The sequence below is a fragment of the Variovorax sp. ZS18.2.2 genome (assembly GCF_024701975.1).
Lineage (GTDB): Bacteria > Pseudomonadota > Gammaproteobacteria > Burkholderiales > Burkholderiaceae_C > Variovorax.
This window is the reverse complement of the sequence record NZ_JANLNM010000006.1, coordinates 109,511-218,971: the sequence shown is the minus strand read 5'-3', so window position 1 is coordinate 218,971 and position 109,461 is coordinate 109,511. Positions and strand designations below refer to the sequence as shown.

The following is a 109,461-nucleotide window of genomic DNA, read 5'->3' as shown; positions in this document are numbered from 1 at the left end:
GCGCTGGCCCACCAGGCGGTCGCTGCCCATCAGGTCCAGGCGGATGGTGCCGCTGTATTCCTTCTCCATGTACCGGAACTCGCTGCCCAGGTTCAGGCCGCGCTTGCTCATGATCGTCGGCGTGATCGTGGCGTCGCGGTTGGGCGCGATGTTCCAGTAGTACGGCTGCGAGATCTCGATGCCGTTGGTGTTGTCCACGCCGATGGTGGGCGGCAGGAGGCCGCTCTTGCGCGCGTTCGACAGCGGAAAGCTCACGCTCGGGATCGGCGGCGTGCTGATGCCCATGAAGCTCAGGCGCGCGTTGGTGGCGACGCCCTCGTTCTCTTCGGTGTCGGTGGTGATCGTGGCCGCGGTCAGGAGCCACGCCGGCATCCAGCCCGGGAAGTCTTCGCGGCGGCAGGTGGTGTAGGTGGCGCGCCGCGCGACCGAGATGTTGGAGTCGACGAAATCGATGCGCTCCGCATCGCCGTGGCCGCCGTTCGCGAGGAACCGGTAGCGCACGTTGTTGAAGAAGCCCTCGAAGGTCTCGAGCTTGAGCTCCAGCTCGGGCCCTTCGTACACGTTGCCGGCCTGGTTGACCCGCACATTGCCCTTGGCCTTGGCGCGGTCGTCGGGCTGGTAGTACTCGAGCCGGTCGGCGGTGATGGCGACCGGGCCGCGCCGCAGCGTGGCGTTGCCTTCGACCACGGTTTCGAGATCGGGGCGACCGGACATGCGGTCGCCGGTGACCAGGCTGGGCAGCTGGCCGCGCTCGGTGGGCGGGATGATTTCGGTGAGCAGCGGGGTGCGCTTGAGCGTCAGCGGGCCGTCCAGGCCAGCGGCGGACTGCGCGAAGGCGCCATGCGCCTGGAGCAACGCCAGCGACAGCAGGGCCAGCTTCAGCGGCGGGCCGGCGCGTCGCAGGGCAACACGTCGACTCATCAAGCCTCCCGCCAGGCCGTTCCGAGGAAAGCCCGCGGCTCCCCCGAGGAGAGCAGCGAGCGCACAAGGTGCCAAGCGTGAGGGCTTTGGGTCGTAGGCATCGGTTCGGAACGAAAGATCGTCGGGGAGACGGCGCGGCAGGCCGGCGGGTTGCAGGGGCCGGCAGCAACCTTTGCTCGATCGGTGGCCGACCGGAGGGGATTGCCGCGCCAGGCGGATTTGTAGAATCGATTATCCATGACAGCACCCCCGCCCCCGGCCGCATTGGCCCCAAGCCCCGCCGAGACCATTCTCTGGACAGATCCGCAGCGGGCCGAAGCGTTCCGGGGCTGGCTGACCGGCATCGCCGCCGCACAGCATCTTCTGCCCGACACCGTGCGCCTCGCCTCGGCCGATGCGAGCTTCCGCCGCTACTTCCGCGTCGATACGAGCATCCCCGGCACGCCGACGCGCATCGTGATGGACGCCCCGCCGGACAGGGAGAACAGCGATCCCTTCGTGCAGGTGGCCGGGCTCATGGCCGAGGCCGGCGTGACCGCGCCGCAGGTGCTCGAATGGGACCGCCTGAACGGCTTCCTGCTGCTGGACGACCTGGGCCGCCAGACCATGCTCGACGTGATCGACCCGGCCCAGCCCGATGCCAGCCGCCCGCTCTACGACCAGGCCATCGACGCGCTGATCCGCTGGCAGCTGGCCTCCCAACCCGGCGTGCTGCCGCCCTACGACCGGGCGCTGCTCGAGCGTGAACTGGCGCTCTTTCCCGAGTGGTACATCGGGCGCCACCGCGGCGTGGCCATCGAGGGCAAGCTGAAGGAGCGGCTCGAACGCAGCTTCAAGCTGATCGTGGAAAGCAACCTAGCCTCGCCGAGCGTCTACGTGCATCGCGACTTCATGCCGCGCAACCTCATGATCGGCAATGGGTCCGCGCTTGGCGTGCTCGACTTCCAGGACGCCGTCTACGGTCCCATCACCTACGACGTCGCCAGCCTGATGCGCGACGCCTTCCTGAGCTGGGACGAGGAGTTCGTGCTCGACATCACCGTGCGCTACTGGCAGGCGGCGCGCAAGGCCGGACTGCCGGTCGACGAGGATTTCGGCGCCTTCTATCGCGCCGTCGAATGGATGGGCCTGCAGCGCCACCTGAAGGTCGCCGGCATCTTCGCGCGCCTCACGCTGCGCGACGGCAAGCCCCGCTACCTGGCCGACACGCCGCGCTTCATCGCCTACATCCGCACCACCGCCAGTCGCTACATGGAGCTGACGCCGCTCGTGCGGGTGATCGACGAGGTCGAGGGCACCTCCGCGCTCACGGGCTTCGCCTACGGCCGGGTCTGAGGCCAAATTTATAAAAAAACGCCCGTGATGCCCGCACCACGGCTGCATTTCTCGCTCCTTATTTCATAGCATGCCCCGTTTTCACTGTTCCGTGCCGTTGAGCGCCGGCACCGCTTTCGCGCTGCCGCCCGGGGCTGCGCGCCATGTGCAGGTGCTGCGCATGCAGCCCGGCGACGCGCTGACCCTGTTCGACGGCGCGGGCGGCGAGTACGAGGCCACGATCGAGCGCATGGGCCGCAGTGACGTCTCGGTGACGGTCGGCGCCCACTACCCGGTCGAGCGCGAGGCGACGCGCGCGGTGCACCTGGCCGTCGGCATGCCGGCCAACGAGCGCATGGACTGGCTGGTCGAGAAGGCCACGGAGCTGGGCGTCGCGAGCATCCAGCCGCTGGCCACGGCCCACGGTGTGCTGCGTCTTTCGGGCGAGCGCGCCGAAAAGAAGCGGGCGCACTGGGAGGCCATCGCCATCGCGGCTTGCGAGCAGTGCGGCCGCAATCGCGTGCCGGTGATTCACCCGGTGCGGTCGTTCTCGGGCAACTCGGGATGGATCGACGCGCAGCAGGATGAGGGCACCGCGGCGCGCTTCGTGCTGAGCCTGGCCGAGGGCACGCAAAGTATGGCCGCCGCCGCTGCGGCACACGCCCCTGACAACCGCGACGTGCGCGTGCTGAGCGGCCCCGAAGGCGGCCTCAGTGCTGCCGAGGAGCAGGAGGCGATCGCACGCGGCTTTGCGCCGGTCACGCTCGGCCTGCGCGTGCTGCGCGCCGAAACCGCGGCGCTGGCAGCGCTGGTGTCTCTCGGCGGCTCCTGAAAAGGGGGGTGTTTTCCGCGACGCGCGCGCGGACGGGCTGCGGAAGAATGGGCGCTTCACCCATTCATCACGACCAAGAAGGACCTTCCGCCCATGTCCCGTTCGCTCCGTCTCGCTCCTCTCGCCTCTCTTGCTCTTGCCGCGCTGTGCGCCGCACACGGTGCCCATGCCCAGAGCAACGCCGTCGCCCCCACGCCGGCGCAGGTCAGCCCTGAAGTCGACAGGACCTACACCCAGCTGATGGCCTCGCCCGCGATCCAGAAGCTGCTGGACGCGGTCAAGGCCGATCACGAGCGCGCGGTCGAAGACCTGAAGATGCTGACCGAGATCGAAGCGCCCCCGTTCAAGGAACAGAAGCGCGCCGAAGCCTTCCTCGCACGCATGAAGGCGCTGGGCCTCGCCGACGCAAAGATCGACGCCGAAGGCAACGTCGTCGGCCTGCGCAAAGGCACGGGCAATGGCCCGAAACTGTTGATCTCCGCGCACCTCGACACCGTATTCCCCGCCGGCACCGACGTGAAAGTGAAGGAGCGCGACGGCCGGCTCCATGCGCCGGGCATCGCAGACGACACGCGCGGCCTCACGGTGCTGCTGTCGTGGCTCAAGGTGCTCAATGACAACAAGGTGCAGACGGCGGGCGACCTGCTGATCGTCGGCAACGTCGGCGAAGAAGAGCTTGGAAACCTGCGCGGCATCAAGGCGATCTTCCGCGACCACCTGGACATCGACGGCATGGTCGGACTGGAGCCTTCGCCGGACGGCCATGTGCTGGTGCTCGGCACCGCGAGCCACCGCTACGAGGTCACCTTCAAGGGCCCGGGCGGCCACAGCTTCGGCGCCTTCGGCCAGGTGCCGAGCGCGATCCACGGCATGGGTCGCGCGATCGCGAAGATCGCCGATGTGCGCACGCCGAGCTTTCCCAAGACCACCTTCACCGTCGGCACCGTGGGCGGCGGCACGTCGGTGAACACCATCGCGCCCGATGCGCGCATGGCCATCGACATCCGCTCGGACGACATGGCCTCGCTGCTGGAGACCGAGAAGAAGATCCTCGCGGCCATCGACGAAGCGGTGGTCGAGGAAAACAAGCGCTGGAACGTGACGACGCTGAGCGCGAGCCACAAGCTGATCGGCGACCGGCCCGGTGGCCGCACGCCGACCGACTCGGTGATCGTCGAGGCGGCCACGCGCTCGAACACCGCCTTCGGCCAGAAGACGCTGCTGCGCGGCGGCAGCACAGATGCCAACGTGCCGATCTCGCTGGGCATCCCGGCCATCATCATCGGGGGCGGCGGCAAGTCCTCCGGTTCCCATGCGCTGAGTGAGTCGATCGACGTGACAGATGCATGGAAAGGCGCGCAGAATTCGCTCGTGACCGTGCTCGGGCTCGTGGGCGTGCAGGGGGTCACCCCCGCACTGCTGCCCAAACGCCCGGCACGCATCAAGTAATTTGTCACGTTGCAAGTTCGAAAAGTGGGGCTCCACTTACGGCTTGCGGTCCGTCGCACGGAAAATGCGAAGGTTCTGTCACACACCAAGGAAATGACCATGGGATTGCTCGATTCAGTACTCGGTCAAGTGCTCGGAGGCGCTGGCCAACAGCAGCAACCGCAAGGCGGAGGCATCGGGGGATTGGGAGATCTCGGCGGCCTGGCCGGCGCACTGGGTGGCCTGCTCGCCAACAACGGCGGTCAAGGCGGCCTGGGTGGTCTGGTCTCGAAGTTCGAGCAGGCCGGCATGGGCGATGTCATCGGCTCGTGGATCGGCAAGGGAGACAACCAGCCGGTCTCGGGCGACCAGCTGCAAAACGCGCTGGGCAGCGACACCATCGCCAGCATTGCGGCCAAGCTCGGCATCAATGCGCAAACGCTGCTGCCGATGCTCGCCACCATGCTGCCGGCGCTCATCGACCAGCTCACGCCCCATGGCAAGGTGCCGGACCAAGGTCTGGGCAACCACGACGATCTGCTGGGTTCGCTCAGCGGCTTGCTGCAAGGCAAGCAGTCCTGAACGAGGCCTGCCTCATCAAGATTTCCGGCGCCCGCGAGGGCGCTTTTTTTTGGCTGGCGCCGAGGCAACGAATCCCGTAGAACCCTCGCCATGAATCGCAACCTCTGGCTGCTCGCCATCTGTCAGGGCCTTTTCCTGACCAACAACGTCACCTTCATCGCCATCAACGGACTGGTGGGCCTGGCCATCGCGCCACGCGGCTGGATGGCGACGCTGCCGGTGATGGGCTATGTGGTCGGCGGGGCGCTCACCACCGGGCTGGTGGCGCGCACGCAGCAGCGCTTCGGCCGCCGCGGATCGTTCCAGATCGGACTGGCCGTGGCGCTGTGTTCGGCGCTGCTTTGCGCGTACGCGGCGATGACGAAGAACTTCTGGCTGCTGTGCTTCGCCACCGTGGTGGCCGGCTACTACAACGCCAACGCCAATCTCTACCGTTTTGCAGCGGCCGAACTCGCGACGCCGGAATGGCGCGAGAAGGCGGTGTCGCTGGTGATGGCCGGCGGCCTGATCGGCGCGGTGGCCGGCCCCAACCTGGCGTCCGCCACGCGCGAGCTCTTCGCCGTGCCGTTCGCAGGCGCCTACATCGCACTCGCGGCGGTGGCGCTGCTCTCGATGGCAGTGATGCGCTTCATCGACTTCCCCGCCCCGCTGACCCGCCAGCAGGCCCTGGGCGGGCGGCCGCTCTCCGAAATCGTGCGACAGCCGGTGTTCATCGTTGCCGCGGCGGCGGGCGCCCTGGGCTTCGGCGTGATGAACCTGCTGATGGCGGCCACGCCGATCGCGATGCAGATCTGCAGCCTGCCGTTTTCCGACGCCGCACTGGTGCTCGAATGGCACGTGATCGGCATGTTCGCGCCCGGCTTCTTCACCGGCCACCTGATCCGCCGCTTCGGTGCGCTGCCCGTGATGGGCGTGGGGCTCGCGCTCAACCTCGGCTGCATCGCCGTCGCACTGTCGGGGGTCGAGTTGCAGCACTTCCTCGTGGCGCTGTGCCTGCTGGGCGTGGGCTGGAATTTCCTGTTCACCGGCAGCACGACGCTCTCGCTCACCGCCTACACGGCCGAGGAGCGCGACCGGGCCCAGGGCGCGCTCAACTTCTGCGTGTTCGCGACGCTGGCGCTGACCTCGTTCGCCTCGGGTGTGCTGGTCACGACCCAGGGCTGGCAGCTGTTGAACTACGGCTCGCTGGTCCCGGTGGTGCTCACGGGCGCGGCGCTGCTGTGGCTGGCGCAGACGCGGCGGCGCTCGGCCGCAGCCTGACGCTCTGTTCGATCAGTTCGACGGAAAACGCCTGTCGAGCCAGCGCTGCAGCGCAGCGAAGACGGGCTCGGCGTCCAGTTCATTGAAGATCTCGTGGTACAGGGTCTCGAAGCATTGCGCTTCGACCATGCCGCTGGGTGTGGCAGCCGCTGCAAACGCTCGGCTTGCGGCAGGCTTCACGAGCCGGTCGTCGCCCGCATAAATCAGCAGCGTGGGCACCGGCCAGCGCGCCGCCGCCTGCTGCACCGTAGTCGCCCCTTCGTATGCGAGGAAGCGCGCGAGCCGGCTGCCGATGCGGTCGTGCGTGAGCGGATCGTCGCGGTACGCCTGCACGACGGCGCGGTCGTGCGAAAGAAAGTTGTCGTCCAGCCCGTTGCCCACGCGCAGGTTCGGCGCGATGCGCGGCAGCACCGCCAACAGGGCTTTCTGGAACCCGCTCAGGCCCGGATCGAGCCCCGGCGACGAGAGCACCAAGCCATCGACAGGCCGCACGCCACGCGCCACCAGGCTCGCCGCGACCAGCCCGCCGAGGCTGTGACCCAGCAGCACGACCGGCACGCCGGGGTTTTCGCGACGCGCGTCGTCGATCACCAGCGCGAGGTCGTCGACCAGCCGCAGTTCGCTCGGCAGGCCGCCCCGCGCGCCGGTCGATTCGCCATGGCCGAAATGATCGTGCGCCCAGACCGCGAAGCCCCATTCGTGCAGGCGCTTCGCGAGCCCGTGATAGCGCCCCGCATGCTCGCCGAGGCCGTGCACCACGACCACCACGGCGCGCGGCGTCCCGGCAACGGGCAGCCGGCGCAGGGCCAGCGTCTCGCCGTCCGGCGTGGGCAGCGGCACGCGCTGTGGCAGCGGCAGCGCGTCGCTCATGGGTGCACCCTTGGTGCTGCGCGCCTTCCCGCCAAGCGGGAGCGAGCTTGCCTGGGGCGGCCCGGCGCGTCGCTCAAGCGGCCACCGGCTCCGCAGCGGCGGCGCGGTGCGCCACCGGCAGGGCCGCGATCACCTCGGCCACGGCAGCCGTCAGCTTCTTGGCGTACGGCACGTGCAGGAACTCGTTGGGGCCGTGCGCATTGCTCCTCGGGCCGAGCACGCCGCAGACCATCATCTGCGCCTTGGGGAAACCGGCGCTGAGCATGTTCATCAGCGGGATCGTGCCACCCTGGCCGATGTAGCCGCAGGACGCGCCGAAGTGCGCCCGCGAAGCCTTGTTGAGCGCGTCCTCGAACCACGGCGTGATCGTCGGCGCGTTCCAGCCGGTCGCGCCGCCGTTGCTCTCGAAGGTGACGCGGGCCTGGTAGGGCGCGTTGTCTTCCAGCAGCTTCTTGAGGTTCTGCACCGACTCGGCCGCATCGACCAGCGGCGGCAGGCGCAGCGAGAGCTTGAAGGCGGTGTAGGGACGCAGCACGTTGCCCGCATCCTTTAGCGCCGGAAAGCCTTCGGCGCCGGTGACCGACAGCGTGGGCTTCCAGGTGCGGTTGAGCAGCGCCTCCACCGGATCGGTGGTGGTCGGCAGCGCGAACATGGTCGAGCCGCCGCAGTCGTAGTGCGCCCACGGAAAGCGCTTGTAGACCTCTTCGCCGAGGATCGCGGCGGTGGCCTTGGCCTGCGCAAGGCGGTCGGCGGGCACTTCGCAGTGGAAGCTCGCGGGCAGCAGGCGGCCGGTGGCGCTGTCCTCGAGGCGGTCGAGCACCTGCCGCATGATGCGGAAGCTCGAAGGCACGAGGCCGGAAGCGTCGCCCGAATGGATGCCTTCGGTCAGCACCTCGACCTTGAGCGTGCCACTGGCCATGCCGCGCAGCGACGTGGTGAGCCACAGCTGGTCGTAGTTGCCGGCGCCGGAATCGAGGCAGATCACCAGCTCGACATTGCCCAGCCGTGGACGCAGCGCGTCGACGTACGGCAGCAGGTCGTAGGAGCCGCTTTCCTCGCAGGTCTCGATCAGGCCGACGATGCGCGGATGCGCCACGCCCTGGGCCTTGAGCGCCTGCAGTGCGGCGACGCTCGCGTACACCGCATAGCCGTCGTCGGCGCCGCCGCGGCCGTAGAGCAGGCCGTTCTCGTACTTGGGCGTCCACGGGCCGAGGTCGTTACGCCAGCCGGTGAACTCGGGCTGCTTGTCCAGGTGGCCGTACATCAGCACGGTCTCGCCCATGTCGGTGCCGGTGGCCGGCACTTCGAAGAACAGCACCGGGGTGCGGCCTTCGAGGCGAACGATTTCCAGCTTCAGGCCTTCGACCTTCTGGGCCTCGACCCAGGCGGCCGCGTTGCGCAGCACGGTCTCCAGATAGCCATGGGCCGACCAGTCCTTGTCGAAGCCGGGCGACTTGGCAGGGATGGCGATGTAGTCGGTGAGTTGCCCGACGATGTCGCCGTCCCACTGGGCGGTGACATCGGAGAGGGCGCGCGTCGCGTCGAGCGTGCCGGCAGGCATTTCGCGGTGCAGGGGGGCGTTCATCGGTGGGTTCTCCGCGGGGGACGAAAAAGCGCATTTTGCGCCTCGCGGCGACCGCGCGTAGAGTGCGGGCGATCTCAACCCGGAGCGCAATGTGAGCAAGGCAACGACGACTCGGATCAAGGTGGGCATCGGAGGCTGGACCTTCGAACCCTGGCGCGACAACTTCTATCCCAAGGGGCTCGCGCAGGCCAAGGAGTTGAACTACGCGAGCCGCCATGTGAGCGCCATCGAGATCAACGGCACCTACTACAGCACCTTCAAGCCCGAGACCTTCCGCAAATGGCGCGACGACGCGCCGGAAGACTTCGTGTTCTCGATGAAGGCCTCGCGCTTCACCACCAACCGCAAGGTGCTGGCGACCGCGGGCGAGTCGATCCAGCGCTTCATCGACAGCGGCGTGAGCGAGCTGGGCGACAAGCTCGGGCCGATCGTGTGGCAGTTCATGCCGACCAAGCAGTTCGATGCGGAAGACTTCGAGGCGTTTCTGGCGCTGCTCCCGAAGAAGGAAGGCAGCCGCGTGCTGCGCCACGTGATGGACGTGCGGCACGAGAGCTTCATCACGCCTGCGTACAAGGCGCTCGCGAAGAAGCACAAGGTCTCGACCGTGTTCACCGACGCGGACAAGTTTCCGTCGTTCGAGGAGCCCGAGGGTGACGTCGCCTATGCGCGGCTCATGATGGCCGACGCGAAGCTCAAGACGGGTTACGGACCGAAGGCGCTCGATACCTGGGCCGAGCGCGCAGAGGGCTGGACCGAATCGCCAAAAAAGAACGCGACACGCGACGTGTTCGTCTACTTCATCAATGGCGCCAAAGAAAGAGCACCGGCCGCGGCCGGTGCTTTACTGGAGCGCCTGGGGTGGAAGCCCCCCGTGGAGGCTTAGGCTGCGGCCTGGAGCGACGGCTTGGCGCCGAAGCTGATCTCGCCGGAAAGCTGGCCGCCTTCCTCGATCACGATCTTGCCGTAGCGGATCTTGCCGGTGACCTTGCCGGTCGAGTGGATCACGAGCTTCTCGCGCACCGTGAGGTTGCCGTCGAAGATGCCGCGGATTTCCGCGATGTCGATTTCGGCCGAGCCCTTGAACTCGCCCTGTTCGGCGATCTGCATCAGGCGCGAGTCCATGGTCGCTTCGACCAGGCCTTCGACCACGAGCGTGTCGCAGTCGGTGATCTCGACGCCCTTGAGCTTGATGTTCGGGCCGACGGTGAGTTTGCTGCCGCCTTCCTTGACGGCGGGTGCTGCTGCCGCGGCGGGGGCGAGGCCACCTTGCTGCGCGGTCAACGAGGAGGGATTGACGGGCGTGCCCGACAGATTGGTGCCGGAACCGACCAGCGGTGCGGGGCGGGATGTCAACGAGTCGGTCTCACGATCGCGCTTGCCGAAGAAGGGGGACTGTGTAGCCAATGGGGAGCTCCTCATGAAAGGGGACTATCGTAAGAACGCGCTTATGGCGTGCCGCACTTCATTGCGCAAGAGGCGTAACCGAATAAGACCGCACGCCTCGACAATGGGACCCCAGTAGACCTTAAACGACGGAAGATGACGACCCCCTTGCAAAGCACCGCCGCATCCGCCGCCCACATGGTCGCTGACTCGCCCACCGGCGATGCCCGCTTCGGCAAGCCCGAAGCAGGCTGGCGGCGCACGTTGTTCTCGGTGATCTTCGAGTCCGAATCGCGGCTGGGCCGCCTGTTCGACCTGATCCTCATCGCGGTGATCGTGACCAGCGTGGTGGTCGTGATCCTGGACAGCGTGCAGTCGATCCACCAGCACTGGGGTCATGTGTTCGGCGTGCTCGAATGGGTCTTCACCGGGCTCTTCACGCTCGAGTACATCGGGCGGCTCGCTTGCGTGAAGCGGCCGCTGCGCTATGCCCTCAGCTTCTACGGTGTGATCGATCTGCTGGCGCTGTTGCCGACCTTCATGGTGGCGCTGGCGCCCGAGTTCGCGTACCTGATCGACGTGCGCGTCCTGCGGCTCCTGCGCGTGTTCCGCATCTTCAAGCTGTCGCGATATTCAGAGGAGTACCGCTCGCTGGTCTCGGCTGTCGCTGCCAGCCGTCGCAAGATCACCGTGTTCGTCGGCTTCGTGATGCTGGTGGTGCTGGTGATGGGCACGCTGATGTATGTGGTCGAAGGGCCGACGCACGGCTTCACGAGCATTCCGGTGGCGATCTACTGGGCCATCTCGACGATGGCCACGGTGGGCTTCGGCGACCTCGTGCCCAAGACCGACCTGGGCCGTGCGATCGCCTCGGTGATGATGCTGCTGGGCTGGGGCGTGCTGGCCGTGCCCACCGGCATCGTGACCGCCGAGATGGCGCGCCGCGGACCCGACGACGAAGTAGTGCCCGTGGCCGGGCGCGGCATTCTCGCGATGACGCCGCCGTCTGCCACGCCGCCGCGGCGGCTTACGCCGGCTGCCAGACGACGCGCCCTTGCGCAGCATCGTCGAGGCGGGCGATGAAGGCATTCGCTTCGGGCTCGGGGAGCGTGAGGTCGAAGAGCACATCGTCGCCATGCTGCACGTCGTCAAGCACCGCACCGACGGCCGCCATCTCGCGCCGCACCAATCCTTCCAGCGCATAGGGCACGGCGCAGCGCAGGCTGCGCTGCCGCACCAGCGGCACGAGCGTGGCGCCGAGCAGGGCCTGCGCGATGGCGTCGGTGTAGGCGCGCACGAGGCCGCCGGCACCGAGCTTCACGCCGCCGAAGTAGCGCACCACGGTGGCGAGCGAGCCCTCGATCTGTTGGTGGCGCAGCACCTCCAGTATGGGTCGCCCGGCCGTGCCGCCGGGCTCGCCGTCGTCGTTGGCGGCCGATTGGCCACCGGCCATCAGCGCCCAGCACACATGCGCGGCCGCGGGGTGCTCGGCCCGTAGCGACGCGACGACCGTCAGCGCTGCCGCACGGTCTGCCACCGGTTGCACGCAGCCGATGAACCGACTCTTCTTGATGACCAGTTCGCTGTGAACCGGCTGCGCCAGCATGAAGCTCATCCGGTGCGCTCCGGCGCGGTGCTCAGCCGCCCCGCTCGAACTTGAAGACCGCCGTGCTCGCGCGCGCGTTGGGCAGCCAGCGCACGTCGCGCCCATCTTGCAGGCCGAACGCGTCGAGCACGCGCAGATTGTTCTTGCCGGCCAGCACCTCGAAGTCCTTGAAGGTGCCCACGCGGATGTTGGGCGTGTCGTACCACTGGTAGGGCAGGCGGCGCGTCACCGGCATGCGGCCGCGCGCCACGCTCAGGCGGTTGGGCCAGTGGGCGAAATTGGGGAACGCGACGATGCCGGTGCGGCCGACGCGCGCGGTCTCGCGCAGCATCACTTCGGCATTGCGCAGGTGCTGCAGGGTGTCGATCTGCAGAACCACGTCGAACGAAGCGTCGTCGAACACCGCGAGACCTTCGTCGAGGTTCAGCTGGATCACGTCGACGCCGCGGCGGATGCACTGCAGCACGTTGCCGTCGGCGATCTCCACGCCGTAGCCGGTGCAGCCGCGCTCGCGCTGGAGCAGGTCGAGCAGGGCGCCATCGCCGCAGCCGAGGTCGAGCACGCGCGAACCTTCGGGCACGAGGGCCGCGATGAGTCGTTGGTTGTCGAGGTCGCTCATTGGAATTCCTTCGCGACGCGTTCGAAGTAGGAGCGCACCACGCCGATGTAGCGCACGTCGTCGAGCAAAAAGGCGTCGTGGCCGTGCGGCGCGTCAATCTCGGCGTAGCTCACGTTGCGGCGGTTGTCGAGCAGCGCCTTCACGAGTTCGCGGCTGCGCGCGGGGGAGAAGCGCCAATCGGTCTTGAAGCTCACGAGCAGGAACTTGGCAGTCGCTTTCGCGAACGCGGTGCTGAGCTGGCCGCCGTGACTGCGCGCGGGGTCGAAGTAATCGAGCGCGCGGGTGATCAGGAGGTAGGTGTTGGCGTCGAAGTACTCGCTGAACTTGTCGCCCTGGTAGCGCAGGTAGCTCTCGATCTGGAACTCGACGTCCTGCGTGGAGTAGCGGTAGTCGAGCCCCGCCGCCTCGCCTTCGACAGCGCTGCGCAGGATGCGCCCGAACTTCTCGTTCATCACGTCGTCGCTCAGGTACGTGATGTGGCCGATCATCCGCGCGATGCGCAGGCCCCGCTTGGGGATCACGCCGTGTTCGTAGAAGTGGCCACCGTGGAAGTCGGGGTCGGTCACGATGGCACGGCGCGCCACTTCGTTGAAGGCGATGTTCTCGGCCGTAAGGTTGGGCGCGCTGGCCACCACCACGGCGTGGCGCACGCGGTCGGGGTACTGCAGCGTCCACGAGAGCGCCTGCATGCCGCCGAGGCTGCCCCCCATCACTGCAGCGAGCGTCTGGATGCCCAGCGCATCGAGCAGCACGGCCTGCGCATCGACCCAGTCTTCGACGGTGACCACCGGGAAATCGGCGCCGTAGACGCGGCCGGTGGCGGGGTTGACGTGCATCGGGCCGGTCGAGCCGAAGCAGGAGCCGAGGTTGTTGACGCCGATCACGAAGAAGCGGTCGGTGTCGACCGGCTTGCCGGGTCCGACCATGTTGTCCCACCAGCCCTCGGAACGGGCCTGGCCTTCGTAGACGCCCGCGACGTGGTGCGAGGCGTTCAGCGCATGGCAGACCAGCACCGCGTTGCTGCGGTCGGCATTGAGGGTGCCGTAGGTTTCGTAGGCGAGCGTGTAGTCGCTGATCGATGCGCCGCTGCGCAGGGCCAGCGGGCCTGCGAACTGCATCGACTGCGGACTGACGACCAAAGGAGGTGACGACATGAATGAAAAAACCCGGCCTCGCCAAAAACGAGCCGGGTCCGGCTGCCGTCTTTAGCTGAATTTATAAAGCGCCCGCAAGCTGTAGCAAATCGGCGCGAGAGGCAGTATATCGCCCCGTCGTATTACCAGCCGACGATCATCACGATGCCCAGCACCAGGAAGATCGCGGCCGAGATGCCGTGCACGAGCTTGATCGGCACGCGCCGCACGATCTTCTCGCCCAGCCACACCACCGGGGCGTTGGCCAGCATCATCCCGAGCGTCGTGCCGACGACGACCCAGGCGTAGTCCTGCGTGAAGCGGGCCGCGAGCATCACGGTGGCGATCTGGGTCTTGTCGCCCATCTCGGCCAGGAAGAAGGCGATCAGCGTGGTGCCGAAGACGCCGAAATGCGAAGCGCCGGGCGCATCGTCATCGTCGAGCTTGTCGGGAATCAGCATCCAGACGGCCATTGCGATGAAGGAGCCGCCGAGGATCCAGCGGAGCACCTCGGGCCCGAGCCAGCGCGTGATGTAGTTGCCGACGGCACCCGCCAGGGCGTGGTTGACGATGGTGGCGGCGAAGATGCCGAGGACGATCGGCCAGGGTTTCCTGAAACGTGCGGCGAGAAGAAGGGCCAGGAGTTGGGTCTTGTCGCCCATTTCCGCGAGCGCGACGACGCCCGTTGCTACGAGAAAAGCTTCCATGATGAACGTGGGGTTCCTTGGGCCGAAGGACGCAATTGACCGTGCAACACCTTCGGCCATATTCCCGAAGTTGCACGGTCAAAGGTCTCGCCAGGTGTGTTCACTGCACGCGCCATGTCCCGTGTGGGGCAGGACAAGTCTGTTGACGCGGGCCCTTCTCGAAAATCGGAAGGCGGCTACTCCCCAATGACGGGGCGGATTCTACCTGTAACGCCAATCGCCTCATTCCGCCCCGGTAAGCGGGCGCTAGCTTCCCAAGGTTTTGACAAGTGCTACTCCAAGTAGCAAATTCGTGCTTGCTTTTTTGATATTTCACCCATAATGCACGAGCCTCCCTCTTCATTTTTGGTCGGGAGGTAGTTCGGTGATCGGTCAGTTTCGCGCGACTCGACGGCTCTCGTTTGAGTGATGCTTTCGGGACTCCATCGCTTTTCTTGATGTGTTTATAGGAGTCCCTTGATGGGCAACAAACTGTACGTCGGCAACCTGCCTTACTCGGTGCGCGACGGTGATCTCGAACAGGCATTCGGGCAGTTCGGCGCAGTGACCAGCGCCAAGGTCATGATGGAACGCGACACCGGTCGCTCGAAGGGCTTCGGCTTTGTCGAGATGGGCAGTGACGCCGAAGCGCAAGCTGCCATCAGCGGCATGAACGGCCAGCCCTTGGGCGGCCGCAGCGTCGTCGTCAACGAAGCTCGTCCCATGGAAGCACGTCCCCCGCGCAGCGGCGGTGGTGGCGGCTACGGCGGCGGCGGTGGTGGTTATGGCGGCGGTGGTGGCGGAGGCTACGGCGGCGGCGGCGGTGGTGGTGGCGGCTACGGTGGTGGCGGCGGCGATCGCAGCGGTGGTGGCGGTGGCCGCTCCGGCGGTGGTGGCGGCTACGGCGGCGGCGGTGGCCGCAGTGGTGGCGGCGGCGGTGGTGGCGATGGCGGTTTCCGCAGCCCCTACGGCGCGGGCCCCCGTGGCGGTGGCGGCGGTGGTCGCTCCGGCGGTGGTGGTGGCGGCTACGGCGGCGGTGGCGGTGGCAACAGCGGCTACTGAATCCTGCGTACACAAAGACAAAAGGCTCCTTCGGGAGCCTTTTTCATTGGCGAATCGCAGCTCGGTTTCAGCTTTCGCCGCTGCGCTTCTTGCGTTCGCGACCCTGCACGGCGCGGTCGAGCAGCGTGTTCGGCAGCATGCGCATGATCTTGGCGATCACGCCCATCTGCCAGGGAATCACGCGATAGCTGGTGCCGGCCTCGATGGCACGCAGCGCCTGATCGGCGAAGTCCTCGGCCTTCATGAGAAAGGGCATGCCGTAGCGGTTGCCCTGCGTCAGCGGCGTGTCGATGTAGCCCGGGCAGAGCGTGACGACCTCGACGCCGCTCTTGTGCAGTTCGCCGCGCAGGCTTTCGCAGTACGCGACCACGCCAGCCTTGCTCGCGCAATAGGCCCCGTGCCCCGGCAGCCCGCGGATGGCCGCGACGCTCGCGATGCCGACCAGCCGCCCACTGCCGCGCTGGCGCATCGCCGTCACGAACGGATGGAAGGTGGCCATCAGGCCGACGTTGTTGGTCGCGAAGGTCTGCGCCATCACGTCGATGTCCTCGCGCTCCGCCGTGTCGATGCCGATGCTGATCCCGGCGTTGGCGATCACCACGTCGGGCAGGCCCTGGCGCTCGATGCAGGCGGTTCCGGCAGCCACGATGCTGTCTGTCTGCGCCACGTCGGCGCTATAGATCTGGTAGCGGCTCGCGTCCAGCTGGCGTCCCGTTGCCCAGGCTTCGATCTCTGCGGTGCGCCGGGCAACCAACGCGAGGCGATAGCCCGCGTCATAGAAACTCGCCGCCAGCGCCTGGCCGATGCCGCTCGATGCGCCAGTGATGAAGACCAGCGGGGACGACGGAGTGTTCATGCGTGAGGTTTTTCTTTTCTTCTTCAGCGCGGCTTGCCGCCCGGGGTGGCGGCCGACGGCACCAGCAGCCCGCGCACCCGGCCGGTCAGGTTGGCCACGCCGCTCAGGTTGTCGTAGTCGAGGTTGTCGGCGGTGAACTGGTCGGTGCCGCGGATCAGCGTGACCGGCTTGTTCGACGTCACCCGCTCGGTGTCGAGAAAGGCGTGCAGGAATTCGCCGCGGAACTCCAGGCGCGGTGTCGGTTTGCCGTTCGCGCCCACCGAAGGATCGCGAATGACAACCGCGTTGCCGAAAAGCTGGATCTCGCTGCCGTCCGAGTTCGAGAGCCCTCGATTGGCCGTGGAGCGGGTCGTGTAGCCCTGCGGCGAGACGGAGCGCATGTTCACATCGTCGACTTCGATGGTGTCGGTGTCCGGGTAGTGCCGGCCTTCCTTGCCGTGCAATTCGCTGCGCAGGTCACCGTTGGGCAGGAAGTTCTTGATCACGAAGTCGCGCATGAAGTAGTCGGGCTCATGCGTGGGCGCCACCTTGGCGCTGGGCTCCAGCAGCTTGGGCGCGTTGCGCACCAGCCAGTAGGTGCCGAGCGCCACGCCCGCCGTCAGGATGATCGGCAGGTAGATCGTCGCGCGGTCGAGCACGTCGCGCACCCGGCCCCATGCGCTTTTCAGGTTGTTCATGGGTTCGGGCCTCGCGCGGCATCGAGCAGGTGACGGTACTGGCCGCAGGCCGTGAGCAGCAGGTCGCAGAATTCGCGCGCCGCGCCTTCGCCGCCGCGCGCCTGGGTGACATAGCGCGCAACCCCACGCACTTCGACATGCGCATTGGCCGGCGCCGCAGCGAAGCCGACGCGCGTGAGCACCGGCAGGTCGGGCCAGTCGTCGCCGATGGCCGCGGCCTGCGCCCAGGTGAAGCCGAGTTGCTCGAGCATGGCTTCGGCCGCGGGCAATTTGTCTTCGGTGCCGTAGCGCACGTGTTCGATGCCCAACGCCTCGAGCCGCACGCGCAGCGGCTTGGAATCGCGCCCCGTGATCACGGCCGGCACGATGCCCGCCAGGCGCAGCAGCTTGAGGCCGTAGCCGTCGAGGATGCTGAACCGCTTGAGCGTTTCGCCGTGTTCGGTGAAGTAGACGCCGCCGTCGGTCAGCACGCCGTCGATGTCGAAGAAGACGATGCGGACATCCTGCGCGGCGAGCAATGTTTCGGCCTGGAACGCGAGCGGCATCAGATGACTTTCGCGCGCATCAGGTCGTTGATGCTCAGCGCGCCGATCAGGAGGCCCGCCGTGTCGACCACCAGCACGCTGGTGATGCGGTGGTTTTCCATCAGCTCGGCCGCTTCGACGGCCAGCGCATCGGCGCGCAGCGTGCGGGGGCCGCGGTGCATGACGTCGGCGGCCGTGAGGGCGCGCAGGTCGGCGCCGGTCTCTACCTTCCGGCGCAGGTCACCGTCGGTGAAGATGCCGATCGCGCGGCCCTCGGCATCGACCACGGCGGTGGCGCCGAGGCCCTTGGAACTCATCTCGCGCATCAACTCGCTCAGCGATGCGCCGGGCGCGACGCGCGGCACCTCGGCGCCCGAGCGCATCACGTCGCTCACATGCGTGAGCAGCTTGCGCCCGAGCGCGCCGCCGGGGTGCGAGCGCGCGAAGTCTTCGGAGCCGAAGCCGCGCGCATCGAGCAGCGCCACGGCCAGCGCATCGCCCATCGCCATCTGGGCGGTGGTGCTTGCGGTGGGGGCGAGGTTAAGGGGGCAGGCTTCCTTGGAGACGCCCGCGTCGAGCACGATGTCGGCATGGCGCCCGAGCGTCGAATCGGCGCGGCCGGTGATCGCGATCAGCGGCACGCCCTGGCGCTTGACCACGGGCAGGATCACGGTCAGCTCCTCGACCTCGCCGCTGTTGGAGATGGCCAGCACCAGATCGACCGCCTTGATCATCCCGAGGTCGCCGTGGCTGGCTTCGGCCGGGTGCACGAACATCGCAGGCGTGCCGGTGGAGGCGAGGGTGGCGGCGATCTTGCGACCGACGTGGCCGCTCTTGCCCATGCCCATCACGACCACGCGGCCGCGCACTTCGAGGATCTTGCGCACGGCATCGACGAAGCTGGGGCCGACGCGGGTCTTCAGACCGAGGACGGCTTCGGCTTCGATGTCGAAGGTGAGGCGTGCCCGAGCAAGGATGGCTTCGGGGTCGACCACAGGGGCCGGGGCGGGGCGGGAACTCATCGGCCGATTTTACGGGCGGGCCAAAGTCGATTGGCGGGTTGTCCCGGGGAAGCCCGGGGCACGGACATTGCTCTAGCATCGGCGCCCATGTCTTCCTTCGATCTCACGCTGTTGTACCTGCTGGCCGCAGTGATCGGCGTGGTGGTCTGCCGGTCGCTCAAGCTGCCGCCAATGCTGGGCTATCTCACGGCGGGCGTGCTGATCGGGCCGCATGCGTTGGCATTGGCGCAGAACTCCGAAGGCATCCGGCACCTGGGCGAATTCGGCGTGGTGTTCCTGATGTTCGTGATCGGGCTCGAGTTCAGCCTGCCCAAGCTGCGGGCGATGCGCAAGCACGTGTTCGGGCTCGGCCTGCTGCAGGTGCTGCTGACGATGGCCATCGCCACGGCCGGTGCGCTCATCATCGCCACGCAGTTGCCGCCGGCCTGGCGCCTGGGCTGGCAGACGGCGCTGGCGCTGTCGGGTGCACTCACCATGAGCAGCACCGCTATCGTGGTCAAGCTGATGTCCGAGCGGCTCGAGCTCGAGAGCGAGCACGGCAAGCGCGTGATGGGCGTGCTGCTGTTCCAGGACTTGGCGGTGGTGCCGCTGCTCGTGCTGATTCCTGCACTCGGCGCACCGCCCGAAGCGCTGGCCAAGGCGCTGGGCCTCGCGCTGGTGAAGGCAACCATCCTGATCGGCCTCCTGCTCTACGGCGGACCGCGCGTGATGCGCTGGTGGCTCACCCTCGTGGCCCGGCGGCGCAGCGAAGAACTCTTCATCCTGAACGTGTTGCTGATCACGCTGGGGCTCGCGTGGCTCACCGAACTGGCCGGCCTGAGCCTCGCGCTGGGCGCCTTCATCGCCGGCATGCTGGTGTCGGAGACCGAATACAAGCACCAGGTCGAGACCGACATCCGCCCCTTCCACGACGTGCTGCTGGGGCTGTTCTTCATCACGGTCGGCATGTCGCTCGACTGGCACATCGTGGTCGAGCGCTGGCTGCTGGTGGCCGTGCTGCTGCTGGTGCCGCTGCTCTTCAAGCTGACGCTGGTGACGGTGCTCGCGCGGGTGCTGGGCGCGACCTCGGGCGTGTCGCTGCGCACCGGTCTCTACCTCGCGCAGGCTGGCGAGTTCGGCTTCGTGCTGCTGACGCTCGCGCAGGACCGCAGCCTGCTGCCGCCCTGGCTCGCGAACCCGGTGCTGGCCTCGATGGTGCTGTCGATGCTCGCGACGCCGTTCATCATCATGTACAGCAACGCCATCGTGCGAAAGCTGGTGGCCAGCGACTGGCTGCAGCAATCGCTTCAGATGACGAGCATCGCGCGCAAGACCATCAACACCGCCAAGCACGTGATCATCTGCGGCTACGGGCGCTGCGGGCAAAACCTGGCGCGCATCCTGGAGCGCGAGGGCATTCCGTACATGGCGCTCGACCTCGATCCCGACCGCGTGCGCCAGGCCGCCGCCGCCGGCGACTCGGTGGTGTTCGGCGACGCGGCGCGGCTGCAGGCGCTGATGGCCGCGGGCCTCGCGCGCGCCAGCGCGGTGGTCGTGACCTACCTCGACGTGCCCGGCGCAATGAAGGTGCTGGCCAACACACGCGCCCACGCGGCCCACGTGCCGGTGATCGTGCGCACCCAGGACGACCACGACCTCGAGAAGCTGCAGGCCGCCGGCGCGACCGAGGTGGTGCCCGAGGCCATCGAAGGTTCGCTGATGCTCGCAAGCCATGCGCTCGCATTGGTCGGCGTGCCGATGCGGCGCGTGATCCGCGTGGTGCAGGACCAGCGCGACGCGCGCTACAACCTGCTGCGCGGCTACTTCCACGGCGCCGACGACGACAACGCCGACGAGATCGACCACGAGCGGCTCAACAGCTTCACCCTGAATCCCGGCGCCCGCGCCATCGGCCACACACTGGAGCAGTTGGCGCTGGACACGCTGGGCGTGCGCGTCGCCACGCTGCGCCGCCAGGACGGCCAGGCCCGCGTGCCCACCGGCGAGACCGTGCTGACGGACGGCGACACGCTGGTGCTCTCAGGCAAGCCCACAGCTTTGGCCATCGCCATCGAGCGCCTTCAAAAAGGCTGACGCCCCCCTTCAGGAACACCGCGGAACCGGCTTCGCCAGGCCGCAGGTATTGCCCCCGGTAGGGGTAGGCGAAGCGGACACGAAGTGCCGCGCAGCCTGGGGCGAGCTAATTGATCAGCGTGGGATTGCGCTTTTCTTCATCGATGCGCTGCTGGCGCCGCACCGCTTCGCACTGCGCATGGGCCTTGAACTCGGGCTTGAGGCACTGCGCCGCCATGCATTGGGCCTTGGCGACAAAGTTGCGGTCGCCGCACAGGGCCTGCGGTTCGGCGGGAGCGGCCGGGGCCGCTGGCTGTGGTGCCGCTGCGGCGGCGGGTGCCGGGGCTTCGGGCGCAGCGGGCTGCACCGTGGCCGTCGCCTGCTTGCGCAGCGGCTTGGCCGCAGGCTTGGGCGCTGCCACCGGTGCAGCGGGAGCAGCGTCTGCCGCTGGCGCCTCGACGGCCGGCGTCTCCAGTGGTGCAACGGATTCGGCGGGCGGCGGCTCGACGACTGGCGGTGCGGCAGCAGGCGCCGGGGCGGGCGCCGGCGCAGCAACGGGCGGCGGGATTTCGACCGGCTCGGCCGTCTTGCGGCTGCCATAGCCATACCAGCCCGCGACGACCATCACCACCGCGACCACCAGCAGGCCAAGCCACAGCGCGAGACCACGTCGGCGCAACGGCGGTTCGGGAGGCTCGGGTGTCCGCGGCACCTTGACCCGCGAGCGCTTCCGCTCGGACCGTTCGCCGGAGGAGGATGCCGACGCGGCCGGCTGGCCGGGCGCCAGGATCACGGTGCGCTCGTCACCTGGCGCAGCAGCGGGCGCCCTGCCGAAAAAGCTGCGCGAGGACGGCGCAGGCTCGGGCAGATCGAACAGCGGCGCCGGGATCGTCGGCGCGCGCAGCTGGGCGGGCGCGGTGGTGGCCCATTCGCGGTCGGCCTGGCCGTCCGGGCTGGGGGGAGGAGGAATCCGGCTGGCCGTTGCGGACAGCGTCGTGCCACAGCTCTTGCAGAAATTCGCGCTCTCACGGTTTTCCGTGCTGCAGACCGGACAGATCGAGGCCATGGCTTACTTACTGACTACTCTCGGGATCGAAAACAAGAACTTGCTGCGGATGCGGCCTGATCTGGGCTTGGCTGGACGCCGAAGGCGCCTCAGGTCACCGCCACGCGCTTGGACCGGTGCGCCATGCGCTTGGCGATCACGGCGCCGAGCGCCATCGCGATCTCCAGCGCCATGTTCGGCTGGCGGTTCGACATTTCCGCGAAGCGGATCGCCGTGAGGCGCCAGACGCGTCCTGCGCCGGTGACAACCACGTTGGCCGAATGCGGCTGGCGCGAGAAGAAAGCGCCTTCACCCACCACCGAGCCGGGCGTGAGCACCGCAAGGCGCATCTGTTCCTTGCTGCTGACGCGGTGCACGCTGATGGCGCCGCTCTCCACGAAGAACACCGAGCGGTCGGGCGTGTTCTGCTCGATCAGCACGTCGCCGACGGCGGTATCGATGGGCTGCAGGTAACCAGCCACCGTGTCCCATTGCTGGATGGTGAACGTCAACGCAAACGCGTCGGTGCTCGTGTTTTCCGCGATGGCGCGGCTCAGGTTCTGGATGGACATTTTTTCTTCGACCCCCGCATGTGGGTTGAAGTATCGCGAAGGCCGCGAGTTTGGGCTACAAGTGTTTACGTTTCGCCGGGCGACGCGTCGCCATGTGTCGCTATTTCCCGATACAGAAGCGCGAAAAGATGACACCCAGCAGATCGTCGGCGCCGAACTCCCCGGTGATCTCGTTGAGCGCGTTCTGCGCCAGGCGCAGCTCCTCGGCCAACAGATCGAGCAGCTGGGCCTGAGCCGCGAGGTGGCTGGCAGCCAGCGCGAGGTGCGTCTCGACCCGGCCGAGCGCCTGCACATGGCGCGCTCGCGCGAGATAGACGCCCTCGGGCACGGATTGCCAGCCGGCCATCGCCAGCAACTGGTCGCGCAAAGCCTCGATGCCGAGCCCGGTCTTCGCGGACAGGGCGATGCCTTGGGACGGGGAGGCGCCCGGCGCGGCATCCTGCTTGTTCCAGACATCGAGCACCGGCACGCTTGCGGGCAGCTTGCCCTGGAGCCCACGCAGGATCTCGGCGTCGGCGGCGGCGTAGTCCGGCTGGTCGGCGCGCGTCAGGTCGTGCAGGAACAGCACGGCATCGGCACTTTCGATCTGGCCCCAGGCGCGCGCCACGCCGATCTGCTCGACCTCGTCGCTGCTTTCGCGCAGGCCCGCGGTGTCGGCCACGTGCAGCGGCACGCCGTGGATCTGGATGGTTTGCGAGACCACGTCGCGCGTGGTGCCCGCCACCGCGCTCACGATGGCCAGCTCGGCGCCGGCCAGGGCATTGAGCAGCGAGCTCTTGCCCGCATTCGGCTGGCCCGCGATGACGACCTTGATGCCTTCGCGCAGCAGAGCGCCCTGTTTCGCGCGCTGCTGAACGGCGGCGAGCTGCGACTGCAGCCTGGTGAGTTGCCCGGTGGCATCGGCTTTCTGCAGGAAGTCGATTTCCTCCTCCGGAAAGTCGAGCGTCGCCTCGACCAGCATGCGCAGGTGGATCAGCGCATCACGCAGCGTGTGGATCTCGCGCGAGAACGCGCCTGACAGCGAGCGCCCGGCGCTGCGCGCGGCGGCCTCGGTGCTGGCGTCGATCAGGTCGGCGATGGCCTCGGCCTGCGCGAGATCGATCTTGCCGTTGAGGAAGGCGCGCTGGCTGAATTCGCCCGGCTCCGCCACGCGCAGGCCGGGGAGCCGCGGGCGCCCGGTGACAGGATCGGCCTCCGCCGCCGCTTCGAGGCAACGCGCCAGCAGCAACTGCAGCACGACCGTGCCGCCATGCGCCTGCAGCTCGAGCACGTCTTCACCGGTGAAGGAGTTCGGAGAAGGAAAGTGGATCGCCAACCCGTGATCGACCGGCTCGCCGTCGGCATCCCGAAACGGCAGGTACGTCGCCTCGCGCGGCTTGAGCGCCCGCCCGCAGATCGCGTCGATCAGTGGCGCTAGCCGCGCGCCAGACACCCGCACGATGCCCACCGCCCCGCGCCCCGAGGCGGTGGCGATGGCGACGATGGGATCGGTGGTGCGGGCGAAGGTCATGGCAAGAGCGCGATTCTTTCAGCAAAAAGGAAAAGGGCCGCGGATGCGGCCCTTTGCGGTAACGGTGGTCGTGCGGCTTACTTGCCCAGCACGCCCAGCCGTTTGTTGATGAACCACTGCTGCGCGATCGACAGCACGTTGTTCGTGATCCAGTACAGCACCAGGCCGGCCGGGAAGAAGATGAACATCACGCTGAACGCGAGCGGCATGATCCACATCAGCTTGGCCTGCATCGGATCGGGCGGCGTCGGGTTGAGCCAGGTCTGGAAGAGCGAAGTGGCCGTCATCACGACCGGCAGGATGTACCAGGGGTCCGGCGCCGAGAGGTCGGTGATCCAGCCGATCCACGGGGCGTGGCGCATTTCGACCGACGACAGCAGCACCCAGTAGAGCGCGATGAACACCGGGATCTGGATCACGATCGGGAAGCAGCCGCCCATCGGATTGACCTTCTCGGTCTTGTAGATCCGCATCATCTCTTGCTGCATCTCTTGCGGCTTGTCTTTGAGCCGCTCGCGCATTTCCATGATCTTGGGGTTGATGGCCTTCATCTTGGCCATGCTGGCGTAGGCCTTGGCGTTGAGCCAGTAGAAGGCCGCCTTCAGCAGCACCACCAGCGCCACGATCGACCAGCCCCAGTTGCCCAGGATGCCGTGCAGCTGGGTGAGCAGCCAGTACAGCGGCTTGGAGATGATCGCGAAGATGCCGTAGTCCTTCACCAGGTCCAGGCCGGGGGCGATGGTTTCGAGCTTCTTTTCTTCTTCGGGGCCGGCGAACAGCACGCTGTTCACGGTCTGCGTGGCGCCCGGGGCGATCTTCGGCAGCGTGGCCACCATGGCGACGGTGAAGAGGTTGTCGCCCAGGTCCTTCACGCGGAATTCGCGGCGCAGCTGCTCGCTGGCGGGGTCGCCCTTGAGCAACCAGGCCGACGCGAAGTAGTGCTGCACCATCGCGATCCAGCCGTCGTTGGCGGGCGGCGGCGGTTCGATCTTGCCCTTGGCGATGTCCTTGAAGTCGAGCTTGTGGAACTTCTTCTCGTTGGTGTACGCGGCGGGACCGGTGAAGGTGTTGGTGCCGAACATCGTGCCAGCGGCCACGGTGCCGTGGCGCAGCAGCTGCATGTAGAGCTGCGCGTCGCGCGGCTGGTCGCTCACGTTGGCGACTTCGTGGCGCACGCCGATGGCGTAGTCGCCGCGGTGGAACACGTAGGTCTTGGTGTACTTCAGGCCGCCGACGGGGGCGCTCTCGAAGCTCACTTCCAGCGTGTTCTGGCCATCGGCCATTTCGCGCGGACCGGCCTTCGCCGTCATCGGCGTCAGGTGGTTGGGGAAGCGGTCACCGGTATCGATCGTGTTCAGCAGGCCGGTCTGCGCCACGTAGCGGGTGGCGGGCGAGCCGTTTTCGAACAGCACGACGCGCTTGGTGCGGTCGGCTTCGTCGTACTTCTGCAGTTCCAGGTGGTTGACCGTGCCGCCTTCGCTGTCGATCGTGGCCTTGAACAGGTCGGTGGTCACGACGACCTGCTCGCGGGGCGCGGCCGCCGCAGCCTGCGTGGGCACGGCGCCCGCGTTGCCGCTGGTGCCCGATGCCGTCGGCACGCCGTTACTGGTGGCGGGCGTGGTGCCGGCCGGGGCGGTGGCGACGGCGGCGGGCTTGCTCGAGGGCAGGAAGGTCGGCTTGTTGCCGTTGAAGACCTGCCATTGGTCCCACAGCAACACCAGCGAGAACCCAAAAATCACCCACAGGATCGTGCGGCGGATATCGTTCATGACGAAGACTTCTTGTCGGAGGAGAGAAGAGACGAAAACAGCGAGCCTGACTTGTCAGTGCGACACGGTGATTTCGGTGGAACCGGATCGTGGCCGCCCTGGCACCAGGGCTGGCAGCGCGCGATGCGGTGCAGAGTGAGGTAGCTGCCCTTGAGCGCGCCATGCACCTCCAGCGCCTCGATCGAATACACCGAACAGGTCGGCGTGAAGCGGCACGACTGGCCGAGCCAGGGGCTCAGCAGCAGGCGGTAGCCCTTCACGAGGCCGATCAGCAGGCGTTTCATGAGGAGGAGGGGGAAGAAGGTGCAGGTGCCGGTGCGGGCGAACGCGCGGCGCGCGCCAGCAACTGCTGGAGTTCGGCGCGCACGGCGCCCTTGAGCTTGTCCGAGGACGCGCTCACGAATTCCTTGCGATCGAACCCCGCCCGCAGTCGCACCACGTGCGCAGCACGGGGCAGGCCGACATCGGGCGCGGCGCTCACGGTATAGATCTGGCGCTTGATGGCATTGCGCGTGACGGCACGGCGCGCCCAGCGCTTGGGCACCATGGCGCCCAGCCAGACATCATCCGACGCGAACAGCGGAGCCGCGCTCGATGCGAGATCGAGCGCACAGCGATGCAATGCGAAATGAGCAGTGCGCGCCACGGTGGCACCTGCGAGGACGGCCTGGAATTGCGCGCGGGTCTTGAGCCGCTGCATGGAAACCGAGCCGCGTCCGTCGTTTCCGGTCGGGCCGTGAGCGCTAGCTGAGGGAGCTGGCGCTGGCGGGTCGGCTGCTGGCAACGGCAGGTGGGCTGCCGTCAGACGGCCAGGCGCTTGCGGCCCTTGGCGCGGCGTGCGTTGATGACGGCACGGCCGCCGCGAGTCTTCATGCGGACCAGAAAGCCGTGGGTACGGGCGCGGCGGACTTTGGATGCTTGGTATGTGCGTTTCATGATGGTTCCTGATTCCCTGATTTCCGCATGCGAAAAAGCAGCGGGCGCTGGGGAGCGTGTTTCGGATGGCCCCCGAAAGACGCAATGAGGTTTTCAGGGAAACCCGCAATTATCGCAAACATTCGGCCCCGGAACAATCTTCGACTGGATTTGCGGGCCTTTCACGGCCGTCCACAGCGTGTGGATAAGGTTTTGACAAGTTAGAATGCCCAGCGCCTTCCAGCAGAGAATATCCACAATACCTATACCAAGAAATGCCCGAGGGATTCACCACTTTTCAAAGCGCCCATGTCGACTGACGGCATCGGCGAAAGCCTCTGGCAGGCCTGCGTCGACCAGCTCGCGCAGGAGCTGTCCGAGCAGCAGTTCAACACCTGGATCAAGCCCCTGACGGCACAGGTCGCCGACGACCTGTCGCGCATGACGGTGTTCGTGGCGAACCGCTTCAAGCTCGACTGGATCCGCGCCCAGTACGCCGGCAAGATCGCCGCAATGGCCGAGAAGATGTACGGCCAGCCGGTGGCCGTCGAGTTAGCGCTTGCTCCTCGCGAAGCGCCCGTGCGCTCTGCACCTGTGGCCGTGATGACCGAGACCGATGTGCCGCGCGACGTGGCCGGTCCGGGCGAAGAGCCGGCCGCTGCCGGCTTCAAGAACCGCCTGAATTCAGGCCTCACTTTCGACACCCTGGTCGAGGGCACGGCCAACCGCATGGCGCGCGCCGCGGCCATGCACGTGGCCGGCATGCCGGGCCACCTGTACAACCCGCTTTTCATCTACGGCGGCGTCGGCCTGGGCAAGACCCACCTGATGCACGCTGTGGGCAACCGGCTCCTGGCCGATCGCTCCGATTCCAAAGTTCTCTACATCCACGCCGAGCAATTCGTCTCGGATGTGGTCAAAGCCTATCAGCGCAAGACTTTCGATGAGTTCAAGGAGCGGTACCACTCGCTCGACCTGCTGCTGATCGACGATGTGCAGTTCTTCGCCAACAAGGACCGCACGCAGGAAGAATTCTTCAACGCGTTCGAGGCCCTGCTCGCCAAGAAGTCGCACATCGTGATGACCAGCGACACCTATCCCAAGGGCCTGGCGGACATCCACGAGCGCCTGGTTTCGCGCTTCGATTCGGGCCTCACGGTGGCCATCGAGCCGCCCGAGCTCGAGATGCGCGTGGCCATTCTTATCAACAAGGCGCGCGCCGAATCGGCCGAAATGCCGGAAGAAGTGGCCTTCTTCGTCGCCAAGAACGTGCGCTCCAACGTGCGCGAGCTCGAAGGGGCGCTGCGCAAGATCCTGGCTTATTCGCGCTTCAACCAGAAGGAGATCTCGATCGCCCTGGCGCGCGAGGCGCTGCGCGACCTGCTGTCGATCCAGAACCGGCAGATCTCGGTCGAGAATATCCAGAAGACGGTGGCCGACTACTACAAGATCAAGGTCGCCGACATGTACAGCAAGAAACGCCCGGCCAGCATTGCGCGGCCGCGGCAGATCGCGATGTACCTGGCCAAGGAGCTCACCCAGAAGAGCCTGCCGGAAATCGGCGAACTGTTCGGCGGGCGCGACCACACGACGGTGCTGCACGCGGTGCGCAAGATCTCGGGCGAGCGCCAGCAGCTCACCGAGCTCAACCAGCAGCTGCACGTCCTCGAACAGACGCTCAAGGGCTGAAGCCGAATGCCATCCGGAATGCCCCTCGCGACAGCGGAGAATGGCGTCTTACAAGCTGATTCAAAGAGATAGAGAAGAGGAAGAAGACATGATCGTTTTGAAGGCAACCCAAGACAAGGTTCTTGCAGCGCTGCAGTCGGTGTCGGGCATCGTCGAGCGGCGCCACACGCTGCCGATCCTGGCGAACGTGCTGATCCGCAAGACTGGCGGCCAGCTCCAGCTCACCACCAGCGACCTCGAGATCCAGATCCGCACCACGGCCGAGCTGGGCGGCGACGAAGGCAACTTCACCACCACCATCGGCGCGCGCAAGCTGATCGACATCCTGCGCACCATGCCGGCCGACCAGACCGTGAGCCTCGAGTCGAGCGCGAGCAAGCTGGTGCTCAAGGGCGGCAAGAGCCGCTTCACGCTGCAGTCGCTGCCCGCCGAAGACTTTCCGCTGGTGCAGGAAGCCGCCAATTTCGGCCCCGTGTTCAGCGTGCCGCAGAAGACGCTGAAGGACCTGCTTTCGCAAGTGTCCTTCGCAATGGCCGTGCACGACATTCGCTACTACCTCAACGGCATCCTGTTCGTGGCCGAAGGCAAGCAGTTGAGTCTGGTGGCCACCGACGGCCACCGCCTGGCGTTCTCTTCCGCCACGCTCGACGTGGAAGTGCCGCGCCAGGAAGTGATCCTGCCGCGCAAGACCGTGCTCGAAATGCAGCGCCTCCTGTCCGACGCCGAAGGCGCCATCGAGATGCAGTTCGCGAACAACCAGGCCAAGTTCAGCTTCGGCGGCATGGAGTTCGTCACCAAGCTGGTCGAGGGCAAGTTCCCCGACTACAACCGCGTGATTCCGAAGAACCACAAGAACACCGTCACGCTCGGCCGCGCGCCGCTGCTGGCCAGCCTGCAACGCACCGCCATCCTGACCAGCGAGAAGTTCAAGGGCGTGCGCCTGAACATCGAGCCGGGCACGCTGCGCATCGCATCGAACAACGCCGAGCAGGAAGAAGCCCAGGACGAACTGGACATCGACTACGGCGGCGACGCCATCGAGATCGGCTTCAACGTCACCTACCTGATCGACGCGCTGTCGAACATGGACCAGGACATGGTCAAGCTGGACCTTGCCGACTCCAACAGCTCCGCGTTACTGACCATCCCCGAGAACGCATCCTTCAAATACGTCGTGATGCCGATGCGTATCTAGCAGCCAGACAGCAAAGCGCCTTGCGCAGACAACCCGCGGCCCTCCGCGGGTTTGCGCTTTCAAGAGGCGGCGAATTGAGTTCTTGAGAGCCCGAAAAATCACGTCAATGCCGTGAGAGAGATAGAGGAATATCCGAATGAGTGCAGAAGAAAACAAGCCCGAAGTCCCGCACACCGAGCCGGTCTACACGCCTGAAGTCCAGATCGTCGCGCCAGAAGTCATCCTGGCCGACACCAGCTACGGCGAAGGCGCGATCACGATCCTGGAAGGGCTTGAAGCCGTGCGCAAGCGCCCCGGCATGTACATCGGCGACACCTCCGACGGCACGGGCCTGCACCACCTGGTGTTCGAAGTCGTGGACAACTCCATCGACGAAGCGCTCGCGGGCCATTGCGACGACATCGTCGTGACCATCCACAGCGACAACTCCATCTCCGTCACCGACAACGGCCGCGGCATCCCGACCGGCGTGAAGATGGACGACAAGCACGAGCCCAAGCGCTCGGCCGCCGAGATTGCGCTCACCGAACTGCACGCCGGCGGCAAGTTCAACCAGAACAGCTACAAGGTCTCGGGCGGCCTGCACGGCGTGGGCGTGTCCTGCGTGAACGCGCTGAGCATCAAGCTGCGCCTGATCGTGCGCCGCGAAGGCAAGATCCACGAGCTCGAATTCAGCCGCGGCTTCGTGCAGAACCGCCTGCTCGAGACCGTGAACGGCTTCGAAGTGTCGCCCATGAAGATCATCGGCGACACCGACAAGCGCGGCACCGAAGTGCACTTCCTGCCCGACACGGAAATCTTCAAGGAAAACAGCGATTTCCACTACGAGATCCTCTCCAAGCGCCTGCGCGAGCTGAGCTTCCTGAACAACGGCGTGCGCATCCGCCTGCTGGACGAGCGCACCGGCAAGGAAGACGACTTCTCGGGCACCGGCGGCGTGCGCGGCTTCGTGGAATTCATCAACAAGGGCAAGACCGTCCTGCATCCGAACTCGTTCTACGCAGCGGGCGAGAAGCCGGCCGACACCTACGGCGGCATCCCCGGCACGCACATCGGCGTCGAAGTGGCGATGCAGTGGAACAGCGGCTACAACGAGCAGGTGCTCTGCTTCACCAACAACATCCCGCAGCGTGACGGCGGCACCCACTTGACGGGCCTGCGCGCCGCGATGACCCGCGTCATCAACAAGTACATCGAAGAGAACGAGTTCGCCAAGAAGGCGAAGGTCGAAGTCACCGGCGACGACATGCGCGAAGGCCTGTGCTGCGTGCTGAGCGTGAAGGTGCCCGAGCCCAAGTTCTCCAGCCAGACCAAGGACAAGCTGGTTTCCAGCGAAGTGCGCGCGCCGGTGGAAGACATCGTCGGCCGCCTGCTCACCGACTACCTGCAGGAGCGCCCGGCGGACGCCAAGATCATCTGCGGCAAGATCGTCGAGGCCGCCCGCGCCCGCGAAGCCGCCCGCAAGGCCCGCGAAATGACGCGCCGCAAGGGCGTGCTCGACGGCATGGGCCTGCCCGGCAAGCTGGCCGACTGCCAGGAAAAAGATCCCGCCCTGTGCGAGGTCTACCTGGTGGAGGGCGACTCCGCCGGCGGCTCCGCCAAGCAGGGCCGCGACCGGAAGTTCCAGGCCATCCTGCCGCTGCGCGGCAAGATCCTGAACGTGGAGAAAGCGCGCTACGAGAAGCTGCTCACCAGCAACGAAATCCTGACGATGATCACCGCGCTGGGCACCGGCATCGGCCGCGCCGGCGCGACCTCGGCAGGCGGCGGCGCGGACGACTTCAACGTCGCCAAGCTGCGCTACCACCGCATCATCATCATGACCGACGCCGACGTCGACGGCGCCCACATCCGCACGCTGCTGCTCACCTTCTTCTACCGGCAGATGCCGGAGCTGGTGGAGCGCGGCCACATCTACATCGCGCAGCCACCGCTCTACAAGGTGAAGGTCGGCAAGGAAGAGCAGTACCTGAAGGACGGCCCCGCGCTCGATGCCTTCCTGCTCAAAGTCGCGCTGAAGGACGCGCGCATCGAGACCGGCGGCGCCAGCTCGACCACGCTCACCGGCGACACCCTGGCCGAACTGGCGCGCAAGCACCAGGTGGCCGAGGCCGTGATTGCGCGCCTGCGCAACTTCATGGACGCCGAGGCCCTGCGCGCCATCGCCGACGGCGTGGCGCTCGACCTGGACACCACGCCCGCCGCCGAGGCTTCGGCTGTGGCGCTGCAGGCCAAGCTGCGCGAGCTCAACACGACCGGCGTGCCGGCCGAGGTGAGCAACGAGTTCGATGCCCGCACCGACAAGCCGCTGCTGCGCATCAGCCGCCGCCACCACGGCAACATCAAGAGCAGCGTGATCACGCAGGACTTCGTGCACGGTGCCGACTACGCGGCGCTGGCCGAAGCGGCCAACACCTTCCGCGGCTTGCTGAGCGACGAAGGTGCCCTGGTCCGCCGCGGCGAAGGCGAGCGCGCCAAGGAAGAAAAGGTCAGCGACTTCCGCCTGGCCATGAGGTGGCTGATCGGCGAAGCCGAGCGCGCCACCTCGCGCCAGCGTTACAAGGGCCTGGGCGAAATGAACCCCGCGCAGCTCTGGGAAACCACCATGGACCCGACCGTGCGCCGGCTGCTGCGCGTGCAGGTCGACGACGCGATCGAAGCGGACCGCGTGTTCACGATGCTGATGGGCGACGAGGTAGAGCCGCGGCGCGAGTTCATTGAGCAGAACGCGCTGCGGGCGGCGAATATCGACGTCTGATCGATCGCTGTCGACAGCTCCTGCTGTCCTGAAAACGCCCGGCCTGACCGGGCGTTTTCATTGGCGCTTGCGTGTACTGCGCCGCCCGGCTCGGTGCGCTCAACGCGCCTTGAGCTCCCACAGCGCGTCGAGCACGCGCTGCGTCGCGCGTTCGACGGGCCCCGACCGATAGGCAATGCCCAGTTCCCGCCAAAGGGCCGGGCGCAGGGGACGCATCGCGATGCGCGCGTCCGGCTGCAACGCGCCTGCTTCATGCGGCAGGAGCGTCGCACCGTAGCCCGCGGCGACGAGGCTCTTGATCGCATCGTTGTAGTTGAGCTCGATCCGCGGCGCGGGCCGGTGGCCGCCCAGCGCGAACCATTCCGAGACGAGGCGCGACAGGCGCGTGCCTGCGTCGTTGAGGATCAGCGGCTGCGCCGCGAGCCACGTCGGCGTGACCCTGGCGGGAGCGCGCCAGTCGGCGGGCAGGAAGGCCATGACGGGGTCGCGGCGCCAGGGCCGGATCGCCAGTCCCGCGACCGGCGACTGCGGCAGGGCGACCAGCCCGACGTCCAGCTTGCCTTGCGCGAGGCGCGCCAGCGCATCCTGCGAGGTCAGCACCGCGATCTGAACATCGATGTCCGGATGATCCTCGCGAAGCCGCGCGATGGCCTGCGGCAGCAGGTGCGAGATCGCGCCCGTCGAGGCGCCCAGCCGCACGCGTCCGGCCAGCCCCTGCACCTGCCGGCTGACGTCGTCCAGCGTCGACTCGATCTCGACCAGCATCCGGCGCGCACGTTCCACCAGCAATTCGCCGACGGCCGACGGCCGCACGTTCCCGCGTCGTCGGGACAAGAGGGGAGCGCCCACACGCCGCTCCAGTTCGGCGATGTGCAGGCTGACGGTCGGTGGCGCGAGGTGCAGCACCTGCGCTGCGGCTGCAAAGGATCCGTGGTCTGCGATCGCGACCAGCGTGCGCAAGCGATCGAGGCTGATTTCGCGCATCTGGGATCTCTTCTTCAGGAAATATGAACTACAGGATTGCCAAATTCAACTTTTCATATTTTATCGACCAAGGAAAAATTGCGACTTCCCCATCCAGAGACCGCATCAGGAGCGCACGACATCATGAGTCTTCCGACCATCTTCATCGACGGTGACCAGGGCACCACCGGGCTGCAGATCCATGACCGCCTGCGCGACCGCGCCGACCTGCAGCTCCTGACCCTGGCGGCAGCCGAACGCAAGGAACCACGGCGTCGCGCGGAGGCGATCAATGCGTGCGACATCGCGATTCTTTGTCTTCCGGATGCGGCTGCGCGCGAAGCGGTCGGCTTCATCCGCAATCCGGGTGTGCGTGTGATCGACGCGAGTTCGGCGCATCGCACGCACCCGGAATGGGTCTACGGCTTTCCCGAGATGGCCCAGGGGCATGCGCAACGGATTGCACAAGCCCGGCGCGTCACCAATCCGGGCTGCTATCCGACAGGTGCCATTGCCCTGTTGCGGCCACTGGTGGAGGCGGGCCTGCTGCCGCGCGAGTACCCCGCGACCGTCTATGCGACCTCCGGCTATTCGGGGGGTGGAAGGGCGGCGGTCGATGCGCACGAATCGGGCGACGTGCCGACCGTGGCGCCGTCCCAGGTCTACGGCCTGGCGCTGGAACACAAGCACACGCCTGAAATCCAGGGATACGCCGGGCTTGCGCACCGTCCGTTCTTCGTGCCGGCCTATGGCGCGTACCGGCAGGGAATCGTTCTGACCGCGCCGCTCGAACTGCGCTTGCTGGCAAGCGACGTCGATGGCGCGCGGTTGCAGGCATGCCTTGCGCGTCACTATGCGAACGCGCGCCACGTCAAGGTCATGTCGCTTGCGGAGACAAAGGCGATGACGTACCTCGATCCGCAGGCGCTGAACGGAACCAACGACCTGCAGTTGGGCGTGTTCGTCAATGCAGATCACGGCCAGGTGCTGCTGTCCGCCGTCTTCGACAACCTGGGCAAAGGCGCATCCGGCGCGGCCGTTCAGAACCTCGAGTTGATGTTGAACGCGTAGCCGCGGCCGTTGGCTCTTCAAGGGGCCGGGCGGCCTCGCATCGTTGCCGCCAGACGCGCGATCCCGCCCGTCCCGCTCGCCGCCCGCCCGATCAACGCCCCGCCGGCCGCACCGGCCACCAGGCGCGCAATGAAAGACCGGCTGCGCCCCGACACCAGCAGCAGCAACACACCCGCCCCGAGCACGGCCAGGTGCTCGCCCGGAAAGTCGGCGCGCTGGGCATCGACCCGCTTGAATTCGTTGATCGTCGACTGGATGGTCATTCGAAAGCTCCTTCTGTGTTCATGCCTCCTTGATAGCCGACGCCGCCATGCACCGCTGTAGGCGTGGGCCATGCACCCGTGCGGGTCGGCCCCAAAAGCGTTGCGTCTCAGGGTTTCCGTGAGGTTGGCGCCCAAAGTGGGCCGGGATGCCCGTCACACAGCCGTCATCAGCTATTAAAACAATAGCGTTCAACTTCGATTCGAGGATCGTTCCTCGTAAACGCTATATCTAGCCCGACTCTTGCTAAGCAAAATCCTCGACGGATTTCACGTCATGCAAGATCGAGGACAACAAGCAATGAACCCTATGCGTCTCCGGCGGCCCCTGGCCGCTTTGGTACTGGGCGGTACAGCAGCATTCCTCGGCGCCGTTTTGCCGGCCCACGCTTTCTCGAACCCGCCCATCCAGGTGGCACAGGGCATCGAGTACATGTGCGGCGGCGCAGCCAGGGGCGAGGCCGACTTCATGGAAATGGTGGCGCCGCGCTGGGCCGCGACGATCGAGCTGGGCGTGAGCGACGGCAAGGGCGCGCAGTTTGCGGGCTTCCCGGCCAAGGCCTCGGTCCAGATCCGCCAGAAATACACCGGCCAGGCGGTGATGGACGTGGAGACGCAGGCGCCCTATATGCTCGCGCGCCTGAATCCGGGCGCCTACGACGTGAACGTCACGCTGGGCGGGCTCACGCTCACGCAGTCGCTGATCGTGATTGCCGGCTCGCCGGCCCGCGCATCGTTCCTCTGGCCGTCGAACTTCGACATGGCCTCGGTCACGCCGCCAATGCCGCAAACGCAGGCGCTGGCGCAGACCTCCGCCGCCCGCTGAGCTTCATTCAGCACCACGGCCGCATGCGCGGCCTGTGGTCAGTCAGCCTTTTCTAAGTCGTGCGCCGCACATTGGCGGCGTGGCTTTCGCCATCACGACCAGGAAAGGATTCAAGACCATGACCTCCCGTTTTTCCTCTTCATCGCGCACGCGGCCGCTGGCGGTCGCCATGTTGTGCGGCGCCGTCCTGCTGGGCGCTCTGTCGTCGGCGCACGCGGCAGTCAATCCGCCGATCTACATGGCGCACGGCGTCGAATACATGAGCGGCGGCATCGGCAGCGATGAAGCGCAGCTGATGGAGACGGTGTCGCCGCGCTGGCCCGCCACCTTCGAATTCGCGGTCAAGGACCACAAGGGCAGCGCCGACTTCGCGGCCGGCGTGCACGTCACGGTGCGCGACGGCAGCGGCACCACGCTCCTCGACAACGTGGTGTCGGGCGGCCCGTTCATGGTGGCGCGGCTGGAGCCGGGCACCTACGAAGTCGAGGCGCGCATCGGCAGCCAGACGCTCAAGCAATCGCTGACAGTGCCGCAGGGCGCGTCCGCCAAGGCCATCTTCGAATGGCCGGCGGGCACCGACATGGCCTCGGCCGGCACGCGCACGGTGCAGTGACGCAGCGGCACCGGTTGCCGGTGCGGCGCGAAATTCTGACGCTCGTCAAGCCACAGCGCCCGCTATCCGGGCATCGTGCGCTATAGAAAAAATAGCGAATGCAGCGCCCTCGGGCGTCTTGAATGCGCGGCATGCGCCTTGCAGGTGGTGTATCCCGGGCAGTGCCCGAACCCATTGCCCCGATGCCGATCCGCCCCCTGAGCGCCCTGACCGCGCTGTTGCACGTCTACATAGCGCTGCGCCTGTTGCCCGCGCTGGCCACGCTCACGCCTGCGTGGCCGTTGGCGCTGGTGCTGCTGGTGGTGTCGGCGCTCACGATCCCGCTGCCTTTCGCCTCGCGCCGCATGGCGTCCAATGCCTCGGTGGGCGAGGTGCTCAAGTGGGTCGGGCTGATCAGCATGGGCTGGTTCTCCTCGATGTTCGTGCTGACGCTGCTGCGCGATGCCGGCCTGCTGCTCGCCTGGTTGGCGGGCGCGCTGGGCTTTGTGCAGATGCGCTGGAATGCGCTGCTGCCGTGGAGCGCGCTGGCGGTGCTGGCGATGGCCACGGGCACGTCGCTGGTCGGCTTCCTCAACGCGCGCCGCACGGCGAGCGTGAAGCGGGTCGAGGTGCCGATCCGCGGGCTGCCGACGGCGCTCGAGGGCTTCACGATCGCGCAACTGAGCGACATCCACGTCGGGCCGACGATCAAGAGCGCGTACATCCAGCGCATCGTCGATGCGGTGAATCGGCTCGGCGCCGACGCCATCGCGATCACCGGCGATCTCGTGGACGGCACCGTGCCCGAACTGCGCGAACATATCGCGCCGCTCGCAGGGCTGCGCGCGCGCCACGGCACCTTCGTGGTCACGGGCAACCACGAGTACTACGCGGGCGCGCATGCGTGGATCGACGAGTTGCGCCGGCTCGGCCTGAAGGTGCTGCTCAACGAGCACGTGGTGCTGCAGACGCGCAATGTGCGCGGCGCGCAGACCGATGAGGAACTGTTCGAAAGCGCACTGGTGCTGGCCGGCGTGACCGACTTCACCGCCGGGCACTTCGACGCGGCGCACGCGAGCGATCCGCACCTGGCGCTGTTCGGTGCGCCGCCGCTGGTGCACACGCGCGTGCTGCTGGCGCACCAGCCGCGCAGCGCGGCGGTGGCGGCCGCGGCCGGCTACCAGCTGCAGCTGTCGGGCCACACGCATGGCGGCCAGTTCTTTCCGTGGAACCTGTTCGTGCCCATGCAGCAGCCCTTCACGGCGGGCCTGCACCGGCTGCACGACATGTGGATCTATGTGAGCCGGGGCACCGGCTACTGGGGCCCGCCGAAGCGCTTTGGCGCGCCTTCGGAAATCACGCTGCTGACCTTGGTGCCGGCTCGGCCCTGAGCCGGCCTTTTCTTTTTTTCAGGATTGCAGTTCGGCCAGTCGGCGCGCGTTGGACGTCGCTGCCGCGTGGATCGGCTTGAGGCCTTCGCGCGCGATGCGGACGGCAACACCGGAGAGCTGGCTGGCCGCGTTCGCCGTGCGGGTCGCGGTCTGCACGAAGGCATCGCTGCGCGCGGCCGCCTGCGCGGGGGTGACGCTGCCGGCCATCGAAAAGAAGGCCGTCGTGCCCTGGAGCCACTGCTGCAGCGCCTTGTTGGCCAGCGAGAAATGGCTGCTGTGCCACTGCTTGACCATCGCGATGCCCGATTCGCTCGCCGCGGCGAGCTTCTCGTGCCCCATGAGCTGGAACTCCGCGAGATCGGCCGCGCTGGGCGTGAGCCCGGCCTTGGCGATGCGCTCAGTCCGCATGCGGATCACCGAGCCGGAGGACAGCAGCATCTCGTTGGTCTTCTGGGCCAGGTCGAGCCACTGCATGAGCGGATTGGCCAGACGGGCGGTGGAACTGAGAGATGACATGTGAGGGGCCGATGCGTGGGGGAGGAGAACCCACTATAGGCCTCGACCGTTTCGATTGCTGCAGCGCAGCAATATCAATCTGCATTCTTGTTGAACAAGTCCTACCTTCGGATGTGGAAATTACGTGCCGTGTCCACGGCGGGCCTCATGGAAAGTAAATATTCAGCTTTTCTCTCACGATCCGCATCGGACGCCCACAACATGAAATCAAATCCTCGCGCTCCCCTCCGGGCCGCCGTGTTCGCAGGCCTCTTGGGCTTGCTGGGCACGGCGGCCCACGCTTTGGGAGACGACACCCGCGGCATCTACATCGACGGCGGCCACGCACGGCACGGCGAAAGGGGCGACACCAACTCGGTCACCGCCGGCCTCACGGTTCCGTGGTCGTTCAGCGAGAGGCCACAGGGAAGCCCGCTCACCTCGTACCTCGACTTCTACGTGAGCAACTGGCATGCGCGCCCCCTCGACGACGGTCCGCGCGATTTCGTCCAGATCGGCGCGATCTACACCTTGCGCTACCGCTTCGGCGAGGGTGCATCGCCCTGGTTCGCCGAAGGCGGCGTCGGCGCGACCTTGATGGACCACGTCTACCGCACGCCCGATCGCAGCTTCAGCACGGCCTTCCAGTTCACCGAGGTGCTCGGCATCGGGCGCAGCTTCGGCGACAGCGGGGCGCACGAGGTCTCGCTGAGGGTGCAGCATGTCTCGAATGGCGGCATCAAGAAGCCCAACCCGGGCGAGACCTTCATGCGCCTGCGTTACACCTACCACTTCTGAAAGCTAGGGCAGACGACGGCGGCGGCGCGCGCGCGCATCTCCATGACCAGGTAGGCGCCCAGCGCCACGGCCAGCGGCAGCAGGTAGTAAAGCCCCCGGTAAGCCAGCAGCGCCCCCAGCAGCGTGGCTTCCGGCACCTGGTACGACAGCAGCGCGACGAACACTGCCTCCAGCACGCCGAGCCCCGCCGGCACATGCGTGACAACACCGGCCACCGCCGCCACCAGCAGCACCGCAAGCACATGCGGATAGCCGACCTGGCCCTGCAGCAGCAGCCAGATCACGCCGCCCATCAGCGACCAGTTCAGGCACGACATCGCCAGCTGCAGCAGCGCCATCGCGAGCCCCGGCGTCTTGAACATGTGACCGCGCACGCGCCACACGCGCCCTGCTGAAAAAGCGCACAGCGCCAGGTAGCCCGCCGACAACGCCAGCAGCACCGCGCCCAGCACGCGCAGGCCGCCGCTGCCGATCTTCCATTCGGGCGGCAGCGTCATCGGCCAGAAACAGAAGGCCGCGCCAGCCACCACCAGGTAGCCGAGCCAGTTGGTCAGCATGCTGAAACCCAGCACGCGGGTGATGGTCGCGTTGCCGAGGCCCAGGCGCGAATAGAGCCGGTAGCGAAAGGCCACGCCGCCAACCAGCGAGCCGAAGTTCAGGTTGAAGGCGTAGCTGATGAAGGTCACGCCCATCACGGCGCCGGCGCCGAGCCTGTGCTTCGTGAGGTGCCGGCCGAGCAGGTCGTAGGTGCTGTAGAGCGCGAAGCTGCATGCGGCCAGCGCGCCGGCCGCGAGCAGCGTGGTCGCGGGCAGCGCACGGATCGCTTGGAGCACCTCGCCCCAGTCGATGGCGCGCGCCTGGTTCACCAGCAGCCAGGCGACGAGCCCGAAGAAACCCCACACGACCACCCGGCGGGCCCAGGGCCACCAGGACTGGCGAGCGAGGGCCATCGTGCTCATCGGTTCATGGGCCTCATGCCGCTTCCGTCGGCGTGGCCCCGCCGGTGTTGCTGTTGTTCTTCTGTCTTTCTGCGAGATCGGTTGCCTCGGCGGGCGTCAGGCGCGGCACGTGGCGCGGCAGGCGGTCCAGCCACGCGGGATACCAGCGCAAGAAGTGAAAGATGAAGAAGCTGCGCACCAGCCGCCATCCGCTCCATTCGCTCGCGAGGTCTGCCGTGTCGATCTGCTTGCAGCTGTGCTGCATGAGGTGTTCCATGCGCTGCCACAGCAGCTCGTTGAAGGCCTTGTCGCGCACGACCACGTTGGCTTCGAGATTGAGCGACAGGCTCAGCGGGTCGAGGTTGCTCGAGCCCACCGTGCTCCAGCGGTCGTCCATCAGCGCGACCTTGCCGTGCAGCGGCCGGTCGCAGTACTCGTAGATGCGAACGCCCGCGTGCAGCAGGTGGTGGTACAGCATGCTCGCGGCGGTCTTCACGATCGGCATGTCGGGCTCGCCCTGCAGGATGAGCCGCACATCCACGCCGCGCCGCGCCGCGCGCCGCAGTTCCTTGATGAGCCGGTAGCCCGGAAAGAAATACGCGTTGGCGATCACGATGCGCTCGCGCGCCGAGCGGATCGCGGCGCGGTAGTGGCGCTCGATGTCGTTGGTGTGGCGGCGGTTGTCGCGCGTCACGAAGATCGCGTCGGCTTCGCCGGCCGTGGTCTGGCGCACCGGCGGCGCCTGCTTGAGCCGGCGGCGGAACCACCCTGCGCCCTTGCCGCCGACGGCGATGGCGCGCAGCACGAACTGGTGGATCTCCGCCACGATCGGGCCGGCGAGTTCCACCGCGTAGTCCTGCTTGGCCTTGGGGCCGAATTCCAGCAGGTGGTCGGCCGAGTAGTTGATGCCGCCGACGAAGGCGCGCTCGCCATCGACCACCACGATCTTGCGGTGCATGCGGCGGAACACGTTCAGCCGCTGCCCCATGAAACGCTGGCCGGTGTCGAACACCCGCACCTTCACGCCGACCGAGGTCAACCCCTCGATGAACTCGCGCGAGAGATCGGGTGAGCCAAAGCCGTCGATCATCAGGTCGACCTTGGCGCCGCGTTGTGCCGCCTCGCGCAGCGCCTCGTGCAGGGCGAGTCCGACCTTGTCCTCGAACAGGATGAAGGTCTCGACGATCACTTCGCGCTGCGCCGCGCGGATCGCGTCGAACACGCGCGGAAAGAATTCCTCGCCGTTCTCGAGCAGCTCGATGCGGTTCCCGCCGACCCAATGGTTGCCGTTGCTCATGGTGCGGTCCGTTTACAGATCGATGTCCGCCACCAGCGGCGCGTGGTCCGAGAGATGCGACCACGGCTTGCGCGGCAGCACCACCGGCGCGTGCACGCCGGCGTTGCGCACGTAGATGCGGTCCAGCGGCAGCACCGGGAAGCGCGACGGAAAGGTCTTTGCGGCACGCCCGTTGGCATGCACGAACACCTCGCGCAACGAGGCGCCTTGTTCCAGCACCTCGTGCGCGCGGCCGCGCCAGTCGTTGAAGTCGCCCGCGACGATCAGCGGCGCATCGGCCGGCACTTCGTCGCGCACGATGTGGCAGAGCAGTTCGAGCTGCTGCTGCCGGTGCGCTTCGGCCAGGCCCAGGTGCGCGCAGATCACGTGCACATCGATCGTGCGGCCCGGCAGGCGCAGCACGCAGTGCAGCAGGCCGCGCTTCTCGGGGCCGCTCACCGACACGTCGTGGTTGCGGAAATGCACGATCGGAAACTTCGACAGCACCGCGTTGCCGTGGTGCCCCTTCGGGTACACGGCGTTGCGGCCGTAGGCGAACTGCGGCCACATCGTGTCGGCCAGGAATTCGTAATGCGGCGCCTCCGGCCAGTTGCTCACCTTGCGCGAATGGCGCGAATGGGTGCCCAGCACTTCCTGCAGGAACACCACGTCGGCCCCCACCGTGCGCACGGCATCGCGCAGCTCGGGAAGGATGAACTTGCGGTTGAGCGCGGTGAAGCCCTTGTGGGTGTTCACTGTCATGACCTTGAGCGAGGTCGGCGCGGGCGCGGCTTCGGGAATCGGGGAAGAAGACATCGATTCGGTTGTACGTTGCCACACCGGCCGCGCCTGTAGGAACGCGCCACCTTCTTCCGCTCCGTTCTCCGCGCCTTTCGCGCGTGGGAGGCCGGCTCCTACAGGCAGGCTTGCCGCACCCCGACACGGACTGCTTCAAGGGCCTCCTACGGTGATTTCAGGGCCGGCGACAAGGCGGCCCAAGGTTCTCCATCCATCACTCATCCGAGACAAGCAAAGGAACACACCATGAAGCAGCAAACAACCCTTTTTCGAAGTACGGTGCTCGCCGTGCTGATGGCCGCGGCCGGCGGCGCCATGGCCCAGGCCACATCCATTCCCGCGCAGCCCGACCCCTCCGTGGGCGGCGAGGCCAGCACGATGACGCCGGCCGGCGTGGCCAATCCGCCGCAGCGCCCCGACAACTCGATGCCCGCCTCCCGCGAGGCCGTGAAGGCCGAGGCACGCGCGCAGAACCGCAACAACGCCAACAGCATGGTGCCCAAGGGCGAGGCCACGACCACCATCAACCACCAGCCCAACGCCATGCCTCAGCCGACCGGGGAAATGTCGCGCGCGGAAGTCAGCCAGCAGGCACGCAAGGTGAAGCCGCGCTTCGGCGAGAAGGGCGAACGCCCGGCAGTGCCGACCAACCCGACCGAGAAGACGGGTACGCCGCAGTAACGCTCTGGTTCTGACAAGGAAAAAGCCCGCAGCGCTTCGAGCGCTGCGGGCTTTTCTGTCATGAACCGCCGTCACCGGCGGCTGGCGACTCAGCTCTTGACGGGCGCCGCGTCATGCGAGCCACCGTGGCCGCCATGACCGCGGTGGAAGCGGCCACCGGCATGCACCGTTTCAGCATCGAAGGTCTTCTGTTGCTCGGGCGTCAGCGCGGCATAGAAGGTCTTGGTGGCTTCGGCGCGCTTGGCGAACATCGCGGCGCGCTCGGCCTGGCGGGCCTGCATGCGTTCCAGGCGCTCGGGCGTGGTCAGCTTGGCGAACTCGGCGCGGTCCATGCGCTGCGGACGGGCACCGGCCGGCGGCTGGTTGGCCGTGGTGTAGGTGGTCCACGCGCCTTCCTGCGCGGAGGTCAGCTTGAGCTTGTCCTTCAGCGCGGCCAGGCGCTTGGCACGGTGCTCCTTCATGCGCTCCATGCGCTGGGCCGGGTCCATGCGCTTGTGCTGCGCCTTGGGCGCGGCGGTGGTGTCGGCCTGGGCCACGGCAGCAGCGGGTGCCGGCGTGGTGGTTGCGGCCGGCGCTTGAGCGAAGGCACCCGAAGAGGCGAGGGCGGCCGAGCCCAGGAGGCTGGCCCAGACGATGCGTTGGCGAAGAGAAATCATGAGAAGTGCTTCCTTTCGAAGAAGCCCGCCACCGATGGGCAGCAGGTGAAGCGAAGTGTGGAAGACCTCTGTATCGCCTCCGTTAGCCTGAAGTGAGCTTGCGTAAAGAATGGTGAATCGCGCCCCCGCGTACAACGCATCCGCGTGATTATTTACTTGGGCCGGGGATGCTTCAGGCCGCGGTCAGGTGACTGCAGCTTGCCGGCGCGCAACTCGCCCACGGCGATGCCGACTTCCGGTAGGCGTCCGACTACAGCTCAGCCGAGCTGCCCGTTCTGGAAGTCGTGCACGGCCTGCTTCACTTCTTCCTGCGTGTTCATCACGAAGGGGCCGTACTGCGCGATGGGTTCGTGCAGCGGCCGGCCCGCGATCAGCAGCGCGCGCGCCGGGCTGTGGTTGGTGGCACCGGCACGCAGCACCACGCCGTCGCTGTTGGCGTCGTTGGCGAGGATGGCCATGCGGCGCGTCGGCACTTCGCTTCCCGCGATCCAGAGCGATTCGCGGAACACGTAGACCAGCACGTTGTGGTCCGCTGGCAGCGGCTGCGCGAACTCGGCGCCGGGTGGCAGCGTGATGTCCAGGTAGAGCGGCTCGGTGTGCTCGCGCAGCACCGCGCCGTCGATGCCGTGGCTGGTGCCGGCGATCACGCGCACATGCACGCCTTCGGCGGTGGTGTATTCGGGAATCTCCTCGCTCTGGATGTCGCGGTACCAAGGCTCGCGCATCTTGTCCTTGGCGGGCAGGTTGAGCCAGAGCTGAAAGCCTTCCATCAGGCCCTCTTCCTGCTCGGGCAGTTCGCTGTGCACGAGGCCGCGGCCGGCGGTCATCCACTGCACGCCGCCGTTCTCCAGCAGCCCTTCGTGGCCGGCGCTGTCTCGGTGGCGCATGCGGCCCGCGATCATGTAGGTGACGGTTTCGAAGCCCCGGTGCGGATGGTTCGGAAAGCCGCCGATGTAGTCGCCCGGGTTGTCGCTGCCGAAGGCGTCGAGCATCAGGTACGGGTCGAGCCGTTTCTGCAGCGGCTGCTGCAGCACGCGGGTGAGTTTGACGCCGTCGCCGTCGCTGGTGGAGACACCGGCCACGATGTGGTCGAGGCCGCGCGGCGCGGCAACGGGTTCGGTGGGGTGGTTGGCGTTCTTCTTCATGCGGCCCATGGTGTCACCATCCCCCCGACCGCGCCACCGGTGGGGATGAGCACATCCTTGTCAGCCGGCAGCCTGAAATTTCGCCCGCATGTGTTCCGGATACCACTTCGTGAAGCGGATCGCGCCGACGATGGCCGCGACCGTCACCGCAATGCCTACCCACAGGGGCAGCGCGGGCATGTAGATCATGGCCACGTCCGCCAGCACCATGAGCGCGAAGGCGACGGCCCAGGCGGCGGTGATGACGTTGTTGACCAGCCTGAAGCCCGGCCGCGTCCACACCTCGGGCGGTGTCTGCTCCTTGGCGTACTGCAGCGTGAAGGGCTGGCCGATGAGCATCGAGGCCAGCACCACGATCAGGAGGCCGGCGTCGACGCGCAGGCGCACGCCCAGCAGCGACCACTCGGTGTGCGCCACCAGGGCGTAGACCGCGAGCCCGCCGAACAGCAGCACGGTGCCGATCTCCAGCACCTTGACCGTGCGCCCGGGCGTGAGCCAGTCGCGCACCAGGAAAACCGCCGACAGCGCCGCCGCCGCGCACAACGCGGGCACGACACCCAGGACGCGGTCGAACACCGCGAAGACGATGAACGGCAGGAAGGCCAGCAGCATGCTCATGAGCGTTCTCCGAACCAGTTGCCGTGAAAGCCGACCGGCACGCGGTGCGGCAGCGACGCCGTGCAGACCGGGCCCTTGGCGAGCGCGCGGGCATCGAAGATCACGAGGTCGCTGGTGTTGGTCGCGCTGCGCCACACGGTCGCGAGCAGCCAGCCGTCGCCTTCTTCCGCATCGGGCGAACGGGCAACGAAGACGCCTTCCGACACCACATCGGGCGCGGGGAACATGTACATGTCGCGCTCGGCCTTCTGTTCGGCCTGGGCGTGGTCGATGTGGACCAGGCCCGCGTAGAGGCGCGGCGGCGCGCCGGGCACCGCTTCCGCGTGGCACGCATACCAGCCGTGGCGGTAGGGCAGGCCGGCGAAGCGTTCGTCCATGCGCGGGAATTCGCCCGGGATCTGCGCGAGCCGCGTCTGCGTGAATTCGCGCGACGGGTTCGACAGGTCGAACTGCCAGCGCACCAGCCAGCTCGGCGGCGGCGTCTCGCTGGCGGGCGAGCCGTCGGGCTTCGGAAAGAGGGGCGGCGTGTCGAACTGGAACACGTCGGCGAACAGGCTGCCGTCGGCCTCCCAGGCGTTCATGACGTGGAACATGTAGCAGCTCGGGCCGCGCCACCAGACGATGTCGGCCGTGCTGCCGTCGCGCGGCATCAGGCCGACGCGGGTGCCGTATTCGGGCTCCCAGGCATAGGGCGGGCGGCCGCTCTGGGCGCGCTCCATGCTGGCGGTGAGCGGCATGACGGGGAACATCACGTAGCGGTCGGTCGCCATGAAGTCGTGGACCATGCTGGCGTAGGGCGCCTCGAAATGCTCGAAGCGCGTCACGCGGCCCTCGGGCGAGATCACGCCGTAGCTCATGCCGTTGGACAGCTTCGCTGGCGTGCCGTAGCCGAAGAACAGCAGCTCGCCGGTGCGCGGATCGGTCTTCGGGTGGGCGGTGAAACTGCCGCTCAGGGCGCCGTCGAAATCGGTGGCGCCCAGGGTGGCGAGCGTGGGCAGCTCGAAGCCGATCGGCAGGTGCGCCTCCTCGAGCGCGAGCAGCTGGCCCGCATGGGCGATCACGTTGGTGTTACCCGTGCCGTCGTGCTTGGGCGGAGGTCCTTCGCTGACCGTCGCCTTCTGGAAGCTGCTGGTCAGGTCCCGCCCTTCGGTGGCGGCGCGCCAGAGATCGGTGCGCAGCCAGCGGTTGCGGTAGTGCACCTGGCCGTCGGCCAGGGTGAACGAATGCAGCATGCCGTCGCCCGCGAACCAGTGCGCCTTGGGATCGGGCACCACCGGGTTCGGGCCGTTGCGCACCAGCGTGCCGCAGAGGCCTTCGGGCAGGGCGCCTTGCAGGGGCAGCGGGCCGAGCGCCGTCTCGAAGTCGATCGGTGCCATGTTGGGCGGCGGGGCGTTGCGAGGGAGGGTGATGTCGTTCATCGGGGCTCCTGGGGTTCGATGGAGGAAGATTGTTTGGATATCTTTCCAGTGGAAATATCAACGAGCCCGCGCGCAAAGTCAAGGAATTTTTCCAGTGGTAAGATTTTTGGCCTCTTCGCTGCCGCCGTCGCTTTTCTCACTTTTCAATGACCACCGAAACCCCGTCCAAGCGCTACCACCACGGCTCGCTGCCCGAGGCGCTGCTGGCCGCGGCCGAGGCGGTGCTGCTGCGCGACGGCATTCCCGGCCTGGGCCTGCGGGCCATCGCGCGGGAGGCGGGGGTGTCGCACACGGCGCCCAAGCACCACTTCGGCGACATGACAGGATTGGTGAGCGAGCTGGCTGCCGTCGGTTTCCGGCACCTGACCGAGGCCATGCGCACCGCCGCGCCCGAGATCGTGGACACGCACGAGCGCCGCAACGCCATCGCGCGCGCCTATGTGCATTTCGCCAACGACAACGCAGCGATGTTCGGGCTGATGTTTCGCAACGACATGATCGACATGCGCCGCCCCGCGCTGCACACGGCGGCCCGCGAGGCGATGCGCGTGATGGCCGCGATCATCGGCGGGAGGCCGGAAACCCAGGGGGAAGCGTCGGGGTCCCTGGGCAAGGCAGAGGCCATGCAGATCACTGCCGCCTGGGGCTATGTGCACGGCCTGGCGATCCTGCTGATCGACCAGCGCCTGGGCGGCGTCCTGCAGGCCGCACCAGGTTTCGAGAGCCCGATCGACCTGGTCGACGCCACGCTGCGGGATGCGCGCTTCGGTTTCGAAGCCGGCAAGCCCTCGGAAAAGAAAGCCTGAGGGTTTCTTCGAGAAACACCGAGGAACCGGCTTTGCCGGGCCTCAGGTGTTGCCCCCGGTAGGGGGTTGGCGAAGCGACACGAAGTGCGCGAAGCCTGGGGGCGAGCCTTTTACCTAGGCCACTGCTGGCGCTGCCAGTAGCGGTACTGCCAGTGCGTTTGAAAGCCGGCGCGCCGATAGAGCGACAACGCCGGATGGTTCTGCGCATCCACCTGCAGGAACACGCGCTCGAAACCCTTCGTCAACGCCGCTTGGGCGAGCCCCGCCAACACGCGCCCCGCCAGGCCCCGGCCCCGGTGCGCCTTGTCGGTCCGCATGCCGTGCACGCTGGCCCAGCCGTGGCCGAAGGCCATCGCGCCTGCGGCCACCGTGCGCCCGTTTTCGCGCACGCTGGCATAGAGCGAGCCCTTGGCGCGGGCCAGTGCGCGCACGCGATGGGCGCCGTCCACCGGATCGAAACCCTCGCCGAGAAACAGCGCCGCCCAGGCGTCGTCGGGTGCGCGGTCGACATCGGCCAATGCGCTGGCACCCGCACCAGTTCCCGCGGCCGCGACCTGCCGCATCTGCCGCGCCGTTCCGATCTGCACGCAGGTAGGGTTGTCGCCCATGTAGTGGCGCCGTTCCAGCTCGGCGCGCAGGCTTTCGAAGCAGTCGGCATCGGCCAGCCGCAGCGCGGGCGCGACCTGGCGGCTGTCGTAGCGGTCTTCGATGCGGTCGAGCGTGCCAGAGTCCACCGCACTGCGGTGCAGCGGAACCGCCGATTTCGCACGCTTGACGGTGCCACCGTCGAAGGGCAGCAGCCAGCCGTCCAGTTCTTCGGACGCCTCGGGCGACACCGCCGCAATGGTGGCCCGCTCGATGGCTTCGATGTCGGCAATGCTCGGCGCTGTGGTCAAAGGAATACCTCCGTGCTTCGCACTGCGGTGCGAGCTTGCTTGGGGCGGCCCGGCGCTGCGCTCATGGCGTGTTGGCCTCCGGTGGGATGTACTTGGCCGCTGCCACGCTCTTGAGCAGCGCCTCTCGCTGGTTGCGGTTGATGCCGCGCACGCTCTCGGCCACCCACTTGGTGCGGTCCGAGTCGATGTGTCCGTCGCGCCGCCATTGCTCGAGAACGGCCTGCGGCTTGTGCAGCATCGCGGCGAGCCACACGGCCTGTGCGGGCTCCAGCGTGCGTGCGCTGCGCTTGAAGTAGCGCCGCGCCGCCGCCTCGGCGCCGCAGATGTTGCCGCCCCAGGGCGCATTGTCGAGGTAGAGCTGCAGGATGCGGGCCTTGCCCAGCGTCTGCTCCATCTCGACCGCATAGAGCATTTCGCGCAGCTTGCGCTCGGCCGTGCGGTCGCTGCCGGTCACCAGCAGCTTGGCGAGCTGCTGCGTGAGCGTGCTGCCGCCGCGCTTGGTCTGGCCTTCCTTCTGGTTGTTGTCGATCGACGCGAGGATCTCGGTGATGTCGTAGCCCGCGTGCGTGAAGAAGCGCTGGTCCTCGGCCGCGATCACGGCACGCGCGAGCCAGCTGTCGTTGGCCAGCTTGGCGGACGGGCCGCAGCTGGTGCGCGCCCCGAGCATCGCCTCGGTGCCGAGCCCCTCGACGGTGAACTGGCTGATGACGGGCTGCACCGCGAACGTGGCCTCGGGCAGCACCATCTGCGCGCTCAATGCGAGCGTGCCGCCAATGCGCGCGCGCTGCAGCTCGGGCAGCGTGGGCACCAGCACCGCGTACCAGCGCGCGATGGGCGCATCCTGGACCTTGGCGCCGAGATGCAGGTTCTTCGGCGCGAGGCGGCCTTCCCATGTGCCCTGGAGCATGTCCGTCTCGGTGGTCCTGGGCGTGGCTTCGAAAGTGCCGGTCAGCGTGTTGCCGTCGCGCCGCACAGTGGCGACCAGACGCTCGATCTTGATCGGCTGCGTGCCGAGCGCCGGCACCTCGACGCTACAGGGTTCGCAGCGTAGCTCCTGCAGGCCGGCCGCCTCTTTCCAGCTGAAGCGCACGGTGCCGAAACGGGTGTCGAGCGAATGGCCGTCCAGCCGCGGCGCGAACCAGGACGACGTGGCCAGCCGCACCGCTGTCGGCACGCCGATCTCGAAATTCAGCGGGCCGGCCTTCACCGACGTGCTCCATTCGCCCGCCGCCGGTGCCAGCGCGAATTTGACTATCAAAAAGATAGCTACAAGCGCTGTCAACACAAGGGCCAGCAGCCCGAAAAGCACAAATCGCAGGGTCTTCTTCACAAACACGTTCTCACATCGGTCTCGCCACCGTGACGGCTTGCCACGGACCGGTCGACTGTCCACTGGCCGCCGACCAATACCAGGCTGAAGTGTCGGTGAAAGCCGTGCCTTGGGCATCGACGATGCGCTCGCAAACGCGGATCTTTTGCGCGCCGTGCCGTTGCGCAACAAAACAGCGCCACAAACGCGCCTCTGCATCGCGTTCCAGCCGCGCCTGTTCGATGCGGTAGCCGAGCGCGCGGTAGCAGTCCGCGGCCGGATGAAGCATGCGGGTGGGCTGTTTCACCTCGCGCATCACGAGGGTCCGGGTGCCGTCGGTCATGCGGCCGATGGCGCCGGGGAAGCGGTCGGCGAAGCGCTGCTCGACCTCGCTCAATGCGAGCGGGCGCAACGGAACGCCGTCCCACTGGCTCGGCCACTCGTGCGAGGCGGCCATCGCTTCAGGGGCAGCCGGTGCCCGCAGCGCCGCAGCAGTCGACCACAACATGCACAGCAGCATCGCCAGTGCGAAGGCGGTCTTGTGGCCGATGCGGTTGATGAAATGGTTGGCGAACCAGCGCTCAAAGAACGGTGTCGACATGGCGGCCTCCCTGCGTGGTGATCAGTCCCGGAACGGGGTGGTCAACGGGTTCCGGCACGGCGCGCGCAGGCACCATCAGGCGGGCGATGCAGCCGCACACGGCCGCCAACACGACCAGGCCCAGCGCGTTGTGCGCCCACGGCGCCAACGCATGACCCGCGCCTTCGAAGGCAATCAGCACGCTGTTGCGCACGATGTTGCCGGCCAGCACCAGCACGCCGACCGCTGGCAAGCGCCGCAGGAACGCCTTGTCGCTGCGGCGCGCCCACAGCGCGACGGCACAGGCGGTGAAGTAGCCCAGCCACACCATCTGCACGCCGGAGCAGGGCGCATCGACGATCACCAGACGGCCGTCCACCATCAGGCTCGTGCCTTCGCGCGCCACCTCGAAGCCCGGCGCGAGCAGCCAGCGGCTGGCCTCGGCCGTCACCACGCGCAGCGGATAGCCGGCGTAGAACTGCAGCGACGACAACAGCGGCAGCGCGAGCACCGCGAGGCCTGCGACCGGCAATGCAGCCACGCGTCTCGGCAGAAAAGCCAGCAGGCCGCAGGCCAGCGCCAGCACCGCCACCAATCCCGCCGCCAACGGCGGCAGCGCCGGAACGACACCGAGCCCCGAGCGCAACACCGTGGCGAGCACGGTGCCCATGCCCGCGAGCGCGAGCCAGCCCAATCGCGGCGAGGCGCGCAACTCACGTCGGCATTGCCAAGCCAATGCAGCCAGTGCGACCAATGCCACGAGACCCAGCGGATCGTCGGAGCCGTCGCGCATGCGCTGGACCATCCATGCCCAGGTCGGCGTCAGCGCGGCGAACTGCAGCGCGAGCCAACCGGCGGCCGGTGTGCGGTCGATATGAATGCCCCAGTCCACGATGCGCGGATGACGGTGGGCGAGCGTTGCCAGAGACATGTTTTTCTTTCCGCTCGTTCAGGAGGTGAATCGGCGCGCATCGTTGCGGCGCGCGCGGCGGCGCAGCATGGCGAGCATCGACAGCACGACGGCGAGGGCGCCGAGCGTTTCGGGTTCGGGCGTACTCGGCACCTCGGCACCCAGCGCCAGGTCGCTCACGCCTTGCGGCATCGGCAGCGGCTGGTTCACGTCCACGCCGTTCTGCGGCGCCAGGTTGCGCACCACCTTGTCGACCGCGATGAAGCTCGTGTACTGCGTGAGCAGGCTGTACTTCAGGCCCAGCTCGGTGATGCGTTCCTTGAAGGCCGCGCTGCCTTCGAGCGATTCCTGGTCGCTCAGGCTCTGGATGCGATGGCGTGCCCACAGCGTGCGCAGCGCGGCGGTGTCCAGGCGGGTGCGGTCGTCGATGCGCACTTCCTGGCGGTACGGGCCGCTGGCGCTCTGGCCTTCGATGATCACGCGGCCCTTGGACTCGCCGCGCCACTTGCCGAACACGATGACCGGGCGTTCGCCCAGCACGTCGGGCAGGGCCTGCGGTTCCACGTCGTACACATCCAGGCCGCCGAAGGTGGCCTTCACGCTGGTGAGCACCGGTGACTCCACCATGCGACGAAAGCGCGCGGCCTGCTCGGGCGCCTGTACCGGGTCGGTGATGATGAACGGCTCGCCCATGCCGGCGCGCGCAATGCCTTCCATCAGGCTGCGGTTCACCGAAGAGCCGATGCCGAAGGCGAACACATTGGCTTTCGAGAGGTTGCTGCGCACCAGGTCGAAGGCTTCGCGCTCGACCGTCACGTAGCCATCGGTCACCACCACCACGGTGCGCGACACGTTCTCTTCCTTCGGCTCGGCGTAGACGCGCTTGAGCGCGGGAATCAGCTCGGTGCTGCCACGGCCGTCGTAGCTCTTGATCGTCGCAAGCGCCTGTTCGATGTTGGCGCGCGTGGCCGGCACCGACTTCGGCGAGAGCATCTTGTTGCTGCCCGAAAACAGCAGCACGTTGAAGGTGTCGCTCGGGCGCAGGCCGCCGATCAGGCGTTCGAGCACGGTCTTGGCGGTGTCCAGCGGAAAGCCGTGCATCGAACCCGAGATGTCGACCACGAAGATGTAGTCGCGCGGAGAGATCGCGCTGGCAGCCACGGCCTTGGGCGGCTCGATCATCGCGAGGAAGAAGTTCTCGGCGTTCTCGCCTTGGCCCTTGTAGAGCATCAAGCCCGATTCGATCTTTTCGCCCGCGAGGCGGTAGTCGAGCACGAAGTCGCGGTTGTCGGCAGGGCGGCCATCGGCGGTGAGCGTGATGTCGGCATGCTGGTCTTCGTCGCTCTTCTTCACATCGATGGCGTGGGTGGTCGAGCGCACTTCCTTCAGGCCCATCGGCGTGTCGATCGTGGCCTTGAGCTTGAAGCTGGTGCTCGGTGCCACGCCTGCGTGCAGCGTGGGTTGTGCGACCCACTTGGCTTGCGCGTTCTCCGATTGCGGGCTGTTGTAGCGCGGGCCGACCACGGTCGGGAACACGAACTCGTAGTTGCCCGATTGCGGCACCAAGAGCTCGGTGTATCGCAGCTCCACCTTCACATCGTCGCCGGGCAGGATGTTGGCGACGTTCATCTGGAACACGTTGGGCAAATGCTGCTCGAGCAGCGCGGCGGTCTTGCCTTCTTTCTTCGCGGTGTCGTATTCGATCTGCGCCTGCTGCTTCTCGCGGATCTGCGCGGTGATCAGGCGATCGGCCAGTCGAATGTTGAGACCGCTCACGGCGGCCTTGGTCGAACCGGGGAATACGTATTTGGCTTCGATGGCGCGCTGGCCTTCATTGCGATAGGTCTGCGTGACCGTGACATCGGCGATCACGCCCGAAATCTTCACGGCGACTTCCGTGCCCTTGAGTGGCAGGCGATCGACCGAAGGGTCGTCGCTCTTGACGAAGAAGTAGGGGCTCTCGGTTTTCAGGCGCGGGCCGGCGGGCACTTGCTGCGCCTCCTGCGCATGCACCGGGCGCACGCCCATGGCGATGAAGCCCGCGGTCGCCAGGCTCACGGTGGCGAGCCAGAGCCAGCGGCCGGGACGTGGGGTGGTGGTGGCATCCATGGCGGGGGTCCTTGTCCGTGCGAACTTGCACAGCCGCAACTTTCGGCGGCGCGCAAGAAGGCAGTTGGAAGGCTCCTTGAAGTCGCCGGCCGCGGATTCCACGCTGTGTGAAGCCTGTGTGAAGTGACACCGCCCGGGCCCTTCACACAAGCTTCGGATCGCGCAGGGAGCATCGCCGCTTCGCTACAGACGAGGAGAAAAACCATGCTTCAGTTGTTGAAGGCGCTTCAGACTTCCGTGCTGGCCAAGGTGGCCGGCCTGTTCTTCCTGATGCTGCTGCTTTGCATTCCGCTGGCAGAGATCGATTCGATCAATCGCGCACGCGGCGACAGCCAGCAAGAGGCGGCACAGGAGCTCGCCAACACCTATGCAGGCCCGCAGACCATGGTCGGCCCGCTGCTGCTGGTGCCGTACGTCGAACGCTGGATGGAGCCGCTGCGCGACGCGCAGGGAAAGATGATCGGCCAGGAGGCGCGCAGCAAGGAGATGACCCATGTCGTGTTCTCCGACCAGCTGCACATCGCAGGCTCGATGACGCCGCAGGAGCGCTACCGCGGCATCTTCAAGATCCCGTTCTACACGCTCAATGCCACGCTCACCGGTGGCTTCGCGGCATTCAATCCGAATGCCGTGGCGCACAGCGAAACCGATTCGAAGATCGAACTCAAGGCCCCGTTCATCGCCTTCAACGTGAGCGACCTGCGCGGCCTCGACGGCTCACCGGCGCTGGCTGTGAATGGCGAAGCATTGCGCTTCAAGCAGCGCGTGCCGGGCATTGCCGACGACTCCTGGTTTGCCGACGGTATCCATGCACCGGTCACCGGCGCCGCGCTCGCAGCATGGGAGGCCAATGCGCCTGTGTCTTTCGAGATGAAGCTCGGCTTGGTCGGGCAGGACACGCTGGCGATCGCGCCCATTGCCGAGGAGACCACGGCGCGCCTCACTTCGCCCTGGGCACATCCGAGCTTCGGCGGCCGCTTTCTCGCGGCACAGCGCAGCGTGACGCCGCAGGGCTTCGATGCGCAATGGCGCATCTCGTCGCTCGTGACTTCTGCGCGCGAGCAGGTGCGCACAAGCCTTTCCAAGCGCAACAACGCCGGCGACGCCGCCGCCGCGGCGGCAAGCAGTTCCGCGCGTCACAGCCTGGCCGGACTGCAGACCTTCGACGTGTCGCTCGCGCAGCCGATCAACGTCTATTCGATGAGCACGCGCGCCGGCAAGTACGGCATGCTCTTCATCGGCCTCGTGCTGATGGCGGCCTTCATGTTCGAGCTCTTTCGCAAGCTGCGCCTGCACCCGATCCAGTACGGCCTGGTCGGCCTTTCGATCGCGCTGTTCTTCCTGTTGCTGCTCGCGCTGTCGGAGAAGTTCGCGTTCTGGATTGCCTATGCGAGCGCGGCCGGCGCAAGCGTTGCACTGCTCGCCGTGTACTTCAGCGCGGTGCTCGGCGGCTGGCGGCGCGGCCTGTCGTTCGGTGCCTTCATCGCACTGTTGTATGGCGCGCTCTATGGGCTGCTCGCCTCCGAAAGCAATGCGCTGCTGCTTGGCGCGCTGCTGATCTTCGGCATGCTGGCCACGCTGATGCTCGTGACGCGCAAGGTCGACTGGTACGCACTGTCGCGGCGCGCCGAGCCCGCTGTGCCCGCTGCACAGGGCGCATGAAACTCCTGCGATTCGCGCTCGGCGCCCTGGGCTGGCTGGTCCTGGCCGCGCTGTGGTTCTGGGCCTGGCACCTGAAGGACCCGCATCTGCGCTTCATGCGTGCATGGGAGTTGCCGATGTTGCTGGGTGCGCTGGGCGTGGGCGCGGTGATCGCATGGCGTTTCGGGCGTCGCGCGCTGCGCCCGGTGTCGTTGGGCCTGGTGTTCGCGGCGCTGCTCACGGCCCTCGGCAACGAAGCGGCGAGCCTGCATCACCGTGCCGCAGTGCCCGCCTCATCCGGCCCCGTGGCGCAGATGCTCGGCGCGCACTTCGTGGTCGGCTACGACGATGCGAAGGACCTGCACGAACTCGCACGCAAGGGCTTGATCGGCGGCGTATTCATCACCGGCCGCAACGTGAAAGGACGCACGGCCATCGAACTGCGCAAGGAGATCGATGAACTGCAGGCCCTGCGCCGCGAAGCCGGCTTGCCTCTGCTGATCGTCGCGACGGATCAGGAGGGCGGTGCCGTGTCCCGCCTCTCGCCCCTGATCGAACGCCAGCCCAGCCTTGCCACGCTCGTCGATGCCGACGTGCCCGAAGCCGAGCTTGCACAACGCGCCCGCGCCTACGGCGCGCAACAAGGCCGCTCGCTCGCCGCACTCGGCATCACGCTCAACTTCAGCCCCGTGGTCGACCTGCGCACCGGTCGCGCGCCCGGCCGATGGGACCTTCACACCCGCATCGACGAACGCGCCATCTCGGCCGACCCCGCGCTCACCGCGCAGGTGGCGCTCGCTTACGAACAAGGCCTCGAATCGGCTGGCGTGCGCGGCACGCTCAAGCACTTTCCCGGACTCGGTGGCGTGACCGAGGACACGCACCATTTCGCCGCGACGCTGCGCACGCCCGTCGCCCGACTTGCAACACAGGACTGGAAGCCGTTTCAAGACGTGTCGAGAAACTCGAACGCCGCGATCATGCTCGGCCATGTGGTCGTTCCGGAACTCGACGCCGTCTATCCGGTCTCTTTCTCGCGCAAAATCGTGCAGCAGCTGATTCGCGGCGAGTGGGGCTTTCAGGGCCTGCTCGTCACCGACGATCTGACGATGGGCGCGGCCTACAACCGCGGACTGTGCGAGGCCACGGTCCGCGCCCTCGATGCCGGTGTGGACCTGGTGTTGATCGCCTTCGACCACGACAAGTATTTCGACGCCATGCATTGCGCGCAGCAGGCCGCGCAGCGCGGCGCACTCGACCTGCCGATGCTGGAACGCAGCGGCGCCCGCCGGCTCCAACCCCTTCGCTAGCCACTTTCTCTATGTTCAAACGTTCAAGCCCCTCCCGACCCGAAGACGGCGCCACGCCGGAAGAACGCGACGCCCGCTGGAAGCTCATCGGCAAATGGAGTGCCATCGTGGTGGGCTCCGGCGCACTGGTGGTGCTGGTCGCGTCCATCGTCGCGGTGGTCGCCATCTATCCGAAGCTGCCCGACATTTCCGAGCTCGCCGACTACCGGCCCAAGTTGCCGCTGCGCGTGTACTCGACCGAGGGCACGCTGATCGGCGAGTTCGGCGAAGAGCGCCGCAACCTCACGCCCTTCGCGAGCATTCCCAAGATCATGAAAGACGCCGTGCTGGCCGTGGAAGACGCGCGCTTCTACGACCATGGCGGCGTCGACTACAAGGGCTTCATGCGCGCCGCGGTGGCCAGCCTGAAGGGCGGCAGGAAGCAGGGCGCCTCGACAATCACGATGCAGGTGGCGCGCAATGTCTACCTGAGCTCGGAGCGCACGCTCAGCCGCAAGACCTACGAAATCATGCTGGCCTTCCGGCTCGAGCAGCAGCTCACGAAGGACCAGATCCTCGAGATCTACCTGAACCAGATCTACCTGGGCAACCGTGCCTACGGTTTCGCCGCTGCATCCGAAGCGTATTTCGGCAAGCCCCTGCAGAACGTGACCATCGCCGAAGCCGCGATGCTCGCCGGTCTGCCGAAGGCCCCGGGTGCGAACAACCCGGTGGCCAACCCGCGCCGCGCGCGTGCACGCCAGCTCTACGTGATCGACCGCATGCAGGAGACCGGCTTCATCACCGCCGAGCAGGCGGCCGAAGCGAAGAAGGAAGAACTGCACTTGCGCGACGCGGCCGACCCGAACCGCCTGCACGCCGAGTACGTCGCCGAAACCGTGCGCCAGATGATGTACGCGCAGTACGGCGACAGCATCTACACCAGCGGTATGAAGGTCTACACCTCGCTGGTCGCGGCCGACCAGGCGGCGGCCTACAAGTCGCTGCGCAAGGGCATCATGGATTACGAGCGGCGTCAGGTCTATCGCGGGCCAGAGAAGTTCGTCGACCTGCCGACCGAGCAGAAGGAAGTCGATGAGGCCGTGGACGACGCGCTCGCCGAACATCCGGACAACGGCGACGTGATTGCCGCCGTCGTGCTCGATGCCAACGCGAAGGAAATCAGCGCCGTGCGCGCCAATGGCGAAGCGATCCAGATCACCGGCGAAGGCTTGAAGCCCGCGCAGTCGGGCCTCGCGGCCAAGGCACCGCCCAACATCAAGATCCGCCGCGGCGCGGTGATCCGCGTGGCGAAGACGCCGAAGGGCACGTGGGAGATCACGCAGCTTCCCGAAGTCGAAGGCGCCTTCATCGCCATGGATCCGCGCAGCGGCGCCATCAAGGCACTGGTCGGCGGGTTCGATTTCGGCAAGAACAAGTTCAACCACGTCACGCAGGCCTGGCGCCAGCCGGGTTCGAGCTTCAAGCCCTTCATCTATTCGGCCGCGCTCGAAAAGGGCTTCACCCCCGCCACCGTGGTGAACGATGCGCCGCTGTATTTCGACGCCAGCACCAACGGCGGCCAGCCGTGGGAGCCGAAGAATTTCGAAGGCACCTACGAAGGTCCGATGCCGCTGCGTACGGCATTGATGAAGTCCAAGAACCTGGTGACGCTGCGTGTGCTGCAGTCGATCGGCGCCCCGTATGCGCAAGACTGGGTCACCAAGTTCGGCTTCGACAAGGACAAGCAACCCGCCAACCTGCCGATGGGCCTGGGCGCCGGTTCGGTCACGCCGATGCAGATGGCCGTGGGCTACTCGGTGTTCGCCAACGGTGGCTACCGCGTCAATCCGTACCTCGTCACCCGCGTCACCGACATGAAGGACAAGGTCATCATGGAGACCGAGCCGCCGGTGCTCGACGAAGCGCGGCGCGCTATTCCCCAGCGCAACGCCTTCATCATGGATTCGCTGCTGCAAAGCGTGGTGAAGGGCGGCACCGCGTTCAAGGCGCACCAGGCCCTGAAGCGCGACGATCTCTACGGCAAGACCGGCACCACCAACGACTCCTTCGACACCTGGTTCGCGGGCTTCCAGCCCACGCGCGTGGGCATCGCCTGGATCGGCTACGACACGCCGCGCCAGCTCGGCGTGCGCGGCGAAACCGGCGGCAGCCTGAGCCTGCCGATCTGGATCGGCTACATGCAGTCTGCGCTGCAGGGCGTGCCAGTCACGCAGCCAACCGAACCGCCGGGCGTGGTGAACATCGACGGCGAGTGGTACTTCGACGACTTCACGCCGGGGCACAACGTGGCGAGCCTGGGCCTGGAGAATGCCGAGCAGGCGCCGCCGCCGGTGGAAGAGCTCAACGGCGCACCGATCGGTGCACCGCCGCCGCCTGAAGAGCGCAACCGCATCCTCGATTTCTTCAGGTAGCGGGCGGCAAAAAAAGGGGGCGCCGGGTCTCTACACTCGGTGCCGTCCCCCTTCTTTTCTTTGGCCGAACGCATTCATGGAAATCCTTACGCTGGTGGCGCTGCTTCTTGTCGGCGCCTACATCCTCAAGTCCAGAGACCAGCGCCAGCGCATCGCGCTGCTGGGAAGCCATCTCGGCCAGTACCAGATCGAGAAGCTCATGGAGAGCCTGACCCAGGGCTACCTGCGTTGCCTCGGCGAAGACGATCCCGAGCGCCGCCAGCAGATCTGGAGCCTGCTCGACACCACCGAGGAAAAGCTCTCGGCGCAGTTCGACAGCTTCGCCGCCGGGTTCGCGCGCCTTCCCGAAGCGGACACACGCGTGAGCAAGCTGCCCATCGCCATTCCGTATGCGCACAAGCTCTTTCCGTCCACGACCTTCGACCTGCGCGAGGCGCTGAACATCCACGCACGCGGCATCGCCGGCGTGATGAAGAACGCATCGAACCGTCCGGCCAAATCCAAGGCCTTCACCATGTCGGCCGAGCTGTTCCTGATGCAGCACACCTGCCATTGGTTCTGCAAATCGAAGACGGTGGCGTCGGCGCGCATGCTGGCGCGGCACCAGACTTCGTACGAACAACTGCTCGATGCGGTGAGCCCCGAGACACGCCGCGCCTACGGCACCCTGACAGGTCAGTGATGTGACGCCAGCGGCAGCGTGAGCGTCGCCACTGCGCCGCCGCGCGTCGCATTGCCGAGCTCGATGCGCCCACGGTGCAGCGCGGCGATTTCCTTGACGAACGCCAGCCCCAGTCCCGTGCTCTTTTTCTGGTTGTGCGGCCGCGCGAGCGAATAGAACTTCTGGAAAACCTTTTCCTGCGCGTAGTCCGGAATGCCGGGGCCGTGATCGCGCACGCTCACGCGCGCGAGCTTTGCGGTGGTCTCCAGCGTCAGCAGCACTTCGCTGTCGGGCGGTGAAAAATCGATCGCGTTGTCCAGCAGGTTGCTGATCGCGCGGCGCAGCAGGAACGGGTCGCCCTCGGTGCTGGCTTCGGTGCGGATGTTCACCAGCAGGCGGATGTTCCGCTTGGCCGCCGCGGGCTGCGCGCTGATGGCGATGTCGTCGATCAGCGAAGCCAGCGGCACGGGCTCGGTCCGCTCCAATGCACGCCGCGTTTCGAGCGCAGTGAGCTCCATCATGCGGTCGACGATTTCCTGGATGCGCTGTGTTTCGCGCTCGATGTTCTTCAGGAACCGCTCGCGCTCCGCATGCGGCATCGACGGCTCCTGCAGCAGCTCGGCCGCGCCGCGAATCGCCGAGAGCGGGCTCTTCACTTCATGCGTGAAGGTCTGCACGTAGTCCGCGACGTAGTTGCGGCCCGTCAGTGCATCGCGCATTTCGCTGAAGCCGGTGCGCACCGCATCGACCGCGCGCCGCGCCATGCGCGAAAAGCTCAAGGTGCGCTGCGCGCGCACCCAGGTCCAGTAGTCCGAGATCAGCCCGAAGGGCCGCACCAGCCAGATCGAGACGATCACGGCCAGCAGCAACAGCGCCAGGCCCGAACCCACGCCGACCCACAGCGTGCGGGCGCGCGCGTCCTCCACGAACTGGCCAAAGCTCTGCACCGGTTTGCCGACGCTGACCATGCCGACGATCTCGTTGTTCCAGCGAATGGGCGCGCCCACGTACATCACCGAAGTGCGCGGATCGCCATCGACGTCGCGCGAGGTGCGCGCGCCATAGAGGCCCGCGAGCGTGCGGCTCACGTCGCTCCACTGCGAGTAGTCGGCGCCCAGGTGCCTGCCGAGCGAATCGAACATCACGCGGCCGCCGCGGTCGGTTACGTAGACGCGCAGTTCCACCTGGCTCTTGTGCAGGTTGTAGATCTGCGCGGAGAACTCGCGCGCGTAGACCGTGCGGAACAGCGGCTCCAGCCGCGCGGTGTTGATGGCGCCGGCGATCACGTCCTGCTCGACCAGGCTGGCCATGAGCTGCGAGGTCTCGACCAGCGACTCCTCGGCCGATTCGCGGTAGCGCGGATCGATGTCCGACACCACGCGGTAGAGCAGGAAGGCGATGCCCGCCGTGTAGATCAGCAGGATGCCGATGAAGATCCGCGTGCGCCGGGTCAAAGCCTGGTTCTCCCCCAGGCTTGCCCACTCCGTGTGGCCTCCAACCCCCTCGCCGGGGGCAATACCTGCGGCCCGGCAAAGCCGGTTCCGCGGTATTCCCCGAAAAGGCAGACCGGGGCCGGTGTCATGCCTTTGATGGCAGTTCTTCGTTCAACGCGTAGCCGGTGCCGCGCAGCGTGCGGATCGGCTCCACATCGGGCGCCACCACCTTGAGCTTGGCGCGCAACGTTTTGATGTGCGCATCGACCGTGCGATCGAAGCTGTCGCTGGCGTCATCCCAGACGTGTTCCAGCAATTCGTCGCGCGTGAAGACGCGGCCGGGCCGCTGCACGAGCAGCCTCAAAAGGCCGTATTCGTAGCGCGAGAGCTCCAGGAGCCGGCCGTAATACCGGATCTGCATGCGCTCGTTGTCGAGCGCGAAGGGCACTGGGGGTGTCTGTGGAGCCGCTGGAGGCGTTGCGGGCGAGTTTTGAGGGGTTACCCCGTTCCCGGGCGCTGCGGCCGTTCCGGGGCCTCCAGAACTGTTGCGCGTGCTGCGCCGCAGGATCGTGCGGACCCGGGCGACCAGCTCGCGCGGCGAAAACGGCTTGGCGATGTAGTCGTCGGCACCCAGTTCAAGCCCCACCACCCGGTCGATTTCGTCGCTGCGTGCCGTGAGAAACAGCATCGGCACCTCCGGCCCGCCCTGCGACTGGTTCAGCGCCCGGAGGCGCTTGAAGAGTTCGAAACCGTTGAGATCGGGCAGCCCGATGTCCAGGATGGCCAGCGCGGGCGGCTCCTGCGCGAACTGCGCGATCGCTTCTTCGGCGGTGGCGCACCAGACCGGCGTGAAGCCGTCGCTCTTCAGGACGTATTGCAGCGTGTCGGCGATGCCCGATTCGTCTTCGGCGATCAGGATCCGGGGTTTGAAGCTCATCCGCGAATGTTAGCGAGGGGAAAGAAGGACGGCGGGCCTGCTTTCCCGTCCGAGGCGCCGGGGACCGGCGCGGCCTTTCGCGGGCTTTTTTTTGGCGCGGCGCTCTTTCTGTCTTCTATTTCTTATTCTTCTTATTCAAATTAGTAGTAGTAGATAAGGGAAGCCCTCTTCTGTGGACAGGGCACTTTTTTCGTTATGTGACAAGGACTTGTCACAGCTCTGTCACTGTGCGCAGCTGCGCTTCCGAGGTGTACCCGCAAAAGGGACAACATTGGGTAACCCGTCCGCCCTGTGGATAACCCATGGCTTGTGCCAGAACTCTCCCCAGAGTTGTCCTTTGACAGTCCCCGAAAAATCTGCGAAAGGCGGTTTTCGGCCCGAAAAATCCAGTGCCTATTAATTGGGCAATATATAGATTTCCCTTTGAAATCAACCACTTGCCACACCCCTACACAGAAGCACCGACGTTATCCACAGAGTTGCCCAAGTTTTGCGGGGACAACGCAGAGAGGAACCTTCGAGCCCCTCGGCAACCCAACGCCGTCCTTCACATTGCAAAAAATTCGAACATGACACCCTCAGAAACCAAGGCCATCGTGACCCTGAGCCTGCTGGCTGCCTTTGTCGACGGCGAGAAACACGAGCGCGAACGCGCCGAGATCAAGCGCATTGCGGAGGGCCTGTCGCAAGCCGACGGGTTGAACCTGCCGACGCTCTACCAGGACGTGCTGATGAAGCGCGTGTCGCTGGCCTCGGTGGCCGGTGAGCTGTCCAGCAACGAATCGAAGCAGCTGGCCTATGAAATGGCGGTGTGCGTGTGCGATGCCGACGGCGCGCAATCGGAAGCGGAGCGCATGTTCCTGATGGATGTGCGCACCTCGCTCGGCCTCGATGCCTCGGCGGCGCGGTTTTCAGAGCAGGCAGAAGAAATTGCCGCAGTGCCCGTAGCGGCAGCAGCCGGAACTGCCGTGACTGCCGTGGCCGCCCCCAACACGCCCGACAGCGCCGAGCTCGACAAGTCGATCCTCAATGCCGCCATCCTCAACGGCGCGCTCGAGCTGCTGCCCGAGACGCTCTCGACCATGGCGATCATTCCGCTGCAGATGAAGCTGGTCTACCGCATCGGCCAGGCGCATGGCTACCAGCTCGACAGCGGCCACATCAAGGATTTCCTGGCCACCGTGGGTGTGGGCCTGACCTCGCAGTACCTGGAACAGGCCGGGCGAAAGCTGCTCGGAGGCTTGCTCGGCAAGGTCGGCGGCGGTTTGCTGCGCGGCCTGGGCAATCAAGCGGTGAGCTCGGGCATGAGCTTCGCCTCGACCTATGCGCTGGGCCATGTGGCCAAGCGCTACTACGCCGGCGGCCGCACGCTCTCGACGCAAATGCTCAAGGAAGCGTTCTCGGGCGTGGTGAAGGAAGGGCAGAGCCTGCAGACGCAATATCTGCCGGCCATTCAGGAGAAGGCCCGCACGCTGGATGCGGGCAAGGTGCTCTCGCTCGTGCGAGGCGCCTGATTCAGGTCTTGCCTAGATCGTCGAGGATCGGGCAATCCGGGCGCGCATCGCCATGACAGCAATGCACCAGATGCGCGAGCGTGTTGCGCATCGACTGCATGTCCGCGATGCGCTGCTCCAGTTCGCCCAGGTGCTTTTCTGCAATCCGCTTGACGCTCGAACTCGCGCGCCGGCGGTTGTGCCAGAGGCCGACCAGCTCGGCGATTTCTTCCATCGAGAAACCCAGGTCGCGTGAGCGCTTGATGAAGCGCAGCGAGTGCACGTCGGCCTCGCCGTACTGACGGTAGCCGCTGTCGGTGCGCGCCACCGCCGGCAGGAGGCCCAGTCCCTCGTAGTGCCGGACCATGCGCGCCGACACGCCCGAGAGGCGCGCGGCCTCGCCGATGGCGACCTGGACTGTCATTGAACGCCGTAGCCCGCGTTCTCGATCGCGGCCACGATGTCCTTGCGCGGCTGCTCGCTCAGCACGTCGACATGACCGGTTTCGAGGTCGACCGTGACCTGCGCTTCGGGATCGACCGCCTGCACCGCGTTCTGCACTGCGCTCACGCAGTGGCCGCAGCTCATGCCCGAGACCTGGAATTTCTGGCTCATCGTTGTGACTCCTTCTTTGGTGGATGAATGAATGAATGAAATGAGCCGCCAGTTTGAACCCTCTCACGATGTCAATGTCCAGCGAAGGGGCACTTCAAATCCGGCCTTGACCTTGCCATGGTGTGAGGCTTTAGTCTTCGGCACATGGAAACCTTGCAACAACAACATCCCTCGGCGGGCACTGCCACGCTGGACCTCTCGGTCGGCGGCATGACCTGCGCTTCCTGCGTGATGCGCGTGGAGCGCGCACTCAAGAACGTGCCCGGCGTGCAGGACGTCAGCGTGAATCTCGCGACCGAATCGGCCCGCGTGGTGACTACCGATGCCGAAGACATGGACGCGCGCCTGCGACGCGCCGTGCGGGCTGCAGGCTACGAACCGCGCGCCGCAAGCAGCGCGGCCGATGAAGCAGCGGCCTTGTCGCCGTGGCATGGTTTCAGCCCGGTGGCCATCGGCCTTGCACTGTCGATTCCGCTGCTGGCGCCGATGTTCGGTGAGCCATTCGGGCAAGACTGGATGCTGCCGCCCTGGCTGCAGCTGCTGCTCGCTGCGCCGGTGCAATTCTGGCTGGGCGCGCGCTTCTACCGCGCGGGCTGGCATGCGGCCAAGGCCCGCACCGGCAACATGGACCTGCTGGTGGCACTGGGCACCAGCGCGGCCTTCGGCCTGTCCCTGTGGCTGTGGTGGCGCTCGGCCACCGGTGAGCACGCCGGTCACGGCGAGATGCCGCACCTGTACTTCGAAGCCACCGCGGTGGTGATCACGCTGGTGTTGCTCGGCAAGTGGCTCGAGGCGCGTGCCAAGCGCCAGGCGACCTCCGCGATCCGCGCGCTGCAACAGCTGCGGCCCGAAGTGGCGCACCTGGTCGGCGCGCGCGGCGAAAGCGATGTGCCGCTCGCCGAGGTGATGGTGGGCGACCGTCTCGCCGTGCGTCCCGGCGAACGTGTGCCGGCCGATGCGCGCGTGATCGAAGGGCAGTCCGAAGTCGATGAATCGATGCTCACCGGCGAACCGCTGCCGGTGGCCAAGGGCCCCGGCGATGCACTCACGGGCGGTGCGGTCAACGGCGATGGCCGGATGGTGATCGAGGTCAGCGCCATCGGCGCCGAGAGCGTGCTGGCACGCATCATCCGCCTGGTCGAGGACGCACAGGCCGCCAAGGCGCCGATCCAGCGGCTGGTGGACAAGGTCGCGGCCGTGTTCGTGCCCGTGGTGCTGGTGATCGCGTTGCTCACGCTGGCGGGTTGGCTGATCGCCGGTGCTGGCATCGAAACCGCACTGATCTACGCCGTCGCGGTGTTGGTGATTGCCTGTCCCTGTGCGCTGGGCCTCGCAACGCCGGTCGCGGTGATGGCTGGCACTGGCGTGGCGGCGCGGCACGGCATCCTGATCAAGGACGCGCGCTCGCTGGAGATTGCGCACCGCGTCGACACCGTGGCTTTCGACAAGACCGGCACGCTGACGCTGGGCCGGCCCGTGCTCACTGCATTGCTGCCGGCGACTGGCATCGAAGCCACGGAAGCCCAACTGCTCGCCACTGCCGCCAGTCTTCAAGGCGGCAGCGAACATCCGCTCGCGCGCGCAGTGCTTGCTGCTGCGGCGCAACGCGGCGTGCAGGCGCCGCCGCTGGGTGCGATGCAGGCCATGCCGGGCCGCGGTGTTCGCGGTGAAGTGAACGGTGCCACCTGGGCCATCGCGAGCCTGCGCTGGTGCAGGGAGCTCGATGCAATGCCCGCGGAAGCCGAGATCGAAAGGCTGCAGGCGCAGGGCGCCACGGTGTCGGCGCTGCTGCGTTTCGACGAAGCAGGCGCCGCGCATGTGCAGGCCTTGCTGGCCTTCGCCGACGAACCCAAGCCGCAGGCGGCCGAAGTCATTCGCACGTTGCGTGCGCGAGGCCTGCGCGTGGTGATGATCTCGGGCGACAACCTCCGCGCGGCGCAGGCCATGGCGGCGCGGCTCGGCATTGCCATCGTGGACGTGCGTGCCGATGTGCTGCCCGCCGACAAGGCCGCGCAGGTCAGTGCGTTGCGTCGCGACGGCCATGTGGTGGCGATGGTCGGCGATGGCGCCAACGACGCGCCCGCGCTCGCCGCGGCCGACGTGGGCATCGCGATGGCGCCCTCGGGCGGCGGCACCGACGTGGCAATGGAAGCGGCCGGCATCACGCTGATGCGCGGCGATCTCGCGCTGGTGGCTCAGGCGTTCGAGCTCTCGGCGCGCACGGTGGCGAAGATCCGGCAGAACCTGTTCTGGGCCTTTGCCTACAACGTGGCCGGCATCCCGCTCGCGGCCTTCGGCTTGCTGAGCCCGGTGGTGGCCGGCGCGGCGATGGCGCTGTCGAGCGTGAGCGTGATGGCGAACGCGTTGCTGCTGCGCCGCTGGAAGCCCTGAATTTTTTTTCAGTCGAACAGCAGCGCCATCATGTGGTCGTCGATGGCCTCCGCGGCGCCGGCGCGCTGGTAGAACTTGCGCAGCGTGCCTTCGCGCTGGAAGCCCAGCTTCTCGTAGAAGCGCAGGCCCGGCGCGTTGTCGCTTTCCACGCAGAGTTCGATGCGTTTGACGCCGGCCGCTTTCAGTTCGTCGATGGCCTGGCTCATCATGGCGAGCGCCACGCCCTGGCCGTGCAACGTGGGATCGACGGCCAGCGTGCCCAGGCTGGCCACATGCTGCACCCGGCCCGGATAGCGCGTCGCGCGATAGAAACCGGCGATGCGCCCGTCCAGTTCGTAGACGAAGAAGCGTCCGCTCTCGACCATCTCCTGGTAGATGGCCCGGAAGTCTTCGAGCGGCATCGGGTCGTAGCCGAGGTAGGGCACGACCTTCTCGTGCATGTAGAGCGTGAAGACCGCGTGGAGGTCTTCGGGCGTGGCGAGCCTGCGCATGGTGAAAGTCCCGGAGCGATGGAAGCGCCGAGCTTAGCGAATGCGCTTCAGGCCATCAGCACCATCGAGAACGCCAGCAACGCGCATTGAATGCACCAGGCCCATCGCAGGCGGATGCGCGAATCCAGCACCGCGCCGATGGCCCAGAACCCCGCGACGGCCAGCGCGAGGAGTTCGAGGCCGGTGCAGAACGCGAGGTCGTCCGCGCCCCACAGAAAGGCGAGCGTCACGCCAATCCATCCGATGAAGTGGACCGATGCCGAGACGACCTGCGCGCGGGTCAGCGCCGGGTCGTGGATGTGCATCGCCTCGTCGAGCGAGAACGGTGCTTCCGGAAAACGCGCCGCCACATCGGCCGGCTGCCAGCCCGGCGGCTTGAACCACACAGCGAGCTTGTCGCGCCATCTGCGCGTGTGCCAGCTGTCGCGCACGAGCGGCGCATACGGCCCGAGGATCGCCCGCAGCGGATCGAAGCTCGCGAGCGCCTTGCGTGTGCCGTAGACGCATCGCTCACCTTCTTCGGCGAAGGTGCCGAACATGCGGTCCCACACCACAAGCATGCCGCCGTAGTTGCGGTCCACGTACCCGTCGTTCACCGCGTGGTGCACGCGATGGTTCGAGGGGGAAGAAAACACGCGGTCGAACCAGCCGAGCTTGCCGATGTGCTCGGTGTGGATCCAGAACTGGTAGACCAGCACGATGAGCCCGGCGATGCCGAACTGCTCGGGCGGCACGCCGACGACCGCCATCGGCAGGTAGAAGGCCCAGCCCAGGAAGGCCACCATGCTTTCCTGCCGCAACGCGGTCGAGAAGTTGAACTGCTGGCTCTGGTGGTGCACCGAGTGCGCGGCCCAGAACACCGCCGACTCGTGCCCCGCGCGGTGCAGCCAGTAGTCGCAGAAGTCGAACAGCAGCACCGCCACGATCCAGCCGATGGCGCTGTCCCAGAAGGCGGGCCGCGTCCAGATCGCGACGACCGGATAGACCATCGCGTAGAGACCGATCTGGAAGAGCTGCGTGCACACCGCGAGCGCCTGGCTCATCAGGCCCTGGCTCAGGCTGCCGAGCGTGTCGCTGAAGCGGTAGGTGTTGCGGCGCTTGAACCAGCCCCATGCGAATTCGCACGCCATGAGCAGCGCGAACACGGGCACGACGAGAACGACCAGCCGATGCACCGCGTTTTGTTTTTCAGCAAGCCTTCAGCGAATCTTCAGCGATCCGTCGCGCCCGACGCATCCGAAGAGAGACCGGCCACGATCACCGCGTTGGTGCCGCCGAAAGCGAAGGAGTTGGAGAGCGCGTAGCGGATGCCCTTGGCTTCGCGCGCTTCGCCGCGCACGAAGTCGAGATCGAACGCGGCATCGGGCGTCTGCAGGTTGGCGATGGGCGGGAGCGATTCGCGCGCCAATGCGCGCAATGCGGCAATGAGCTCGATGGCGCCGCCGCCGCCGAGCACGTGACCGTGAATCGCCTTGGTGGCGCTCACCGGCGTGGCATTGCCGAACACCTCGCGGATCGATGCTGCTTCGGCCGCATCGCCGGCCGATGTGGCGGTGCCGTGCGCATTGATGTGGCCGATGTCCGAGGCCCCGATGCCGGCATCGCGCAACGCAGCACGCATGGCGCGCACCTGGCCGGCTGAGTCGGGATTGGTGATGTGCGTGCCGTCGCAGTTGGTGGCGTAGCCCGCGAGCACGAAGGGTGCGGCTTCCGCACCGCGCGCCTGTGCATGCGCTTCGGATTCGATCACCAGCGCGGCAGCGCCTTCGCCGATGGCAAAGCCCGCGCGGTCGCCGGAGAAAGGCCGGCAGGCGGACGACGGTGCATCGGCCGGCGGCGGCGCCATCACGCGCATCGCGTGCCAGCTGGCCATCACGCCGGGTGTGAGCATCGCGTCGTGGCCGCCGACGATGGCAACGTCGATCCAGCCGCCGCGAATCGCGCGCATCGCCTCGCCGATGGCGACGGCCGAGGAGGCGCAGGCACACGCATAGGCAATGGCCGAGCCGCGTGCGCCGAAGTGCAGTGCGAGCTCCGCCACCGCCGCGTTCGGCATCACGGTGAGCACGGTCGTTGGGCGCATGCGCTTCTGCTCGCCGTAGAGCGCGCTGGTCGTGGTGTCGAAGGCGCCTGCGCCCGCGAGGCCGCTGCCCCAGAAGATGCCCAGGCGTTCGGGGTCGACACTGTCGGCACCGAGTCCGGCCTCTGCAGCCGCGTCCTGTGCGGCGGCGAGCGCCATCGCCGTGCCGCGGTCCAGCGGCAGGCGAGAGGTGCTGCGCACGCCATTCGAATCGAAATCGCAGGCAGCCACGGCGAGCGACATCGGGTCCATGCCCTTGATCTCGAGTGTCTGCGCGCGCACGGCCGAGCGGCCGGCGAACAACGCATCGTCGAAGGCCTCCACGGTGCGGCCGATGGGCGTGACGAAGCCCATGCCGCTCACGCGAACGGGTGCCGATGCGGCACGCGCTGCGGAAGCGGCCAGCACGGCATGGGCGGCACCGCTGCTCATGCGTGGGCCGCTTCGGTGGACGGCGTGGCCACGCCGCTGCTCTCGGTGTCGATCACCTCGCACAGGCGCTGCAGCGTGATGCCGGCTTCGCGCGGATCGAGCCGGTCCTCGGGAATGCGCAGGTGGAAGGCGTCTTCCACCGCGAAGACGAACTCCATCAGCGCGAGCGAATCGAGGCCGAGGTCGGTCAGCACGGTGGCGGGCGAGATGGCGCTGCGATCGACCTTGAAGTCGGTCTCCAGGATCGTCGCGATGCTGTTGAAGGTGGGCGAGGAGGACATGGGCTGTGTTCCTTTCAGGTGTGTTCGTTCGGGCGAACTCATGCGTACAGGGGATGCATGGGCATCGTCCCATGCGCGACCGCATCGGCGAATGACACCGTTTCGCGCACGACCTGTTGACGGTCGTTGTCTATCGTGATCATGTGGTAGCTGTTGGCCACGACCACGGTGCGGAATGCGCGGCAGCGCAGGCCCCGCGCGAGGATGTCCAGGTTGGCCACGCTGGCCACCTCGTCCTGCTGGGCATGCAGTGCGAGCACGTTGTCGCACTGCACGGCGTTGAGGTTGCGCCGCACGTGGCGGATCAGCCGGTCGTGTTCGCGCAGGTGGCCCACGCCGATCACCGAGCAGCCGGCGCGCGAGATCTTGCGATGGCGCAGCTCGCGCTCGATCCAGGCGCGCACGCGTTCGTTCTTCACGCCGTAGGGCGGGCGTTCGCGGTATTGCCAGAGGCGCCCGAGCGGTGTGTAGAAGGCGAGCGGCAGCAGGAACTGGGTGCGCGGAATCGCCCAGCCATCGAAGCGCAGCGTGGTCGACATGAGCACCAGCGCATCGACGTCGCGGCCGCAGCGGATGGCCGCGCCCAATGCGAGCGAGGAGCCGGCGGAGATGCCGACCAGCATCACGCGGTCGTGCTTGAGGCGCAGTGCCTTGACCTGCGCCTGGATGGCGTCGAGCCAGCGTTCGTACGGCGCGGCGTGCTGCAGCGGCGCATTGGCATCGAAGGAGTAGCCGTCGATCGACAGCGGGTGTGCCGCATACCCCCGGGCGCGCAATGCCGATTGCACGGTCAGCAACTCGTCAGGTGTGCTGCATAAACCATGCAGCAGGACCACCGCGGTGCGTTGCACCTCGGGCGGGACCAGGCTCAGTTGATCGGAGGAATCACGCGCACTCATCGTGTGGCGCCGGCCATGAAAATGGCCCGTGTTTCATGCTGCTGTCGTATGCTCATGCAACGACTATCGTGTGGAGCTACTGACCGGCCCCTGACCCATCCCTTCAGCAACTCTTCACACTTTCACCACCCCACCACCATGCGAATCCTGCTTGTCGAAGATGACGCCGTACTGCGCGATGTGATGCTGCGCAGCCTGGCGGACGCGGGCCACCGGGTCGACGTGTCGACCAACGTCGAAGACGCCGACCACCTGTGGCGCGTGCAACCCTTCGACGCGGTGCTGCTCGATCTCAACCTGCCGGCCACCGCGAGCCCCACGAGCGGACTGGCAAGCGGGCTCACCGCATTGCGACAGGCACGCGCGCGCGGCGACCGCACACCGGTGCTCGTGCTCACCGCACGCGGCCGCACCGAAGAGCGGATCGCAGGCCTCGATGCAGGTGCCGACGACTACCTGGGCAAGCCCTTCGATCTCGCCGAAGTCGAAGCGCGCCTGCGTGCGCTGGTGCGACGTGCCAAGGGCACCGAAGACATCGTGCTGCTCGGCCAGTTGAAGCTCGATCGCAAGGCGCGTCGCTTCTCCACCGCGGGCGGTCCGCTCGACCTGCCCGCGCGCGAGTTCGAGGTGCTGTGGGAACTGATGAGCCCGCCGGGCCGCACGGTCAGCAAGCGGGCACTGTCCGACAAGCTCTCCAGCTTCGACGAATCGCTGGGCGACAACGCGCTCGAGGCCTTCATCTCGCGCCTGCGCAAAAAGCTGCTGGGCACCGGTGCGAGCATCCGCACGCTGCGCGGCATCGGCTACCTGCTCGAAGCCGAGGTGTGACGGACAGCACGGTTCCGCCGATCGCACCGTCGCTCACGCGGCGGGTCCTGCGCAACGTGCTGGTGCCGCTGGCACTCACCTGGATGTTCGGCGCGGTGATCGCGCTGGTCATCGCCAACTACTTTTCCGAACAGGCTTTCGACCGCGGCATGCTCGACGATGCCTATGCGCTGTCGGCCAATGTGCAGGCGGGTGAGCGCGGTATCGAGTTGCTGCTCACGCCGCGCGAAGTGGCCACGGTGCTCTTCGACCAGGTCGACAAGGTCTACTTCTCGGTGCAGCGGCTCGACGGTTCGCTGATCTCGGGCGAGTCGGACCTGCAGGCGCCACTGCCCGCGAGCGGCGCGCGCTACCGTTTCTCCGACCTGACCTACCAGGGCAAGCCCATGCGCGCGGTGACGCTCGAGCACGATGCGGAGCCCGGCATCGCCATGCCTTACCGCGTGGTGATCGCGCAGACCACGTTGAGTCGCACGGCGCTCGTGCGGCAACTGCTCGGCTTCGCACTGGCGCCGCAGATCCTGCTGCTGGTGCTGCTGGCCGTGTGGCTCTGGTACGGCATCCGCAGCGACCTGCGGCCGCTCGGTGACCTGCAGCGCGCGCTCGACCGGCGCGACGTGCGCGATCTGTCTCCGGTGGCGGTGGCGCAGACCTCGCGCGAACTGCAGCGCCTGGGCAATGCGGTCAACTCGCTGTTCGAGCGGCTCAGCCAGAGCGTGCAGGCGCAGCGCGAGTTCGTGGGCAACGTGGCGCACGAGCTGCGCACGCCGCTGGCGGGCATCCGCGCGCTGGCCGAGTACGGCCTGGCGCAGCACGACACCACGGTCTGGCGCGAGCAGCTCGAACGCGTGTCGGAACGCCAGGCGCGCGCGAGCCACCTGATCGACCAGCTGCTCGCGCTCGCGCTGGCCGAGGAAGCGCGCACGAGCCTGGCCCGCGAGCCAGTGCACCTCGATGCCCTGGCCGAGCAGACGGTGCTGCGGCATCTTGCGCGCGCGGATGCGCGGGGCGTGGACCTCGGCGCGCGCGGCCTCGATGACGGCGTGGTCGTGATGGCGAATGAAGCGCTGGTCGAAGGCATCCTCGACAACCTGATCGACAACGCACTGCGCTACGGCGGCCGCACGATCACGGTGGAGCTCGCGGGGCGCACGCTGAGCGTGATCGACGACGGGCCCGGCATTCCGCTCGAAGCGCAGCGCGACCTGATGCAGCGCTGGGCGCAGGGCCCTGCCGGACAGAAGCTGGGGCAGGGTTCGGGGCTGGGGCTGTCGATCGTGTCGCGCTATGCCGAGCTGCTGGGCGCCGAGCTGCGACTCGAAGCGGCCGAGCCCGCGGGGCTACGGGTGAGCGTGGCGTTTGGCGAGGTTGCCTAGCGCACGGTCCCGGCTTCGTAGAGTTCGAGCGGAAGACCGTCGGGATCGGCGAAGAAAGTGAAGCGCCGGCCCGTGTATTCGTCGACGCGCAGCGGCTCCACCGCGATGCCTTGCGCCGCAAGTTCATCGGCTGCGGCCTGCACGTCCTGCACTTCGAAGGACAGGTGCCGCAGCCCCTGCGCCTCGGGCCGCGTGGGGCGCGCGGGTGCTTCGGGAAACGAGAAGAGCTCGATCTGCGAACCGTCGGGCAGCGCGAGATCGAGCTTGTACGAAGCGCGCGCGGCGCGGTAGTTCTCGGCGACGACACGCAGGCCGAGCACCTCGGTGTAGAAGCGCTTCGACTTGGCGTAGTCGGCGCAGATGATCGCGACATGGTGAATGCGGGCGAGCTGCATGGCGGTCATTGCTACAAGGGCTTGCGCAGGAAGATGCGCGTGCGTTCCGGGAGCACGAGTCGCCGGTATTCGACGTAGCCGATGCGTTCGTACAGCGCGCGGTTCTCGGTCATCTTCTCGTTGGTGAAAAGGTAGATCGACGCATGGCCTTGCCGCCTCGCTTCGCTCTCGGCCAGCGCGAGCAATGCGCGGCCCACGCCGGTGCCCTGATGCTGCGGCAGCACCGCGATCACGTCGATCAGGAAGCCCTCGTCGGTGACATCGAGCACCAGTGCCGCGATGACTTCGTCCTGCTGCGTGGCGACCCAGACCTGCGCGTTCGCGATGATGGCGCCGTAGTCCCGGCTCATCGCCGTCGGCACGACGCCCAGGCGCGGCGTGTAGTGGCGGAAGGCTTCGACAGCGCATGCGGTGACGGATGGCGCGTCGCTCGCATCGGCCCGTCTCAGCACCCACGGTGCGGCGGCGCTCATGCGTCGAACTCCACCTCGCCCTCGATCTCGACCGGGATGTTGAACGGCAACTCCGCCATGCCCACGGCACTGCGCGCGTGCGCGCCGATGTCGGGTCCGAAGAGTTCGAGGATGAGGTCCGAGAAGCCGTTGATCACCGCGGGCTGTTTGTCGAAGCCGGGCGCCGAGGCAACCATGCCGAAGACACGCGTCCAGGCCGTGATGCGGTCGAGGTCGCCGAGCACGCGCTGCAGGCTGCCGAGCATCGCAAGGGCCGTGAGGCGTGCCGCCGCATAGCCTTGCTCGACCGTCACCTCACGGCCCAGCTTACCGAGCGGCGCGGCGATGGTGCCATCGGCGTTGAGCGGGCCGTGGCCCGAGATGATGGCTCGGCGGCCAACGAGCCGCACGAACTGGAAAGGCAGCACAACGCCGGGTGGCGGCGTCACGGTCGGGGGAAGAACGAGGCCGAGCGCGGCCAGTCGTTGCTCGATGCGGGCCATGGCATTTCTCTCCTGGAAGCGGGGACGTGAAAAGTCCGCCGCATCTTGCCATGGCCCTGGGGGATCAGCCGAGTGCCGGATAGTCCGTGTAGCCCTTCGTACCACCGCCGTACATCGTGGCCTTGTCGAGCTCGTTCAGCGGTGCGTTCTCGCGCAGGCGCCGCACCAGGTCGGGGTTCGAGATGAAGGGCTTGCCGAAGGCCACGAGGTCGTCGCCTTCCTTGAGCGCTTCTTCGGCCAGCGGCTTGTCGTAGCCGTTGTTGACCATCCATGCGCCCTTGCCACCGGCTTCGCGGTACGCGGCCTTGAGGGCTTCGTAGTCGAAGGGGCGGTCCTCGATCTCGCGCGGGCCGCCGGTGGCGCCTTCGATGATGTGGATGTAGGCCAGGTTGAGCGTGGCCAGCTGCTTCACGACGTAGGTGAAGAGCGGTTGCGGGTCGCTGTCGTGCACGTCGTTGGCGGGCGTCACGGGCGACAGGCGGATGCCGGTCTTGCCGCCGCCGACCGCATCGACCACGGCGCGCGTGGCTTCCAACAAGAGGCGCGCGCGATTCTCGATGGAGCCGCCGTAGTCGTCGGTGCGCTTGTTGCTGCCGTTCTTGAGGAACTGGTCGAGCAGATAGCCGTTGGCGCCGTGCATTTCGACGCCATCGAAGCCGGCGGTTTCTACTGCGCTGCGCGCCGCGACCGCATAGGCGTGGACGATGCCCGGCAGTTCACCGGCGTCGAGCGCGCGCGGCTCGGAGGTCTCCACGAAGGTCGGCACGCCGCCCTTGATGAGCACGGTCTTGGTCTTGGCGGTGATGGCCGAGGGGGCGACGGGCTTTCCGCCATCGGGTTGCAGTTCGGTGTGCGAGACGCGGCCCACGTGCCACAGCTGCACGACGATCTTGCCGCCCTTGGCGTGCACGGCTTCGGTCACGTGCTTCCACGAATCGAGCTGCTCGGTGCCGTAGAGGCCGGGCACATCGGCGTAGCCCTGGCCCTGGTGGCTGATGGCGGTGGCTTCGGTGATCAGCAGGCCGGCGGTGGCACGCTGGGCGTAGTAGGTGGCGGCCATCTCGGGCGGCACGGCGTTGGGCGAGCGGTTGCGCGTCAGCGGCGCCATCACGATGCGGTTGGCGAGCTTCAGGTCGCCGGCCTGTACGGGGTCGAAAAGGGTGGACATCGTGAATGAGAGGCAGAGTTGAAACAGGCGCAAGGCTAAGCGCCTGGACTCAACCCTGCTGTCGCACGGTTGTCCCGATTGGTGCTATGCGAGCAGCGCCAGCAGGGCCGGGCTCACGCGCACCGGCACCGCGAGGAGGATCTGCCCCATGCCCTTGCCCAGCGGGTCGTTGCGCAGCGACGCCATGCCGCCGCCGCCCAGCGCCGCTTCGCAGACGAAGTTGAAGGCATCGATGCCGGGCACCTCGTAGCGCGTGACGCGGCCCTTCACGAGATGCGCGAGCCATTCGGCCACGCGTGCTTCGGTGAGCTGGTCGCGCAGCAGCGGCAGCAGGGCAGGGTGGCGCGCGATGACGCCGATGTTCGAGGTGTCGCCCTTGTCGCCGCTGCGGGCCCAGGCGAGGCGGATGAGGGGCACTTCGACGGTGTCTGCGGCCTCGGCAGCCGCTTCGTGTTGCGTGGCACTGACGGGTCGCGGTACGGGCGTGTCGGCGACGGCGGGCGCGAGGGTGCGCGGCACATCGATGCGCTGTCCGTCGACGCTCACGCTGGCCTCGACCTGCGACTTGTCGAGCAGAAAGGCGTACTGCCGGATCGATGGCGACACCGAAGCCCGCCCGCCGCCCGCACCTGTGGTGCCTGGCGACCACGAGGTGCCGGCTGGCGCCACCTCGCGCGCGAACAGCTCGAGCGCTTCCTTGCGCGGATGCGTCACTGCGAGCCGCAGCACCACCTCGCGCGTCTGCCGCGCCTGTGCGTTCGCATGCGGGCCGTAGCAGGACTCGGCGCCCAGCATCTCGATGTGCGTGGCGCTGTAGGGGCCGAAGCCGAACTGCGTGAAGAGTTCGCCCGTGCGCGCGAGGATCGCCTCGCCCGTGCGCCGTGCCTTCGCGGCCGCATCGAAGCCCACGATGGTGAGCTGCGCCGCGGTCTTGAAGCCATCGACATACGTGGCGCTGACCTTGTAGCTCGCGGTCGGCGCACGGCCGCGCGCGCCGTGCACGCGCACGCGGTGTTCGCCGGCTTGTTCGATGCGCACCTGCGTGAAGTCGGCCGTCACGTCGGGCAGCAGGTAGGCCGCGGGGTCGCCGATCTCGTAGAGCATCTGCTCGCCAACCACCGCAGGCACGAGCTTGCCGCCGGTGCCCGCGGGCTTGGCGACGACGAAGCTGCCATCGGCGCTGCACTCGACGATGGGATAGCCGATGTGTGGCCAGTCGGGCACGGTGTCCCAGTCGGTGTGCAGGCCGCCGGTGGCCTGGCAGCCGCATTCGATGATGTGGCCCGCGAGGCTGCCGGCGGCGAGCAGGTCGTGGTCGCCGGGTTGCCATTTGAATTCATGCATCAGCACGCCGAGCGTGACGGCCGAGTCGACGCAGCGGCCGGTGATGACGACCTGCGCTCCCGCATCGAGCGCGGCCTGGATGGGCCGTGCGCCGAGGTACGCGTTGGCGGTGAGCACGCGTTCGGGGAGCGCCGCGCCGCTCTGCAGTTCGCGCACGGGCGGCTGGGCCTGGCGCAGTTGCGGCAGCAGCGCGGACACGTCGTCGCCGCTCACCACCGCGATCTTCAGTTCGACGCCTTGCTCTTTCGCAAGCGCGGCCAATGCGTCGGCGCAGCCTTGGGGATTCACGCCGCCCGCGTTGCTCACCACGCGGATGCCCTGTTTCACGACATCCTTGAGCACCGACTTCATCGCGACCGAAACGAAGTCGGTCGCATAGCCGAGCTCCGGTTTCTTGAGCCGCGCGCCCGCGAGGATCGACATGGTGAGTTCGGCGAGGTAGTCGAACACGAGGTAGTCGATCTGCCCGCTCGCCACGAGCTGCGGCGCGCCCACGCTGCTGTCGCCCCAGAAGCCCGAGGCGCCGCCGATGCGGACGATGCGTTCGTTGTTGCGGGTGTTGCTCATCGGCCGCTCCATTGCGGCTTGCGCTTCTCGCGGAAGGCGAGCTGACCCTCGGCCGCATCTTCGGTGAGCGCGAAGAGGCCGATCTGGCTTTCGGTGAACGCCATCGATTCCTCGAAGGCCATCGCCTCGATCTTCTTCATCGTGTAGAGGCCGCGGCGGATGGCGGCGGGCGACTTGTCGAGCATGCGGCCGAGCAGCCAGTCGACGCTCTCGTCCACGTCCTCGCTCGTGCGGTTGATCAATCCATGTTCGAGCGCTTGCGCAGCGGTGATGGGCTCGCCGGTGATGCACATCTCGGCCAGCACGCGGCGTGGGAGCAGGCCATCGAGCACGCTGAGCACCTGCGCGGGAAAGAGGCCGACCTTCACTTCGGGCAAGCCGAACACGGCGCTGCTGCTGGCCACCGCCATGTCGCACATCGCCATGATCCCCATGCCGCCCGCCATGCATGCGCCGTTGACGCGCGCGATGAGCGGCACGGTCGATTGGCGCGCCTGGCGGAAGAGGTTGGCGAAGCCCTGGTAGGGCTGCGCGTAATCGAACTTGAAGGAGGTGCCGCTTTGCAGGTCGGCACCCGCGCAGAAGGCGCGCGTGCCGGCGCCGGTGATGACGACGGCGCGCACCGAGGGGTTGGCGTTGGCGCGCGCCAGTGCATCGGACAGGCGCGCGAGCACGGCGGCGTTGATCGCATTGCGCCGCTCCTCGCGGTCGATGGTGAGCCACATGACGGGCCCGCGCATCTCTTCGCGCAGTTCGACGGTGGGAGGGGTTTCGGCCATGGCGCTGGGTTCCTTCGGTGTCTGAAGTGCTTGCTGTCCGTAGCGTGACGCGAAAAAAAAGCCGCATCGTGCGGCTTGTGGCTGAAGCAGGCCGGGTTTTCCCTTGGATGGGGCCCGACCGCTTCGCTGCTTCTGTGAGCTTCGGTTTACTTCAGCAGGCCTTCGGCCTTCATTGCTTCCTGCACGGCCGGGCGGGCCGCGACGCGTGCATGCCAGGCCTGCACGTTGGCGAAGGCCGAGAGGTCCACGCCGGTCGGCTTGGTCCAGTTGGTCACGGTGAAGAGGTAACCGTCGGCCACGCTGAAGTGCTCGCCCATCAGGTACTGCTTGTCGGCGAGCTGGCCGTCCAGCCATTCGTAGCGCGACTTGAGCTTGTCCTTGAAGATGGTCTTGGCTTCTTCGGGCATGTTCGGGTTGAACAGCGGGCTGTAGCCCTTGTGGATCTCGGTGCCGATGAAGGTCAGCCACTCCTGCAGGCGGTAGCGCTGCAGCGTGCCGGCGGCGGGCGCGAGGTTCTTGGTCGGTGCGAGGTCGGCGATGTACTGCACGATGGCCGGGCCTTCGCGCAGGCGCGTGCCGTCGTCCAGTTCGAGCATCGGCACGTAGCCCAGCGGGTTGATGCCGTAGTAGTCGGTGCCGTCCTGCAGCTTGTGGCTCTTGGTGCTGGCCATCACGGGTTCGAAGGCGAGGCCGGCTTCGTGCAGCGCGATGTGGGGCGAGAGGGAACAGGCGCCGGGCGAGTAATACAGCTTCATGCGAAATGACTCCAGGGGGAAATGGATGGGATGGCGAGGTTGATCTTTATGGGAAACCGAGGGGCATGCTAGCGGGTTTGGCGGCGTCGCGTTTTTGTCCTACGGCCGCTTGGGGCCCGTGACTATCGGGGAGACACGACCCGCTTTCTAAGCTCCCCCGCACGGTGGGCGAGGCCTGCTGCAAGGAGTTTCGGATGTTGAAGTACGCGATCATTTTTGCGGTCATTTCGCTGGTGGCCGGCCTGCTCGGTTTCGGTGGCGTGGCTGCGGGAGCGGCCGGCATCGCCAAGCTGCTGTTCGGCCTGTTCCTCGTGCTGGCCGTGCTGTTCGTGGTGCTCGCTGCGCTGGGCGTGGGCGCGGTGAAGAAGGCGCTGGACTGATGCAGCGCTTGAAGACGAAGTGGCCGCAGGCGCGGTCGCTCGACACGCTGCTGCAGAGCCCCGCGCACCGCGTGCTGCGGGTGCTGCTCGTGACGCAAGCCCATTGGCAGGTTATGCAATTGCCTGAACACCGCTCGCGGCGACGACGGGCCTGAAGAAACTCCCATGCACATTTCCCACATCGACGCCCAGCTCGACTACGAGGTGAACGCGCCCGCGCACATGCTGCTCAACATCGAAGCCGCACGCTCCGGCGCGCAGGCCGTGGTGGAAGAGACATTGACCATCGAGCCGCCGACCGAGATGCAGGTGTTCTGCGACGAGGGCAGTGGCAATCGCTTCATCCGCTTCGATGCGAAGCCCGGGCCGCTGAAGATCGGCTACAGGGCGACGGTGCAGCGCTCGCACGTCCACGTGCCGCCGGACCTGCGCGAGGTGCCGGTCAGCGAAGTGCCCGACGAGGTGCTGCACTACATGATGCCGACGCGCTACTGCGAGTCGGACCTGATGTCGCGCTGCGCGCAGCAGCTCTTCGGCGAATTGCCGCCGGGCATCGGCCGCGTGCAGGCGATCGTCGACTGGATCCACGAGAGCATCGCCTACGAACCCGGCAGCAGCGACTCGACCACCACCGCGCGCGAAGTGTTCGTGGAACGTGCGGGTGTGTGCCGCGACTTCGCGCACCTGGGCATCACCTTCTGCCGCGCGCTGAACATTCCGGCGCGGCTGGTGGTGGGCTATGTGTGGTTCGACGAACCGCCGCAGGATTTCCACGCGGTGTTCGAAGCCTGGCTCGGCGGGCAGTGGGTGCTGTTCGACGCGACGCGCATGGCGCCGGTCGACCGGCTGGTGCGCGTGGGCACGGGGCGCGATGCGAAGGACGTGGCCTTCTGCACGATCTTCGGCGCGGTGCGCATGACGGACAAGAAACTCGTGGTGCGCGAGGTGCAGGACGAAAGCATCGCGCCACCGACTGCGCCGACCCCGAGTGGGGCGCTGGTCGGCATCGAAAAGCCGGTGCCGGTGACGCAACTGGCGGAAACCGCCGGCTGACAACGATAGTTTGCTATTAAATATATAGCAAACTATCCAGCAACCACGGGCGAGTGCGGGCGGCTTGGCATTGCCCCCTAGCTTGCCCACACAACAGGCGCAAGGCGGCAACGCCGATTAAAATCGGTCCCCCTTTGCGCAGCGCACGCGTCTCAGTAGTGCGCCCCTCTTTCAAATGCTGTACCCCGAAGAATTCGATGTGATCGTCGTCGGCGGTGGCCATGCCGGCACCGAAGCCGCGCTCGCCGCCGCGCGCATGGGCGCCAAGACGCTGCTGCTCTCCCACAACATCGAGACACTGGGGCAGATGAGCTGCAACCCGTCGATCGGCGGCATCGGCAAGGGGCACCTGGTGAAAGAGGTGGATGCGCTCGGTGGTGCGATGGCGATTGCCACCGACGAAGCCGGCATCCAGTTCCGCATTCTCAATTCGAGCAAGGGGCCGGCCGTGCGCGCCACCCGTGCCCAGGCCGACCGCGTGCTGTACAAGGCCGCGATTCGCCATCGCCTGGAAAACCAGCCGAACCTGAGCCTGTTCCAGCAAGCGGTCGACGACCTGATGGTGGAGGGGGACCGCGTGGTCGGTGCCGTCACGCAGGTGGGCATCGCTTTCCGCGCGCGCACCGTGGTGCTGACGGCGGGCACTTTTCTCGATGGCCGCATCCATGTGGGCCTCGACAACTACCAGGCCGGACGTGCCGGCGACCCGCCGGCGATCAGCCTGTCGGCGCGCCTGAAGGAACTGAAGCTGCCGCAAGGCCGGCTCAAGACCGGCACGCCGCCGCGGCTGGACGGCCGCACCATCGACTTTTCGAAGTGCACCGAGCAGCCCGGCGACGGCATGCCGGGTGGAGCAGGGCCGATGCCGGTGTTCAGCTTCATGGGCCGCGCCGACATGCACCCACGCCAGATGGCCTGCTGGATCACCCACACCAACGCGCGCACCCACGACATCATTCGCTCCGGCTTCGACCGCAGCCCGATGTTCACCGGAAAGATCGACGGTGTCGGTCCGCGTTATTGCCCGAGCGTCGAAGACAAGATCAATCGCTTCGCCGACAAGGAAAGCCACCAGATCTTCCTCGAGCCCGAAGGCCTGACGACCAACGAGTACTACCCGAACGGGATCTCGACCAGCTTGCCGTTCGACATCCAGTACCAACTGGTGCGCTCGATGCCGGGACTGGAGAACGCTCACATCCTGCGGCCGGGCTATGCGATCGAGTACGACTACTTCGATCCGCGCGAACTCAAGAGCAGCTTCGAGACACGCTCGGTCAAGGGCCTGTTCTTTGCCGGGCAGATCAATGGCACGACCGGCTACGAAGAAGCCGCCGCTCAAGGTGTGTTCGCCGGCATCAACGCCGCACTGCAATGCCGTGGCGAAGACGCCTGGCTGCCCCGCCGCGACGAAGCCTATCTGGGTGTGCTGGTCGATGACCTGATCACCAAGGGCGTGACCGAGCCGTACCGCATGTTCACCAGCCGCGCCGAGTTCCGCCTGCAACTGCGCGAGGACAACGCCGACATGCGCCTGACCGAAGCAGGGCGCAAGCTGGGCTTGGTGGACGACGCGCGCTGGGATGCTTTCAGCCGAAAGCGCGATGCTGTTTCACGTGAAACAGAGCGGCTCAAGTCGATCTGGGTGAACCCGCGCAACCTGCCGGCTGCCGAGTCCGAACGCGTGCTGGGCAAGGCCATCGAGCACGAATACAACCTGGCTGACCTGCTGCGCCGGCCCGATGTGAACTACGAAACGCTGATGTCGCTGGACGGCGGAAAGTACAACGCTGGCTCGGCACTGACCGAAACCGAGATCGAGCAAATCGAAATCTCGGCCAAGTATTCCGGCTACATCGAGCGCCAACACGACGAAGTGGAGCGCGCCGCTCACTTCGAGAATCTGCGGCTGCCTGCCGATTTCGACTACGGACAGGTCAAGGCCCTGAGCTTTGAAGTGCGCCAGAAGCTGGACAAGCACCGTCCCGAAACGCTGGGCTTGGCTTCGCGCATCTCCGGTGTGACGCCCGCGGCCATCTCGCTCTTGATGATCCATTTGCGCAAGGGTGGGCACAAAGCCTTCGCTCGTGACGCCGCCACGGAAGCAGCCACCGAGCCGCAGTCCGCCGAATGAGCGCGCCCATCGACACGCTGCGCGCCGGCGCAGCAGCGCTTGGTGTCACTTTGTCCGACCGGCAGGGCGAGCAGTTGCTGGCCTACGGCACGCTGATGCTCAAGTGGAACAAGGTCTACAACCTGACAGCCGTGCGCGATCCGGCGGGGGTGATGACGCACCATCTGCTCGACAGCTTGGCGGTCATCTCTCCGCTGCAGCGCCAATATCCAGAGCAGGGCAGGTTGCTCGACGTGGGATCGGGCGCTGGGCTGCCGGGTGTGATCATCGCGATCATGCGTCCAGACATCGACGTGAGTTGCTTGGATGCCGTCGCCAAGAAGGCGGCCTTCGTCCAACAGGTGGCTGCCGAGCTGGAGCTGTCCAACCTCCGTGGGCTGCATGCACGGGTCGAATTGCTGGAAGGCAGCTACAACGTTATCAGCTCTCGCGCCTTCGCCTCGTTGCCGGATTTCTTCAACGGCTCGAAGCATCTGCTGGCGGCGGACGGTGTCTGGCTCGCCATGAAGGGCAAGACGCCCAGCGACGAACTCGCTGTTCTGCCTCCAGAAGTGGCTGTGTTTCACGTGGAACAACTGACGGTTCCGGGCCTCGATGCCGAGCGTTGCATCGTCTGGGCGCGCAAAGAGCCCGTCTGATTCCGTAAAAGATGCGGTGCCGCCGGCAAAAGCCGGCGCCCGAACGGCCCTCCGCGCGCCGGCCTCGCTTAGACTCGACGCCTCCCCTTGGCTCTCTTCTTCGAGGCAAATTCCATGTTTGGCATCGCTGACTACGGCGCATTTGTCGCCGCCATCATCCTGTTCCTCCTGATTCCCGGCCCGGGCAATCTGGCGCTGATCACCTCGACCAGCAAAGGCGGAATTCGCGGTGGATTGGCAGCGACGACTGGTGTGATCGTTGGCGACCAGTGCCTTTTGTGGGCTGCGGTGGCTGGCGTGTCGGCGGTTCTGGCCGCTTACCCGACCGCGTTCAAGGCGGTGCAGTGGCTGGGTGCCGCCTACCTGGCGTGGCTCGGCCTCAAGATGCTGCTGGCCAAGCCCGGTTCGGCGCCGATCCTCAACATCAAGCCGGGCCATTTCTTCCGCCAGGCTTTCATGATCACCTTGCTGAACCCGAAGGCCATCGTGTTCTATATGGCGTTCTTCCCGCTGTTCGTCGACCCGGCCCGTCATCAGGGGCTGATCACTTTCGGCGCGATGGCGGTGACGATCGCGGCGCTGACCTTCCTCTACGGTCTGACCTCGACGCTGCTCACGCACTTTCTCGCCGAGCGCATCCGCGCCAATCGCCGCATTTCCGGCACGCTCGAAAAGCTGGCTGGCGTCTTCCTGATCGCCTTCGGCGTCAAGCTCGCGATCTCGCGCTGATCGATCGATCCCCAGAACTGACATGGCCAAGATTTTCTGCATTGCCAACCAAAAGGGCGGCGTCGGCAAGACCACCACCACCGTCAACCTCGCCGCCGGCTTGGCCAAGGTGGGGCAGCGGGTGCTGATGATCGACCTTGATCCCCAGGGCAATGCGACCATGGGTTCGGGCATCGACAAGCGTGAACTGGAGTTGACGGTGTACGACGTGCTGCTCGAATCGGCTTCCGTTGCCGAGGCGCGCGTCAAGGCCGACAAGCTGGTGGAGGGCGGTTGCGGCTACGACGTGCTGGGCGCCAACCGCGAACTGGCCGGCGCCGAAGTGGAAATGGTGGCGCTCGACCGCCGCGAAAAACGCCTGCGTACGGCGCTGGCGGCCGTCGGCGCCGAGTACGACTTCGTGCTGATCGACTGCCCGCCGAGCTTGAGCCTGCTCACGCTCAACGGCCTGTGCGCTGCCCATGGCGTGATCGTGCCGATGCAGTGCGAGTACTTTGCGCTCGAAGGGCTGACCGATCTGGTCAACACCATCAAGCAGGTGCACGCCAACCTCAACAAGAACCTGCAGATCATCGGCCTGCTGCGCGTGATGTTCGATCCGCGCATCACGCTGCAGCAGCAGGTGAGCGAGCAGCTCAAGTCCCACTTCGGCGACAAGGTGTTCGATACCGTGATCCCGCGCAATGTACGGTTGGCCGAGGCACCGAGCTACGGCCTGCCGGGCGTGGTGTTCGATCCGGCCGCCCGGGGCAGCCAGGCTTTCATTGCCTTTGCGCAGGAGCTGGTCGAGAAGCTGCCGCCTGCGAGTGCTTTCGCTTCCGGTGCCGTCGCGCCGCCGATTGCACCGGTTGAACGCATCGCGCCTGACCTCGCCATTCCCGAGGACGTGCTGGCGCCCGCGCCGGCCTCCGACTCCACCCCCGAAAAAAGCCTCTGACGCCTGCCGCGAATCGGTACGGTGCTATCAAGTTCGTAGCAAATGACAGTTTCCCGCATCCTGCTGCTGCCGGGTTGGCAGAACAGCGGCCCCGGCCATTGGCAGACCATCTGGGAGTCGATCCACGGCGACCACCGCGTCGACCAGCATGAATGGATGCGGCCGCTGCGCGGCGACTGGTCCGCGCAGCTCGAGGAAGAAGTGCTGGCCGCCCCCGGTCCGGTGGCCTTCGCCGCGCACAGCCTCGGCTGCATCCTCGTCGCCGCCTGGGCTGCGCATTCGCGCAACACGCACAAGGTAGCCGGCGCATTGCTGGTGGCACCCGGCGATGTGGAGCGCGAAGATCTGCGGCAACTGATTCCCGGATGGGCACCGATCGTGCGTCAGCCGCTGCCTTTCCCCTCGGTGCTGATCGCCGCCAACGACGACCCTTACTGCGAGGCCTCGCGCTCGCAGCAACTGGCCCGAGACTGGGGCGCACGCTTCGTCGACACCGGCAAGGGCGGCCACCTGAACGCCGAATCCGGCCTGGGCGACTGGCCCGAAGGCCGGCAACTCCTGAACGACATTTCGAAAGACAAGAACTGATGGCGACCAAGAAACCCAAGGGCCTCGGCCGTGGCCTCGAAGCGCTGCTCGGCCCGACGGCCGCACCTGCCGCAGATCACAACGGTGCCGGTACGGAAGAGGGTGGCGCGCCACCCAACCCGACCACGCTGATGCTCGACCAGATGGTGGCCGGCGTCTACCAGCCGCGCACGCGCATGGACGAAGGCGCGCTCTATGAGTTGGCCGAGAGCATCAAGGTCCAGGGCATCATGCAGCCGATCCTGGTGCGCCGGCTCGATGCCGAATCGGCGGCCGCCAAGAACGCCGAGTACGAAATCATCGCGGGCGAGCGGCGCTTCCGTGCCGCGAAGCTCGCGGGCCTCGACAGCGTGCCGGTGCTGGTGCGCGACGTGCCCAACGAAGCGGCAGCGGCGATGTCGCTGATCGAGAACATCCAGCGCGAAGACCTCAACCCGCTGGAAGAGGCGCAAGGCCTGCAACGCCTGGTCGCCGAGTTTGGGCTCACTCACGAAATGGCGGCGCAGGCCGTGGGCCGCTCGCGCAGCGCGGCCAGCAACCTGCTGCGCCTCTTGAACCTGGCCGAGCCCGCGCAGCTGATGCTGATGGCCGGCGACATCGACATGGGCCACGCCCGCGCGCTGCTCTCGCTCGACCGTGGCACGCAGATCACCGCAGCCAACCAGATCGCGGCCAAGAAGATGTCGGTGCGCGAGGCCGAAGCGCTGGTGAAGAAGCTCGCCGCCGAGTTCACCTTGACGCCGTCCCGCCGAGGCAACGCCGGCGAGAAATCGCGCGACCTGCAGCGCGTGGAAGAAGAGCTGGCCGACCTGCTCACCGCCGAGGTCGAGGTGCGCATCAAGAAGCGCACGAAGCGCGGCGAAAGCGGCGAGCTCGCGATCCATTTCGGCTCCATCGAAGCGCTCAACGGATTGATCGATCGCATCCGCCGAACGGCCTAGTTTGAAATCCGGGCGTGTCGTTCGTTCGATTGATAACTGCAATCCTTTGCGCGTATCCTCGACCGCTGGTTTTTCCAACCCAGATCTGAAAACAGAGGGAGTCCCTGTCATGACGTTCACCAAGTTCCCGCTTGCGGCCATCGCCGTCGGCGCTCTTCTCCTCACCGGCTGCGCAACCACCGACATGCAGATGGGCAGCCAGTCGGCCAAGACCATGGCCACGGGCAGCGCCGCGGGTTCGTCCACCGCCGGCGAAAGCAGCCAGCTCGAGCGCTGCGAATCGCCGCTTGGCACGGTGTCGCTGATCGAGAACGTCAACTCGGGCTGGTACACCATCCTCACCGGCGAATACCGCCTGCCGCCTACTGCAAATCTGTTGCGTTTGCTGGTGCAGCAGTCGAACTGCTTCATCGTGGTCGAGCGCGGTGCGGCCGGCATGAACGCCATGACGCGCGAACGTGCGCTGCAGCAGTCGGGTGAAATGCGCGGCGGCAGCAACTTCGGCCGCGGCCAGATGGTCGCTTCCGACTATGGCCTGTCGCCCGAGATCGTGTTCAGCAACAGCGATGCCGGCGGCATCGGCGGCGCGCTCGGCGGTCTCGTGGGTGGCGGCCGTGGCCGCGCGCTCGCAGCCATCGGCGGCAGCATGCAGACCAAGGAAGCCAGCGCGCTGCTGACCCTCATTGATAACCGCTCGGGCGTGCAGGTTGCTGCTTCCGAAGGCAGCGCCTCCAAGACCGACTTCGGTGCTTTCGGCGGGCTGGCCGGTCGCAGCGGTGCAGGCGGCCTCGGCGGCTACACCAACACGGCACAGGGCAAGGTGATTGCCGCCGCGTTCATGGACGCCTTCAACCAGATGGTCCGTTCGCTGCGCAACTACAAGGCGCAGACCGTGCGCGGCCAGGGCCTGGGCGGCGGTGGCCGGCTCGGCGTGGATGGCGGTGCGGCACCTTCGCAAACCTACGTGCCGCCGGAGCAGGCACCGGCGCGTCGTCGCAAGTAAAAAGAACGGCTGGCCTCCGGGTCACGAAAAAGCCCGGCGCTCTCGCGAGCCGCCGGGCTTTTTCACGTGCGACAGAGATGGATCAGAGGCTGAAGATCTTCCCTGGATTCATGATGTTCTTCGGGTCCAGCGCGCGCTTGATCGTGCGCATCATGTCGATCGCGCCGACACCCGCTTCGGTCACCAGGAAGCCCATCTTGTGCAGCCCCACGCCGTGCTCGCCGGTGCAGGTGCCTTCGAGCGCCAGCGCGCGGGTCACCAGCTTGTGGTTGAGCTCTTCGGCCTTCACGCGCTCTTCGGGAATGTTCGGATCGAGCAGATAGCCGAAGTGGAAATTGCCGTCGCCCACATGGCCGACGAGGAAGTAGGGGATGCCGCTCGCATCGGCCTCGGCCACCGAGTCGAGCAGGCAATCGGCCAGGCGCGAGATCGGCACGCAGGTGTCGGTGGAGATCACGCGGCAGCCCGGCCGCGATTGCACTGCAGCGAAATAGCTGTTGTGCCGCGCGGTCCACAGGCGCGTGCGTTCTTCCGGCGTGCTGGCCCATTCGAAGGCGTTGCCGCCATGGCCGCTCGCGAGTTCCTGCACCGTCTCGGCTTGCTCCTTCACGCCGGCCGGCGAGCCGTGGAATTCCATCAGCAGCATCGGCTCCTCGCGCAGGTTCAGCTTGGCGTAGGCGTTCACCATGCGCACCGTGTTCACGTCGATCAGTTCCACGCGCGCGATCGGCACGCCGAGCTGGATCGTCTCGATGGTGGTGCGCACCGCGGCCTCGATGCTCGGGAACGAGCAGATCGCAGCCGACACGGCTTCAGGCAGCGGGTAGATGCGCAGCGTGACCTCGGTGACCACGCCCAGCGTGCCTTCGCTGCCCACCATCAGGCGCGTGAGGTCGTAGCCTGCGGACGACTTCTTCGCCCGCGTGCCGGTGCGGATGACTTCACCCGCCGCCGTCACCACTTCGAGCGCCAGCACGTTCTCGCGCATCGTGCCGTAGCGCACGGCGTTCGTGCCGCTCGCGCGCGTGGCCGTCATGCCGCCGATGGAGGCGTCCGCACCCGGGTCGATGGGGAAGAACAGGCCCGTGCTCTTGATCTCTTCGTTGAGCTGCTTGCGCGTCACGCCCGGCTGCACCGTCACCGTGAGGTCGTCGGCGTTGATCGACAGCACCTTGTTCATGCGCGACACGTCGATGCTGATGCCCCCCTGCACCGCGAGCAGATGACCTTCGAGCGAGGAGCCCACGCCAAAGGGGATGACCGGCACGCTGTGCTCGCTCGCGAGCTTGACGGCATCGGCCACGTCCTGCGTGCTCTCGGCGAACACCACGGCCGAGGGTGGCGGTGCGTCGAACGAGGACTCGTCGCGCCCGTGCTGCGTGCGCACCGCCATCGCCGTGGAACAGTTGGCGCCGAAGCGCGCCTTCAGTCCGTCGATCAGGCTGGCAGGCACGTCGCGCAGATGAAGCGCCGGCATCAGGTGCGAGGTTTGGGTCGGGGCGTTCATCGGGCGTCTCCTGGGGAATAGGTGCGGGGGCTGCCGGTCATTTTACGGAGCGAGCACCATAATGCGCTTCGGTAAAAACATGAACCCCACGACCCTCAGCGCCCTCGCGGCCTTCCCCTCGCAACTGGAGGCCCACTACGCGGCCATTCCCGACGCTTTCAGGCACTGGACGCCGCCCTCATGGGAGGGCGTGCCCAGCGAAGCCTTCACGGCCATCGAGCAGCTCTGCCATGTGCGCGACATCGAGATCGAGGGCTACCACGTGCGCTTTCGGCGCACGCTCACCGAGAACCGGCCGACCCTGGCTTCGATCGACAGTGAACCGCTCGCCATCGAACGCAACTACGGCGCCGCCGACGCGAAGCAGGTGCTGGCAGATTTCCGCCTCGCACGCGCAAAGACGATGGAGATCCTCTCGTCCCTGACCGATGTGCAACTGGCCCGCACGGCCGTCTTCGAAGGCTACGGTCCGCTCACGATGCGCAGCCTCATCCACTACCTCTGCAGCCACGACCAGCAGCATCTGGCAGGTCTGCAATGGCTGGCCGGCAAGATCGACGCATCGACCGTACCGGCATAACCAGGAGCGCCCATGGGCAACCGACTTTCCCAGATCGCCACCCGCACCGGCGACGACGGCACCACCGGTCTCGGCGACAACACCCGCGTGCCCAAGGACCATCTGCGCGTGCACGCGATGGGCGATGTGGACGAACTCAACTCGCAGATCGGCGTGCTGCTCTGCGAGCCCATGCCCGAGGCCGTGCGCGAGCTGCTGGTCGATGTGCAGCACCAGCTCTTCAACCTCGGCGGCGAACTCTCGATGCCGGGTTTCACGTTGCTCAAGCCCGAAGCGCTGCTGCAGCTGGACAACGCGCTGGCCGATCACAACGCCGCCTTGCCGCGTCTGGCCGAATTCATCCTGCCGGCCGGCACGCGCGCCGCCTCGCTCGCGCATGTGTGCCGCACCGTGGCGCGACGGGCCGAGCGCGCGGTGGTGGCGCTCGGTGCCACCGCGGAACTCAACGACGCACTGCGCCAGTACCTCAACCGGCTCAGCGACCTGCTCTTCGTGCTCGCGCGCGTGCTCAACCGCATGGACGGCGGCGACGACGTGTACTGGAAGAGCGAGCGCATGGCGCGCGCGGCAGCCGCCAACGCCAACGACGTCAACGACGAAGAAGGAAGCCCGTCATGAAGATGCCTGCCCGCACCCTGGCCCTCGCCGCAGCGCTCTTCCTGCTGCCCACCGCAGCCGTCCATGCGCAGAGCGCCGACAACCCGCCCAAGGCACAGCGCGCTCACACGCTCAAGGCGCCGCCGCGCGACAGCAAGGTGGTGAGCGGCGTGCAACGCGGCACCAATGCAGCCGGCCGCGGCATCGACCGCGCCGACAGCGCCACGCGGCGCGGCGTCAACAACGTGTCGGCCCGTGCCAGCCGGCCAGTGCGCAACGTGGGCGAGGCCTTCGGCCGCAAGCTCGCGCCGGGCTCCAGCGGCCGTGCCGCACCGCCGCCGGTGGGCCCGCAAGGTAACGCGCCCTGATCTGGGACATGGTGGACCCTGCTCCACCGAGATGGCAAGACCAGCTCGTGCAGCGCGCCTACGACGACCTGCTGCCGGGCGCCTGAGCCATCGGGCAGCTCGCGGGCACGCGTTCAAGCAATTCCTGCCGCAGCGCATTCAGCTCGGCGATCTTCCGGTCGATGACTGCGACCTTGTCCGCCAGCAGGCTTGCGACAGCCTGGTCGGGGTTGGGTGAGTCCCATAGCGCTGGCAGGTTGTCGCCGATCTCATGGAGGCTGAAGCCCAGCTTCTGGGCGGTGCGGATGTAGCCCACCATCTGCACCGTTTCCTGCGCGTAGACCCGGTAGCCGTTGCTGCTGCGCTCGGCGCGGATCAGGCCGCGTTCTTCATAGAAGCGCAGGGTGTCGCGGCTCAAGCCCGTTGCCGAAGCCAGCGTGCCGATCTGCATGTTTTTTCTCCAGATTCCGCTTGACCCTGGAGCGTACCCGAGGCTTTAGCTTCGACGGCTTCTCCATTTCCCGGGCTCAAGAATGATCGACTCCCAAACCTACCGCCGCATCGTCCGCGCCAGCGCCTGGTACGACCTCGTGGTGACCGTCGGCTTCGCCACGCCGTGGACCTTCGCCGCGGTCCATGCGATCTTGCTGTGGACCATCCAGGCGCTTCAGCTGCCGGGCGCGTTCCCGGCCTTCGATCCCGTTCACATGCTCATGGCCAATCTGCTCGGCTCGGTGGTCACGGTGTGGGCGATCCTGCGCATTCGCGATCCGCGCATGCTGTACGGCCGCTATGACGCCGTGGCGCGCATCCTGTTCGCGACCTGGCAGATCTACGCGGTGATGCACGGCGCCAGCGTGATCATCCTTGGCTTCACCGCCATGGAACTGCTGTTCGGCGTGCTCGAGTGCCTGCGGGTGCAGACGTCCAAGAGCGGCGCCGGCGCTGGCCGCCTGGCCTCGCTCAGCGCCAGCCCGCAGTCTTGAGCTGGTCCGCGAGCAGCTGCGCCACTTTCGCGTAGCCCTCTGCATTGGCGTGGATGCGGTCGGAGCGCAGCGACGTGTCCGACAGCACGCTCGAATACACATTGGCGACGAGCAGCGCCTGCCCCGACTTCGCGACCTCTTCGTAGAACGGCGCATCGCTGAGCGAACCGACGAACGCGCGCATTGCGTCGGGCGCAGGCGTGGCGAGCAGGGCGACATGCGGCGTGTGTTCGCGCGCCTCTTTCACGAGCGCCGTGATGTTGTCGCGCGTGGCCGAGGCCGACACGCCGCGCAGCATGTCGTTGCCGCCGATGCCGATCAGGATCGCGTCGTAGCTGCCCGCAGCCAGCAGCGATGGCAGGCGCTGCAATGCGCCGGCCGAGGTGTCGCCGTTGACGCCCGCGTTCTCGATCTGCCAGCCGGTGATCTCGCCCAGTTTCACGGGCCAGGACGCATCGGGTGGCGCGCCGTAGCCGAAGGTGAGGCTGTCGCCGAGCGCCAGCACGCGGGCATCGGATTTCAGTGCAGCAGAGGAGGGCTTGCGCTTGCCGCAGGCGGCCAGAACGGCTGCGGCCGGCACGCCGCACATCAGGTGGAGGAGGTGTCGTCGTTTCATGGAGCGCGCAGCTTAAACGCGGGCGGCGTGCCCGCCGGCATTGACCCTTTGCTTGCTCGGAAAGCGCATAAGCCTCCCCGTTTTTGTTCGTTCCCCGGCTGGGGGGCGCGGCGAAGAATCGTTGCCCTGCACGCCCATTCATCACCGAGGTCCGACGCCATGCCGCTGCTCCATCGCCACCGTTTCCTGCGCCATGTGGTCGCACTCTCCGCCGTGCTTCTGGCCACGCCTCTTGCGGCTCTTGCCGCGCCCGCCACCGGCGAGCCGGTGTGGTTCGGCGTGAGCGGCCCGCTCACCGGGCAGAACGCGCAGTACGGCGCGCAATGGAAGGCCGGCTTCGATCTCGCGCTCGACCACATCAATGCGCAGGGCGGCATCCACGGCCGGCCGCTGGCCTACAACTTCGAAGACAGCCAGAGCGATCCGCGCCAGTCGGTGGCCATCGCGCAGAAGCTGGTGAACGACAAGCGTGTGCTCATCGAGCTGGGTGACTTCTCCAGCCCCGCCTCGATGGCCGCCTCGCCGATCTACCAGCGCGCGGGCCTGGTGCAACTGGGCTTCACCAACTCGCATCCCGACTTCACCAAGGGCGGCGATTACATCTGGAGCCCGTCGATCAGCCAGGCCGATGCGCAGCCGCTGCTCGCCGACCTGGCGGTGAAGACGCTGGGCTTCAAGCGCATCGCTGTGCTCTACCTCAACACCGACTGGGGCCGCACCAGCAAGGACGTGCTCGTGAAGGCCGCGCAGGAGCGCGGCGCGCAGCTCGCCATCGCCGAGGGCTACCAGCCCGACGAGAAAGACTTCCGCTCGACGCTGGTGCGCGTGCGCGACGCCAACCCCGACGGGCTGGTGCTGATCTCCTACTACCCCGACGGCGCGCTCATCGCGGGCCAGGTGCGCAGCGTGGGGCTGAAGCAGCCGATCGCGGCGGTGGGCTCGGTGTATTCGCCCAAGTTCATCGAGCTCGGCGGCGCGGCGGTCAACGGCATCCACACCAACACCGCCTTCTATCCCGAAGAGCCGCGCGCCGAGGTGCAGGAGTTCGTCAAGAGCTTCCGCACCAGGTACAGCAAGGAGCCCGACGCCTTCAACGCCTATGCCTACGACGCCGTCGTGTACGCGGCCGCCGCGCTGCGCCAGGCCGGCCCGAAGGCCGACCGCAAGGCGGTGCGCGATGCGTTCTACAAGATCAAGGACGTGCCCAGTGTCATCTTCGGCAAGGCCAGCTTCGACGCGCAGACGCGCCGCGTGATCGGCGTGAAGAGCGTGAACCTGGTGGTGAAGGACGGCAAGTGGGCGCAGATCGACGAGAAGGCGGCCGTGGCCTCGGTGAAATGACCTGCCTTCGCATTTGTTCCCACTCCCTCTGGGAGAGGGCTAGGGTGAGGGCAGGGGCCGTTGACATACATCTGGCCTCCGTACAGGCCGCTGCCCTCACCCCAACCCTCTCCCAGAGGGAGAGGGAGCAATACCGATGAGCTTCACCTCGTTCTTCGACTACACGGTCAATGGCCTGATCATCGGCAACATCTATGCGTTGCTGGCGGTCGGGCTCGCGCTGATCTTCGGTGTCTCGCACCTGATCAACTTCGCGCACGGTTCGGTCTATACGGTGGGCGCGTACATCGGCTGGGCGAGCATCACCTACCTGCACACGCCGCTGCCCGTGACCATCGCGCTCGTGGTGCTGGGCTCGGGCGCGCTCGGCATGCTGATCGAACGCGTGGGGCTTCGGCCGCTGCAGGGTGCCGCGCGCATCGCGCCGCTGCTGGCCACCATCGGCATCAGTTTCGTGCTCGACATCCTCGTGCAGCTGGTCTTCAGCCCCGATCCGCGCTCGCTGCCCACGCAGCTGCCCGACTGGCGCCTGCAGATCGGCACCGGCACCATCGGCGCGCTCGACCTGCTGATCGCGGGCATCGGCATCGCGAGCGCGGCGGTGCTGTTCGTCTTCCTGCGTTTCACCAAGCTCGGCTGGGCCGTGCGCGCCACCGCGCAAGACCGCGATGCGGCGCAGCAGATGGGCGTGGACGTCGACCGCGTGAACCAGACGGTGTTCGCCATCGCCGCCGCGCTGGGCGGGCTCTCGGGCCTGCTGGTGGGCATGTACTACAACAACATCAGCCCGGCGATGAGCTTCCAGGCGACGCTCAAGGGCGTGGTGGCCACTGTGGTCGGCGGCGTGGGCAATGTGCCAGGCGCCATCGTCGGCAGCCTGCTGCTGGGGCTGATCGAGAGCTATGGCGTGGCGATCCTCGGCACGCCGTACCGCAACCTCTTCGCGTTCGCGCTGCTGCTGGTCATCCTGGTGTGGAAGCCCAATGGTCTCTTCGGCCGCAAGCGCGCGCTGCCGCCCGAGCCGCTGACCGGCACCTTCATCGCGCCGAGCAAGCCGTGGCATGTGCCGCGCAGGTTGCTGCTCGCGCTCTTTGCCGCGGCGGTCGCGTTGCCGGTCCTCGATCCATCGCCGTACCTGCTGCAGACGCTCACCAATGCCTGGCTGTACGGCGCGCTCGCGTTGAGCCTCACGCTCGTGGCCGGCACCATCGGGCAGATCTCGCTCGGCCATGCGGGGCTGCTGGCCATCGGCGCGTATGCGTCGTCGCTGCTGGTGCTCGACCTGCACCTGCCGGTGGGCACGGGCATCGTGCTCGCGGGCATCCTCACCTCGTTGATCGGCACCGCGCTGATCTTCCCGGCGTTCCGGCTGCGCGGCCACTACGTGTCGATCGCCACGCTCGGCATCGGCGAGATCGTGGCGCTCACCATCCTCAATTGGGAAAGCCTCACGCGCGGGCCCATCGGCGTCTCGGGCATTCCGCCGCTCTCGCTGTTCGGCCGCGACGCATCGTCGAACGAAGCCATCTACTGGGCCTCGTTCGGCGCGATGGTGCTGCTGGCCCTGCTGCAGTGGCGCCTCTTGCGCTCGCACCTGGGCCGTACCTTCCGCGCGGTCCGCGAAGACGAAGTGGCCGCGCGCGCCTACGGCGTGAGCCCCGACCGCTACAAGGCGCTGGCCTTCGGCTTCGGCGGCTTCGCGGCGGGCGTGAGCGGTGCCTTCACCGCGCACATGTACTCGTACATCAACCACGAGACCTTCGGCTCGCAGATCTCGATCCTCGCGCTCACGATGGTGATCCTCGGCGGGCTCGGAAACATCAGCGGCGCGCTGCTCGGCGCGGTCGCGCTCGTGAGCCTGCCCGAGCTGTTCCGCGTGACGGCCGAGTACCGGATGCTGATCTACGGCATCGCATTGCTTTTGTTGATCCGCTTCCGCCCGCAAGGCCTGCTGGGTACTGTCTGAAGAAAGAACCAAACACCATGAGCCACCTCAACGACTACCTTGCCGAGAAACGCGCCGCCGTGCTGGCGCGCAATGCCGCCGTCGAAGCGGGCACCGCGCAACCTGTGCAACTCAAGGCCAGCGTGAAAGCCGAAGGCCGCAGCGGTGTGCGGCGCCTGCGCATCCGCGAGCACCAGGTCATCAGCGACAGCCCGCCCGATTTCGCGGGCTACAACCTCGGCCCGAGCTCCCCCGAGCTGCAGCTCGGCGTGCTCGGCACCTGCGTCACGCACATCTTCCTGATCCAGGCGGCCGAGCGGCAGGTTCCGCTCGAGAGCCTCGAGGTGGAAGTGACCGGCCTCATCGATCCGCGCGGCGGCAAGCCGGGCCACGAGAAGACGCCGATCTGGCCGCACGAGATCGGCTACACCGTGCACATCGATTCGCCCGCGAGCCGCGAGGAGATCGATGCGCTGTTCGAAGCGGTGGAGCGCAACTGCCCGATCCTCAACCTGTTGCGCAACCCGCAGACGATTCGTGCCGAGGTGAAGCTCATCAATTCGAAGGCGGAAGCGGCGAATGCACCGCAGGAAGCGGGCGATGCCATCGCTGCTTGAGATCCGCGGTCTCACGCGCCGCTTCGGCGGGCTCACCGCAGTGAACGCGGTTGACCTGCAGGTGGGCGAGGGCGAGCTGCTCAGCGTGATCGGGCCGAACGGGGCAGGGAAGACCACGCTCTTCAACCTCGTAACCGGCCTCGACCGGCCCGATGCGGGGCAGGTGCTTTTCGAGGGACAGGACATCACCGGCCTGCCTGCGCAGCAACTCGCGCAACGCGGCCTTGCGCGCACCTTCCAGCATGGCCGCGTGTTCGCAAACCTCTCGGTACTCGACAACGTGCTGGTCGGCGCGCACACGCGGCTGCGCGCCGTGAAACCGCGTGTCGGTGGTGTGCCGGGTCTGGGCGCGCTGGCCGAACTGGCGCTTGCGCTGCTGCAGCCTGCCGCCGTGCGGCGCGAGGAAGAAGCGCTGCGCAAGGATGCGCTCGAAATCATCGCGCTCTTCGGTGAACGGCTCGCGCCGCGCATCGACCATCCCGCATACAGCCTCTCGTACGCGAACCGCCGCCGCGTCGAGATCGCACGCGCGCTCGCGCTCAAGCCGCGCCTGCTGCTGCTCGACGAACCCACGGCCGGCATGAACGAAAGCGAGACCGCGGAGATGCTGGAGATCATTCGCGGCCTCAAGTCGCACGGCCAGACCATCTTGCTGATCGAGCACAAGCTGGACCTCGTGATGCAGCTGTCGGACCGCGTGGCCGTGCTCGATGACGGCCGCAAGATTGCGGAGGGGTTGCCCGACGACGTGCGCAACGACCCCGCGGTGATCGAGGCATATCTCGGCCATCGCCGTGTTGGTCAGGCAGAAGCGGTGCCCGCATGATCGCCACCGTCGCCCGCACGGGTCTTCCTCCTTCGTCGCTCTGGGGCGAGGGCCGCGATGAGGGGCTGCCCGAACGCACCACGGCACCCGTGTCCCCCGACGCGAAGCAACCGCTGCTCCAACTGCGCAAGGTCAACAGCTTCTACGGCCCCGTGCAGGCCCACTTCGACCTCGACATCGAAGTGCGCAAAGGCCAGATCGTGAGCCTGCTCGGCGGCAACGCCAGCGGCAAGTCGACCACGATGAAGGTCGTGCTCGGCCTGCTCAAGCCGCGCTCGGGCGAGGTGAACTTCAACGGCGAATCCATGCTCGGCCTTGGCACGCCGCAGATCATCCGCAAGGGCATCGGCTCGGTGCCCGAGGCGCGCCGGCTCTTCCCCGCGATGACCGTGCGCGAGAACCTCTTGATGGGCGCCTATGCACGCAACGATCGCAAGGGCGTGGCCGAAGACCTCGAACGCATGCTCGAACTGTTCCCGCGCGTGGCCGAGCGCATCGAGTTCCAGGCAGGCACGCTCTCGGGCGGCGAACAGCAGATGGTGGCGATGGCGCGCGCGCTCATGGGCCGGCCGCAGCTCATCTGCATGGACGAGCCGACCATGGGCCTGTCGCCGCTGTACGTCGACAAGGTGCTCGAACTCATCGCGCGCATCAACGGCCAGGGCGTCTCGGTCTTCATGGTCGAGCAGAACGCGAGCCTCGCACTGCAGATCGCGCACCACGGCTACGTGCTGCAGACCGGGCGCATCGTGCTCTCGGGTCCGGCGCGCGAGCTGCTGGCCGATGCGCGCATTCGCGATGCCTACCTTGGCGGCGAGGGCGCTGCCCGGACCGCCTCCTGAACGAACGAACGCATGAACGCAAGAAGGGGAGACCACACGCCATGGCATTGAAGCTCGACCACATCGTGATCGCGGTGCACGACCTCGAACGCACCATCGCCGACTATGGCGCGCTCGGCTTCCACGTGCTGCGCGGCGGTGACCATCCGGGCCGTGCCACGCACAACGCGCTGGTGGTGTTCGAGGACGGCAGCTACTTCGAACTGATCGCATGGCGCGAGCCATCGCCGACCGAACGCTGGTGGCAGCTGTTGCAGCGGCACGGCGAAGGCATCGTCGACTTCGCGCTGTTGCCGCGCAGCACCGCGGTCACCGTGGCCGATGCGAAGGCACGCGGCCTCTCGCTCGACGGCCCGCTCGATGGCGGCCGCGTGCGTCCCGACGGCGCGTGCGCCTTCGGCCGATTTGCCCTTCCTGTGCGGCGATCTCACGCCGCGCAACCTGCGCGTGCCCGAAGGCGAAGTGCGGGTGCACGCCAACGGCACGCTCGGCGTGGCGAGCCTTGCGGTCGCGGTGCGCGATCTCGACGCCACGCTCGCACGCTACCGCGCGCTGCTCGGCCCCGTGCCCGACGACGCAGCCACGCACATCGGCGAGCCCGTGGCCGTGCCTGGCAGCCATGTGCGCGTGGCGGTCATCGCGCTGGGCGGCAGCGTGCTGGTGCTGTCGTCGCCGCGCGAGAACGCGGCCGTGGAGAAGGAGGGCGGCGATGCGCTCGCGCAGCGGCTCGTGGCGCGCGGCGAAGGGCCGTACGCGGTGGTGCTGCACACCGAAGCGCCGAAGTCGACCGGCGTGCTCGACCTGGCGGGAACGCATGGTGCGCTGATCGAGCTCGACCTGCCGCCGGTGGACCTCCACGTGAAGCACGGCGCGCGCAGCCACCGGGTCAACAGCATGGTCGGGGGCTGAGAGGCTCATGTCGCTCATCGCGGCCCAGGGCGCCTTGCCTAGCGTCGCCTGCATCTTCTTCTGCAGCGCCGGAATGAAGGACAACGCGCCGCCCGGATACCAGCACTTACCTGATTTCACCTGACGGCGACCTGAAGTGGGCCGGGCAGACACAACGGCGGCCCACAATGGACTCGTCATCAACGCATGAAGGAGTTCCAGATGATCATCAATTCAAAGCGCATGGCCGTTGCCGCTACGGCGCTCGCGATGTGCATGGCAGCGGGAAGCGCCTTCGCGCAGGACCGCCGCTTCGACGGGCGGCCCGGTGACGGGCGCGATGGGCGTGTCGAGCAACGGCACGACAACGGACAGCGGGGCCGCAATTTCGATCGCGGTGGTCCGCACCGCGACTACCGCGGCAACCAGGACTTCCGCGATGGCCGCCAGTTCGATCGCCGCGGCTTCCCGCAGCCGCACGCCGAATGGCGCCGTGGCGGTCGTGTGCCCGCCGAGTACCGTGGCCGCAACTACGTGGTGAACGACTACCGTGCGTACCGCCTACAGCCGCCGCCCCGTGGTTACCAGTGGGTCGGCGTCGGCGGTGACTACGTGCTTGCCGCCATTGCCACCGGCCTGATCGCGCAGATCATCGCGGGCCAGTAACCCGCCCGGCTCGCCCGCATACAAAACCGCCACAGGTCACTGTGGCGGTTTTTCTTTTGGGGGGAGGCTTGTCAGGCCAGCGCGGTGGATACCGACTGGGCGCACACGTTGCGCCCGGTGATGGTGAGGCGCAGGCCCCCACCGTGCCATTCGAGCCAGTTGAGGCTCACATAGGCGTCGATGTCGTTGTCGTCGATGCGGTCGGCCTGGCGGCTCTGCAGGAGCTCCACCGTGGCGGGCAGTGCCCGTTTCAACCGTTCTCGTCGCTCCGCTGCATCGGCCGCCTTTTGGGCGGCCCTGGTTTGCTGTTGCTGCTGCTGCGGGGTCGATGCCATTGCTGATCCGTTCCGGAAGCCAAGGAATTAACCCGAATGTACGCCCCTTGTGTGAAGCCGCACGCTTTCTTTTGAACCCCGCCGTTTTCGCAGTACCCGCCACGCAACAGCGCCCGGAACGGCTCTCGCGGCGGGGCTAGATTTCGTAGTGCGACGCCTTGGCTTCGTCACCCAACGCCTTCTCGACAATGGCACGCGTCAGCGTCGGCGCGAACGACTCGATGAAGGCATAGACGTACTTGCGCAGGTAGTTGCCGCGGCGCACCGCGAGTTTGGTGAGGTTGATGCCGAACAGGCGCCCTGCATCGATCGCGCGCAGTTGCGTGTCGCGCTCCGCTTCGTACGCCACGCCGGCCACGATGCCCACGCCCAAGCCCAGATGAACGTAGGTCTTGATCACGTCGGCATCCATCGCGGCGAGCACGATGTTGGGCGTGAGGCCGCGCGCCTCGAAGGCCTCGTCGATGCGCGAGCGGCCGGTGAAGCCCGTGTCGTAGGTGATGAGCGGATAGCGCGTGAGCGCCTCCAGCGACAGCGGCGCATCGAGCAGCGGATGGCCCGGCGGCACGATCACCGAATGCGTCCAGCGGTAGCAGGGCAGGGCGACCAGTTGCGGGTAGTCGCCCAGCGCCTCGGTGGCGATGCCCACGTCGGCCTCGCCGTCGATCAGCATCTGCGCGATCTGCTTGGGCGAGCCCTGGTGCAGGTGCAGTTTCACGTTCGGGAACTGCGCGCGAAATTCCTGCACGGCCACCGGCATCGCATAGCGCGCTTGCGAGTGCGTGGCCGCGATGGAGAGCAACCCGCTCTGCTGCGCGACGAACTCCTGCCCCGCGTGCCGCAGGTTGCTGCTCTCCAGCAGCATGCGCTCGATGATCGGCAGCACATGGCCGCCCGGCTCGGTGAGGCCGGTGAGCCGCTTGCCGGCGCGCACGAAGAGCTCGATGCCGAGCTCCTCCTCGAGTTCGCGGATCTGCCGGCTCACGCCGGGCTGCGAGGTGTGAAGGGTGTGCGCGACTTCGGTCAGGTTGAAGCCGCAACGAACGGCCTCGCGTACCGAGCGCAGTTGTTGAAAGTTCATCTGGCGCCGAGGTGTCATCAGGACCCCGGGGTGGGGACCGACCGGCGATTCTCGGCAGAAGCGCTTATGCATGGAACGATGCGTTTGTTGGTTCTACATGAGCAAAACATCTTTACGGCCTGTCTTTTGCGCCGCACTTGTGATTTCGCACGACTGTGCTAAAGTTCGCCGCATGGACGCCAAGACCCAGAAAAGCGAACTCACCCGTGCCGCCATCGTCGGCGCCGCGCTGGACCTCGCCCTGGCCGAGGGCCTGGAAGCGATCTCGCTGCAGGTCATCGCGAGCCGCCTGGGCCTCTCCAAGAGCGGGGTGTTCTCCCGCGTGGGTTCGCGCGAGGCGCTGCAGAAGGCGGTGATCGAGGAGTACGGCCGCGGCTTCCTGTCCGATGTGTTCGTGCCCGCCATGCAGAAGCCCAAGGGCCTTGCCCGCCTGAACGACATCGTGGCCCGCTGGATCGCCCGCACCCGCGATGTCGAGGCTCAGACCGGCTGCCTCTACGTGGCCGGTGCCTTCGAGTTCGACGACCGCGAAGGCGAGTTGCGCGACGTGCTCCTCGAGGAGATCACGCGCTGGCGCGCGGCTCTCCGCCGCACCGTGACGCTCGCCATCGAGGCCGGCGAGCTCAAGGCCGACACCGAGCCCGCGCAGCTGGTCAGCGAGATCAACGGGATCATGATGAACCAACTGCACGACGCGCGCTTCCTGCGCGACCCGCACACCGCCGACCGGGCCGCGCAGACCTGGCAGCGGCTCCTTTCCAGCTACCTCGCCTGAGCCGTGAAGCAGGCGGATTTCCCTCGTCTTTATTTGTCAGAATTTCGCACAGTCGTGCGATAAATAGGAGAAGCAGCCATGCTGATCATTGCCCTTTGCCTCGCCATCTACGCCGTCGCCCTTGGCGTCGAAGCCGCCCGCGACACGCTGCGCAGCCTGCCCCGCAGCAACCAGGACTGGGTCTGGTATTAAGAGGCTGAGAGGCAATCCGACATGACCGCTCATCCCCCGCAAAGGGCCCCACTCTGCGTTGCAAATGCTCGCCATAGCCCGAGCTATGGCTGCGCTTTGCGCCTTGATTGGGGCCCTTTGCGGGGGCTGCTCGGTCACGCCGAATTGCCTCTCAGCCTCTGAAGGAACCCCCGCCCATGACAAGCACCCCCGCCCCCACGACCTACTACGGCGCCAGCCGGCTGATGCGCGCGATGCGCTTCGGCCTCGGCGCATCGCAACGCCTCTGGCCCGCGCTGGGCGTGCGCGCGGCCTACCGGGTATTCGGCACGCCGCTGCCGCCCAAGTGGCTGTACCGCGGGCAGCACCCCGGCGCCGACTGGCGCCACGAGGCCTGGTCCTTCGAGGATGCGAGCGTCGGCATCTACCACCTGGCGGCGCAGGATTCGGGCGCGGAATCGGCGCCGGTCGTGCTGCTGGTGCATGGCTGGGGCGGGCACGCGGGCCAGATGCTGCCGCTCGCGCAGGCAGTCGCCGCGGCGGGTCTTCGACCGGTGCTGCTCGAACTGCCCGCGCACGGCCGCAGCGAAGGCATGGCGACCAACGGCGCGCAGTTCGCGCGCGCCATCGACTACGTCACCGCCCGGCTCGCCGCGGACGGCCGTGCGTTGCGCGCTGTCGTCGCGCATTCGCTGGGCGCCAATGCGCTGGCCTACGCCGCGGGGCGCGGGCTGCCGGCCGAACGCATCGTGCTGCTTGCACCGCCCGCGTCGCCGCGCGAATACACGCGCTACTTCGCGCACGCCTTCGGCCTCAGCGAGCAGACGCGCGCCGCGATGCAGCGGATGTTCGAGGCGCGCGAAGGCGTGCTGATGCCGCAGTTCGAACCTGCGCTCGCCGGCCCGCGCATCGCGCAACCGACGTTGATCGTTCACGACCGCGACGACCGCGTGAACCGCTTTGCCGATGGCGAGGCCTACCGCGATGCAATTGCCCGCGCGCAACTCGTCGCCACGCAGGGCTGGGGCCATCGCCGCATCCTCAAGGAGGCGGATGTGCTGGACCGGGTGACGCGCTTCCTGGCAGGCGCGTGAGCGCTGCCCTCACCACGTCGGCTCACCACGTCGGGTGTACCGGCGTGAACACCGGCCTGAACAGGTGCCGCCGCACGATCTCGCCGTAGCCCCGGTAATAGAAATTGCCGTTTGCCTCCAGCACCTCTGCGCGGTGGCGCCGGAAGTACACCGGGATCTCGTACCAGGGCATCGTCGGCGCGCGGTGGTGCACATGGTGCAGGTTGTTGAACAGGTAGAGCAGCCCGAAGACGACGTTCGACTCGACGATGGCCACGCGCTCGTGCGGCGTGTCGGCCCAGCGGTGCTCGGTGAAGGTGCGCAGCGACCCCAGCATCATTCCCGGGTAGACGAAGTACAGCAGGTACTCGCCCAGGCCCATGCCGCAGACCCCGGTGACGAAGTACAGCACCGGCGCCACGCTCAGCGCATGCCAGCCCCAGGTCGGCAGCCGCGAGAAGTTGCCCGCGAGCACCTGCTGCGATTCGAAGCGCACCAGCTTCCACAGCCTGAGGAACGGCCCGAGCACGACGCGGAATGCGATCGTCTGGTTCGCCATGTAGATCCAGCGCCAGACCGGCCCGTAGCCCGCCCATGCGGGCGCCGAGTGGTAGGCGCTCTCGTTGTCGCGCTCCGGGTGCGTGAGGTGGAAATTGACGTGGTGCGAACTGTGGCCGCGGTTGTAGAACGGATACGGCAGCCACAGGTTGAGCGGCGCCCACACCACCGCATGGCGCAGCCACGTCGGCAGGTGACGCATCGCGTGGATGCTCTCGTGCTGCAGCGAGAAATGCAGCTGCGCGAGAAAGCCGCCCAGCACGAACAGCGCCCAACCCGGCAACGCCGCGTGCCACCACAGCAGCGCGGCCCACGCGGCATAGAGCGCGCCGGCGAGCAGCAGCGTCGGCACTTCGTAGTGCCACCACCAATGCGTCCGGCGCGTGCCGGACGGGGCGCGCGTCGGTGCGGTGGATGGTTTGGCAGTCGATGTCATGGGCGGGCGACTCAAAGGACTGCGATCCTAGGTATGAAGAAGCCCTCTGCATGCGCGCTTTTCGCATAAGCAAGGTCGCGAAATTTCGTTCCTGCTCCGGCCTGCCGCGGCCTACGCTTGGCGGCTTTGCTGCGCTGCCATCCTTCGCCTGTCTCCATGAACGCCCCTTTCTCCCGTCTCGCCGTGCTCTGGTGGGCGCTGTCTGCGTCTGCGTTGGTGGGTGTCTCCCCGGTCCACGCGGCGGCTGTCGACGACTACCCGACCAAGACGATCCGCGTGGTGGTTCCCTATCCGGCCGGCGGCATCGCCGACAAGATTGCCCGCGAGGTCGCCGAGCAACTGCAGCAGCGGCTCAGGCAGGCCGTGGTGGTCGAGAACCGCAGCGGTGCGGCGGGCAACATCGGCTTCGATTTCGTGGCGCGTCAGCCGGCCGACGGCTACACGCTGCTGCTCGCGCCCGCGTCCAACCTCACGGTGCAGCCCGCGCTCTTCAAGCAGCTGAGCTACGACCTCGCGCGCGACTTCACGCCGGTCTCGCTGCTGGTGCAGACGCCGCAGGTGCTGCTGGTGAATCCCAGGCTGCCCGTCGGCAATCCGCGGGAGCTGGTCGACTACTCGAAGAAGCACCCGGGCAAGGTCAACTACGGCATCAGTCTGGGCGCGTACTCGCACCTCGCGGGCGAGTTGCTCAGGGCGCGGACCGGCGCCGACTTCACCGCCATCCCCTACCAGGGCAGCGCGCCGGCCCTCAACGACCTGATCGCGGGGCAGACGCAGTTCATCTTCAACGAGGTGATCACGGCCATTCCCTTCATCAAGGCCGGCACGCTGAAGCCGCTGGCCGTGGCCTACCGGACGCGCGCGCCGTGGCTGCCCGACGTGCCCACAACCGCCGAGGCCGGCCTGCCCGATTTCGAGGTCACGTCCTGGTATGGCGTGGTCGTGCGCAGCGGCACGCCGGCGCCGCTGGTGCAGCGGCTCTCGCGCGAACTGCGCGCCATCGTGCAGTCGCCTGACTTCAAGAAGCGCTACGACGACATCGGCGCCTTCACCGTGGGCAACACGCCCGAGGAGTTCGGCCGTTTCATCCAGAGCGAAACCGTCAAGTGGACGGCCGTCGTGAAACAGGCCGGCATCCTGCCCGACTGACATCGCCATGAGCTGGACCCCGAAGAAACCCATCGCTCCCGCGGAGCTGCAAGCCCTGCTGCTGGCCGAGCCCACCGTCGAACTCGCGCTGCTCGACGTGCGCGAAACCCGCTGGTTCGTGCAGCGCCATCCCAACCTCGCGCGCAACGCGCCGCTCAGCGGGCTCGAACTGCAGATCGGCGCGCTCGTGCCGCGACGTTCCACGCCCGTGGTGCTCTACGACGACTACAACGCGCCCGACGGCGCCGCACAGGCTGCGTCGGCCCTGCTTGCGCGCCTGGGCTACACCGACGTGCGCACGCTCGACGGCGGCCTGCAGCGCTGGGTGACCGAGGGCCTGCCTGCCATCGACGGCTACGGCACGCTGGTCAAGGCCTTCGGCGACCGCGCGCGGCTGCACTACGGCACGCCGGCCCTCCACATCGACGCCCTGCGCGCACGCCAGCGCGAAGGCCTGCCGACCACGCTGGTCGACGCCCGGCCGCGCGCGGAATTCGAATTCCTCTCGCTGCCCGGCGCGCGCAACCACGCCGGCACCGAGCTCGCGCTGCGCCGCTTCGAGGCGGGCGATGCGGCGCATGTCTGGGCGATCAACTGCTTCAGCCGCACGCGCGGCATCGTCGGCGCCACCACGCTGCGGCTGCTGGGCCGCGCGCCCGATGCGGTGTTCGTGGAGGACGGCGTGATGGCCTGGGGCCTGCAAGGTGCGCCGACCGTGCAGAACGCCACGCCCGACGACGAGCTGCCGCCCGAATCGCCCGAGGTCCTGCGCCGCATTGCCGACGAGTTGCTCAAGCGCTTCGCCCTTCCCGTGGCCGACGCCGCGCAGCTCGCGAGCTGGCGCGCCGACGACACGCGCAGCCTCTACATCTTCGATGTGCGACCCACCGTCGACCCGGCCTTCGCAGACACGGCGGTGCAGCAAGTCCCCGGCGGCCAGTTGTTCATGCACTTCGAGAACCTCATCGGCACGCGCGGCGCCCGCATCGTGCTGATCGACGATCCCGCGCACCGCCTGCGCGCCGCGGTCACGAGCTTCTGGCTCACGCAACTCAACCAGGCCGAGGTGTACGTCTACGACGGCGCGCTGTTGCCCGAACAGGCACCTCCCGCGCAGGCGGCCACGGTGACGGACGCACCCCCACCGCTGAACCCCGAAGCACTCGCGCAGCTGCGCAGGAACGGCGCGGTGACGGTGATCGACGTGGGCGCCAGCCTCGACTACGAACGCGGCCACCTGCCCGGCGCGCTCTACATGCTGCCGGCCTCGCTGGGCCCGCTCGCCTCGCACGCCGTGGCCGGCCGCACGCTGGTCTTCACCTCGCCCGACGGCGCGGCTGCACGCCGTGTCGCGCGCGATGCGCAACAGCGCTGGCCGGGATCGGGGGCGGTGTTCACCTGGCTCCAGGGCGGAACAGGGGCCTGGAAGGCGTCAGGACGGCCGTTGTCGACCGCGTTCGTGCCAGCCCAGCTCCTCACCCCCTTCGACGACGACTGGGGCTCGGTCATGCGCGTGTTCGGCCCGCGCCGCGATGCGGCCTGGGCCGATTACCTCGCCTGGGAGCGGGCGCTGGCCGAGCGGGTCCTGCAGGACCCGTCGGTGCGCTTTCGCTTCTTCCCTACCGGGCAGGTGCCGGGTCAGGCAGCTCGATCTTGATGTCGAGCACTTCGAGGTTGTCCTGGGTTTCCAGGTGCACCTTGATGTCGTCGGGATTGATCGACACGTACTTGGAAATCACCGCCACCAGCTCGCGCTGGAGTTCGGGCAGGTAGTCGGGGCGCTTCTTGCCGCTGAGGCTGGAGCGCTCGTGCGCGAGGATGATCTGCAGGCGCTCTTTGGCGACGCTTGCAGTCTTCTTCTTCTCGCCAAGCAGGAACGAGAGAAACGACATGCCTACTTGCCTCCGAAGATCCGCTTGAAGAAGCCCGGCTTCTCGGCGTCGACGAAGCGCATGGGCTTCTCCTCACCGAGAAAGCGCGCCACCACGTCGCTGTAGGCCTGCGCCACGTCGGTGTCCTTGTCGTGGATCGCGGGCACGCCCTGGTTGGAGGCATGCAGCACGCTTTCCGACTCGGGGATCACACCGATCAGCTTGATGCGCAGGATGTCCTGGATGTCTTCCAGCGAGAGCATCTGGCCGCCCGCCACCCGGTTCGGGTTGTAGCGGGTGATCAGCAGGTGCTCCTTGATCGGCTCGCTGCCGTCCTTGGCGCGCTTGGTCTTGCTGCTGAGCATGCCCAGGATGCGGTCCGAGTCGCGCACCGAGGAGACCTCGGGGTTGGTCACCACCAGCGCCTCGTCGGCGAAGTGCATCGCCATCATCGCGCCGGTCTCGATGCCCGCGGGCGAGTCGCAGATGATGTATTCGAAGTCCATTGCGGCCAGGTCGTTCAGGATCTTCTCGACGCCCTCTTGCGTGAGCGCTTCCTTGTCGCGCGTCTGCGAGGCGGCCAGCACGAACAGGTTGTCGCACTGCTTGTCCTTGATGAGCGCCTGGCTCAGGTTGGCCTCGCCCTGGATCACGTTGATGAGGTCGTACACCACGCGGCGTTCGCAGCCCATGATCAGGTCGAGGTTGCGCAGGCCCACGTCGAAGTCGATCACGGCCGTCTTCTTGCCCGCCAGCGCGAGGCCGGATGCGAAGCTGGCGCTGGTGGTCGTCTTGCCGACGCCGCCCTTGCCCGAGGTCACCACCACAATTTTGGCCATGGCCATTCCTTCTTGTTTCGATTCTGTTGTTGGTTTCAGAGCGCCGCGTCCGTCAGGGAATCGCGTCGATCACTAGCTTTTTGCCGTCCAGGCGCACCTGCGCCGACTTGCCGAGCACCGGGTCCGGCAGCGGCACTTCGTTGGTGCGGTAGATGCCGGCGATGGCCACCAGCTGCGCTTCCATGCAGGTGGAGAAGATGCGCGCCTCGGTGTTGCCGCGCGCGCCCGCAATCGCCTTGCCGCGCAATGGCGCATACACATGCACGTTGCCGTCGGCAATGACTTCGGCGCCGAAGCTCACCACCGCCGTCACCACCACGTCGCCGCCGCGGGCGTAGACCTGCTGGCCCGAGCGCAGCGGCTTGTCGATCAGGAGCGTGCCGTTGGCCGGCACCGGCACTTCGCGAATGATCTGGGGGGCTTGCGTCGCGGCCGGGGCCTCGGCCGGCGGGGCGGGGGCCCGGGGCGCGGGCGCGGCGGGCATGGCGGCCAGCGAAAGGCCGGCTTCGCGCGCCGCGGCATTCTGGGCGGCATTGCCGCCACGCACCGCGATCGGCTGGGTCTGGTGGCGCGCCAGCAGGCTGCGCAGGGCCGCGAAGTCGAGCTGGGCGGTGGCTTCGCCATCCTCGTCCTGCTCGGGCAGCTGCGAGAGGTCGATCACCACCGGCTCCTGCTCGAAGAAATCGGGCGAGTCGGCCAGCTGGGCGTCGAGCGCCTCGGCCAGCACGTCCAGGTCGGACGTCTTGAGGATCACTGCAATCAGCGGCAGCGTGGCGCTCTTGAATTCGAAAACCGCCTTGGTGCGCGCGGCGGAGACATCGGCCATTGGGAAAACGTCGGTGCGAAAAGCGTTGGAGTCTAACGGGCGCGGGCTTCCGGGCGGTGACCGGGCCCGGCCCGATCCGCTCCAGACAACACTTCTTGCATGACGTTACGAGGCAAACGCCCGAGATTGCGCGCACTTCGCGCCGCGCTGCCGACCCCTCAGTTCTTTGTCTTGCCCAGCAGTGCGTAGAGGATGATCGCGCCGAAAGTCGCGGTCCCGATGCCGCCGAGCGCGAAGTCGCCGAACTTCAGCGTGAAGTCGCCGGTGCCGATGATCAGCGTGATCGCCGCCACGATCAGGTTCTTGTTCTGCGAGAAGTCGACCTTGTTGTCGACCCAGATCTTCGCGCCCGCAATGGCGATCAGGCCGAACACCACGATGCTCACGCCGCCCATCACCGGCAGCGGAATCGCCTGGATCAGCGCGCCGAACTTGGGGCTGAAACCCAGGATGAGCGCGATGACCGCCGCCACCACGAACACCGCCGTCGAGTAGATGCGCGTGGCCGCCATCACGCCGATGTTCTCGGCATAGGTGGTCACGCCCGTGCCGCCCGCGGCGCCGCTCACCACGGTGGCGATGCCGTCGCCGATGAAGGCGCGGCCCATGTAGGGGTCCAGGTTGCGGCCGGTCATGGCGGTCACCGCCTTCAGGTGGCCGAGGTTTTCCGCCACGAGGATGATCGCCACGGGCGCGATGAGCAGCATCGCGTTGGCCGTGAACACCGGCGTGGTGAAGGTCGGCAGGCCGAACCAGGCCGCGTTGGCGATGCCGCTCAGGTCCACCGGCTTGCCCATGCCCAGCAGGTTTGTCAGCACCGCATAGACCACCGTGGCCAGGATCAGCCCGACCAGGATCAGGAGGCGCTGCAGCATGCCCCGCGCGAACACCGCCACCAGCCCGACGCACAGGAAGGTCACGGCCTGCATCCACGAATCGAAGTTGCTGGCCGCCATGTTCTTGATCGGCACGGCCGCCAGGTTCAGCCCGATCACCGCCACCACCGCGCCGGTGACCACGGGCGGCATGAAGCGCTCGATCCAGCCCGTGCCGATGGCCTGCACCAGCGCCCCGATCAGGATGTAGACCACCCCGCAGGCCACGATGCCGCCGAGCGCCACCGCGATGTTGGCGTTGGGACCCTTGCCCGCGTAGCCGCTGGCCGCGATCACCACGCCGATGAACGCGAAGCTCGAGCCCAGGTAGCTGGGCACCTTGCCGCCGGTGACGAAGTAGAAGATCAGCGTGCCGATGCCGCTCATCAGGATCGCGATGTTGGGGCTGAAGCCCATGAGGATCGGCGCCAGCACGGTGGCGCCGAACATCGCGATCACGTGCTGGATGCCCATCGCGCCGGTCTGCAGCCAGGGCAGCCGCTCGTCGGGCGCGATGACCGCGCCGTCGGCCAGTGTGGACACCGGCTTTTCAGTCCAGTTGAACATTGCTTGTCTCCTCTTGTTGGTTGTGGCGGGCGCCCCGCGCGCTCCGGGGCGTGATTGTGGTCGATGAATCCCGCGCTGAACACACCCGCAAGAGAAGAGAAGAAGGAACCATGCGGACGGGCCCGCCGTGCCCGGCTCAGAAGGTGTGAAGAAACCGTAGCGAGCGGTTCGAGCTTGCGCCGAGGACCGGAGCCGTACTCTGTACGGTGAGGATCGCAGGTGCGAGATCGGACCGCGCAGTAGGTTTATTCACACCTTCTCAGCGCGGCTGCAGCACTGCCATGGTGATGCGCGAGACGCAGGTGAGCTCGCCCGCCTCGTTCGTCAGGTCGATCTGCCAGACCTGCGTGCTGCGCCCCCGGTGCACCGGTCGCGCGGTGCCGATGACCCAGCCGCTGGTGACCGAGCGGATGTGGTTCGCGTTGATGTCCAGGCCCACGGCGCGGTCGCCCTCGGGGGCCGAGTAGTGCGCGCCGCAGGAGCCCAGCGTCTCGGCCAGCACCACCGACACGCCGCCGTGCAGGATGCCGTAGGGCTGGCGGGTGCGTTCGTCGACCGGCGCGCGGGCGCGGATGAAGTCGTCGCCCACCTCCAGGAACTCGATGCCCAGCGTGGACACGGCGGTGCCGACGTGGTTGCGGGTCAGTGCTTCGACGGAGATCTCTTTTTTCCAGATACGCATTCGCTTCTTTCGAGGACAGGGTTTCAGAAACTATAGCGACGGCGGCTGACAACGGCAGTCGCCTTTGCGTGCTAAGTTGGACCGATGAAGCACCCCCTCCGACGCTGGCTCATCGGCATTGCCGCCGTCCTGTTGCTCGGCATCGGTGCGCTGGTGTGGTTCGTGAGCGCGCGGCTGCCCAGCGACGAGGAGGTGGCCGCGCGCATTTCCGAGGGCTTCGAGAAACGCTTCGGCGTCGGCTTGAAGGTCGGCGGCGCCCACTGGGCTCTCTTGCCGACGCCGGTGCTCGTGCTCTCCGACATCGCCACCGACCAGCCGCGCCCGGTCACCCTGCGACGCGTGACGGCGCAGCTCAAGCTCACCGAGTTGCTGCACCGCGTCATCGCCGTCGACGAACTGGAGATCGAAAGCCTCGT

General features: G+C 67.0%; 112 protein-coding genes, 2 pseudogenes and 1 riboswitch (2 of these 115 only partly in view). Of the genes and pseudogenes, 53 read left to right on the top strand and 61 right to left on the bottom strand.

Annotated elements, in window-relative coordinates:
• A protein-coding gene (locus tag NU688_RS22630) for an LPS-assembly protein LptD (RefSeq protein ID WP_257863048.1) crosses the window boundary here: on the bottom strand, positions 1–921 show its 5' portion. It extends 1,695 nt beyond the left edge of the window; 921 of the gene's 2,616 nt are visible here — the first part of the coding sequence; it begins with the start codon at positions 919–921; its stop codon lies off the left edge, out of view.
• A 237-nt stretch (positions 922–1,158) separates the two neighbouring features.
• Here NU688_RS22630 and NU688_RS22625 point away from each other — a divergent pair, with 237 nt between their 5' ends.
• From NU688_RS22625 to NU688_RS22605, 5 genes are all read left to right on the top strand, one after another.
• Complete coding sequence (locus NU688_RS22625) at positions 1,159–2,256, top strand: aminoglycoside phosphotransferase family protein (protein WP_257863047.1); 1,098 nt, start codon at positions 1,159–1,161, stop codon at positions 2,254–2,256.
• A 70-nt stretch (positions 2,257–2,326) separates the two neighbouring features.
• Positions 2,327–3,067, top strand: a complete 741-nt coding sequence (locus NU688_RS22620) for a 16S rRNA (uracil(1498)-N(3))-methyltransferase (RefSeq protein WP_257863046.1) — start codon at positions 2,327–2,329, stop codon at positions 3,065–3,067.
• A 93-nt stretch (positions 3,068–3,160) separates the two neighbouring features.
• Positions 3,161–4,516, top strand: a complete 1,356-nt coding sequence (locus NU688_RS22615; RefSeq protein ID WP_257863045.1) for a M20/M25/M40 family metallo-hydrolase — start codon at positions 3,161–3,163, stop codon at positions 4,514–4,516.
• A 99-nt stretch (positions 4,517–4,615) separates the two neighbouring features.
• A complete protein-coding gene (locus NU688_RS22610; protein WP_257863044.1) occupies positions 4,616–5,077 on the top strand; it encodes a YidB family protein in 462 nt (153 codons plus the stop codon).
• A gap of 90 nt (positions 5,078–5,167) precedes the next feature.
• Positions 5,168–6,337: an MFS transporter gene (locus NU688_RS22605; RefSeq protein WP_257863043.1), complete on the top strand. Its 1,170-nt coding sequence runs from the start codon at positions 5,168–5,170 to the stop codon at positions 6,335–6,337.
• A 12-nt stretch (positions 6,338–6,349) separates the two neighbouring features.
• Here NU688_RS22605 and NU688_RS22600 read toward each other — a convergent pair whose 3' ends face one another.
• Positions 6,350–7,207, bottom strand: coding sequence for an alpha/beta hydrolase (locus NU688_RS22600; RefSeq protein WP_257863042.1), 858 nt, complete (start codon positions 7,205–7,207; stop codon positions 6,350–6,352).
• Positions 7,208–7,280: 73 nt separating this feature from the next.
• Positions 7,281–8,792 (bottom strand): M20 family metallopeptidase, encoded by a 1,512-nt coding sequence (locus NU688_RS22595; RefSeq protein ID WP_257863041.1) that lies wholly within the window; start codon positions 8,790–8,792, stop codon positions 7,281–7,283.
• 91 nt (positions 8,793–8,883) lie between these two features.
• Between NU688_RS22595 and NU688_RS22590 the strand changes: the two genes are divergently transcribed.
• Entirely contained in the window at positions 8,884–9,675 is a 792-nt protein-coding gene (locus NU688_RS22590; protein WP_257863040.1) for a DUF72 domain-containing protein, read from the top strand.
• On the opposite strand, the gene NU688_RS22585 is transcribed toward NU688_RS22590, so the two are convergent.
• Positions 9,672–10,196: a polymer-forming cytoskeletal protein gene (locus tag NU688_RS22585; protein ID WP_257863039.1), complete on the bottom strand. Its 525-nt coding sequence runs from the start codon at positions 10,194–10,196 to the stop codon at positions 9,672–9,674. The genes NU688_RS22590 and NU688_RS22585 overlap by 4 nt on opposite strands.
• 135 nt (positions 10,197–10,331) lie before the next feature.
• On the opposite strand from NU688_RS22585, the gene NU688_RS22580 reads away from it, so the two are divergent.
• Positions 10,332–11,258, top strand: a complete 927-nt coding sequence (locus NU688_RS22580; protein WP_257863038.1) for an ion transporter — start codon at positions 10,332–10,334, stop codon at positions 11,256–11,258.
• On the opposite strand, the gene NU688_RS22575 is transcribed toward NU688_RS22580, so the two are convergent.
• The 4 genes from NU688_RS22575 to NU688_RS22560 all read right to left on the bottom strand — a co-directional run bounded on the left by NU688_RS22575 (position 11,203) and on the right by NU688_RS22560 (position 14,240).
• Complete coding sequence (locus tag NU688_RS22575) at positions 11,203–11,790, bottom strand: YigZ family protein (protein ID WP_257863037.1); 588 nt, start codon at positions 11,788–11,790, stop codon at positions 11,203–11,205. The two genes, NU688_RS22580 and NU688_RS22575, sit on opposite strands and share 56 nt — an antisense overlap.
• Before the next feature lie 22 nt (positions 11,791–11,812).
• Complete coding sequence (gene metW, locus NU688_RS22570) at positions 11,813–12,400, bottom strand: methionine biosynthesis protein MetW (protein WP_257863036.1); 588 nt, start codon at positions 12,398–12,400, stop codon at positions 11,813–11,815.
• Positions 12,397–13,554, bottom strand: coding sequence for a homoserine O-acetyltransferase (locus NU688_RS22565; protein WP_257863035.1), 1,158 nt, complete (start codon positions 13,552–13,554; stop codon positions 12,397–12,399). The genes metW and NU688_RS22565 overlap by 4 nt, the downstream gene beginning before the upstream one ends.
• A gap of 122 nt (positions 13,555–13,676) precedes the next feature.
• The gene (locus NU688_RS22560; RefSeq protein WP_257863034.1) at positions 13,677–14,240 is read right to left on the bottom strand and encodes a TMEM165/GDT1 family protein; all 564 of its coding nucleotides are present in this window, start codon (positions 14,238–14,240) and stop codon (positions 13,677–13,679) included.
• A gap of 18 nt (positions 14,241–14,258) precedes the next feature.
• A riboswitch (yybP-ykoY riboswitch) is annotated at positions 14,259–14,437 on the bottom strand.
• A 262-nt stretch (positions 14,438–14,699) separates the two neighbouring features.
• On the opposite strand from NU688_RS22560, the gene NU688_RS22555 reads away from it, so the two are divergent.
• Positions 14,700–15,281 carry an RNA-binding protein gene (locus NU688_RS22555; RefSeq protein ID WP_257863033.1) on the top strand — a complete coding sequence of 194 codons (582 nt, stop codon included), beginning with the start codon at positions 14,700–14,702 and terminating at the stop codon, positions 15,279–15,281.
• Between the two features lie 67 nt (positions 15,282–15,348).
• Here NU688_RS22555 and NU688_RS22550 read toward each other — a convergent pair whose 3' ends face one another.
• The 4 genes from NU688_RS22550 to NU688_RS22535 are packed head-to-tail and all read right to left on the bottom strand — an operon-like array spanning position 15,349 to position 18,360.
• Positions 15,349–16,137: an SDR family oxidoreductase gene (locus NU688_RS22550; RefSeq protein WP_257863032.1), complete on the bottom strand. Its 789-nt coding sequence runs from the start codon at positions 16,135–16,137 to the stop codon at positions 15,349–15,351.
• 23 nt (positions 16,138–16,160) lie between these two features.
• Positions 16,161–16,814, bottom strand: coding sequence for an LPS export ABC transporter periplasmic protein LptC (lptC, locus tag NU688_RS22545; protein ID WP_257863031.1), 654 nt, complete (start codon positions 16,812–16,814; stop codon positions 16,161–16,163).
• Positions 16,811–17,359, bottom strand: a complete 549-nt coding sequence (locus NU688_RS22540) for an HAD family hydrolase (RefSeq protein WP_257863030.1) — start codon at positions 17,357–17,359, stop codon at positions 16,811–16,813. The genes lptC and NU688_RS22540 overlap by 4 nt, the downstream gene beginning before the upstream one ends.
• Positions 17,359–18,360, bottom strand: a complete 1,002-nt coding sequence (locus tag NU688_RS22535; RefSeq protein WP_257863029.1) for an SIS domain-containing protein — start codon at positions 18,358–18,360, stop codon at positions 17,359–17,361. The genes NU688_RS22540 and NU688_RS22535 overlap by 1 nt, the downstream gene beginning before the upstream one ends.
• A gap of 87 nt (positions 18,361–18,447) precedes the next feature.
• Here NU688_RS22535 and NU688_RS22530 point away from each other — a divergent pair, with 87 nt between their 5' ends.
• Entirely contained in the window at positions 18,448–20,433 is a 1,986-nt protein-coding gene (locus NU688_RS22530) for a monovalent cation:proton antiporter family protein (protein WP_257863028.1), read from the top strand.
• A 106-nt stretch (positions 20,434–20,539) separates the two neighbouring features.
• Here NU688_RS22530 and NU688_RS22525 read toward each other — a convergent pair whose 3' ends face one another.
• From NU688_RS22525 to rpmH, 7 genes are all read right to left on the bottom strand, one after another.
• Positions 20,540–21,478 (bottom strand): zinc ribbon domain-containing protein, encoded by a 939-nt coding sequence (locus NU688_RS22525; RefSeq protein WP_257863027.1) that lies wholly within the window; start codon positions 21,476–21,478, stop codon positions 20,540–20,542.
• A gap of 89 nt (positions 21,479–21,567) precedes the next feature.
• A complete protein-coding gene (locus NU688_RS22520; protein WP_257863026.1) occupies positions 21,568–22,029 on the bottom strand; it encodes a Crp/Fnr family transcriptional regulator in 462 nt (153 codons plus the stop codon).
• A 100-nt stretch (positions 22,030–22,129) separates the two neighbouring features.
• On the bottom strand, positions 22,130–23,539 hold the full coding sequence (gene mnmE, locus NU688_RS22515) for a tRNA uridine-5-carboxymethylaminomethyl(34) synthesis GTPase MnmE (protein ID WP_257863025.1): 1,410 nt from the start codon (positions 23,537–23,539) through the stop codon (positions 22,130–22,132).
• A gap of 77 nt (positions 23,540–23,616) precedes the next feature.
• On the bottom strand, positions 23,617–25,308 hold the full coding sequence (gene yidC / locus NU688_RS22510) for a membrane protein insertase YidC (protein WP_257863024.1): 1,692 nt from the start codon (positions 25,306–25,308) through the stop codon (positions 23,617–23,619).
• A complete protein-coding gene (yidD, locus tag NU688_RS22505) occupies positions 25,305–25,592 on the bottom strand; it encodes a membrane protein insertion efficiency factor YidD (RefSeq protein WP_013544365.1) in 288 nt (95 codons plus the stop codon). Before yidD ends, yidC begins: the two co-directional genes overlap by 4 nt.
• Complete coding sequence (locus NU688_RS22500) at positions 25,589–26,008, bottom strand: ribonuclease P protein component (protein WP_257863023.1); 420 nt, start codon at positions 26,006–26,008, stop codon at positions 25,589–25,591. Before NU688_RS22500 ends, yidD begins: the two co-directional genes overlap by 4 nt.
• A gap of 101 nt (positions 26,009–26,109) precedes the next feature.
• Positions 26,110–26,244: a 50S ribosomal protein L34 gene (gene rpmH / locus NU688_RS22495; protein ID WP_007834827.1), complete on the bottom strand. Its 135-nt coding sequence runs from the start codon at positions 26,242–26,244 to the stop codon at positions 26,110–26,112.
• Between the two features lie 288 nt (positions 26,245–26,532).
• On the opposite strand from rpmH, the gene dnaA reads away from it, so the two are divergent.
• From dnaA to gyrB, 3 genes are all read left to right on the top strand, one after another.
• Entirely contained in the window at positions 26,533–27,912 is a 1,380-nt protein-coding gene (gene dnaA / locus NU688_RS22490; protein ID WP_257863021.1) for a chromosomal replication initiator protein DnaA, read from the top strand.
• 88 nt (positions 27,913–28,000) lie between these two features.
• A complete protein-coding gene (gene dnaN / locus NU688_RS22485) occupies positions 28,001–29,107 on the top strand; it encodes a DNA polymerase III subunit beta (protein ID WP_257863020.1) in 1,107 nt (368 codons plus the stop codon).
• A gap of 136 nt (positions 29,108–29,243) precedes the next feature.
• Positions 29,244–31,865 (top strand): DNA topoisomerase (ATP-hydrolyzing) subunit B, encoded by a 2,622-nt coding sequence (gene gyrB, locus NU688_RS22480; protein WP_257863019.1) that lies wholly within the window; start codon positions 29,244–29,246, stop codon positions 31,863–31,865.
• 99 nt (positions 31,866–31,964) lie between these two features.
• Here gyrB and NU688_RS22475 read toward each other — a convergent pair whose 3' ends face one another.
• Entirely contained in the window at positions 31,965–32,849 is an 885-nt protein-coding gene (locus tag NU688_RS22475; protein WP_257863018.1) for a LysR family transcriptional regulator, read from the bottom strand.
• A gap of 123 nt (positions 32,850–32,972) precedes the next feature.
• Here NU688_RS22475 and argC point away from each other — a divergent pair, with 123 nt between their 5' ends.
• The gene (gene argC, locus NU688_RS22470; protein WP_257863017.1) at positions 32,973–33,899 is read left to right on the top strand and encodes an N-acetyl-gamma-glutamyl-phosphate reductase; all 927 of its coding nucleotides are present in this window, start codon (positions 32,973–32,975) and stop codon (positions 33,897–33,899) included.
• 17 nt (positions 33,900–33,916) lie between these two features.
• Here argC and NU688_RS22465 read toward each other — a convergent pair whose 3' ends face one another.
• Positions 33,917–34,162 (bottom strand): hypothetical protein, encoded by a 246-nt coding sequence (locus NU688_RS22465; RefSeq protein ID WP_257863016.1) that lies wholly within the window; start codon positions 34,160–34,162, stop codon positions 33,917–33,919.
• Positions 34,163–34,460: 298 nt separating this feature from the next.
• Here NU688_RS22465 and NU688_RS22460 point away from each other — a divergent pair, with 298 nt between their 5' ends.
• From NU688_RS22460 to NU688_RS22450, 3 genes are all read left to right on the top strand, one after another.
• Positions 34,461–34,985: a hypothetical protein gene (locus NU688_RS22460; protein WP_257863015.1), complete on the top strand. Its 525-nt coding sequence runs from the start codon at positions 34,461–34,463 to the stop codon at positions 34,983–34,985.
• A 118-nt stretch (positions 34,986–35,103) separates the two neighbouring features.
• A complete protein-coding gene (locus NU688_RS22455) occupies positions 35,104–35,598 on the top strand; it encodes a hypothetical protein (RefSeq protein WP_257863014.1) in 495 nt (164 codons plus the stop codon).
• A gap of 122 nt (positions 35,599–35,720) precedes the next feature.
• A complete protein-coding gene (locus NU688_RS22450; protein WP_257863013.1) occupies positions 35,721–36,968 on the top strand; it encodes a metallophosphoesterase in 1,248 nt (415 codons plus the stop codon).
• An 18-nt stretch (positions 36,969–36,986) separates the two neighbouring features.
• Here NU688_RS22450 and NU688_RS22445 read toward each other — a convergent pair whose 3' ends face one another.
• The gene (locus tag NU688_RS22445) at positions 36,987–37,484 is read right to left on the bottom strand and encodes a polyhydroxyalkanoate granule-associated phasin (RefSeq protein WP_257863012.1); all 498 of its coding nucleotides are present in this window, start codon (positions 37,482–37,484) and stop codon (positions 36,987–36,989) included.
• Between the two features lie 201 nt (positions 37,485–37,685).
• Between NU688_RS22445 and NU688_RS22440 the strand changes: the two genes are divergently transcribed.
• Entirely contained in the window at positions 37,686–38,261 is a 576-nt protein-coding gene (locus NU688_RS22440; protein WP_257863011.1) for an acyloxyacyl hydrolase, read from the top strand.
• Here the strand turns inward: NU688_RS22440 and NU688_RS22435 are convergent.
• The 3 genes from NU688_RS22435 to NU688_RS22425 are packed head-to-tail and all read right to left on the bottom strand — an operon-like array spanning position 38,249 to position 41,291.
• Positions 38,249–39,220 (bottom strand): lysylphosphatidylglycerol synthase domain-containing protein, encoded by a 972-nt coding sequence (locus NU688_RS22435; protein WP_257863010.1) that lies wholly within the window; start codon positions 39,218–39,220, stop codon positions 38,249–38,251. The genes NU688_RS22440 and NU688_RS22435 overlap by 13 nt on opposite strands.
• Before the next feature lie 13 nt (positions 39,221–39,233).
• Complete coding sequence (gene clsB, locus NU688_RS22430; RefSeq protein ID WP_257863009.1) at positions 39,234–40,496, bottom strand: cardiolipin synthase ClsB; 1,263 nt, start codon at positions 40,494–40,496, stop codon at positions 39,234–39,236.
• Between the two features lie 12 nt (positions 40,497–40,508).
• A complete protein-coding gene (locus tag NU688_RS22425) occupies positions 40,509–41,291 on the bottom strand; it encodes an endonuclease/exonuclease/phosphatase family protein (RefSeq protein ID WP_257863008.1) in 783 nt (260 codons plus the stop codon).
• A gap of 228 nt (positions 41,292–41,519) precedes the next feature.
• Here NU688_RS22425 and NU688_RS22420 point away from each other — a divergent pair, with 228 nt between their 5' ends.
• Positions 41,520–41,954, top strand: a complete 435-nt coding sequence (locus tag NU688_RS22420; RefSeq protein WP_257863007.1) for a serine/threonine protein kinase — start codon at positions 41,520–41,522, stop codon at positions 41,952–41,954.
• 89 nt (positions 41,955–42,043) lie between these two features.
• Here NU688_RS22420 and NU688_RS22415 read toward each other — a convergent pair whose 3' ends face one another.
• The 4 genes from NU688_RS22415 to NU688_RS22400 all read right to left on the bottom strand — a co-directional run bounded on the left by NU688_RS22415 (position 42,044) and on the right by NU688_RS22400 (position 45,791).
• On the bottom strand, positions 42,044–42,610 hold the full coding sequence (locus tag NU688_RS22415; protein ID WP_257863006.1) for a Spy/CpxP family protein refolding chaperone: 567 nt from the start codon (positions 42,608–42,610) through the stop codon (positions 42,044–42,046).
• A 257-nt stretch (positions 42,611–42,867) separates the two neighbouring features.
• A complete protein-coding gene (locus NU688_RS22410) occupies positions 42,868–43,764 on the bottom strand; it encodes a pirin family protein (RefSeq protein ID WP_257863005.1) in 897 nt (298 codons plus the stop codon).
• 51 nt (positions 43,765–43,815) lie between these two features.
• A complete protein-coding gene (locus NU688_RS22405) occupies positions 43,816–44,373 on the bottom strand; it encodes a hypothetical protein (RefSeq protein ID WP_257863004.1) in 558 nt (185 codons plus the stop codon).
• Positions 44,370–45,791, bottom strand: a complete 1,422-nt coding sequence (locus tag NU688_RS22400; protein WP_257863003.1) for a carotenoid oxygenase family protein — start codon at positions 45,789–45,791, stop codon at positions 44,370–44,372. Before NU688_RS22400 ends, NU688_RS22405 begins: the two co-directional genes overlap by 4 nt.
• 146 nt (positions 45,792–45,937) lie before the next feature.
• Between NU688_RS22400 and NU688_RS22395 the strand changes: the two genes are divergently transcribed.
• Entirely contained in the window at positions 45,938–46,597 is a 660-nt protein-coding gene (locus NU688_RS22395; RefSeq protein ID WP_257863002.1) for a TetR/AcrR family transcriptional regulator, read from the top strand.
• 110 nt (positions 46,598–46,707) lie between these two features.
• Here NU688_RS22395 and NU688_RS22390 read toward each other — a convergent pair whose 3' ends face one another.
• The 5 genes from NU688_RS22390 to NU688_RS22370 all read right to left on the bottom strand — a co-directional run bounded on the left by NU688_RS22390 (position 46,708) and on the right by NU688_RS22370 (position 52,401).
• Positions 46,708–47,475, bottom strand: coding sequence for a GNAT family N-acetyltransferase (locus tag NU688_RS22390; RefSeq protein ID WP_374684681.1), 768 nt, complete (start codon positions 47,473–47,475; stop codon positions 46,708–46,710).
• 79 nt (positions 47,476–47,554) lie between these two features.
• Positions 47,555–48,751, bottom strand: coding sequence for a biosynthetic peptidoglycan transglycosylase (locus tag NU688_RS22385; protein WP_257863000.1), 1,197 nt, complete (start codon positions 48,749–48,751; stop codon positions 47,555–47,557).
• A gap of 82 nt (positions 48,752–48,833) precedes the next feature.
• Positions 48,834–49,403, bottom strand: coding sequence for a hypothetical protein (locus NU688_RS22380; protein ID WP_257862999.1), 570 nt, complete (start codon positions 49,401–49,403; stop codon positions 48,834–48,836).
• Positions 49,384–50,313, bottom strand: a complete 930-nt coding sequence (gene xrtQ / locus NU688_RS22375; protein ID WP_257862998.1) for an exosortase Q — start codon at positions 50,311–50,313, stop codon at positions 49,384–49,386. The genes NU688_RS22380 and xrtQ overlap by 20 nt, the downstream gene beginning before the upstream one ends.
• A gap of 18 nt (positions 50,314–50,331) precedes the next feature.
• Entirely contained in the window at positions 50,332–52,401 is a 2,070-nt protein-coding gene (locus NU688_RS22370) for a VIT and VWA domain-containing protein (protein ID WP_257862997.1), read from the bottom strand.
• Positions 52,402–52,605: 204 nt separating this feature from the next.
• On the opposite strand from NU688_RS22370, the gene creD reads away from it, so the two are divergent.
• The 4 genes from creD (at position 52,606) to NU688_RS22350 (ending at position 58,448) form a co-directional block, all read left to right on the top strand.
• Entirely contained in the window at positions 52,606–54,063 is a 1,458-nt protein-coding gene (gene creD, locus NU688_RS22365) for a cell envelope integrity protein CreD (protein WP_257862996.1), read from the top strand.
• A complete protein-coding gene (locus NU688_RS22360) occupies positions 54,060–55,352 on the top strand; it encodes a glycoside hydrolase family 3 N-terminal domain-containing protein (RefSeq protein WP_257862995.1) in 1,293 nt (430 codons plus the stop codon). The genes creD and NU688_RS22360 overlap by 4 nt, the downstream gene beginning before the upstream one ends.
• An 11-nt stretch (positions 55,353–55,363) precedes the next feature.
• Complete coding sequence (locus tag NU688_RS22355) at positions 55,364–57,766, top strand: penicillin-binding protein 1A (RefSeq protein ID WP_257862994.1); 2,403 nt, start codon at positions 55,364–55,366, stop codon at positions 57,764–57,766.
• A 76-nt stretch (positions 57,767–57,842) separates the two neighbouring features.
• On the top strand, positions 57,843–58,448 hold the full coding sequence (locus tag NU688_RS22350) for a hypothetical protein (RefSeq protein WP_257862993.1): 606 nt from the start codon (positions 57,843–57,845) through the stop codon (positions 58,446–58,448).
• On the opposite strand, the gene creC is transcribed toward NU688_RS22350, so the two are convergent.
• Together creC and creB are read right to left on the bottom strand one after the other, a co-directional pair.
• On the bottom strand, positions 58,442–59,881 hold the full coding sequence (creC, locus tag NU688_RS22345; RefSeq protein ID WP_257862992.1) for a two-component system sensor histidine kinase CreC: 1,440 nt from the start codon (positions 59,879–59,881) through the stop codon (positions 58,442–58,444). The two genes, NU688_RS22350 and creC, sit on opposite strands and share 7 nt — an antisense overlap.
• Before the next feature lie 124 nt (positions 59,882–60,005).
• The gene (gene creB, locus NU688_RS22340) at positions 60,006–60,797 is read right to left on the bottom strand and encodes a two-component system response regulator CreB (protein WP_257862991.1); all 792 of its coding nucleotides are present in this window, start codon (positions 60,795–60,797) and stop codon (positions 60,006–60,008) included.
• A 569-nt stretch (positions 60,798–61,366) separates the two neighbouring features.
• Between creB and NU688_RS22335 the strand changes: the two genes are divergently transcribed.
• Positions 61,367–62,311 carry a YcjF family protein gene (locus tag NU688_RS22335; protein ID WP_257862990.1) on the top strand — a complete coding sequence of 315 codons (945 nt, stop codon included), beginning with the start codon at positions 61,367–61,369 and terminating at the stop codon, positions 62,309–62,311.
• 1 nt (position 62,312) lies between these two features.
• Here the strand turns inward: NU688_RS22335 and cueR are convergent, their stop codons facing one another.
• A complete protein-coding gene (gene cueR, locus NU688_RS22330) occupies positions 62,313–62,714 on the bottom strand; it encodes a Cu(I)-responsive transcriptional regulator (RefSeq protein ID WP_257862989.1) in 402 nt (133 codons plus the stop codon).
• A complete protein-coding gene (locus NU688_RS22325; RefSeq protein ID WP_257862988.1) occupies positions 62,711–62,905 on the bottom strand; it encodes a heavy-metal-associated domain-containing protein in 195 nt (64 codons plus the stop codon). The genes cueR and NU688_RS22325 overlap by 4 nt, the downstream gene beginning before the upstream one ends.
• A gap of 144 nt (positions 62,906–63,049) precedes the next feature.
• Here NU688_RS22325 and NU688_RS22320 point away from each other — a divergent pair, with 144 nt between their 5' ends.
• A complete protein-coding gene (locus NU688_RS22320) occupies positions 63,050–65,296 on the top strand; it encodes a cation-translocating P-type ATPase (RefSeq protein ID WP_257862987.1) in 2,247 nt (748 codons plus the stop codon).
• 8 nt (positions 65,297–65,304) lie between these two features.
• Here NU688_RS22320 and NU688_RS22315 read toward each other — a convergent pair.
• From NU688_RS22315 to NU688_RS22295, 5 genes and pseudogenes are all read right to left on the bottom strand, one after another.
• Positions 65,305–65,805, bottom strand: a pseudogene (locus NU688_RS22315) (N-acetyltransferase family protein); the annotation flags it as partial.
• A gap of 29 nt (positions 65,806–65,834) precedes the next feature.
• Positions 65,835–66,962, bottom strand: a complete 1,128-nt coding sequence (locus tag NU688_RS22310) for a sterol desaturase family protein (protein WP_257862986.1) — start codon at positions 66,960–66,962, stop codon at positions 65,835–65,837.
• Between the two features lie 35 nt (positions 66,963–66,997).
• The gene (locus NU688_RS22305; protein ID WP_257862985.1) at positions 66,998–68,299 is read right to left on the bottom strand and encodes a beta-ketoacyl synthase; all 1,302 of its coding nucleotides are present in this window, start codon (positions 68,297–68,299) and stop codon (positions 66,998–67,000) included.
• On the bottom strand, positions 68,296–68,580 hold the full coding sequence (locus NU688_RS22300) for an acyl carrier protein (RefSeq protein WP_257862984.1): 285 nt from the start codon (positions 68,578–68,580) through the stop codon (positions 68,296–68,298). The genes NU688_RS22305 and NU688_RS22300 overlap by 4 nt, the downstream gene beginning before the upstream one ends.
• Positions 68,581–68,618: 38 nt before the next feature.
• Positions 68,619–69,479 (bottom strand): carboxylesterase, encoded by an 861-nt coding sequence (locus NU688_RS22295; RefSeq protein ID WP_257862983.1) that lies wholly within the window; start codon positions 69,477–69,479, stop codon positions 68,619–68,621.
• 138 nt (positions 69,480–69,617) lie between these two features.
• Between NU688_RS22295 and NU688_RS22290 the strand changes: the two genes are divergently transcribed.
• Both NU688_RS22290 and NU688_RS22285 read left to right on the top strand, forming a co-directional pair.
• Entirely contained in the window at positions 69,618–70,307 is a 690-nt protein-coding gene (locus tag NU688_RS22290; protein ID WP_013538509.1) for a response regulator transcription factor, read from the top strand.
• Positions 70,304–71,683: a sensor histidine kinase gene (locus tag NU688_RS22285; protein ID WP_257862982.1), complete on the top strand. Its 1,380-nt coding sequence runs from the start codon at positions 70,304–70,306 to the stop codon at positions 71,681–71,683. Before NU688_RS22290 ends, NU688_RS22285 begins: the two co-directional genes overlap by 4 nt.
• Here the strand turns inward: NU688_RS22285 and NU688_RS22280 are convergent.
• From NU688_RS22280 to gstA, 7 genes are all read right to left on the bottom strand, one after another.
• On the bottom strand, positions 71,680–72,078 hold the full coding sequence (locus NU688_RS22280) for a VOC family protein (protein WP_257863289.1): 399 nt from the start codon (positions 72,076–72,078) through the stop codon (positions 71,680–71,682). The two genes, NU688_RS22285 and NU688_RS22280, sit on opposite strands and share 4 nt — an antisense overlap.
• Before the next feature lie 11 nt (positions 72,079–72,089).
• Positions 72,090–72,551 (bottom strand): GNAT family N-acetyltransferase, encoded by a 462-nt coding sequence (locus NU688_RS22275; protein ID WP_257862981.1) that lies wholly within the window; start codon positions 72,549–72,551, stop codon positions 72,090–72,092.
• Positions 72,548–73,033, bottom strand: a complete 486-nt coding sequence (locus NU688_RS22270; protein WP_257862980.1) for a RidA family protein — start codon at positions 73,031–73,033, stop codon at positions 72,548–72,550. Before NU688_RS22270 ends, NU688_RS22275 begins: the two co-directional genes overlap by 4 nt.
• 64 nt (positions 73,034–73,097) lie before the next feature.
• Entirely contained in the window at positions 73,098–74,201 is a 1,104-nt protein-coding gene (locus NU688_RS22265) for an alkene reductase (protein ID WP_257862979.1), read from the bottom strand.
• An 84-nt stretch (positions 74,202–74,285) separates the two neighbouring features.
• Positions 74,286–76,112, bottom strand: a complete 1,827-nt coding sequence (locus NU688_RS22260) for an acyclic terpene utilization AtuA family protein (RefSeq protein WP_257862978.1) — start codon at positions 76,110–76,112, stop codon at positions 74,286–74,288.
• Complete coding sequence (locus NU688_RS22255) at positions 76,109–76,891, bottom strand: enoyl-CoA hydratase/isomerase family protein (protein ID WP_257862977.1); 783 nt, start codon at positions 76,889–76,891, stop codon at positions 76,109–76,111. The genes NU688_RS22260 and NU688_RS22255 overlap by 4 nt, the downstream gene beginning before the upstream one ends.
• A gap of 146 nt (positions 76,892–77,037) precedes the next feature.
• The gene (gstA, locus tag NU688_RS22250; protein WP_257862976.1) at positions 77,038–77,646 is read right to left on the bottom strand and encodes a glutathione transferase GstA; all 609 of its coding nucleotides are present in this window, start codon (positions 77,644–77,646) and stop codon (positions 77,038–77,040) included.
• A 194-nt stretch (positions 77,647–77,840) separates the two neighbouring features.
• Between gstA and NU688_RS22245 the strand changes: the two genes are divergently transcribed.
• The 10 genes from NU688_RS22245 to NU688_RS22200 all read left to right on the top strand — a co-directional run bounded on the left by NU688_RS22245 (position 77,841) and on the right by NU688_RS22200 (position 86,049).
• Positions 77,841–78,026, top strand: a complete 186-nt coding sequence (locus NU688_RS22245) for a DUF1328 family protein (RefSeq protein ID WP_013538518.1) — start codon at positions 77,841–77,843, stop codon at positions 78,024–78,026.
• Entirely contained in the window at positions 78,026–78,181 is a 156-nt protein-coding gene (locus NU688_RS22240) for a hypothetical protein (protein ID WP_257862975.1), read from the top strand. The genes NU688_RS22245 and NU688_RS22240 overlap by 1 nt, the downstream gene beginning before the upstream one ends.
• Positions 78,182–78,191: 10 nt before the next feature.
• Entirely contained in the window at positions 78,192–79,079 is an 888-nt protein-coding gene (locus tag NU688_RS22235) for a transglutaminase family protein (protein WP_257862974.1), read from the top strand.
• Positions 79,080–79,254: 175 nt separating this feature from the next.
• The gene (gene mnmG / locus NU688_RS22230; RefSeq protein ID WP_257862973.1) at positions 79,255–81,213 is read left to right on the top strand and encodes a tRNA uridine-5-carboxymethylaminomethyl(34) synthesis enzyme MnmG; all 1,959 of its coding nucleotides are present in this window, start codon (positions 79,255–79,257) and stop codon (positions 81,211–81,213) included.
• Complete coding sequence (rsmG, locus tag NU688_RS22225) at positions 81,210–81,851, top strand: 16S rRNA (guanine(527)-N(7))-methyltransferase RsmG (RefSeq protein WP_257862972.1); 642 nt, start codon at positions 81,210–81,212, stop codon at positions 81,849–81,851. The genes mnmG and rsmG overlap by 4 nt, the downstream gene beginning before the upstream one ends.
• A gap of 114 nt (positions 81,852–81,965) precedes the next feature.
• Positions 81,966–82,580 carry a LysE family transporter gene (locus tag NU688_RS22220; protein WP_257863288.1) on the top strand — a complete coding sequence of 205 codons (615 nt, stop codon included), beginning with the start codon at positions 81,966–81,968 and terminating at the stop codon, positions 82,578–82,580.
• 22 nt (positions 82,581–82,602) lie between these two features.
• Positions 82,603–83,517, top strand: a complete 915-nt coding sequence (locus NU688_RS22215) for a ParA family protein (RefSeq protein ID WP_257862971.1) — start codon at positions 82,603–82,605, stop codon at positions 83,515–83,517.
• Between the two features lie 42 nt (positions 83,518–83,559).
• Positions 83,560–84,105 (top strand): alpha/beta hydrolase, encoded by a 546-nt coding sequence (locus NU688_RS22210; protein ID WP_257862970.1) that lies wholly within the window; start codon positions 83,560–83,562, stop codon positions 84,103–84,105.
• On the top strand, positions 84,105–85,046 hold the full coding sequence (locus NU688_RS22205) for a ParB/RepB/Spo0J family partition protein (protein WP_257862969.1): 942 nt from the start codon (positions 84,105–84,107) through the stop codon (positions 85,044–85,046). The genes NU688_RS22210 and NU688_RS22205 overlap by 1 nt, the downstream gene beginning before the upstream one ends.
• A 109-nt stretch (positions 85,047–85,155) precedes the next feature.
• Entirely contained in the window at positions 85,156–86,049 is an 894-nt protein-coding gene (locus tag NU688_RS22200) for a CsgG/HfaB family protein (protein ID WP_257862968.1), read from the top strand.
• Positions 86,050–86,131: 82 nt separating this feature from the next.
• Here the strand turns inward: NU688_RS22200 and NU688_RS22195 are convergent, their stop codons facing one another.
• On the bottom strand, positions 86,132–87,556 hold the full coding sequence (locus tag NU688_RS22195; RefSeq protein WP_257862967.1) for an FAD-binding oxidoreductase: 1,425 nt from the start codon (positions 87,554–87,556) through the stop codon (positions 86,132–86,134).
• 79 nt (positions 87,557–87,635) lie between these two features.
• Between NU688_RS22195 and NU688_RS22190 the strand changes: the two genes are divergently transcribed.
• From NU688_RS22190 to NU688_RS22180, 3 genes are read left to right on the top strand one after another with little or no spacing between them, the layout of a single operon-like run.
• Positions 87,636–88,136 (top strand): DinB family protein, encoded by a 501-nt coding sequence (locus NU688_RS22190; protein ID WP_257862966.1) that lies wholly within the window; start codon positions 87,636–87,638, stop codon positions 88,134–88,136.
• A 12-nt stretch (positions 88,137–88,148) separates the two neighbouring features.
• Positions 88,149–88,754, top strand: coding sequence for a cob(I)yrinic acid a,c-diamide adenosyltransferase (locus NU688_RS22185; RefSeq protein WP_257862965.1), 606 nt, complete (start codon positions 88,149–88,151; stop codon positions 88,752–88,754).
• Entirely contained in the window at positions 88,751–89,101 is a 351-nt protein-coding gene (locus NU688_RS22180) for a hypothetical protein (protein WP_257862964.1), read from the top strand. The genes NU688_RS22185 and NU688_RS22180 overlap by 4 nt, the downstream gene beginning before the upstream one ends.
• 58 nt (positions 89,102–89,159) lie before the next feature.
• On the opposite strand, the gene NU688_RS22175 is transcribed toward NU688_RS22180, so the two are convergent.
• Positions 89,160–89,531: a MerR family transcriptional regulator gene (locus tag NU688_RS22175; protein WP_257862963.1), complete on the bottom strand. Its 372-nt coding sequence runs from the start codon at positions 89,529–89,531 to the stop codon at positions 89,160–89,162.
• 82 nt (positions 89,532–89,613) lie between these two features.
• On the opposite strand from NU688_RS22175, the gene NU688_RS22170 reads away from it, so the two are divergent.
• Positions 89,614–90,066, top strand: coding sequence for a hypothetical protein (locus tag NU688_RS22170; RefSeq protein WP_257862962.1), 453 nt, complete (start codon positions 89,614–89,616; stop codon positions 90,064–90,066).
• Here the strand turns inward: NU688_RS22170 and NU688_RS22165 are convergent.
• Positions 90,044–90,682, bottom strand: coding sequence for a GDSL-type esterase/lipase family protein (locus tag NU688_RS22165; RefSeq protein ID WP_257862961.1), 639 nt, complete (start codon positions 90,680–90,682; stop codon positions 90,044–90,046). The genes NU688_RS22170 and NU688_RS22165 overlap by 23 nt on opposite strands.
• A gap of 159 nt (positions 90,683–90,841) precedes the next feature.
• Between NU688_RS22165 and NU688_RS22160 the strand changes: the two genes are divergently transcribed.
• The 7 genes and pseudogenes from NU688_RS22160 to NU688_RS22130 all read left to right on the top strand — a co-directional run bounded on the left by NU688_RS22160 (position 90,842) and on the right by NU688_RS22130 (position 97,807).
• A complete protein-coding gene (locus tag NU688_RS22160; protein ID WP_257862960.1) occupies positions 90,842–92,023 on the top strand; it encodes an ABC transporter substrate-binding protein in 1,182 nt (393 codons plus the stop codon).
• Between the two features lie 136 nt (positions 92,024–92,159).
• The gene (locus tag NU688_RS22155; protein WP_257862959.1) at positions 92,160–93,989 is read left to right on the top strand and encodes an ABC transporter permease; all 1,830 of its coding nucleotides are present in this window, start codon (positions 92,160–92,162) and stop codon (positions 93,987–93,989) included.
• A gap of 17 nt (positions 93,990–94,006) precedes the next feature.
• Positions 94,007–94,585, top strand: a complete 579-nt coding sequence (locus NU688_RS22150; RefSeq protein WP_257862958.1) for an OsmC family protein — start codon at positions 94,007–94,009, stop codon at positions 94,583–94,585.
• The gene (locus tag NU688_RS22145; protein ID WP_257862957.1) at positions 94,569–95,411 is read left to right on the top strand and encodes an ABC transporter ATP-binding protein; all 843 of its coding nucleotides are present in this window, start codon (positions 94,569–94,571) and stop codon (positions 95,409–95,411) included. Before NU688_RS22150 ends, NU688_RS22145 begins: the two co-directional genes overlap by 17 nt.
• Positions 95,408–96,253: an ABC transporter ATP-binding protein gene (locus NU688_RS22140; RefSeq protein ID WP_257862956.1), complete on the top strand. Its 846-nt coding sequence runs from the start codon at positions 95,408–95,410 to the stop codon at positions 96,251–96,253. Before NU688_RS22145 ends, NU688_RS22140 begins: the two co-directional genes overlap by 4 nt.
• A gap of 41 nt (positions 96,254–96,294) precedes the next feature.
• Positions 96,295–97,162 (top strand): annotated as a pseudogene (locus NU688_RS22135) (VOC family protein).
• A 201-nt stretch (positions 97,163–97,363) separates the two neighbouring features.
• The gene (locus tag NU688_RS22130) at positions 97,364–97,807 is read left to right on the top strand and encodes an RcnB family protein (protein ID WP_257862955.1); all 444 of its coding nucleotides are present in this window, start codon (positions 97,364–97,366) and stop codon (positions 97,805–97,807) included.
• Positions 97,808–97,878: 71 nt separating this feature from the next.
• On the opposite strand, the gene NU688_RS22125 is transcribed toward NU688_RS22130, so the two are convergent.
• Together NU688_RS22125 and NU688_RS22120 are read right to left on the bottom strand one after the other, a co-directional pair.
• Positions 97,879–98,142 (bottom strand): hypothetical protein, encoded by a 264-nt coding sequence (locus NU688_RS22125; protein WP_206176473.1) that lies wholly within the window; start codon positions 98,140–98,142, stop codon positions 97,879–97,881.
• A gap of 136 nt (positions 98,143–98,278) precedes the next feature.
• Complete coding sequence (locus tag NU688_RS22120) at positions 98,279–99,223, bottom strand: CysB family HTH-type transcriptional regulator (RefSeq protein ID WP_257862954.1); 945 nt, start codon at positions 99,221–99,223, stop codon at positions 98,279–98,281.
• Positions 99,224–99,395: 172 nt separating this feature from the next.
• Between NU688_RS22120 and NU688_RS22115 the strand changes: the two genes are divergently transcribed.
• Positions 99,396–99,998 carry a TetR/AcrR family transcriptional regulator gene (locus NU688_RS22115; RefSeq protein ID WP_257862953.1) on the top strand — a complete coding sequence of 201 codons (603 nt, stop codon included), beginning with the start codon at positions 99,396–99,398 and terminating at the stop codon, positions 99,996–99,998.
• Positions 99,999–100,366: 368 nt separating this feature from the next.
• On the top strand, positions 100,367–101,263 hold the full coding sequence (locus NU688_RS22110) for an alpha/beta hydrolase (protein WP_257862952.1): 897 nt from the start codon (positions 100,367–100,369) through the stop codon (positions 101,261–101,263).
• 22 nt (positions 101,264–101,285) lie between these two features.
• On the opposite strand, the gene NU688_RS22105 is transcribed toward NU688_RS22110, so the two are convergent.
• Positions 101,286–102,236 carry a fatty acid desaturase gene (locus NU688_RS22105; protein ID WP_257862951.1) on the bottom strand — a complete coding sequence of 317 codons (951 nt, stop codon included), beginning with the start codon at positions 102,234–102,236 and terminating at the stop codon, positions 101,286–101,288.
• A gap of 156 nt (positions 102,237–102,392) precedes the next feature.
• Between NU688_RS22105 and NU688_RS22100 the strand changes: the two genes are divergently transcribed.
• Positions 102,393–103,385 (top strand): tripartite tricarboxylate transporter substrate binding protein, encoded by a 993-nt coding sequence (locus tag NU688_RS22100; protein ID WP_257862950.1) that lies wholly within the window; start codon positions 102,393–102,395, stop codon positions 103,383–103,385.
• Positions 103,386–103,392: 7 nt separating this feature from the next.
• On the top strand, positions 103,393–105,042 hold the full coding sequence (locus NU688_RS22095) for a rhodanese-like domain-containing protein (protein WP_257862949.1): 1,650 nt from the start codon (positions 103,393–103,395) through the stop codon (positions 105,040–105,042).
• Here NU688_RS22095 and minE read toward each other — a convergent pair.
• The 5 genes from minE to NU688_RS22070 form a co-directional block, all read right to left on the bottom strand.
• The gene (minE, locus tag NU688_RS22090) at positions 105,005–105,277 is read right to left on the bottom strand and encodes a cell division topological specificity factor MinE (RefSeq protein ID WP_013538543.1); all 273 of its coding nucleotides are present in this window, start codon (positions 105,275–105,277) and stop codon (positions 105,005–105,007) included. The two genes, NU688_RS22095 and minE, sit on opposite strands and share 38 nt — an antisense overlap.
• A gap of 2 nt (positions 105,278–105,279) precedes the next feature.
• A complete protein-coding gene (gene minD / locus NU688_RS22085) occupies positions 105,280–106,095 on the bottom strand; it encodes a septum site-determining protein MinD (RefSeq protein WP_257862948.1) in 816 nt (271 codons plus the stop codon).
• A 52-nt stretch (positions 106,096–106,147) separates the two neighbouring features.
• Entirely contained in the window at positions 106,148–106,921 is a 774-nt protein-coding gene (minC, locus tag NU688_RS22080; protein ID WP_257862947.1) for a septum site-determining protein MinC, read from the bottom strand.
• A 158-nt stretch (positions 106,922–107,079) separates the two neighbouring features.
• Positions 107,080–108,363, bottom strand: a complete 1,284-nt coding sequence (locus tag NU688_RS22075) for a solute carrier family 23 protein (RefSeq protein ID WP_257862946.1) — start codon at positions 108,361–108,363, stop codon at positions 107,080–107,082.
• A 259-nt stretch (positions 108,364–108,622) separates the two neighbouring features.
• Positions 108,623–109,045: a hotdog fold thioesterase gene (locus tag NU688_RS22070; RefSeq protein ID WP_257862945.1), complete on the bottom strand. Its 423-nt coding sequence runs from the start codon at positions 109,043–109,045 to the stop codon at positions 108,623–108,625.
• A gap of 84 nt (positions 109,046–109,129) precedes the next feature.
• Between NU688_RS22070 and NU688_RS22065 the strand changes: the two genes are divergently transcribed.
• On the top strand, positions 109,130–109,461 hold the start of the coding sequence (locus NU688_RS22065; protein ID WP_257862944.1) for a hypothetical protein. Its footprint extends 1,012 nt past the window's final position; the window shows 332 of its 1,344 coding nt (coding positions 1–332); its start codon is at positions 109,130–109,132; the stop codon falls past the right edge of the window.

Coding starts and splice junctions, on each gene's coding strand:
- NU688_RS22180 (WP_257862964.1), top strand. CDS start 88,751: ATGAAGATGCCTGCCCGCACCCTGGCCCTCGCCGCAGCGCTCTTCCTG.
- NU688_RS22520 (WP_257863026.1), bottom strand. CDS start 22,029: ATGTCCATCCAGAACCTGAGCCGCGCCATCGCGGAAAACACGAGCACC.
- NU688_RS22595 (WP_257863041.1), bottom strand. CDS start 8,792: ATGAACGCCCCCCTGCACCGCGAAATGCCTGCCGGCACGCTCGACGCG.
- NU688_RS22220 (WP_257863288.1), top strand. CDS start 81,966: ATGTTTGGCATCGCTGACTACGGCGCATTTGTCGCCGCCATCATCCTG.
- NU688_RS22125 (WP_206176473.1), bottom strand. CDS start 98,142: ATGGCATCGACCCCGCAGCAGCAGCAACAGCAAACCAGGGCCGCCCAA.
- NU688_RS22245 (WP_013538518.1), top strand. CDS start 77,841: ATGTTGAAGTACGCGATCATTTTTGCGGTCATTTCGCTGGTGGCCGGC.
- NU688_RS22445 (WP_257863012.1), bottom strand. CDS start 37,484: ATGTCATCTCTCAGTTCCACCGCCCGTCTGGCCAATCCGCTCATGCAG.
- NU688_RS22270 (WP_257862980.1), bottom strand. CDS start 73,033: ATGGCCCGCATCGAGCAACGACTGGCCGCGCTCGGCCTCGTTCTTCCC.
- NU688_RS22095 (WP_257862949.1), top strand. CDS start 103,393: ATGAGCTGGACCCCGAAGAAACCCATCGCTCCCGCGGAGCTGCAAGCC.
- minC (WP_257862947.1), bottom strand. CDS start 106,921: ATGGCCGATGTCTCCGCCGCGCGCACCAAGGCGGTTTTCGAATTCAAG.
- NU688_RS22150 (WP_257862958.1), top strand. CDS start 94,007: ATGAGCCACCTCAACGACTACCTTGCCGAGAAACGCGCCGCCGTGCTG.
- NU688_RS22325 (WP_257862988.1), bottom strand. CDS start 62,905: ATGAGCCAGAAATTCCAGGTCTCGGGCATGAGCTGCGGCCACTGCGTG.
- NU688_RS22405 (WP_257863004.1), bottom strand. CDS start 44,373: ATGAGCATGCTGCTGGCCTTCCTGCCGTTCATCGTCTTCGCGGTGTTC.
- NU688_RS22265 (WP_257862979.1), bottom strand. CDS start 74,201: ATGTCCACCCTTTTCGACCCCGTACAGGCCGGCGACCTGAAGCTCGCC.
- NU688_RS22370 (WP_257862997.1), bottom strand. CDS start 52,401: ATGGATGCCACCACCACCCCACGTCCCGGCCGCTGGCTCTGGCTCGCC.
- NU688_RS22140 (WP_257862956.1), top strand. CDS start 95,408: ATGATCGCCACCGTCGCCCGCACGGGTCTTCCTCCTTCGTCGCTCTGG.
- creD (WP_257862996.1), top strand. CDS start 52,606: ATGCTTCAGTTGTTGAAGGCGCTTCAGACTTCCGTGCTGGCCAAGGTG.
- NU688_RS22605 (WP_257863043.1), top strand. CDS start 5,168: ATGAATCGCAACCTCTGGCTGCTCGCCATCTGTCAGGGCCTTTTCCTG.
- NU688_RS22290 (WP_013538509.1), top strand. CDS start 69,618: ATGCGAATCCTGCTTGTCGAAGATGACGCCGTACTGCGCGATGTGATG.
- NU688_RS22240 (WP_257862975.1), top strand. CDS start 78,026: ATGCAGCGCTTGAAGACGAAGTGGCCGCAGGCGCGGTCGCTCGACACG.
- NU688_RS22415 (WP_257863006.1), bottom strand. CDS start 42,610: ATGATTTCTCTTCGCCAACGCATCGTCTGGGCCAGCCTCCTGGGCTCG.
- NU688_RS22455 (WP_257863014.1), top strand. CDS start 35,104: ATGACCTCCCGTTTTTCCTCTTCATCGCGCACGCGGCCGCTGGCGGTC.
- lptC (WP_257863031.1), bottom strand. CDS start 16,814: ATGAACAACCTGAAAAGCGCATGGGGCCGGGTGCGCGACGTGCTCGAC.
- NU688_RS22355 (WP_257862994.1), top strand. CDS start 55,364: ATGTTCAAACGTTCAAGCCCCTCCCGACCCGAAGACGGCGCCACGCCG.
- NU688_RS22450 (WP_257863013.1), top strand. CDS start 35,721: ATGCGCGGCATGCGCCTTGCAGGTGGTGTATCCCGGGCAGTGCCCGAA.
- NU688_RS22280 (WP_257863289.1), bottom strand. CDS start 72,078: ATGCAGCTCGCCCGCATTCACCATGTCGCGATCATCTGCGCCGACTAC.
- NU688_RS22465 (WP_257863016.1), bottom strand. CDS start 34,162: ATGACCATCCAGTCGACGATCAACGAATTCAAGCGGGTCGATGCCCAG.
- NU688_RS22395 (WP_257863002.1), top strand. CDS start 45,938: ATGACCACCGAAACCCCGTCCAAGCGCTACCACCACGGCTCGCTGCCC.
- creB (WP_257862991.1), bottom strand. CDS start 60,797: ATGAGCTTCAAACCCCGGATCCTGATCGCCGAAGACGAATCGGGCATC.
- yidC (WP_257863024.1), bottom strand. CDS start 25,308: ATGAACGATATCCGCCGCACGATCCTGTGGGTGATTTTTGGGTTCTCG.
- NU688_RS22300 (WP_257862984.1), bottom strand. CDS start 68,580: ATGTCCTCCTCGCCCACCTTCAACAGCATCGCGACGATCCTGGAGACC.
- xrtQ (WP_257862998.1), bottom strand. CDS start 50,313: ATGTCTCTGGCAACGCTCGCCCACCGTCATCCGCGCATCGTGGACTGG.
- argC (WP_257863017.1), top strand. CDS start 32,973: ATGAGTCTTCCGACCATCTTCATCGACGGTGACCAGGGCACCACCGGG.
- NU688_RS22170 (WP_257862962.1), top strand. CDS start 89,614: ATGATCGACTCCCAAACCTACCGCCGCATCGTCCGCGCCAGCGCCTGG.
- NU688_RS22525 (WP_257863027.1), bottom strand. CDS start 21,478: ATGGCCTCGATCTGTCCGGTCTGCAGCACGGAAAACCGTGAGAGCGCG.
- NU688_RS22110 (WP_257862952.1), top strand. CDS start 100,367: ATGACAAGCACCCCCGCCCCCACGACCTACTACGGCGCCAGCCGGCTG.
- NU688_RS22360 (WP_257862995.1), top strand. CDS start 54,060: ATGAAACTCCTGCGATTCGCGCTCGGCGCCCTGGGCTGGCTGGTCCTG.
- NU688_RS22165 (WP_257862961.1), bottom strand. CDS start 90,682: ATGAAACGACGACACCTCCTCCACCTGATGTGCGGCGTGCCGGCCGCA.
- NU688_RS22410 (WP_257863005.1), bottom strand. CDS start 43,764: ATGGGCCGCATGAAGAAGAACGCCAACCACCCCACCGAACCCGTTGCC.
- NU688_RS22575 (WP_257863037.1), bottom strand. CDS start 11,790: ATGAGCTTCATGCTGGCGCAGCCGGTTCACAGCGAACTGGTCATCAAG.
- dnaA (WP_257863021.1), top strand. CDS start 26,533: ATGTCGACTGACGGCATCGGCGAAAGCCTCTGGCAGGCCTGCGTCGAC.
- NU688_RS22620 (WP_257863046.1), top strand. CDS start 2,327: ATGCCCCGTTTTCACTGTTCCGTGCCGTTGAGCGCCGGCACCGCTTTC.
- gstA (WP_257862976.1), bottom strand. CDS start 77,646: ATGAAGCTGTATTACTCGCCCGGCGCCTGTTCCCTCTCGCCCCACATC.
- NU688_RS22155 (WP_257862959.1), top strand. CDS start 92,160: ATGAGCTTCACCTCGTTCTTCGACTACACGGTCAATGGCCTGATCATC.
- mnmE (WP_257863025.1), bottom strand. CDS start 23,539: ATGACCTTCGCCCGCACCACCGATCCCATCGTCGCCATCGCCACCGCC.
- NU688_RS22400 (WP_257863003.1), bottom strand. CDS start 45,791: ATGAACGACATCACCCTCCCTCGCAACGCCCCGCCGCCCAACATGGCA.
- NU688_RS22540 (WP_257863030.1), bottom strand. CDS start 17,359: ATGCCGCTCGCGTTCCAGGCCGAAACATTGCTCGCCGCGCAGGATGTC.
- NU688_RS22350 (WP_257862993.1), top strand. CDS start 57,843: ATGGAAATCCTTACGCTGGTGGCGCTGCTTCTTGTCGGCGCCTACATC.
- yidD (WP_013544365.1), bottom strand. CDS start 25,592: ATGAAACGCCTGCTGATCGGCCTCGTGAAGGGCTACCGCCTGCTGCTG.
- rsmG (WP_257862972.1), top strand. CDS start 81,210: ATGAGCGCGCCCATCGACACGCTGCGCGCCGGCGCAGCAGCGCTTGGT.
- NU688_RS22610 (WP_257863044.1), top strand. CDS start 4,616: ATGGGATTGCTCGATTCAGTACTCGGTCAAGTGCTCGGAGGCGCTGGC.
- NU688_RS22555 (WP_257863033.1), top strand. CDS start 14,700: ATGGGCAACAAACTGTACGTCGGCAACCTGCCTTACTCGGTGCGCGAC.
- NU688_RS22100 (WP_257862950.1), top strand. CDS start 102,393: ATGAACGCCCCTTTCTCCCGTCTCGCCGTGCTCTGGTGGGCGCTGTCT.
- gyrB (WP_257863019.1), top strand. CDS start 29,244: ATGAGTGCAGAAGAAAACAAGCCCGAAGTCCCGCACACCGAGCCGGTC.
- NU688_RS22460 (WP_257863015.1), top strand. CDS start 34,461: ATGAACCCTATGCGTCTCCGGCGGCCCCTGGCCGCTTTGGTACTGGGC.
- NU688_RS22600 (WP_257863042.1), bottom strand. CDS start 7,207: ATGAGCGACGCGCTGCCGCTGCCACAGCGCGTGCCGCTGCCCACGCCG.
- NU688_RS22215 (WP_257862971.1), top strand. CDS start 82,603: ATGGCCAAGATTTTCTGCATTGCCAACCAAAAGGGCGGCGTCGGCAAG.
- minE (WP_013538543.1), bottom strand. CDS start 105,277: ATGTCGTTTCTCTCGTTCCTGCTTGGCGAGAAGAAGAAGACTGCAAGC.
- NU688_RS22625 (WP_257863047.1), top strand. CDS start 1,159: ATGACAGCACCCCCGCCCCCGGCCGCATTGGCCCCAAGCCCCGCCGAG.
- NU688_RS22305 (WP_257862985.1), bottom strand. CDS start 68,299: ATGAGCAGCGGTGCCGCCCATGCCGTGCTGGCCGCTTCCGCAGCGCGT.
- NU688_RS22235 (WP_257862974.1), top strand. CDS start 78,192: ATGCACATTTCCCACATCGACGCCCAGCTCGACTACGAGGTGAACGCG.
- NU688_RS22105 (WP_257862951.1), bottom strand. CDS start 102,236: ATGACATCGACTGCCAAACCATCCACCGCACCGACGCGCGCCCCGTCC.
- rpmH (WP_007834827.1), bottom strand. CDS start 26,244: ATGAAACGCACATACCAAGCATCCAAAGTCCGCCGCGCCCGTACCCAC.
- dnaN (WP_257863020.1), top strand. CDS start 28,001: ATGATCGTTTTGAAGGCAACCCAAGACAAGGTTCTTGCAGCGCTGCAG.
- NU688_RS22120 (WP_257862954.1), bottom strand. CDS start 99,223: ATGAACTTTCAACAACTGCGCTCGGTACGCGAGGCCGTTCGTTGCGGC.
- NU688_RS22275 (WP_257862981.1), bottom strand. CDS start 72,551: ATGAGCGCCGCCGCACCGTGGGTGCTGAGACGGGCCGATGCGAGCGAC.
- NU688_RS22440 (WP_257863011.1), top strand. CDS start 37,686: ATGAAATCAAATCCTCGCGCTCCCCTCCGGGCCGCCGTGTTCGCAGGC.
- NU688_RS22070 (WP_257862945.1), bottom strand. CDS start 109,045: ATGCGTATCTGGAAAAAAGAGATCTCCGTCGAAGCACTGACCCGCAAC.
- NU688_RS22130 (WP_257862955.1), top strand. CDS start 97,364: ATGATCATCAATTCAAAGCGCATGGCCGTTGCCGCTACGGCGCTCGCG.
- NU688_RS22185 (WP_257862965.1), top strand. CDS start 88,149: ATGGGCAACCGACTTTCCCAGATCGCCACCCGCACCGGCGACGACGGC.
- NU688_RS22535 (WP_257863029.1), bottom strand. CDS start 18,360: ATGAGTTCCCGCCCCGCCCCGGCCCCTGTGGTCGACCCCGAAGCCATC.
- mnmG (WP_257862973.1), top strand. CDS start 79,255: ATGCTGTACCCCGAAGAATTCGATGTGATCGTCGTCGGCGGTGGCCAT.
- NU688_RS22380 (WP_257862999.1), bottom strand. CDS start 49,403: ATGTCGACACCGTTCTTTGAGCGCTGGTTCGCCAACCATTTCATCAAC.
- metW (WP_257863036.1), bottom strand. CDS start 12,400: ATGAGCGACCTCGACAACCAACGACTCATCGCGGCCCTCGTGCCCGAA.
- NU688_RS22320 (WP_257862987.1), top strand. CDS start 63,050: ATGGAAACCTTGCAACAACAACATCCCTCGGCGGGCACTGCCACGCTG.
- minD (WP_257862948.1), bottom strand. CDS start 106,095: ATGGCCAAAATTGTGGTGGTGACCTCGGGCAAGGGCGGCGTCGGCAAG.
- NU688_RS22205 (WP_257862969.1), top strand. CDS start 84,105: ATGGCGACCAAGAAACCCAAGGGCCTCGGCCGTGGCCTCGAAGCGCTG.
- cueR (WP_257862989.1), bottom strand. CDS start 62,714: ATGACAGTCCAGGTCGCCATCGGCGAGGCCGCGCGCCTCTCGGGCGTG.
- NU688_RS22160 (WP_257862960.1), top strand. CDS start 90,842: ATGCCGCTGCTCCATCGCCACCGTTTCCTGCGCCATGTGGTCGCACTC.
- NU688_RS22075 (WP_257862946.1), bottom strand. CDS start 108,363: ATGTTCAACTGGACTGAAAAGCCGGTGTCCACACTGGCCGACGGCGCG.
- NU688_RS22200 (WP_257862968.1), top strand. CDS start 85,156: ATGACGTTCACCAAGTTCCCGCTTGCGGCCATCGCCGTCGGCGCTCTT.
- NU688_RS22530 (WP_257863028.1), top strand. CDS start 18,448: ATGTCTTCCTTCGATCTCACGCTGTTGTACCTGCTGGCCGCAGTGATC.
- NU688_RS22425 (WP_257863008.1), bottom strand. CDS start 41,291: ATGTCTTCTTCCCCGATTCCCGAAGCCGCGCCCGCGCCGACCTCGCTC.
- NU688_RS22175 (WP_257862963.1), bottom strand. CDS start 89,531: ATGCAGATCGGCACGCTGGCTTCGGCAACGGGCTTGAGCCGCGACACC.
- NU688_RS22295 (WP_257862983.1), bottom strand. CDS start 69,479: ATGAGTGCGCGTGATTCCTCCGATCAACTGAGCCTGGTCCCGCCCGAG.
- NU688_RS22565 (WP_257863035.1), bottom strand. CDS start 13,554: ATGTCGTCACCTCCTTTGGTCGTCAGTCCGCAGTCGATGCAGTTCGCA.
- NU688_RS22335 (WP_257862990.1), top strand. CDS start 61,367: ATGACACCCTCAGAAACCAAGGCCATCGTGACCCTGAGCCTGCTGGCT.
- NU688_RS22210 (WP_257862970.1), top strand. CDS start 83,560: ATGACAGTTTCCCGCATCCTGCTGCTGCCGGGTTGGCAGAACAGCGGC.
- NU688_RS22260 (WP_257862978.1), bottom strand. CDS start 76,112: ATGAGCAACACCCGCAACAACGAACGCATCGTCCGCATCGGCGGCGCC.
- NU688_RS22550 (WP_257863032.1), bottom strand. CDS start 16,137: ATGAACACTCCGTCGTCCCCGCTGGTCTTCATCACTGGCGCATCGAGC.
- NU688_RS22195 (WP_257862967.1), bottom strand. CDS start 87,556: ATGAACGCCCCGACCCAAACCTCGCACCTGATGCCGGCGCTTCATCTG.
- NU688_RS22500 (WP_257863023.1), bottom strand. CDS start 26,008: ATGCAGCGGCTCAAGACCCGCGCGCAATTCCAGGCCGTCCTCGCAGGT.
- NU688_RS22115 (WP_257862953.1), top strand. CDS start 99,396: ATGGACGCCAAGACCCAGAAAAGCGAACTCACCCGTGCCGCCATCGTC.
- NU688_RS22435 (WP_257863010.1), bottom strand. CDS start 39,220: ATGAGCACGATGGCCCTCGCTCGCCAGTCCTGGTGGCCCTGGGCCCGC.
- NU688_RS22255 (WP_257862977.1), bottom strand. CDS start 76,891: ATGGCCGAAACCCCTCCCACCGTCGAACTGCGCGAAGAGATGCGCGGG.
- NU688_RS22475 (WP_257863018.1), bottom strand. CDS start 32,849: ATGCGCGAAATCAGCCTCGATCGCTTGCGCACGCTGGTCGCGATCGCA.
- NU688_RS22615 (WP_257863045.1), top strand. CDS start 3,161: ATGTCCCGTTCGCTCCGTCTCGCTCCTCTCGCCTCTCTTGCTCTTGCC.
- NU688_RS22190 (WP_257862966.1), top strand. CDS start 87,636: ATGAACCCCACGACCCTCAGCGCCCTCGCGGCCTTCCCCTCGCAACTG.
- NU688_RS22420 (WP_257863007.1), top strand. CDS start 41,520: ATGAAGCAGCAAACAACCCTTTTTCGAAGTACGGTGCTCGCCGTGCTG.
- NU688_RS22145 (WP_257862957.1), top strand. CDS start 94,569: ATGCCATCGCTGCTTGAGATCCGCGGTCTCACGCGCCGCTTCGGCGGG.
- clsB (WP_257863009.1), bottom strand. CDS start 40,496: ATGAGCAACGGCAACCATTGGGTCGGCGGGAACCGCATCGAGCTGCTC.
- NU688_RS22580 (WP_257863038.1), top strand. CDS start 10,332: ATGACGACCCCCTTGCAAAGCACCGCCGCATCCGCCGCCCACATGGTC.
- NU688_RS22560 (WP_257863034.1), bottom strand. CDS start 14,240: ATGGAAGCTTTTCTCGTAGCAACGGGCGTCGTCGCGCTCGCGGAAATG.